This window comes from Parabacteroides sp. KHUB-03, from assembly GCF_056640975.1.
The window spans coordinates 3,081,201-3,196,543 of record NZ_CM153257.1 but is presented as its reverse complement, the minus strand read 5'-3'; the positions used below and the strand labels follow the sequence as shown (position 1 = coordinate 3,196,543).

94 protein-coding genes, 3 tRNA genes and 1 riboswitch (2 of these 98 cut by a window edge) are annotated in these 115,343 nt (G+C 40.4%); of the genes, 70 read left to right on the top strand and 27 right to left on the bottom strand.

Going from position 1 to position 115,343, the window contains the following annotated elements:
- From ACYIB7_RS13790 to ACYIB7_RS13740, 11 genes are all read left to right on the top strand, one after another.
- Nucleotides 1–1,073 carry the 3' portion of a hybrid sensor histidine kinase/response regulator transcription factor gene (locus ACYIB7_RS13790; protein WP_480338481.1) on the top strand. Its footprint begins 670 nt before the window's first position, so the window shows 1,073 of its 1,743 coding nt (coding positions 671–1,743); its start codon lies beyond the left edge, outside the window; it ends in the stop codon at nt 1,071–1,073.
- Between the two features lie 351 nt (nt 1,074–1,424).
- Nucleotides 1,425–2,606 (top strand): fimbrial protein, encoded by a 1,182-nt coding sequence (locus ACYIB7_RS13785; RefSeq protein ID WP_480337466.1) that lies wholly within the window; start codon nt 1,425–1,427, stop codon nt 2,604–2,606.
- A 229-nt stretch (nt 2,607–2,835) separates the two neighbouring features.
- On the top strand, nt 2,836–4,191 hold the full coding sequence (locus ACYIB7_RS13780; RefSeq protein ID WP_480337464.1) for a fimbrial protein: 1,356 nt from the start codon (nt 2,836–2,838) through the stop codon (nt 4,189–4,191).
- Nucleotides 4,192–4,224: 33 nt separating this feature from the next.
- The gene (locus tag ACYIB7_RS13775) at nt 4,225–5,187 is read left to right on the top strand and encodes a FimB/Mfa2 family fimbrial subunit (RefSeq protein WP_103982765.1); all 963 of its coding nucleotides are present in this window, start codon (nt 4,225–4,227) and stop codon (nt 5,185–5,187) included.
- A 32-nt stretch (nt 5,188–5,219) separates the two neighbouring features.
- Complete coding sequence (locus ACYIB7_RS13770; RefSeq protein ID WP_103982764.1) at nt 5,220–6,323, top strand: fimbrial protein; 1,104 nt, start codon at nt 5,220–5,222, stop codon at nt 6,321–6,323.
- A gap of 47 nt (nt 6,324–6,370) precedes the next feature.
- On the top strand, nt 6,371–7,633 hold the full coding sequence (locus tag ACYIB7_RS13765) for a fimbrial protein (RefSeq protein ID WP_480337462.1): 1,263 nt from the start codon (nt 6,371–6,373) through the stop codon (nt 7,631–7,633).
- Nucleotides 7,634–7,893: 260 nt separating this feature from the next.
- Nucleotides 7,894–8,904, top strand: a complete 1,011-nt coding sequence (locus tag ACYIB7_RS13760; protein WP_480337460.1) for a hypothetical protein — start codon at nt 7,894–7,896, stop codon at nt 8,902–8,904.
- 18 nt (nt 8,905–8,922) lie between these two features.
- Nucleotides 8,923–11,673 carry a fimbrial protein gene (locus tag ACYIB7_RS13755; RefSeq protein ID WP_480337459.1) on the top strand — a complete coding sequence of 917 codons (2,751 nt, stop codon included), beginning with the start codon at nt 8,923–8,925 and terminating at the stop codon, nt 11,671–11,673.
- Between the two features lie 69 nt (nt 11,674–11,742).
- A complete protein-coding gene (locus tag ACYIB7_RS13750) occupies nt 11,743–12,300 on the top strand; it encodes a DUF3575 domain-containing protein (protein WP_103982760.1) in 558 nt (185 codons plus the stop codon).
- 7 nt (nt 12,301–12,307) lie between these two features.
- Nucleotides 12,308–13,780 (top strand): DUF3868 domain-containing protein, encoded by a 1,473-nt coding sequence (locus ACYIB7_RS13745; RefSeq protein WP_103982759.1) that lies wholly within the window; start codon nt 12,308–12,310, stop codon nt 13,778–13,780.
- An 84-nt stretch (nt 13,781–13,864) separates the two neighbouring features.
- Nucleotides 13,865–14,209, top strand: a complete 345-nt coding sequence (locus tag ACYIB7_RS13740) for a hypothetical protein (RefSeq protein WP_103982758.1) — start codon at nt 13,865–13,867, stop codon at nt 14,207–14,209.
- A 95-nt stretch (nt 14,210–14,304) separates the two neighbouring features.
- Here ACYIB7_RS13740 and ACYIB7_RS13735 read toward each other — a convergent pair whose 3' ends face one another.
- The 3 genes from ACYIB7_RS13735 to ACYIB7_RS13725 are packed head-to-tail and all read right to left on the bottom strand — an operon-like array spanning nt 14,305 to nt 17,784.
- The gene (locus ACYIB7_RS13735; RefSeq protein ID WP_103982757.1) at nt 14,305–14,940 is read right to left on the bottom strand and encodes a thiamine diphosphokinase; all 636 of its coding nucleotides are present in this window, start codon (nt 14,938–14,940) and stop codon (nt 14,305–14,307) included.
- Entirely contained in the window at nt 14,924–15,556 is a 633-nt protein-coding gene (pnuC, locus tag ACYIB7_RS13730; RefSeq protein ID WP_103982756.1) for a nicotinamide riboside transporter PnuC, read from the bottom strand. Before pnuC ends, ACYIB7_RS13735 begins: the two co-directional genes overlap by 17 nt.
- 8 nt (nt 15,557–15,564) lie before the next feature.
- A complete protein-coding gene (locus ACYIB7_RS13725; protein WP_480337457.1) occupies nt 15,565–17,784 on the bottom strand; it encodes a TonB-dependent receptor in 2,220 nt (739 codons plus the stop codon).
- A gap of 46 nt (nt 17,785–17,830) precedes the next feature.
- A riboswitch (TPP riboswitch) is annotated at nt 17,831–17,942 on the bottom strand.
- A gap of 146 nt (nt 17,943–18,088) precedes the next feature.
- Between ACYIB7_RS13725 and rimP the strand changes: the two genes are divergently transcribed.
- The 13 genes from rimP (at nt 18,089) to ACYIB7_RS13660 (ending at nt 33,960) form a co-directional block, all read left to right on the top strand.
- Complete coding sequence (gene rimP / locus ACYIB7_RS13720; RefSeq protein WP_480337455.1) at nt 18,089–18,556, top strand: ribosome assembly cofactor RimP; 468 nt, start codon at nt 18,089–18,091, stop codon at nt 18,554–18,556.
- 3 nt (nt 18,557–18,559) lie between these two features.
- On the top strand, nt 18,560–19,828 hold the full coding sequence (gene nusA, locus ACYIB7_RS13715) for a transcription termination factor NusA (protein ID WP_099464461.1): 1,269 nt from the start codon (nt 18,560–18,562) through the stop codon (nt 19,826–19,828).
- A 20-nt stretch (nt 19,829–19,848) separates the two neighbouring features.
- Entirely contained in the window at nt 19,849–22,788 is a 2,940-nt protein-coding gene (gene infB / locus ACYIB7_RS13710; RefSeq protein WP_480337453.1) for a translation initiation factor IF-2, read from the top strand.
- A gap of 2 nt (nt 22,789–22,790) precedes the next feature.
- Nucleotides 22,791–23,306, top strand: coding sequence for a CvpA family protein (locus ACYIB7_RS13705; RefSeq protein ID WP_103982752.1), 516 nt, complete (start codon nt 22,791–22,793; stop codon nt 23,304–23,306).
- Nucleotides 23,307–23,308: 2 nt separating this feature from the next.
- Entirely contained in the window at nt 23,309–24,754 is a 1,446-nt protein-coding gene (gene sufB / locus ACYIB7_RS13700) for a Fe-S cluster assembly protein SufB (protein ID WP_103982751.1), read from the top strand.
- Between the two features lie 15 nt (nt 24,755–24,769).
- A complete protein-coding gene (gene sufC, locus ACYIB7_RS13695; RefSeq protein WP_103982750.1) occupies nt 24,770–25,525 on the top strand; it encodes a Fe-S cluster assembly ATPase SufC in 756 nt (251 codons plus the stop codon).
- Nucleotides 25,518–26,870: a Fe-S cluster assembly protein SufD gene (sufD, locus tag ACYIB7_RS13690; protein ID WP_103982749.1), complete on the top strand. Its 1,353-nt coding sequence runs from the start codon at nt 25,518–25,520 to the stop codon at nt 26,868–26,870. The genes sufC and sufD overlap by 8 nt, the downstream gene beginning before the upstream one ends.
- Nucleotides 26,871–26,962: 92 nt before the next feature.
- Nucleotides 26,963–27,346 (top strand): VOC family protein, encoded by a 384-nt coding sequence (locus ACYIB7_RS13685; RefSeq protein ID WP_099464455.1) that lies wholly within the window; start codon nt 26,963–26,965, stop codon nt 27,344–27,346.
- The gene (locus tag ACYIB7_RS13680; protein WP_103982748.1) at nt 27,343–28,764 is read left to right on the top strand and encodes an arylsulfatase; all 1,422 of its coding nucleotides are present in this window, start codon (nt 27,343–27,345) and stop codon (nt 28,762–28,764) included. Before ACYIB7_RS13685 ends, ACYIB7_RS13680 begins: the two co-directional genes overlap by 4 nt.
- A gap of 36 nt (nt 28,765–28,800) precedes the next feature.
- Nucleotides 28,801–30,402 (top strand): YfcC family protein, encoded by a 1,602-nt coding sequence (locus ACYIB7_RS13675; RefSeq protein WP_103982747.1) that lies wholly within the window; start codon nt 28,801–28,803, stop codon nt 30,400–30,402.
- 224 nt (nt 30,403–30,626) lie between these two features.
- Nucleotides 30,627–31,841, top strand: a complete 1,215-nt coding sequence (locus ACYIB7_RS13670; protein WP_480337449.1) for a SufS family cysteine desulfurase — start codon at nt 30,627–30,629, stop codon at nt 31,839–31,841.
- 35 nt (nt 31,842–31,876) lie between these two features.
- Nucleotides 31,877–33,328 carry a PA14 domain-containing metallophosphoesterase gene (locus ACYIB7_RS13665; RefSeq protein ID WP_480337447.1) on the top strand — a complete coding sequence of 484 codons (1,452 nt, stop codon included), beginning with the start codon at nt 31,877–31,879 and terminating at the stop codon, nt 33,326–33,328.
- 32 nt (nt 33,329–33,360) lie between these two features.
- Nucleotides 33,361–33,960 carry a ribonuclease HII gene (locus ACYIB7_RS13660; RefSeq protein WP_103982744.1) on the top strand — a complete coding sequence of 200 codons (600 nt, stop codon included), beginning with the start codon at nt 33,361–33,363 and terminating at the stop codon, nt 33,958–33,960.
- Nucleotide 33,961: 1 nt separating this feature from the next.
- Here the strand turns inward: ACYIB7_RS13660 and ACYIB7_RS13655 are convergent, their stop codons facing one another.
- The 8 genes from ACYIB7_RS13655 to ACYIB7_RS13620 form a co-directional block, all read right to left on the bottom strand.
- The gene (locus tag ACYIB7_RS13655; protein ID WP_099464449.1) at nt 33,962–34,387 is read right to left on the bottom strand and encodes a SufE family protein; all 426 of its coding nucleotides are present in this window, start codon (nt 34,385–34,387) and stop codon (nt 33,962–33,964) included.
- Nucleotides 34,388–34,400: 13 nt separating this feature from the next.
- Nucleotides 34,401–35,399, bottom strand: a complete 999-nt coding sequence (locus tag ACYIB7_RS13650; RefSeq protein WP_103982743.1) for a M28 family peptidase — start codon at nt 35,397–35,399, stop codon at nt 34,401–34,403.
- Between the two features lie 30 nt (nt 35,400–35,429).
- A complete protein-coding gene (locus ACYIB7_RS13645; protein ID WP_103982785.1) occupies nt 35,430–37,202 on the bottom strand; it encodes a gamma-glutamyl-gamma-aminobutyrate hydrolase family protein in 1,773 nt (590 codons plus the stop codon).
- Between the two features lie 77 nt (nt 37,203–37,279).
- Nucleotides 37,280–39,235: a DNA topoisomerase (ATP-hydrolyzing) subunit B gene (gene gyrB, locus ACYIB7_RS13640; protein WP_099464447.1), complete on the bottom strand. Its 1,956-nt coding sequence runs from the start codon at nt 39,233–39,235 to the stop codon at nt 37,280–37,282.
- 650 nt (nt 39,236–39,885) lie between these two features.
- Nucleotides 39,886–39,957 (bottom strand) — tRNA-Glu (locus ACYIB7_RS13635).
- Nucleotides 39,958–40,020: 63 nt separating this feature from the next.
- A complete protein-coding gene (gene rpsT, locus ACYIB7_RS13630) occupies nt 40,021–40,281 on the bottom strand; it encodes a 30S ribosomal protein S20 (RefSeq protein ID WP_099464445.1) in 261 nt (86 codons plus the stop codon).
- 43 nt (nt 40,282–40,324) lie between these two features.
- Nucleotides 40,325–40,396: transfer RNA gene (locus ACYIB7_RS13625), tRNA-Glu, on the bottom strand.
- Between the two features lie 132 nt (nt 40,397–40,528).
- Nucleotides 40,529–40,918, bottom strand: coding sequence for a DUF2721 domain-containing protein (locus ACYIB7_RS13620; RefSeq protein ID WP_099464444.1), 390 nt, complete (start codon nt 40,916–40,918; stop codon nt 40,529–40,531).
- Between the two features lie 80 nt (nt 40,919–40,998).
- On the opposite strand from ACYIB7_RS13620, the gene recO reads away from it, so the two are divergent.
- The 5 genes from recO (at nt 40,999) to ACYIB7_RS13595 (ending at nt 45,414) form a co-directional block, all read left to right on the top strand.
- On the top strand, nt 40,999–41,724 hold the full coding sequence (gene recO / locus ACYIB7_RS13615; protein WP_480337444.1) for a DNA repair protein RecO: 726 nt from the start codon (nt 40,999–41,001) through the stop codon (nt 41,722–41,724).
- Nucleotides 41,725–41,792: 68 nt separating this feature from the next.
- A tRNA-Arg gene (locus ACYIB7_RS13610) sits at nt 41,793–41,864 on the top strand.
- Between the two features lie 99 nt (nt 41,865–41,963).
- Entirely contained in the window at nt 41,964–42,380 is a 417-nt protein-coding gene (locus tag ACYIB7_RS13605) for an ATP-binding protein (RefSeq protein WP_103982741.1), read from the top strand.
- 3 nt (nt 42,381–42,383) lie between these two features.
- Nucleotides 42,384–42,695: an STAS domain-containing protein gene (locus ACYIB7_RS13600; RefSeq protein WP_480337442.1), complete on the top strand. Its 312-nt coding sequence runs from the start codon at nt 42,384–42,386 to the stop codon at nt 42,693–42,695.
- A gap of 271 nt (nt 42,696–42,966) precedes the next feature.
- Nucleotides 42,967–45,414, top strand: coding sequence for an ABC transporter permease (locus ACYIB7_RS13595; RefSeq protein WP_480337440.1), 2,448 nt, complete (start codon nt 42,967–42,969; stop codon nt 45,412–45,414).
- Between the two features lie 69 nt (nt 45,415–45,483).
- Here the strand turns inward: ACYIB7_RS13595 and ACYIB7_RS13590 are convergent, their stop codons facing one another.
- Complete coding sequence (locus tag ACYIB7_RS13590; RefSeq protein WP_480337439.1) at nt 45,484–46,410, bottom strand: hypothetical protein; 927 nt, start codon at nt 46,408–46,410, stop codon at nt 45,484–45,486.
- 150 nt (nt 46,411–46,560) lie between these two features.
- Here ACYIB7_RS13590 and ACYIB7_RS13585 point away from each other — a divergent pair, with 150 nt between their 5' ends.
- The 6 genes from ACYIB7_RS13585 (at nt 46,561) to nagB (ending at nt 52,783) form a co-directional block, all read left to right on the top strand.
- Nucleotides 46,561–47,715, top strand: a complete 1,155-nt coding sequence (locus tag ACYIB7_RS13585) for a Gfo/Idh/MocA family protein (RefSeq protein WP_103982737.1) — start codon at nt 46,561–46,563, stop codon at nt 47,713–47,715.
- A 32-nt stretch (nt 47,716–47,747) separates the two neighbouring features.
- Nucleotides 47,748–48,743 carry a metallophosphoesterase family protein gene (locus ACYIB7_RS13580; RefSeq protein WP_099464438.1) on the top strand — a complete coding sequence of 332 codons (996 nt, stop codon included), beginning with the start codon at nt 47,748–47,750 and terminating at the stop codon, nt 48,741–48,743.
- A gap of 201 nt (nt 48,744–48,944) precedes the next feature.
- Nucleotides 48,945–49,841: a diaminopimelate dehydrogenase gene (locus ACYIB7_RS13575; protein WP_099464437.1), complete on the top strand. Its 897-nt coding sequence runs from the start codon at nt 48,945–48,947 to the stop codon at nt 49,839–49,841.
- A 2-nt stretch (nt 49,842–49,843) separates the two neighbouring features.
- A complete protein-coding gene (gene lgt / locus ACYIB7_RS13570; RefSeq protein ID WP_480337436.1) occupies nt 49,844–50,668 on the top strand; it encodes a prolipoprotein diacylglyceryl transferase in 825 nt (274 codons plus the stop codon).
- 86 nt (nt 50,669–50,754) lie between these two features.
- On the top strand, nt 50,755–51,948 hold the full coding sequence (locus ACYIB7_RS13565; RefSeq protein ID WP_099464435.1) for an FprA family A-type flavoprotein: 1,194 nt from the start codon (nt 50,755–50,757) through the stop codon (nt 51,946–51,948).
- A 22-nt stretch (nt 51,949–51,970) separates the two neighbouring features.
- Nucleotides 51,971–52,783 carry a glucosamine-6-phosphate deaminase gene (nagB, locus tag ACYIB7_RS13560; RefSeq protein ID WP_455628550.1) on the top strand — a complete coding sequence of 271 codons (813 nt, stop codon included), beginning with the start codon at nt 51,971–51,973 and terminating at the stop codon, nt 52,781–52,783.
- Nucleotides 52,784–52,820: 37 nt separating this feature from the next.
- Here the strand turns inward: nagB and ACYIB7_RS13555 are convergent, their stop codons facing one another.
- The 3 genes from ACYIB7_RS13555 to ACYIB7_RS13545 form a co-directional block, all read right to left on the bottom strand.
- On the bottom strand, nt 52,821–52,982 hold the full coding sequence (locus ACYIB7_RS13555) for a hypothetical protein (RefSeq protein ID WP_480337434.1): 162 nt from the start codon (nt 52,980–52,982) through the stop codon (nt 52,821–52,823).
- 8 nt (nt 52,983–52,990) lie between these two features.
- A complete protein-coding gene (locus tag ACYIB7_RS13550) occupies nt 52,991–53,245 on the bottom strand; it encodes a hypothetical protein (protein ID WP_480337432.1) in 255 nt (84 codons plus the stop codon).
- Between the two features lie 93 nt (nt 53,246–53,338).
- Nucleotides 53,339–53,578: a hypothetical protein gene (locus ACYIB7_RS13545; protein WP_480337431.1), complete on the bottom strand. Its 240-nt coding sequence runs from the start codon at nt 53,576–53,578 to the stop codon at nt 53,339–53,341.
- A 162-nt stretch (nt 53,579–53,740) separates the two neighbouring features.
- Between ACYIB7_RS13545 and ACYIB7_RS13540 the strand changes: the two genes are divergently transcribed.
- From ACYIB7_RS13540 to ACYIB7_RS13495, 10 genes are all read left to right on the top strand, one after another.
- Nucleotides 53,741–53,983: an NVEALA domain-containing protein gene (locus tag ACYIB7_RS13540; protein ID WP_480337430.1), complete on the top strand. Its 243-nt coding sequence runs from the start codon at nt 53,741–53,743 to the stop codon at nt 53,981–53,983.
- A gap of 44 nt (nt 53,984–54,027) precedes the next feature.
- Nucleotides 54,028–54,897: a DUF1573 domain-containing protein gene (locus tag ACYIB7_RS13535; RefSeq protein WP_480337429.1), complete on the top strand. Its 870-nt coding sequence runs from the start codon at nt 54,028–54,030 to the stop codon at nt 54,895–54,897.
- Between the two features lie 188 nt (nt 54,898–55,085).
- Complete coding sequence (locus ACYIB7_RS13530) at nt 55,086–55,328, top strand: NVEALA domain-containing protein (protein WP_099464430.1); 243 nt, start codon at nt 55,086–55,088, stop codon at nt 55,326–55,328.
- Nucleotides 55,329–55,411: 83 nt separating this feature from the next.
- Complete coding sequence (locus ACYIB7_RS13525; protein ID WP_099464429.1) at nt 55,412–56,524, top strand: 6-bladed beta-propeller; 1,113 nt, start codon at nt 55,412–55,414, stop codon at nt 56,522–56,524.
- 12 nt (nt 56,525–56,536) lie between these two features.
- The gene (locus ACYIB7_RS13520; RefSeq protein ID WP_480337428.1) at nt 56,537–57,547 is read left to right on the top strand and encodes a TolB-like 6-bladed beta-propeller domain-containing protein; all 1,011 of its coding nucleotides are present in this window, start codon (nt 56,537–56,539) and stop codon (nt 57,545–57,547) included.
- Nucleotides 57,548–57,577: 30 nt separating this feature from the next.
- Nucleotides 57,578–59,584 (top strand): hypothetical protein, encoded by a 2,007-nt coding sequence (locus ACYIB7_RS13515; protein WP_480337427.1) that lies wholly within the window; start codon nt 57,578–57,580, stop codon nt 59,582–59,584.
- Between the two features lie 513 nt (nt 59,585–60,097).
- Nucleotides 60,098–60,340: an NVEALA domain-containing protein gene (locus ACYIB7_RS13510; protein WP_480337426.1), complete on the top strand. Its 243-nt coding sequence runs from the start codon at nt 60,098–60,100 to the stop codon at nt 60,338–60,340.
- A gap of 168 nt (nt 60,341–60,508) precedes the next feature.
- Nucleotides 60,509–61,513, top strand: a complete 1,005-nt coding sequence (locus tag ACYIB7_RS13505; RefSeq protein ID WP_480337425.1) for a hypothetical protein — start codon at nt 60,509–60,511, stop codon at nt 61,511–61,513.
- 120 nt (nt 61,514–61,633) lie between these two features.
- On the top strand, nt 61,634–63,556 hold the full coding sequence (locus tag ACYIB7_RS13500; RefSeq protein ID WP_480337424.1) for a hypothetical protein: 1,923 nt from the start codon (nt 61,634–61,636) through the stop codon (nt 63,554–63,556).
- A 179-nt stretch (nt 63,557–63,735) separates the two neighbouring features.
- Nucleotides 63,736–63,963: a hypothetical protein gene (locus ACYIB7_RS13495; protein WP_103982728.1), complete on the top strand. Its 228-nt coding sequence runs from the start codon at nt 63,736–63,738 to the stop codon at nt 63,961–63,963.
- On the opposite strand, the gene ACYIB7_RS13490 is transcribed toward ACYIB7_RS13495, so the two are convergent.
- Nucleotides 63,958–65,553, bottom strand: a complete 1,596-nt coding sequence (locus ACYIB7_RS13490) for a DUF6377 domain-containing protein (protein ID WP_099464415.1) — start codon at nt 65,551–65,553, stop codon at nt 63,958–63,960. The two genes, ACYIB7_RS13495 and ACYIB7_RS13490, sit on opposite strands and share 6 nt — an antisense overlap.
- Nucleotides 65,554–65,804: 251 nt before the next feature.
- Here ACYIB7_RS13490 and ACYIB7_RS13485 point away from each other — a divergent pair, with 251 nt between their 5' ends.
- The 5 genes from ACYIB7_RS13485 (at nt 65,805) to ACYIB7_RS13465 (ending at nt 75,798) form a co-directional block, all read left to right on the top strand.
- Entirely contained in the window at nt 65,805–67,655 is a 1,851-nt protein-coding gene (locus ACYIB7_RS13485) for a glycoside hydrolase family 13 protein (RefSeq protein WP_480337423.1), read from the top strand.
- Nucleotides 67,656–67,851: 196 nt separating this feature from the next.
- Nucleotides 67,852–70,026: a glycoside hydrolase family 97 protein gene (locus tag ACYIB7_RS13480; protein WP_480337422.1), complete on the top strand. Its 2,175-nt coding sequence runs from the start codon at nt 67,852–67,854 to the stop codon at nt 70,024–70,026.
- A 42-nt stretch (nt 70,027–70,068) separates the two neighbouring features.
- On the top strand, nt 70,069–73,095 hold the full coding sequence (locus ACYIB7_RS13475; RefSeq protein WP_480337420.1) for a SusC/RagA family TonB-linked outer membrane protein: 3,027 nt from the start codon (nt 70,069–70,071) through the stop codon (nt 73,093–73,095).
- Nucleotides 73,096–73,109: 14 nt separating this feature from the next.
- Entirely contained in the window at nt 73,110–74,732 is a 1,623-nt protein-coding gene (locus tag ACYIB7_RS13470; protein ID WP_103982723.1) for a RagB/SusD family nutrient uptake outer membrane protein, read from the top strand.
- Between the two features lie 34 nt (nt 74,733–74,766).
- Nucleotides 74,767–75,798 carry a SusE domain-containing protein gene (locus ACYIB7_RS13465; RefSeq protein ID WP_480337418.1) on the top strand — a complete coding sequence of 344 codons (1,032 nt, stop codon included), beginning with the start codon at nt 74,767–74,769 and terminating at the stop codon, nt 75,796–75,798.
- A 194-nt stretch (nt 75,799–75,992) separates the two neighbouring features.
- Here the strand turns inward: ACYIB7_RS13465 and ACYIB7_RS13460 are convergent, their stop codons facing one another.
- Genes ACYIB7_RS13460 through ACYIB7_RS13440 form a run of 5 tightly spaced genes read right to left on the bottom strand, consistent with a single transcriptional unit; the run spans nt 75,993 to nt 81,730 of the window.
- Entirely contained in the window at nt 75,993–77,345 is a 1,353-nt protein-coding gene (locus ACYIB7_RS13460) for a TolC family protein (protein ID WP_103982721.1), read from the bottom strand.
- A gap of 13 nt (nt 77,346–77,358) precedes the next feature.
- Nucleotides 77,359–78,462: an efflux RND transporter periplasmic adaptor subunit gene (locus ACYIB7_RS13455; RefSeq protein WP_103982720.1), complete on the bottom strand. Its 1,104-nt coding sequence runs from the start codon at nt 78,460–78,462 to the stop codon at nt 77,359–77,361.
- A gap of 37 nt (nt 78,463–78,499) precedes the next feature.
- Complete coding sequence (locus tag ACYIB7_RS13450) at nt 78,500–79,759, bottom strand: ABC transporter permease (protein ID WP_103982719.1); 1,260 nt, start codon at nt 79,757–79,759, stop codon at nt 78,500–78,502.
- Between the two features lie 29 nt (nt 79,760–79,788).
- On the bottom strand, nt 79,789–81,054 hold the full coding sequence (locus ACYIB7_RS13445; protein WP_099464406.1) for an ABC transporter permease: 1,266 nt from the start codon (nt 81,052–81,054) through the stop codon (nt 79,789–79,791).
- Nucleotides 81,047–81,730 carry an ABC transporter ATP-binding protein gene (locus ACYIB7_RS13440; RefSeq protein WP_099464863.1) on the bottom strand — a complete coding sequence of 228 codons (684 nt, stop codon included), beginning with the start codon at nt 81,728–81,730 and terminating at the stop codon, nt 81,047–81,049. The genes ACYIB7_RS13445 and ACYIB7_RS13440 overlap by 8 nt, the downstream gene beginning before the upstream one ends.
- Before the next feature lie 350 nt (nt 81,731–82,080).
- On the opposite strand from ACYIB7_RS13440, the gene ACYIB7_RS13435 reads away from it, so the two are divergent.
- The 10 genes from ACYIB7_RS13435 to ACYIB7_RS13390 all read left to right on the top strand — a co-directional run bounded on the left by ACYIB7_RS13435 (nt 82,081) and on the right by ACYIB7_RS13390 (nt 94,195).
- On the top strand, nt 82,081–82,803 hold the full coding sequence (locus ACYIB7_RS13435) for an MBL fold metallo-hydrolase (RefSeq protein ID WP_480337417.1): 723 nt from the start codon (nt 82,081–82,083) through the stop codon (nt 82,801–82,803).
- Nucleotides 82,804–82,823: 20 nt separating this feature from the next.
- Entirely contained in the window at nt 82,824–83,201 is a 378-nt protein-coding gene (locus tag ACYIB7_RS13430; RefSeq protein WP_103982717.1) for a VOC family protein, read from the top strand.
- Nucleotides 83,202–83,398: 197 nt separating this feature from the next.
- A complete protein-coding gene (locus tag ACYIB7_RS13425; protein ID WP_099464404.1) occupies nt 83,399–84,376 on the top strand; it encodes an ROK family protein in 978 nt (325 codons plus the stop codon).
- Nucleotides 84,377–84,472: 96 nt separating this feature from the next.
- Entirely contained in the window at nt 84,473–84,997 is a 525-nt protein-coding gene (locus tag ACYIB7_RS13420) for an NUDIX domain-containing protein (protein WP_103982715.1), read from the top strand.
- An 88-nt stretch (nt 84,998–85,085) separates the two neighbouring features.
- Nucleotides 85,086–88,082, top strand: a complete 2,997-nt coding sequence (locus ACYIB7_RS13415) for a tetratricopeptide repeat protein (RefSeq protein WP_480337415.1) — start codon at nt 85,086–85,088, stop codon at nt 88,080–88,082.
- 9 nt (nt 88,083–88,091) lie between these two features.
- Nucleotides 88,092–89,867, top strand: coding sequence for a TonB-dependent receptor (locus ACYIB7_RS13410; protein WP_480337413.1), 1,776 nt, complete (start codon nt 88,092–88,094; stop codon nt 89,865–89,867).
- Nucleotides 89,868–89,885: 18 nt separating this feature from the next.
- Nucleotides 89,886–90,986 (top strand): sensor histidine kinase, encoded by a 1,101-nt coding sequence (locus ACYIB7_RS13405; RefSeq protein ID WP_480337412.1) that lies wholly within the window; start codon nt 89,886–89,888, stop codon nt 90,984–90,986.
- Between the two features lie 18 nt (nt 90,987–91,004).
- Entirely contained in the window at nt 91,005–92,159 is a 1,155-nt protein-coding gene (locus ACYIB7_RS13400; RefSeq protein WP_480337411.1) for a sensor histidine kinase, read from the top strand.
- Between the two features lie 6 nt (nt 92,160–92,165).
- On the top strand, nt 92,166–93,020 hold the full coding sequence (locus ACYIB7_RS13395) for a sensor histidine kinase (protein WP_099464398.1): 855 nt from the start codon (nt 92,166–92,168) through the stop codon (nt 93,018–93,020).
- A gap of 8 nt (nt 93,021–93,028) precedes the next feature.
- Nucleotides 93,029–94,195, top strand: coding sequence for a PP2C family protein-serine/threonine phosphatase (locus tag ACYIB7_RS13390; RefSeq protein WP_103982710.1), 1,167 nt, complete (start codon nt 93,029–93,031; stop codon nt 94,193–94,195).
- Nucleotides 94,196–94,300: 105 nt separating this feature from the next.
- Here ACYIB7_RS13390 and ACYIB7_RS13385 read toward each other — a convergent pair whose 3' ends face one another.
- Entirely contained in the window at nt 94,301–94,564 is a 264-nt protein-coding gene (locus ACYIB7_RS13385; RefSeq protein ID WP_099464396.1) for a tetratricopeptide repeat protein, read from the bottom strand.
- Between the two features lie 118 nt (nt 94,565–94,682).
- Between ACYIB7_RS13385 and topA the strand changes: the two genes are divergently transcribed.
- Entirely contained in the window at nt 94,683–97,031 is a 2,349-nt protein-coding gene (gene topA, locus ACYIB7_RS13380; RefSeq protein ID WP_103982709.1) for a type I DNA topoisomerase, read from the top strand.
- A 280-nt stretch (nt 97,032–97,311) separates the two neighbouring features.
- Nucleotides 97,312–97,722 (top strand): YybH family protein, encoded by a 411-nt coding sequence (locus ACYIB7_RS13375; protein WP_103982708.1) that lies wholly within the window; start codon nt 97,312–97,314, stop codon nt 97,720–97,722.
- Nucleotides 97,723–97,748: 26 nt separating this feature from the next.
- Here the strand turns inward: ACYIB7_RS13375 and ACYIB7_RS13370 are convergent, their stop codons facing one another.
- From ACYIB7_RS13370 to ACYIB7_RS13360, 3 genes are all read right to left on the bottom strand, one after another.
- On the bottom strand, nt 97,749–98,618 hold the full coding sequence (locus ACYIB7_RS13370; RefSeq protein WP_103982783.1) for a VIT1/CCC1 transporter family protein: 870 nt from the start codon (nt 98,616–98,618) through the stop codon (nt 97,749–97,751).
- A 10-nt stretch (nt 98,619–98,628) separates the two neighbouring features.
- Entirely contained in the window at nt 98,629–100,611 is a 1,983-nt protein-coding gene (gene argS, locus ACYIB7_RS13365; protein ID WP_103982707.1) for an arginine--tRNA ligase, read from the bottom strand.
- A gap of 110 nt (nt 100,612–100,721) precedes the next feature.
- Nucleotides 100,722–100,994, bottom strand: coding sequence for an HU family DNA-binding protein (locus ACYIB7_RS13360; RefSeq protein WP_099464393.1), 273 nt, complete (start codon nt 100,992–100,994; stop codon nt 100,722–100,724).
- A 188-nt stretch (nt 100,995–101,182) separates the two neighbouring features.
- Between ACYIB7_RS13360 and ACYIB7_RS13355 the strand changes: the two genes are divergently transcribed.
- The 3 genes from ACYIB7_RS13355 to ACYIB7_RS13345 are packed head-to-tail and all read left to right on the top strand — an operon-like array spanning nt 101,183 to nt 103,876.
- Complete coding sequence (locus ACYIB7_RS13355) at nt 101,183–101,905, top strand: rhomboid family intramembrane serine protease (protein WP_099464392.1); 723 nt, start codon at nt 101,183–101,185, stop codon at nt 101,903–101,905.
- A complete protein-coding gene (locus ACYIB7_RS13350) occupies nt 101,886–102,764 on the top strand; it encodes a rhomboid family protein (RefSeq protein ID WP_103982706.1) in 879 nt (292 codons plus the stop codon). Before ACYIB7_RS13355 ends, ACYIB7_RS13350 begins: the two co-directional genes overlap by 20 nt.
- Before the next feature lie 8 nt (nt 102,765–102,772).
- Nucleotides 102,773–103,876, top strand: coding sequence for an endonuclease/exonuclease/phosphatase family protein (locus ACYIB7_RS13345; RefSeq protein ID WP_103982782.1), 1,104 nt, complete (start codon nt 102,773–102,775; stop codon nt 103,874–103,876).
- A 17-nt stretch (nt 103,877–103,893) separates the two neighbouring features.
- Here ACYIB7_RS13345 and ACYIB7_RS13340 read toward each other — a convergent pair whose 3' ends face one another.
- Nucleotides 103,894–104,442, bottom strand: coding sequence for a DUF4468 domain-containing protein (locus ACYIB7_RS13340; RefSeq protein WP_480337407.1), 549 nt, complete (start codon nt 104,440–104,442; stop codon nt 103,894–103,896).
- A 10-nt stretch (nt 104,443–104,452) separates the two neighbouring features.
- Complete coding sequence (locus tag ACYIB7_RS13335) at nt 104,453–105,490, bottom strand: DUF4468 domain-containing protein (protein ID WP_480337405.1); 1,038 nt, start codon at nt 105,488–105,490, stop codon at nt 104,453–104,455.
- A gap of 173 nt (nt 105,491–105,663) precedes the next feature.
- Between ACYIB7_RS13335 and secDF the strand changes: the two genes are divergently transcribed.
- The 5 genes from secDF to ACYIB7_RS13310 all read left to right on the top strand — a co-directional run.
- On the top strand, nt 105,664–108,660 hold the full coding sequence (gene secDF, locus ACYIB7_RS13330) for a protein translocase subunit SecDF (RefSeq protein WP_480337403.1): 2,997 nt from the start codon (nt 105,664–105,666) through the stop codon (nt 108,658–108,660).
- A gap of 81 nt (nt 108,661–108,741) precedes the next feature.
- Nucleotides 108,742–108,969, top strand: a complete 228-nt coding sequence (locus ACYIB7_RS13325) for a hypothetical protein (protein ID WP_480337402.1) — start codon at nt 108,742–108,744, stop codon at nt 108,967–108,969.
- A 561-nt stretch (nt 108,970–109,530) separates the two neighbouring features.
- Nucleotides 109,531–109,935, top strand: a complete 405-nt coding sequence (locus ACYIB7_RS13320; protein ID WP_480337400.1) for a hypothetical protein — start codon at nt 109,531–109,533, stop codon at nt 109,933–109,935.
- A 554-nt stretch (nt 109,936–110,489) separates the two neighbouring features.
- Nucleotides 110,490–113,600: a DUF6383 domain-containing protein gene (locus ACYIB7_RS13315; RefSeq protein ID WP_480337398.1), complete on the top strand. Its 3,111-nt coding sequence runs from the start codon at nt 110,490–110,492 to the stop codon at nt 113,598–113,600.
- Nucleotides 113,601–114,226: 626 nt separating this feature from the next.
- Nucleotides 114,227–115,343: the 5' portion of a DUF6383 domain-containing protein gene (locus ACYIB7_RS13310; protein WP_480337396.1), read on the top strand. Its footprint extends 1,544 nt past the window's final position; 1,117 of the gene's 2,661 nt are visible here — the first part of the coding sequence; the start codon lies at nt 114,227–114,229; its stop codon lies off the right edge, out of view.

Here is a 115,343-nt window from a genome sequence, read left to right as displayed (position 1 = left end):
ATAAGAAAGCTTATTGTGCTTTATCTGTTCAAGATGAAGGTTTGGATGAAAACGAAACTGCTCGTCGTGGTTTGAAACAGATTATTGATATGGTGAATGATATAGGGGGGATTTATAAACGCGAACTTAATAATAATGGAACCTCTTATACATTATATCTACCATTAGGGAAACAACATTTGCTCGAAAGACGGGTGGAATTTGTTGAACCGGAGGCTGATTTGGTTAAATTGAATGAAGATCAGAAAGAAGAGATTGCAAATCTGATCCGGATTATTTCGCAAAAGAAAATTACGATGGGAAAGAAATTGCTGATTATTGATGATAGCGATCAGATACGTTGGTTTCTTAAACACATATTTAATAAAGAATATCAGATACTGGAAGCCCGGAATGGAGAAGAAGGCCTTGAAGTGGCTTTCAGGGAATTACCGGATTTGATTCTTTGTGATGTAATGATGCCTGTAAAAGATGGTATAAAAACTTGCCGCGAACTTAAGAGTGATAGCCGTACTGCTCAGATACCTGTTGTTATGCTGACGGCTAAAGTGGAAAGTGAAGATATTGTTGTTGGTATAGAAGCGGGGGCAGACGATTATATTACAAAGCCTTTTGATATAGAAATACTTCGTACCAAAATAAACGGATTATTGAAACGCCGTGAAGAACTTTGGCAATATTTTGCCGGTTCGGCAGGAGTTAATTCCGGCGAAGAGGATACCGTTGATATATCTTCTTCAAATAGTAAGAATTCCAACCCGTTTATGGATGCAGTAATGAAAAATATAGAACAACACTTGGATGATTCCACCTTTGAAGCAAAGGTGTTGGCAGACTCATTGAATATGAGCCTGCCAACATTATACCGTAAAATAAAACAATATTCGGATTGTAGTATTTTAGAGTTAACCCGGACTGTCCGTCTTAAAAAAGCGGCAGAACTTCTTCTTACCCAACAATATTCTGTGCAAGAGGTGGCAGAGATGGTTGGATTTAATGATACGGCTACTTTCCGTAAGCGTTTTACGGAACAATACGGTGTAACCCCTTCCCAGTATGGTGTGCCTGTATAAATCGGTATCAAATAAAATCATATTTTAAAAACCTCTCCAATTTAAATTGGAGAGGTTTTTTATTTTTAGCCTGCCCTGTAAATAAATCTTGTATTTTCTCTCTTTTTACAGTGTGTTTCTATCAAAGTGCTGATAAAAAACGGGTTGACTTTTTTACCGATATTAATTGATACATTTTTCTATCTGTTGTTTTTTGAGGGGAATATACATTTGCATCGTAAAACTTAAACAACGAACCTGTATAGGGTATACAAAGTTCCGCTAAGGTTCTAAAAGCTGCAGTTATTATTGTACGTAATAATATAGTAAAGGAAAATAAAAATAATATTCACAAAATTAATAATTAAAATTATGAAAATGAGAAATTTGCTTTATGCATCTGTCATTGCATGTATTCTCGCTTCTTGTTCTAAGGAAGACGATGTTATTGGTGTAAATCCGACTCCGGATAAAGGGAATGCTTCTTTGGTAATTGGGATTAGTTCGAGTACTCAAACAAGAGCTATTGCCGAGACCAGTACAGAAGATCAAATCAACTCGTTAGTTGTTGCCGTTTTTAATACAGACGGAAGTCTTGTTGCTGTTAAGGATACAACAGCCAGTAACGGTGCAATCAGACGTACTCCTACTGTTAATAGTTTGATTTCCGGTAATACCTATAAAGTGTTGGCTATTGCAAACAAACGAGCTGCTGATTTCAATGGAAAATCAACAATCGGAGAGTTTCAGACGGTAACTCAGAACCTTGTAGACGGTAGTGATGTTGTTGAAGTTGCAACCGGTGCAGGTTTGACTATGAGTAGCGAAGTTATAACAACCGGCTCTTTAATTACAGGTCCAAACTTGTATGCGGCAAGCTCAATTGGAGGTTATAATAAAGTAGGTTCCGTTGATATTACTTTGTATCGTAATGTAGCGAAGGTGGTAGTAAATACAATTTCATTAAAAATGAAAGATCCTGTTGCATATAAAAATGCTACATTTACATTGGATAGTGTTTATTTGAAAAATGCTCCGAAACAAACTTTATTGATTGGTGCAGGAACGGAGGCTAAAGGTTCTACCTATTATACAACAACCGGATTTTATTCAGGTTCTAAAGGGGATGCAGATCCGTTGGCTTACTATGCTCAACCTTATACTTCAAGCAATGTAATTACGGACATACAGTCTCAAGGCTCTGCTTTTGCTGTGGCAGATTCATTCTATGTATATGCAAATCAGAATACAAATAATAAGACTTGGTTGATTGTTAAAGGTACTGTTAAGTATACAACTGCAAATGGTGTTGAGAAGACTTTAGCTAACAGATGCTATACGATTATTGTGAATGAGACGGGTACATTTTCTTCAGGTTCCGATTCAAGCAAAGGAACTGGTAAAATTGATCGCAATATGCGTTATCAGATCGATTTGACATTATCAGGCACAGGTAGCAACACTCCTGACCCGGATCCGGTAGCAGCTACACTTGATTGCTTCGTAAAAGTAGCTCCTTATGGAATAATCGAACAAACTGCCGAATTTGAATAAGGTAGTATATTAATATAGTGAGAGATCCCCCGGATAGTAAAATTTCCGGGGGATCTTTTTTTGTGGTAAAGCATTGCAAACATTGCATTATGCAGGCAATCCTATCAATCGGAAAAAGTTGATGGATTTACCTATTAATATAGAGAGAGCCACCTATCTGCAACCTCTTGTGGGCATCTTATCTTTGTATCGTAAAAATGAAGTAGATAACATGTATAAAATATATCAAATGAAACTGAATATTTTTCTATTATTCTTATCAATTTGCGGACTGTTTTCCTCTTGTTCGGGCGATGATAAAATACAGGAAGAAGTTAAACATATTCCGGATGCAACACTATCGATAGCCGTAAAGGATGAATCTGCTCAAACAAGAGCTTTCCAAACCCGGGCCGAGATTGATCCGGGATCAAGCTTGGGAGATATTGTTGATGTGAAAAATACAGAGGGATATATAAATTCATTGACAGTTGCAGTGTTTAATGATGGAGCTTATCCGGATATGGTTTCCGGTGAACTGATTGTTTTGAAGCACTCTTTGGATGTGACCTCAGAAAAAGGAGGTGTAACAAGTTTAGGACAGATTCCTGTAAAATCAGGTAAAGTGAAATTGTTGGTATTTGCAAATGTGCCAGTATTAAAATTTGAAGGCCTGAAAACGTTGGATGCTTTTATGGGTGATACTCTCCATTTGGATCGGGAGCTGAATGGAAATATTGTAATGACGAGCGGAGTGATCAGTACTACTCTCCTTGCTGATGTGGAAAATAAAATCGGGGTTGATGGTGATAAAAATGCAGGTATTCCTTTATACCGTGCATTAGCCCGGGTACAATTGTCTAATCTTCGGTTTGAACCTAAAGATGAATATAGCGAAAATGCAACATTAATGCCTTTGTCCCTTTTTCTGGCGAATGTGAAGAATTCGTCTTATATGGAAGCTGAAAATGCGTGTGGAGCTTTGGAAATTAAAACAGAAACAGACAAGAATCAAATCCCTTTGCAGTTTTGGTGTGGTAACCCGGCAGTAAAAGATGAAACCGGAAATATGAAGAAGTTTGCGAATAGTGTGAATGAAAGTCTGCTATGGTATGATTTTATAAATAGCGATCAGACATATAAAGATTTTTTACCGAATGTAGATCTTTGTTTCCGAAATAGATATTTTGCGTTTTTGCCAATCAATGAAGTTCTGGACCCAAGCAAAAAAGATGGCGGTCATATTTCTGTGGGTGGAGGATTTCCGCTTGGACGTATGTTTTATGTTTATGAAAATCAAGATGAAGAAATGCCTACACTTATGGTTGTGAAGGCCAGGCTTTCTTATAAAGATAAAAAGATAGGTATGCAGGTTTCAAATGACTACTACTATACTTTGATTGTGAACAAAACCGGTAAAGTTGAAAACTACTCGGATATAGAACATTCATATATAAAACGAAATAAGTTTTATACAATCAATATGATAATTCGTGGACCAGGCTCGGATAAGCCATTCGATTTGCTGCAAGATGCTTATGCAAGTGTTGCCGTTAAGGTTAGCAATTGGAAAATTGTAGATATGAGTGGTACGGAGGTAGACTAAAGTAATATAAATATAGAAGGAAAATAAATTATTATGAAATATATTTCAGTTATAAACAGGCGGTTGCTTTTTGCATTTTGTATATCGATATTACTGGCCGGTTGTAGTATTTATGATGATCTTGATCCGTGCCCGGGCTATAAATTGACATTGAAGGTTGTCAATGCGGAAGGGGATGACATTACGGAGGCTGTTCCGGGGGACGTGCCTAATGCCTCTCTGTTCATTTTCGATGAAAAAGGCAATTATTTGGAAACGCGCACACTTGACCAGGACTTTATTGCCGGACGCCGGGAGATTGTTCTGAACGGTTATTCTGCCGATGCAAAATTGACGGTTGTTGCTTGGGGAAATATAGATGATGCCGATAAGACAACTGTTACGAAAAGTTTAAAGACTGCCGTTGATCTGAAAGTGACAATAAACCGTACGACAGATCCCGAAGATGCATCTAAAACCGATATGGCAACTTCGGCAGACGACCTTTATTTTGGTTCGCTGGAAGTGATTCGTGCTTCGGTAGGAGATGGTATTACTGTAAATGATACAATTGTGGTCAGACCGCGTACGGGAGAGATTCATATTGAGACAGAAGGTTTGCAATATGCTATTAATGCCCGTACCTTGAAAGCAGATGATCCGATGTGTAATTTCTATTTGAATCGTACCCTGGATTCATATAATTATAAAGGAGAGACTATTGGTGATAGTGTCTATTATAATCCTGCGGGAGATTGGGGTACGAGTACGATTGGTAAAGAATGGTACACGCCTAAAAACCATCGTCTTTGTCCCGGTGAAAAAATGGATGTGACATTGAATCTTAACAAGCAGTTGCTTGGACGTAAAGAGTCTGATCAGATAGATGATCCGATTACTGTCGAACCCGGACAGTTAAAATACGTACTGATTCAGTTTGGTGAAGACGGATTGATTTCCGGTGTTAAAGTTAGTGTACGTCCCTGGGGTGTGGTGAAGGAAGAACATGAGCTCTGATCCTGTTAAATAAATTCGAAAATTATCACGATATGAAATTGAAAAATATAATACTGATATTCTTTGTTTTGCAAGCTTTCGCTTCTTGTTCTAAAAATGACGAAACAGAAATACCGCAAGCAGGAAAAACAGGGCGTATATCGGTCAAAGTAGAAGCGATAGGAGGTTTAGCTACGCGGGCTGCTGATAAGAATGAACTGCCGGGTGAAGCTGCAATTAATAATTTGACTGCTATCATATTTAATGAAAATGGTACTCAAGTGTTAGGCTCTAAGTGGCAGTCTACAGTTGGGGCCGATGGAACTGCTGAAATCACTGATGTTGAGATGCAGACCGGTAATGTACAGATTGCCATTGTTGCAAATGTTCCTCAAGGTTCCTTTGAGGATGTAAATAACTATACTGCATTTGAAAACAAAATAGTAGAATTGTCATCGCAATTGCAAAATAACCTGACAATGAGTAGCCGGCTGATTTCTGTTATACTATCGAATACGGATGATAATTATATTGGGTATGGTACTTCGCAGGCTAATGTCGGCGGCTTGAACGATCCGATCCTGTTGACGCGTGTTGCAGCCCGTATAGATGTGGCGAGTATCCGTACTAATTTCTCCGGTTCGATACTGTCCGGGCGTACGGTTAGGGTGAATAATATTTGGTTGTCAAAAGTAAAAACAGCTTCCCGTTACTTCAGTGCTGCAGATTGGGGAATGGTTGAGATACCTGGTTATTTGTCAGACGAAGTTGCCCGGAATACTCTAAATAGGACAGTAAATGCAGAAACACCTATAACCGATACTTCTTATTATGCTTATGTAATGGAAAACGGAGCAAGTGAAAATGCTACTCAGTTGGTGATAGATGCAACATTGCAGGCCTCAGGCGGTTATCTGTCTGAAAGAAAACAATTTTTCGTTACAATTAATGAGAATGGCAAGGATAGAGGATATAATCATAATTATATAAAGAGAAATTATGTTTACCAGATAGGCATTACATTTGGTAAAAATAGTTTTGACGGCGATCAATATCCTACACCTCCAATACCTTCAACTCCGGTGGATATCACGCTCGACTGTGTCGTATCTATTGCAAATTGGGGGAATATTCGCCAGGAGGCTTCTTATGAATAATTCAATATAAGGGTAAAAAAGAATACAAACATTTTAATCAATAATTTATGAAACTACGATATTTATTTTTCTCGCTTATGGCATTAATTGCTTTTGGCGCTTGCTCTAACGAAGACGATATTATTGATAATAATATACCGAAGGAACCGGTGGATGCATATATATCGTTTGTTGCAAAATCGAATACCCAGACAAGATCCATAACGGATGACAAGGGTGAACAAAATTTGAACAATGAAACGAAAATAACTCGTCTGACAGCCCTTATATTTGACGCTGCTACCAGAAAACGTGTAGCTTATCAAGATGAGACGAACCAGAATGGTATATCCGAGATCAAAGATATACTTATAAAAGTTACCCCGGTAGATGAAAAAGGAGGTGCTACAAATGATAAATTCTATGCTGTATTGGTTGCGAATGCCACAGATAATGTTGCTTCTATCTATAGTATGGACGACTTTAATACGGTTGTTGTTACAAAAAGTTGCGACCAATACCAGATAGGAGACGTTTTGCCTATGGCAAGCGATACAATCCAATTCACAGGCGTGCGTCCTACAGTGAAAAAGACAGAAAATGGAACGACGCAGACTACTAGAAATGAAAACTGGATTAAATCGTCTACATCCGCTTTCGTTTATACGGAAACAACTCAGCAGGCTGCAGGAACAATAGCTTTAAATCGTTTAGTTGCCCGTATTCAGGTAGATAAAATAACCGTAAGTTTTCAAGAAGAAACATATAAGAATGCGGAGTTTAAATTAACAGGACTGTGGTTGGCAAATGCCCGTAGCGTTTCGTCTATAAATTCTATAAACAACCCAAGCTATGTTTATTATAAAGGATATGAATCTGCCATGTTTGACAAACTTAAACCTGGAGACCGGGCCGGTTGGATACAACCCGGCTCTGAAGTGGTTCCTGCTTTGTATAAGAAATATACTACCGGTTATACAAAAGGACTGGTTGGTGATTGGACAGATAATTCTGCTATTGATAAATTTTTCAGATATACGTTTGCTAATCCTGAGAAAGGAGATAATGTAAATGTATGTGAAACAGCATTGGTTATCTCCGGATTTTTTAAAAATGCAGGAATAGAAGAAGAAAGACATTTCCGCGTTCTCCTGAAAGACAATGATGAGCCAATAAAAGTAAAGCCTAATCATGTGTATCGGATAGAAGTTATTATTACGGGTGAAGGTTCCAGAGATGAGGATAATATAGAAATGAATGCTTATGTAAGTGCAACGGTTGTTGCCTATCCATGGCAAATTGTAGATCAGGCAGAGAATGATGCAAATTGATAATAAAAATTTCTCCCCGATCATTTTATAAAATCATCCCGATGTTTTTGAAAAAACATCGGGATGATTTGTTTTATATATACAGGCCGTACCTAATCTTAAAAACGGTGTTTCTATCGTATCTAAAGGGTGTGCCTATCAATCTGCCGGTATGCTATTTTTACCTATTAATCTTGAAAGTTTCGCCTATAGCCATGCCTATATAATAGCTCTACTTTTGTGACAGAAAAGAAAATGAAATGCATATAAATAATAGGGTTATGAAACTAAAAACAATATTTACTATCTTTTTTATGGCTGTTATCCTGTTTGCTTGTACATCCGAGGATGATGTATTAAACGATATGGATAAAACTGAAACTCCAGGGATAGTAACCGGCGATAAAATGGCTTATGTATCTTTTAATATAGGAGGAGTGCAAGCAAGAGCAGCCCAGGCAGAAATAACAATTAATTCTGTTGTCTACTTTCTATTGGAAGGTAATAATATTATTGGATGGGCAGATAATGATAGTAAGGTTCTTACCAAAGTAAGAAAAAACTTGACTGTACTTGCCATAGCAAATGCTTCTCAGGCAACAACCGCTGCATTGAAAGAACAGTCCACTTTAAGTGGTTTGAGAAGCGTTGAACTAAGCAAGGAAGACTTGGATGCTATGATTAAAGTAAATGGAGAGCCTCAAGCTGTTGAATTTACTGTAGAAGGTGTATCCAGTACTCCGGATAAATATCAAGGTGGTGAATATCCTACAGAGGAGGTAACAATTAAGGTCGACCAGGTTACTTCGTGCGTGGAATTCAGTTCTTTTGAAGCCGTTTATGCGGAAGGCGTTTCTGATGAATTTAAGACACGTGTGAAAAAAGTAGAATTGAAAAGTTGCAGGCTATTGCATGCAAATCAGAGCGGGTATTTGAAAAACATTGCAACTTACAAAGCTTTAGAATATAACCTTTCTATTATTGATAATAAGATTGCTGCAATTGATGGAGGGAATGTCTTGCCAGATAAGGCGTTCCTCACATTTGCAAATAAAGAAACCGGTTTAAATGCAACGGCTTTGGAAATAACTTATAAGATAGATGGTAAAGAGGAAAAAACTTCGACATTCAAAATCAAGCAAGATGGAATAATGGAGCCTTATGGTGTTGTAGCCGGTAAGAAATATGGTTTGCAAGTGAAAGTGACGGTAAGCGATAAAGCAGAGATGAACATAAATTGGAAAGTCAGTAGCTGGCGGCCTTCTGTCAATACAAATATAGAATTTAATTAATAAGAAAAATATTGGTTTATGAAACAATATATATACATAGTACTATTGATTATCGGAGGATATTTTATTGTTTCCTGTAATGAGGATGCTCTGGTGGAAAAGGGCGAGACGTATGAAGAAGGGATTCCTGTTACGTTAAGTTTATCGTTCATGCCGAATACGCCGGAGGTGATAACACGTGCAACGGGGGAAAATCAGGATCAATATGCTGATCGTGTATCTGATATTACGGTATTTGCCTTTAATACTTCAGGCGATCGCATCGGATATCAATCTTTTAGTCTGGATGCTACAGGTGAAGGTGTATTAACAGGATTTAAAACCTTGTCCGGTACAAATTATATTTATGCTGTAGCCAATTTGGAATCTGCAAATTATACCAAATTAGCTGCGAAATTAAAAGACTGTATTACAAAGGAACAGTTTCTGTCGGCTACAGCCGATTTATCACAGCAGGCTATCGACTTGATTGATGGTAAGTTCTTGATGGCCGGTATTTATGATGATTCTGTCGCTTCAGAAGGAAACACCATGGGGAGCGTATCGATTTCTTCGACAGCAAAAACACTCGCCGGTAAGATTTGGTTACATCGTGTAGTAGCCTCTGTTTCTTTTCAAATAGTATCGAAGATTCCTGGTAATGGTTCCTTTACGCCTCAGACATGGCAGGTTGCAGAAATACCGGACAAGTGCTATTTGTTTGAACGTGAAGAGGACTTTAATGGAGATATTTCTTATTTTTCTGCTCAGGAATATCCTTTTGCTGTGGGACAGAAAGGTTTCACGTTTTATATGATGGAAAACCGCAAGACTTTGTCTGAATCTATTTCGTATAAAGAGCGGTATAGTAAAAAGCCGGAGAATGCCACTTATATTATCTTGAAAGGATATTATAAAGGGCCTGCTGATAAATATCAAGATTTTGATCCGGGCAAAAAGCCTTCTACTTCACAAGTTGAGGGAGACGTTACTTATTATATTCCTCTTGGCGAAGCTAGCTATGGCGGTTCTTCTGCTTCAAATTTAGAGGATTACAAAACAATACGTAATACCCGGTATACATATAATGTTAAAGTGAAGGGAATTAATGATATTGTATTGGAAGTTGTTAAGAAGGAACCGACATCGGTAGCGGATGGTAATTTTATTTATACGGAGGCTACTCAGCCGATTCAATTGTGTGATGCTCATTATGAAGCAAGGGTACTGACTTTTACAAAAGCAGATATAATAGGAACTGATGCAAAATGGAAACCTACATACAAAGTTAAGACTCCGGTAAATGATTTTCAGGTGTTAGGGCCGGACGATAATTCTGCAGACTTGGATGATAACTGGATACATTTTGTAGTAAATAATGATAATGATACCCAAAAAGCTAATTATCCGGGAGACGGATCTTCCTCTTTACTTACTATTAAACAATTAGTTGAAAAATTGAAGAATGAAGATTCATATACAAATAATAAACTTGTTGTCACTGCATTTGTTGATGAATATTATTATGATAATTTGAATTGGTGGGAATTTGCGAATAAACCGAATCGTGAGATGTTGATTCTTTGTAAAACAAAGTTTTATTCTGATAGTGTTAATAGTAGTTCGCTTACGGATGCAGCCTATGTTATTTCACAACGTTCTATTCAAACTTATTATTCGACAGATGGTACTTCTGAATATGCAATTGGAATAGAGTGGGTGAATGAGACGGATATGTTTGAAAAATCTGCTGTTAGTAACAATGGTAACGGAAAATATTCTTATGGAAATCCTTATGGTTGGGGGCAAACAACGGATGGGCGTGCTAATATGATAAGGGAATTGACTGTATTATCTCATTCGGAAGTTCGGTGGCCCAACTGGAACAGTGTTCCTTATTTATCAGGAAATTTGAGTAATTATACAAAGGCATATAATGCATGTATGTCTCGTAACAGAAATATGGGAAATATTTCCGATCAGGTTAAGGAAAATGAAATAAAGTGGTTTTTACCATCTTTGTCTCAATACCAGGATTTCGTTATGGGACAAGATGCGTATGACCCGGCGGCTATCCTTTTTCCGGCTAATAGTGAGAATACACTACATTATTATGCAAATAGCAAAGGTGCCGAAGCGGAAAATTTCAGAAATATATTATGGGCGGAAGAAGGCATTTCTACGAGTGACTATGCTGAATATGAGAAACGGCATCGGCATTCTGTCCGTTGTGCACGTTATTTAGGCCGGATTGATAAACCGGACGATAGTAAAATTCAAATTTGGTCTAAGAGTAAAAAGATTTATAATGGAGAAAATTATGATAAGTTGGAATTGAGATATATGGATAAGAAGGCACTTCGCAGTTCTTCTGATGGTGGTAATCAATTGGCTATGCACACTGAACTTTCTGAAAACACAAAGCCATACAAATCCTTTTTGATTTATAATGAAAATAAGACAGGTGGAAAATGGAGTGATGTAAACGGAGTATCACCTAATTATATACCAAAAACAGAAGAACAAGGAGGGTGTCCGAAAGGTTGGCGTATTCCGAATCAGCGGGAACTTACTTTGTTAGTGAGAGCGCTGGATATATCAAAGGGAACAAGCGGGAATTATATGAATTATGTAGCCCGTACAAAATTCTCCGGTAAAAATAATTCAGGTAAAGATTATTTAGGACATACATGCGAAGGCTTCTTCTTTAGCGAAGGTGGTTTAGGAATTACCCGTACTACCGATACAAGATATGGATTTGTGCGTTGTGTTCGTGATTGTGTTGAATAACGTACGCAATGCTTTAAATAACCTTGTTGTAGTTTTGGTTTTAATCTGGAAAATATAAACAAAAGATATATGAAAAAAGTCCTTTTCCTCTTTCTCCTTCTAGTTGGTATGTCGAGCGCATACGGACAGAAGTTTGCAGTGAAATCGAACTTGCTCTATGACGCTACGGCTACTATAAATTTGGGAGCGGAAATAGGGCTGGGTAAAAAATGGTCTCTTGACATATCCGGCAACTATAATGGCTGGATGATGGGTGACCAGGCCAGGTGGAAGCATTGGATGGTGCAACCTGAAGCACGTTACTGGTTATGTGAGAAATTCAATGGCCATTTCTTTGGTTTACATGCACATTATGCAGATTATAATGTGGGTGGATTTAGCCTTTTGGGTGATCGTCTGAAAAACCGCCGTTATCAGGGATATTTGTATGGTGCAGGTTTGACTTATGGTTATCAATGGGTTTTGAGTAATAGATGGAGCATTGAAGCTGCTTTGGGTCTTGGTTGGGCGCACATGAAAGATAATGAATATCCTTGTGCTACCTGCGGAAATAAGTTGCCTGCTGAAACACGTGATTATTTTGGTGTGACAAAAGCGGCTGTTTCTATTATTTACTTTATTAAATAACGAAGCGATGAAAAAGATAAATATATGTATGCTGGTAATCTTGCTGGCTTTGGGTTCACCGCTGGCTATGGCTCAGACGGTTGGTTCGCCGGTGAAGGTTGTTTGTAACGATTTGGTGGAAAAAGGTGGACGGCTTTATATCGATGCGGTTATTATGATTCCTGCAGATGTGGTAAAGTCTAGGAATTCGCTGACATTAACTCCTGTTCTTGAAAGTTCTACGCAAAAGAATGGTTTACCTTCTGTTTTGATTAATGGCAAAAACCGCCAGAAGGTATATAACCGTGAAATTGCTTTGCATAATTTACAAGATGAACCTCGTTATACGGTGTTGAAGGTTTCTGATGGAATGCAGCAGGTTAATTATAAATTGGATATACCCTTTGAACCTTGGATGAAAAATGCCAAACTGGTTTTGGACCAGGATTTGTGTGGTTGTGGTAAAGAAACACCGGGTACTCCGTTGTTGGTTGCCGATAAAGTTCGTATGCGTCCTGATGAGCGTTATCAGGTGGCTACTACGCTGGTTTATATTTCACCGGTGGCAGAAACTGAAAAACATCGGGCAGAAGTGGGTACAGCTTACTTGGAGTTTGTTGTAAACAAATACCAGATTTTGCCGGACTTTCGTAATAATGCTACAGAATTGTCTAAAATCGATAATTCAATCGGTGTGATTGTGAACGATAAAAATGTAAAATTGAGAGATATTGTCCTTAAAGGATATGCTTCACCGGAAGGTTCTTATAAATCGAATACGGTATTGGCAGAAAATCGTGTAAAAGCTTTGGCCGAATATGTCCGTAAAAAGCATGATTTCCCAAAAGGGATAATCCTGACAGAAAATGGTTCTGAGGATTGGGGCGGTTTCCGTGAAAAGGTACTGGCGGATCAGTCTGTTCCTTCACGGGATAAAGTGCTGGCTATTATCGAAAGCAATATCGATCCTGATAAAAAAGATGCGCAATTGATGGCACTTGATGGTGGCGTTCCTTATCGCTATGTCTTGCAGAATATTTATCCTTCACTTCGTCGCTCGGATTATAAAGTGGATTATACGGTTCGTTTCTTTACTGTGGAAGAAGGACGTGAAGTGATTAAAACGAATCCGAAGCAATTAAGCCTGAGTGAAATGTTTGCAGTGGCTAATAGCTATGAAACCGGTAGTAAAGAGTATAATGAAGTATTTGATATAGCTGTATGTATTTATCCGAATGATCCGGTAGCCAATCTGAATGCTGCAAATATTGCTTTGACAAAAGGAGATTTCGATGTTGCACAAGGCTATTTGAAAAAAGCCGCTAATTCGCCGGAAGCCATTCATTCACGTGGTGTTTTGAACCTGATGCAAGGTAATTTGGATGAGGCCGAAATCCTGTTGAAGCAGGCAAAAGCCGCCGGTGTGAAAGAAGCGGATGCTAATTTGATAGAATTGCAGAAAAAACGGGATGATAATGTACTATTTGATAGTTTTAACTAGAAAATTGATGTAATTACCTACTTTAACTGGCAGACAAAGAAAATATATTTGTAGTACTAATATGCATGTAAAAAATTGTGGGATATGGAAAGCTCGACTACAGTAGAGCGGGTTCTGACATCTGAAATTGATAATTCCGATGGGGTCTATTTGTATCTTGAGGACAATGAATGGTGTGCTTATGAACGTTCTGCTTATTACTTGGCATCATTGGATGTGCCGGTTAAGCTAAAAAGGGAAGTCGTTCGTGACGGATACGATGTCGTATTATTAAAGGCTATGTTGCCGGCGGATAATATGTATTTGCTTTTATCGCCTAATACTGTTTTGAAGCTGGTTGCAGACGACCGGTTGTTGTTTCGGATGAATAAAGTAATCGAAGGATTTTCCGAATGGAAGGAATCTCAGCTGGTAAGATTACCTGCATGAGATAAGGGTTCGTGAGAATCTTATATACTAAGTTGTAAAATTGAGGGTGTATTTGCTCCGGAAGTTGATCTGTTGAAGACGCTTCCGGAGCTTTTTTATTTTCCGGATGCGCAAAAAACAATTATGCGTGCTGTTTCTGTCAAAGTGATGGTGAACGTATCACCTAAAGCTTCGTTTAGTGTTCCTTGCCACCAGGCGGTAAGTTTACGATTATGGATAGGCCAGCGTAATCCTTCCGTACTTATTTCTCCGCAAGGGTACATTGAGAAGATTGATATTTGTTGTCCGGGCCGGCTTGTTAAAGTTGCTGTTTTCGTTAAAGGAATAAATAGGCCGTAATCGGAAAGCATTTCTATCCTGTCGAATAATGGAGCGTGTTCCAGTAATAGAGAAATATTACCGAGTGTATGATCTTCACGTAAACCGGTAGCTCCCAAAATCAGTATATGTTTATATCCGGCTTCATGTGCATAGAAAACAGATTTGGTAAGATCGTTTATTTCCTGGTTTTCTACAATATGGATGCGGTCGGCATATAGTTCTCTCAGAGAAAGAGGAATACTATCCATATCCCCTATAATGGCTGTGGGAGCCAGGCCTCTGTCATAAAGTGCCTGTACAGCACCGTCGCAGGCAATAATGATCGGAGTCTGGTGTAATAATTCCAAAGGACGGGCTGTCGTTGGAAAACTACCGTTTGCTACAATTATGCAATCATAAGGTACTGTCATCTGTTTTTATTCCTTTCTTTTTCCACGTATGCCATCCGGCAATGGCCAGCAAGGCGTAACAAATATAGAGAAACATTGTGGGATATAATCCGCGTATATAAAAAAGATAAACGGAAACGAAATTTACCACGATCCAGAATATCCAATGTTCAATAATGCGTCGTGCCAACATCCAGGTAGCTACGATACCGACTGCAGTGGTGAAGGCATCACCTATCGGGATCGGAGAATCTGTAAAATTATTCAATACATACCAGATCATAATAAAAATGGTTAATAGAGCGATACCGACTCCCACAGCAAGCTTAGGTGTCAGATGACGGTATATTATTCTTTCGGAAGAATTTTTATTTTCTTCCGGAAGAAATTTGTTTTTCTTCCGGGTCCATTGCCAGAAGCCGTAAATACTTATGCCGACATAATACATGTTAAGTCCCATATCAGCATATATTTTTGAGAAGAAAAATACGAACACATAAACCAGCGACGTGAGAAATCCTACCACCCACATGGCCCGGTGTTGTTTTATCTCAAGAATAAGATAAAGCAAACCGGTGATAACGCCGAAATACTCTAAAAAGTTGACAGATGATAGTTGGCAAATGATAGTTGGCATATTATTAATTAGAATTTTAAAGTAAGACGTGCCATGGCATTGATACCGGCTTGTGTGAAATAAGCGGCGGAATCGATGCGTTTGCCATCTACGATAGACGAATATACGTTTCCGTTTGTTTCGTATTCGGTATTAAATAGATTATTGACGGTTACATCCACCCCGATTTCTTTTAAGAACTTGGGCTTTATGATGTAACCAACACGTAAACTGTTGATAAAATAAGGATCGATGGAGCGGGATTTGCTGGATGTATTATCCAAATGCTGACGGCTTACATATTGCGAATTAAAACCGGCAGAAAAGTTTTTCCAGTTAAAATTGAACATACTGTTTGCTATTACATTTGGAGAAAAAGCAATATCTGTAGAACCAAATTGAAATTGAACTTCTTCTTGCCCGGGCACAGGGTCCCAGTTGCTGTCCAGATTACTTACCGTTTCGATGAAGTTTTTTATCTTATTCCGGCTCCAGGTAACGTTCCCGCTCCATAATAACCATTTGGTGATGGTTATGCCGGCCGTCAGTTCAATTCCCATACGGTAGCTTTCTTTTATATTGGATGTGAGAGCTTCTCCTATTTCGCTGATTTTTCCGGTCAGAATAAGCTGGTTGTTGTAATCCATAAAATAGAAATTGGCACCCAGGTGGAATCGTGGATGTGTGAAGCTGTATCCGGCTTCGTAGTCGAACAATCTTTCGGGAACAGGGCGTTCATTAATACCTGCTTCGGTGAAGTTGTCGCGGTTGGGTTCGCGATGGGCAACAGAGAAAGAGGCAAATGCATTATGGAATCCTTTGTTGAAATTGAATCCGACTTTGGGGTTGAAAAAGTTCCAATGACGATTGACATAAAGATTGTCTCCGGCTTTATCATCGTTCCCTTTAATTGTATAATCTATGCCTCGGTATTGCAGGTCTGCATATCCGTTAAAATAGTCGGTGAAGAGATAATTTACTTTTGCATATGCATTGTAATCTGTTTTATCTCCGGTGTTGCGATAGTATTCGTAATCCGGTTTCGGAAGGCTGTTAACTTGTTTTGCCCATATAACACGGCCAAAATGATTTCCTGCATATTTATTGGCGGCAGCACCCAACGTTATTTGCATGCTTTTGCTGCGATAATTAGCATTGTATACAGCACCGTAGAAATCGTTATCTAACCATTTGCGGCGGACAAGGTCGGTTTTCTTAACCTCTTTACCGGACGGGTCAATATAATTGGGAAGTTTGTATTTTTCATATTTGGCTTCGGCTTTATAATCTTCGTAATAGCCGCTACCATCTGTGTAATGGAGAGTGAGTGCCATATTCCAGAAATCGTTAAGACGTTGGCTTGCCATTAGTTGATAATTGTGCTGCCAATAATTGTCTGTTTGGTTATCGTAGAATTTGGTTACGCCGTCTTCTTCATATGCGCCGCATGAATTATAAGTCCGGTCTGTTTTCAGCTTGTCTGCCGGTACACCGTTCCATGCCTGGTATGTTTTTTCGTTGTTGCCGAAGGTCTGAAATTTGATTAATGTATTGGAAGCATAAAAAGCTGCCGATACATAATAAGAACTCATCCGGGCGAAAGCGCGGTCTATGTAGCCATCGCTACGGATATTTGAATATCGGGCATCAAAAGCAAAATGGTCGTATAATAGCCCGGTTCCGCCTTTTACCGTATTTTTTACAGTACCGAAAGAACCGGCTGAAATAGAATATTCGGCGTATGGTTGTAAGGCCGGCTTTTGCGTCTGCATGGCAACCGTAGCTCCAAAAGAAGCAGCTCCGTTTGTAGATGTACCTGCTCCGCGTTGGATTTGAATACTTTCTACGGAAGAAGCGATGTCTGCCATGTTTGCCCAAAACAAGGTGTGCGATTCGGGGTCATTCATGGGAACCCCGTTTACTGTAATGTTGATACGGTTTGCATCTGTTCCCCGGATACGGAAACCGGAGTAACCAATGCCTGTTCCAGCATCGGAAGTCATAATAACAGACGGAGATTGGGAGATAAGATACGGAATACCTTGTCCGTCGTTTTTACTGTTAAGCTCTTTTCCGGAAATATCCGTGTAAGCAACGGGGGTTCCTTTTACAGCTTTGGTAGCGGTGATCACAACTTCATCCAATGATATGTCTTTGGCGATTTTCAGGGAGTCTGCCGTTTCATGGGATTTGCCCTGTACATTAGGAATGACCAGTGAAGCGGCCATTACGATTAAAACACTTTTCATCCTTTTGCCTTTTTATTTAAAACGAAATGGTTGAATAGTGGAGGAGTGAGTATTGATTCAATTTCCCTGCGCCGGCATTACCCGTATCAGGTTCTATGGGTATAATCTCAGCCTGCAACCTTATCAGAACGAATCGGTACAAGCACCCCCTTGTATTCGGTGGCAAAGATAATGAAAAAGAGTATTTGCACAAAAAATACATATTTCTTTGTAAAGTCGTTGACAATTTGTATATTTGCAAGCGATTAAGCGAAGATGAGGAGGGGGCGGGTAGTCCCCTTCTTTTGTTCTCAACTGTTTGTATATGATTGAAAAAAGTGTAGTAAGCCAGTTGGTCGAGGAAAAATTAGCCTCTTCAGACAATTTTTTAGTGGATATAGTTATTAAACCGGGAAATCTTATTATTGTCGAGATTGATAATGATGAGGGTGTTTGTATTGACGACTGTGCAGAATTGAGCCGTTATCTGGAAGAACATCTGGACCGGGATGTGGAAGACTATGAACTGGAAGTTGGATCGGCGGGCATCACATCTGCATTTAAGGTTTTTCGCCAATATGTTAAGAATATTGGCAATGAAGTGGAAATGTTGCTTAAAAACGGAGTCAAGTTGGCAGGTGTGCTGAAATCGGCGGATGAAACCGGTGTGGTTGTTACCGTTGAAAAGCAGATCAAACCGGAAGGTGCAAAGCGAAAAGTAACTGTGCAGGATGATCAGTCGTATACATTTGATGAAATAAAATATACAAAATACTTAATAAGATTCAAGTAAATTATGGCCAGAAAAGAGGAAACAATCAGTATGATTGACACCCTTGCGGAGTTCAAGGAGTTGAAAAATATAGATAAGGAGACAATGATTAGCGTATTGGAAGACTCTTTCCGAAACGTTATAGCTAAGATGTTTGGCACTGATGAAAATTATGATGTAATTATCAACCCCGAAAAAGGTGACTTTGAAATTTGGAGAAACCGTACGGTGGTAGCAGATGATGAATTGGAAGACTCTAACCTGCAACTTACTTTGACCGAGGCCCGTAAGATTGATGCCGACTGTGAAGTGGGTGAAGAAGTAACGGATGAAGTACATTTTGCAGATTTTGGCCGTCGTGCTATCCTGAACCTGCGTCAGACTTTGGCTTCTAAAATACTTGAATTGCAAAAAGATAGTTTATACGCGAAATATAAAGACAGAATCGGATCTATTATTGCGGCTGATGTATATCAGGTATGGAAAAAAGAGATTCTGTTGCTGGATGATGAGGGAAATGAGTTGCTGCTCCCGAAATCGGAACAGATCCCTACCGATTTTTATCGTAAAGGAGAAACCGTTCGTGCTATTGTACAACGAGTGGATAATTATAACAATAATCCGAAAATTATACTTTCGCGTACAGACAAAGTGTTCCTGCAGCGTCTTTTTGAATTGGAAGTGCCGGAAATTAATGATGGTCTGATTACCATTAAGGCTATTGCCCGTATCCCGGGTGAAAGAGCCAAAGTTGCAGTGGAATCATATGATGACCGTATTGACCCGGTGGGCGCTTGTGTTGGAATGAAAGGTTCTCGTATTCACGGAATTGTCCGTGAGTTAAGAAACGAGAATATCGATGTAATTAATTATACATCCAATGTGTCGTTGTTCATACAACGAGCATTAAGCCCGGCAAAGATTTCATCTATACGTGTGAACGAAGAAGAACGTAAGGCAGAGGTTTATCTTCGTCCCGAAGAAGTTTCATTAGCTATCGGTAAAGGCGGTTTGAATATTAAACTCGCTTGTATGTTGACCGAATATACAATTGATGTATTCCGGGATATAGAAGGTGCTGATGAAGAAGATATTTATCTGGATGAATTTGCAGATGAAATAGACAGCTGGGTAATCGATGCGCTTAAGAACATAGGTTGCTATACAGCAAAAGGTGTTCTTGCTATGAATCGCGACGAGATTGTGGAACGTGCTGACCTTGAAGAACAAACAGTCGACGAGGTACTTGCTATTTTATCTGCCGAATTTGAGGATGATGGAGACAACGAATAAGTATTACGACAAAGTTAGATATGCCTATAAAATTAATTCAAGTACAGAGAAAATTAAACGTGGGAATCAACACGGTTGTTGAATTCCTGCACCGAAAAGGGTTCTCGGTTGAGGATAATCCCAATACGAGAATCAGTGATGAACAGTATGCTTTGCTCGTAAAAGAGTTTGGAAAAGATATGCCGGAGAAAGATTATTATAATCGTTTTGCGGCAGAACGCGTCCAAAAAGAGACTCCTTCTGTGAAAGAAGAGAGGCCTTCAGAAATTAAAACGGAAATTCCGGAAGATTTGAAACCTAAGTTTGTGACTAAAGGACGGATAGATCTGGATAACTCCCATAAAAAAACACAGGAAAAGCCTACGGTAAAAGAAGAACCTGTAGTGAAAAAAGAAGAACCGGTTGCTGTAAAAGAGCATACAAAGCCTTTACAGGATGTTCCGGTTGCTAAACCTGTTCCTGTTGTGGAAAAGAAGCCGGTAGAAAAACCAGCTGTTGTACAGGAATTTAAAGCTGAGGAGAAAAAAGAAGAAAAAGTTATAGTTGTGAAAGAAGAAAAAGCCGAAAAGAAGCAGCCCGAGGTTGTAGTTGGTGCTGAAAAAGTAAACTCTGGTAAAGAAGTCGAAATAAAAGACAACACTACTGCCTCTAGTGATGACTCTGACGAGGCTGTTTTCCGACTCAATACTCCGAAGTTTGAATCGAAAATTAAAGTTACCGGAAAGATAGACCTAAATGCTCTGAATCAATCAACCCGTCCTAAAAAGAAGACGAAAGAGGAAAAGAGAAAAGAGCGGGATGAGAAGCAAAAATTTGCCGGAAATAAACCGAATAATCCGAATGGCCCGTTTAAAGGTCCAAAGGATGCAAATGCCGCTCCTAAGCCAGGTACGCCGGTGAAAGCCGGTGAGGAAAATGATGCGAAGAAAAAACGTAAACGCATCAAAAAAGATCGGGTGGATGTAAACAACACTCCGGGGACAAACTTTACCCGTGCTCAGCGTGATGAACGTAAGCCTCGTCTGAAGAAACCTGTAAAGGCCGAAGTTAGCGAAGAGGATGTTCAGAAACAAATTAAAGAAACGTTGGCACGTCTGACGAATAAGGGTAATAAGAACAATAAGGGTGCTAAATATCGCCGTGATAAACGTGATGCTGTTCAAAAACGTGAACACGAATTGCAGGAACAGGAAGAACGTGAAAGCAAAATATTGAAACTTACAGAGTTCGTTACGGCTAATGATTTGGCTAATATGATGGATGTTCCGGTGACACAAGTTATCGGTACTTGTATGAGTATCGGCATGATGGTTTCTATAAACCAGCGTTTGGATGCCGAAACAATCAATATCGTAGCAGAAGAATTTGGTTTCAAAACTGAATATGTGAGTGCTGAAGTAGTAGAAGCCATTAAGGCAGACGCAGATGAAGATAATGAAGATGACTGGGTTTCGCGTCCGCCTATCGTAACAGTGATGGGACACGTAGACCACGGTAAAACATCTTTGCTGGATAATATCCGTAGCGCGAATGTGATTGCCGGTGAAGCCGGAGGTATCACGCAGCATATCGGTGCTTATAATGTGAAGTTGGCAAGTGGCCGACGTATTACATTCCTGGATACTCCGGGTCACGAGGCATTTACTGCCATGCGTGCCCGTGGTGCGAAGGTGACGGATATTGCAATTATTATTGTTGCTGCCGATGATAACGTGATGCCACAGACTATTGAAGCGATTAACCACGCATCGGCTGCAGGTGTTCCTATCGTATTTGCAATTAATAAGATCGATAAGCCACATGCAAATCCTGAGAAAATCAAGGAAGAGCTGGCAAATATGAATTATCTGGTGGAAGACTGGGGTGGTAAATACCAGAGCCAGGAGATCTCAGCCAAAAAAGGTGTTGGTATCGAAGAATTGCTTGAAAAGGTATTGTTGGAAGCCGACTTGTTAGATTTGAAAGCCAATCCGAAGAAGCGTGCTGTCGGTTCAATTATTGAATCATCGCTGGATAAAGGACGTGGTTATGTATCGACAGTGTTGGTAGAAAACGGTACATTAAAGATGGGTGACATTGTATTGGCCGGTACCCATCATGGACGTATCAAAGCGATGTTTAACGAGCGTAACCAGCGCGTTGAAAAAGCAGGTCCGTCAGAACCGGTTATGATTTTAGGTTTGAACGGTGCGCCTCAGGCCGGTGATACATTTAATGTATTGGAAACGGAACAGGAAGCACGTGAGATCGCAACGCGTCGTGAACAGTTGCAGCGTGAATTAGGTATTCGTACTCAGAAGATGCTGACACTGGATGATATAGGCCGCCGTATAGCTGTTGGAAACTTCCAGGAACTGAATGTGATTGTTAAAGGTGACGTGGATGGTTCTGTAGAAGCTTTGTCAGATTCACTGATACGTTTGTCAACCGAAGAAATCCAGGTGAATGTAATTCATAAGGCTGTTGGTCAGATATCCGAATCGGATGTAGTACTTGCTGCTGCGTCAAATGCTATTATTATCGGGTTCCAGGTGCGTCCGTCTGTACAGGCTCGCCGTAATGCGGAAAAAGATGGCGTTGAAATCCGTCTGTACTCAATTATCTACGATGCAATAGAAGAAGTGAAGAGTGCAATGGAAGGTATGCTTTCTCCTGAAATTAAGGAAGAGATTACGGCCAACGTGGAAGTTCAGCAGGTATTCAAGATTACCAAGGTTGGTACGGTTGCTGGATGTATGGTTCGGGAAGGTAAGATCAAGCGCACGAATAAGATTCGTTTGATTCGTGACGGTATCGTAATCTATTCCGGAGAACTGGGATCTTTGAAACGTTTCAAAGATGATGTGAAAGAGGTGGTTTCCGGCTTGGATTGTGGTTTGAATATTACTAATTTCAACGACATTCAGGTGGGTGACATCATCGAGTCATACGAAGAAACAGAAGTAAAAAAGACGTTATAGCTATGAACTGGTTGGACATTACATTACTATGTCTGGCAGGAATAGGATTTGTAAAGGGCCTGTTTGATGGAGTCATCAAACAGGTTGTTTCGCTTATAGCCCTTTTTGTTGCAATCTTTTTTTGTACCCGGGTAGCTTCTTGGCTAAAAGGATATATCATTGCTTTGGATTGGTTTCCGGCGGAAGGTGTAACAATTCTCAGCTATGTGGCAGGATTCTTGTTGATTGTAGGAGTTGTGTTATTGGCCGGGGAAGTAGTAAGCCGTATAGTAGGCGTTACTCCGTTGGGGGTATTGAACCATCTGGCCGGTGGAGTGTTGGGGCTATGTTTTATGATGGGATTTGTAAGTTTAATACTGAACGGTCTGGAAGAGGTAGACAAAGGTTCGGTCCTTATACCGAGACAGGCAAAGGTAGAATCCCGGTTTTATCATACCGTGATAAAGATTATTCCAACCATTTACTTTGATAATTTGTTTTTTAAAGAAGGAGTAAATGGTATAAAATCAAATATATAAATATGCAAGAATCAAATGATATAATTAATGAGGTAACAAGTGGCGACTATAAATACGGTTTTGTTACCGAGATTGATACGGAAACGATTCACCGGGGGCTGGATGAAGAGACGGTACGTATTATTTCTGCTAAAAAGAATGAACCCGAGTGGTTGCTCGAGTTCCGCCTGAAGGCATACCACCACTGGCTTACACTGGAAATGCCTAAATGGCCTCACCTTACGATTCCGGCAATAAATTACCAGGACATTATTTATTATGCAGCTCCAAAAAAGAAAGAAGGCCCGAAGAGCCTGGATGAGGTTGATCCGGAATTGTTGAAAACATTCGATAAATTAGGTATTCCGTTGGAAGAACAGAAGCATTTAAGCGGCATGGCTGTAGATGCCGTCATGGACAGTGTATCTGTTAAAACTACCTTTAAAGAAAACTTGGCGGAGAAGGGGGTTATATTCTGTTCTTTTAGCGAAGCTGTTCAACATCATCCCGACCTGGTACAGGAATATTTGGGAAGTGTGGTTGGTTATCGTGATAATTTCTTTGCAGCTTTGAACTCTGCCGTTTTCTCGGACGGTTCGTTTGTATATATACCGAAAGGTGTCCGTTGTCCGATGGAACTAAGTACTTATTTCCGTATCAATGCAGCCAATACCGGACAGTTTGAACGTACATTGATTGTTGCCGATGATGAGGCTTATGTAAGTTATCTGGAAGGATGTACGGCTCCGATGCGTGACGAGAATCAGTTGCATGCGGCAATTGTGGAAATTGTAGCAAAAGAACATGCAGAGGTGAAATATTCTACGGTACAGAACTGGTATCCAGGCGATAAAGAAGGAAAAGGCGGTATCTATAATTTCGTTACCAAACGTGGTTTATGTAAAGGTGAGGGTAGTAAAATATCCTGGACACAGGTAGAAACCGGATCTGCTATTACCTGGAAATATCCAAGTTGTATTTTAGCAGGAAATAATTCGGTTGGCGAATTTTATTCAGTGGCTGTCACAAATAATTATCAGCAGGCCGATACAGGTACGAAGATGATCCATTTGGGAAAGAATACACGTAGTACGATTGTTTCTAAAGGTATTTCTGCCGGTCATAGTCAGAACAGCTATCGCGGGTTGGTTAAGGTTTCACCCCGTGCGGAGGGTGCACGCAACCATAGCCAGTGTGACAGTTTATTGCTGAGTTCTACTTGTGGTGCCCATACTTTTCCGTATGCCGATATTCAGAATGAGACAGCTGTGGTAGAGCATGAAGCAACTACCAGCAAGATTAGTGAAGAGCAGTTGTTCTATTGTCAGCAACGCGGTATTTCGGTTGAAGAGGCAGTTGGGTTGATTGTAAACGGGTATGCCCGTGAGGTTATGAACAAACTTCCGATGGAATTTGCTGTCGAAGCACAGAAATTGTTGACTATATCGTTGGAAGGTAGTGTAGGATGATAAAAATATAAATGTATGTTAGAGATAAAGAACTTACATGCCAATGTAAATGGCAAAGAGATATTGAAAGGTATAAACTTGTCGGTTAAGGCCGGTGAAATACATGCAATCATGGGACCGAACGGTTCCGGCAAAAGTACGTTAAGCAGTGTATTGGTGGGGAATCCTGCTTTTGAAGTGACCGAAGGGGAAGTCACTTTCAATGGCAAGGATTTGTTGGAGCTTTCGCCCGAAGACCGCAGTAGGGAAGGTATCTTCCTGAGCTTTCAATACCCGGTGGAAATCCCGGGTGTAAGTATGGTGAACTTTATGCGTGCTGCTTTGAACGAACATCGTAAGTATAATGGCCAACCTCCTGTATCGGCTACCGATTTCCTGAAGTTGATGCGTGAAAAGCGTGCAATTGTCGAACTGGATAATAAGCTGGCAAACCGTAGTGTGAATGAAGGTTTCTCTGGTGGTGAAAAGAAACGTAATGAAATATTCCAGATGGCAATGCTCGAACCTAAACTGGCAATTCTGGATGAAACCGATTCCGGTTTGGATATTGATGCCCTGCGTATTGTGGCTAATGGAGTAAACAAGCTGAGAACTCCTGAAAATGCAGCAATTGTAATTACTCACTATCAGCGTTTGCTGGATTATATTAAGCCGGATGTGGTACACGTTCTTTACAAAGGGCGTATTGTGAAGACAGCCGGTCCCGAACTGGCTCTCGAACTTGAAGAAAAGGGTTACGACTGGATCAAGAAAGAGATGGGGGATGAATAATATGAAAGCAGAACAGCAGTATATCGAGCTTTTTGCACAATGTGAAGACCTTGTATGCCGTCATGCCTCGGAGGTGATGAATGCTCCTCGTGCACAGGCATTAGCTGATTTTGAAAGGCTGGGCTTTCCTTCTGTAAAGGGCGAAGATTATAAATATACGGATGTAGCTCTGGCATTTACTCCGGATTACGGGATCAATATCAACCGTTTGGATATTCCTGTAAACCCGTATGATGTATTTCGCTGTGATGTACCGAATATGAGTACCTCCCTTTATTTTGTTGTAAATGATTCTTTTTATGATAAAGAATTGCCCAAAGCAAATTTGCCGGAAGGGGTCTATGTCGGAGGATTGAAAACTTTTACCGAACAACATCCGGAAATAGCAGCCCGTTACTATGGTAAGGCTGCCTCGAGCAGTAAAGATGGCATTATAGCTTTGAACACGATGCTGGCTCAGGACGGTTTTGTTTTGTATATACCAAAGAATGTGGTGGTAGAACGCCCTATCCAGTTGGTTAATATATTTCGCAGCGACGTGGACACGATGGCCAATCGCCGTATTCTGGTGATTATGGAACCTCATTCCGAGGCAAAGTTGCTGGTTTGTGATCATAGTATTGATGATGTCAAATTCCTGTCTACCCAGGTGATTGAGATATTCGCAGGCGAAGGTGCTTATTTTGATTATTACGATCTGGAAGAAAGTAGTGAGTCTACTACTCGCTTCTCTTCACTTCATGTAAAACAGGAGGCCTCCTCAAATGTGCTGGTAAACGGCATTACTTTGAATAACGGCCTTACCCGTAATAATTACTATATCGAATTGAACGGAGAGAATGCCGAGACTAACTTGTGCGGTATGTCTATCTTGGATAAGCAGCAACAAGTGGATACCTATAGCCACATAACGCATGCCGTTTCTCATTGCACCAGCAACGAACTATTCAAGAATGTGTTGAACGATCGTGCCGTAGGTGCTTTCAGCGGACGTATTTTTGTAAAAGAGGGTGCCCAGAAGACGGAAGCTTACCAAACCAACCGGAATCTGTGTGCCACCCGCGAAGCGCGTATGTACAGTAAACCCCAGTTGGAAATCTATGCTGACGATGTAAAGTGCTCGCACGGTATGACGACAGGACAATTGGATGAGAATGCTCTCTTTTATATGCAAAGCCGCGGTATTCCACGTGATGAAGCACGTATGCTGTTGAGCGTTGCTTTCACGGCAGACGTGATAGACCACGTACGCCTGGATGTATTGAAAGACCGTTTGCATAAGTTGGTAGAGAAACGTTTCAGAGGGGAACTTACCAAATGTGCCAGTTGCCGTATTTGCAAATAATAAGATAAACAATACCGAAAACCCGGATAACAGTCGTTATATGTTATCCGGGTTTTTTGTTTACTTTTGTGAATCATTAAAATCTGATTATTATGCAACTCACTCACATTGCTCTCTGGACAAATGATCCGGAACGCCTCCGCGATTTCTATGTACAGTATTTTGACGGGAAAAGCAATGAAAAATATGTGAATCCCAAGAAAGGTTTTTCCTCCTATTTTGTCTCTTTCGAGAGTGGACCCTCCTTGGAGATTATGCAGCGGAATGATATTACGGAATTTTATCTGCCCGAACATATCGGTTTGGCTCACTTGGCTTTCCATGCAGATACGCGCGATCAGGTAGACTGTATGATGGAACGGTTCAGGGAGGATGGTTGTGTTATTGCCGGCGAAACCCGCGTGAGCGGAGACGGATATTATGAAGGTGTGATATTGGATCCGGATGGAAACCGTGTTGAAATTGTAACGAGATGAAAACACAGGCAAAAGCATGTATAATCAGTTCCGCCCTGTTGGCAGGACTGGTCGGTTGTAAAGGAAAACCCGAAGTTCCCCTGAATGTAATCTATATTCTGGCCGATGATTTAGGGTATGGCGATGTGGGCTGTTATGGCCAGCGAATTATTAAAACGCCTAATATTAACCGGATGGCGAAGGAAGGTCTTTTGTTTACCCAACACTATGCTGGTTGTACCGTGAGCGCACCTTCGCGTTGTTCACTAATGACAGGATTGCATACCGGACATTCGCAGGTGCGCGGTAACCGAGAGATTAAACCGGAAGGACAGCAGCCAATGGAGGCCGATACTTATACACTGGGAACGATGATGAAATCGGCTGGGTATGTAACCGGTATTTTCGGTAAATGGGGATTGGGTAATCCCGGCTCTGTTTCTGTGCCGAATAAGATGGGATTCGACGAGTTCTACGGTTATAACTGCCAGCGCCAGTCTCATACTTTTTATCCGGATCATTTGTGGCATAATGAAGATAAGGTGCTTTTGCCGGAGAATAATGACAATGCATGTGTAACCTATTCGCAAGACCTTATTCACCAGCAGGCCCTCCGGTTTATCCGCGACAATAGGGACAGGCCTTTCTTTGCCATGCTTACTTACACTTTGCCACATGCCGAACTCAACTTGCCGCATGATTCCATTTACAGGATGTATGAAAATAAATTCGATGAAACACCTTATATCGGCAAGTTTGATAAAGTGATGGGAGGTTATAATACTTCGGAACAACCCAAAGCCTCTTTTGCCGCTATGGTGTCACGGCTCGATATGTATGTGGGCGAGGTATTGGCTGAACTGAAAGCGCAGGGACTCGATAAAAATACGCTGGTGATCTTTACCAGCGATAACGGCCCTCATCATGAAGGAGGTGCCGACCCGGACTTCTTCCGTAGTTATGGCCCTTTAAGAGGAATTAAGCGTGATATATACGAAGGCGGCATCCGTGTGCCTATGGTGGCCTGGTGTCCCGGAAAGATCAAATCGGGTAAGAAAACAGATCAGGTTTGTGCATTCTGGGATGTGATGCCTACTCTGGCGGAGCTGGTCGGTACAACCCTTCTCCAGCCGGGCGATGGAATCTCTTTTTTGCCCACCTTGTTTGGAAAGGGAGAACAGAAACAGCACGATTACCTATATTGGGAGTTTCATGAACTTAACGGGCGCGAAGCCCTTCGTGCCGGCAACTGGAAACTGATACGCCAGCCGGTTGTAGGTGAAACAATCCTGGAACTTTATGACTTAAGCAAAGATATTCATGAAGACCATAATCTTGCCTCACAGTTTCCGGACAAAGTAGAAGAACTTGCCGCCCTGATGGACGGTGCCCGTACGGAATCTCCTTACTTTAATTTCGGCAGGGAAGGAGACAAGTAAATAAACGCGATACGAACGATAACAGATATAATATACATGCAACTGAATAAAATTCCCCATACCTATACTATTATTTCCGTAGTCATACTAATTTGCGCCGCCTTGTCGTGGGTGATTCCTGCCGGAGAATATGCCCGGGAGACGGTGGAGGTGAACGGTTCTGAACGTACGGTGATCGTTGATCATTCTTTCCATCCTGTCGAAGCCTCCCCACAGAGTTGGCAGGTGTTCGGTGCATTGATGGAGGGATTTGAGAAGCAATCGGGTATTATCGCCTTCCTGTTAATTATAGGTGGGGCATTCCAGATTATGAACAGCAGCCGGGCGATAGATGCCGGTATTCTCTCCTTTCTCCGCAACTCGCGGCGGATTGAACGTTTCGGCCTGTTCCGTCGGCTGGGGGTGAATAATGTGGTGGTAGCTTTCATTATCATTTTGTTCAGCGCTTTCGGGGCGATCTTTGGCATGAGCGAAGAGACGCTGGCTTTTGTCATTATTATTGTGCCACTTGCCATTTCGATGGGATATGATTCCATAACGGGACTCTGTATGGTGTATGTGGCCGCACATGTGGGCTTTTCGGGGGCTGTGCTTAACCCGTTTACTATCGGTATTGCACAGGGTTTGTCGGATTTGCCGTTGTTCTCGGGCTTCGGCTACCGTCTGTTTTGCTGGGTTATATTGACAACTATATTGATTGTGGTTGTTCTTCGGTATGCCCACCGGATATACAAACATCCGGAGCGTTCCCTTATGTATGGAGCCGATGCCTATTGGCGTGAACGGGGGGAAGAGGCATCCGGGGAGACGTTGGAGGTACCCACCACACGTTCTGCCTGGATTGTATATGCCCTTATCATGATTGCCTTGATAGCCTTTTCCGTAAACTACCCGCAGACAACGTTTACTGTGGGAGAGGGAAGCCTCTCTTTTCCGGCGATACCTGTGTTTTCCGCTCTGTTTGCCTTTTCCGGCTTTGTAGCTTTGCGCAAAAGCAACCAGCTTTTTATCTTGAATCTGCTGGGATTTACCATTGTGTTTCTGGTAACCGGCGTGATGGGGTATGGATGGTATCTGGTGGAAATATCCGCCATCTTTCTGGCGATGGGGGTTCTTTCCGGTTTTGCCAATAATGAGAATGCAGATACGTTGATTGGCCAGTTCCTTACGGGAGCCAAAGATATGTTGTCGGCCGCTTTGGTGGTCGGTCTTGCCGGTGGTATTATCCAGATTTTGCAGGAGGGGCGGATTATTGACCCTATTCTGCATGGCCTTGCAGCCTTGATGGGAGAAGCGGGGCGTATTACTTCGCTGGGCGTGATGTACCTGATCCAGACGGCTATCAATATTATCATCCCTTCCGGTTCAGCCAAGGCAGCACTCACGATGCCTATTATGGCACCCTTCTCCGACGTGATTGGCATATCGCGCCAGGCAACCGTACTGGCCTTCCAGTTTGGCGACGGCTTCACGAATATGATTACACCCACCTCTGGCGTGCTGATGGGGGCACTGGGGATGGCACGCATTCCTTATGAAGTGTGGGTGAAGTGGTTCTTCCGCATTCTGTTACTTTTTATTGTCATGGGTATGTTGTTGCTTATCCCTACGGTGTTGGTTCCGCTGGACGGCTTCTGATGTGTTAGTAAAAAAGTATTTGGTTGCTTACCTTTCGGAAAATAGTTGCCTATTCAAATAAGATCGAATGCTGGGATCAACGGAAGGTGGTAATGTGGAATATAAAATGGCCTTTATAGTAGTTAATTTTGATGTGGTTGCCTAGGTATGAATAAATAAATTATCGTTGTTAAAATAAACATCGTATCTTTGGTACGTGTTATACGATTAAATAAAAAATTGTTATGTTAGACATTAATGCAATCCGGTCCGATTTTCCAATCCTGAGGCATCCGGTGTATGATAAACCCCTTATTTACTTCGATAATGCGGCAACTACACAAAAACCGCGTTGTGTTGTAGAGAAGATTGAAAACGGTTACTATAACGTAAATGCCAATATCCACCGTGGAGTTCACTTTCTGAGCCAGGCAGCTACGGAAGCACACGAAGACGCCCGTCGCACGGTACAACATTTCCTGAATGCTCGTTCTTCCAACGAAATAATCTTCACCCGCGGCACAACAGAAGCCATCAATCTGGTTGCTTCAAGCTTTACAGACGAATGTATGTCGGCCGACGATGAGGTGATCGTCTCTGTCATGGAGCATCATTCCAACATTGTGCCCTGGCAGATACAAGCTGCAAAGAAAGGCATCACGTTGAAAGTGATTCCGATGAACGAGAAAGGAGAATTGAAGCTGGATGAGTATCGTAAGCTTTTTTCCGACCGTACCCGCCTCGTGTCGGTAACTCATGTTTCGAATGTGCTGGGTACGATAAATCCGGTAGCCGAAATGATAGAAGAGGCTCATCGCAACGGTGTTCCTGTTTTAGTGGATGGTGCACAGTCCGTTCCGCACATGGCTGTGGATGTACAGGCGTTGGATGCCGAATTTTATGTCTTTTCCGGACATAAGGTGTATGGGCCTACCGGAATAGGCGTCCTGTACGGTAAAGAAGAATGGCTCGAAAAACTACCTCCTTATCAGGGTGGGGGAGAGATGATCGCTACCGTTTCTTTTGAGAAAACAACATTTAATGAACTTCCGTTTAAGTTTGAAGCCGGAACACCCGACTATATCGGTAGCACAGCCCTGGCCGAAGCTCTGCATTATGTTACCCGCCTGGGGATGGACAATATTGCTGCTTACGAGCATGAACTGCTGACTTATGCAACTGATAAACTGAATGCGATCGAAGGCATGCGCATCTTTGGACAAGCGGTCGATAAAGGGGCTGTTATTTCTTTCCTTGTAGGTAATATCCACCATTACGATATGGGAATGTTGCTGGATCGCCTGGGGATCGCCGTCCGCACCGGCCATCATTGTGCGCAGCCTCTTATGCAGGTGTTAGGTATCGAAGGTACGGTTCGTGCTTCATTTTCCTTTTATAACACAAAGGAAGAAATCGATGCTTTTGTTGCCGGAGTAGAGCGGGTACGGAAAATGTTCTGATGTATTTTTTACTATAATGTATAAAATTAAATGCCATGAAAAAAATCTTATTACTGGCAGTTGTCTGCCTGCTTTGTCTTCCGCTGTCCCTGTCGGCGTATAACGGGCAGTTGTCTTTTAAGAACGGTAAGTTTAAAATCGTTCAGTTTACGGATATACACTGGGACAATAAATCTCCCAATTCTGCAAAAACGGCAGAAACTATCCAGTCCGTGATAAAGGCGGAACAACCGGATGTGGCAATCCTTACGGGTGATGTAGTAACATCGGCTCCGGGTGTTGAAGGTTGGAAAGCTATAATCAATATATTTGACGGAGCTAAAATACCTTATGCCGTTCTTATGGGGAATCATGACGCCGAAGTTGTGGCAAAAGGAGAAATATATGATATGCTGCTCCGGTCGCCCTATTTCGTTGGTGCGAAAGGACCGGAAAATATCCGCGGATGCGGAAATTATATCTTGCCTGTTTATGGCTCGAAGAATAAACAAAAAATAGCTGCACTGCTATATTGTATCGACTCCAACGACTATCCTACACTGAAAGAGTATGGCCATTATGACTGGATTCATTTCGATCAGATTGCCTGGTACCGTGACCAAAGTACAAAATATACGCAGGCTAACGAGGGAAAAACTTACCCTGCCCTGGCTTTCTTCCACATTCCGCTTCCCGAATATTATAAAGTAGGCCGTTCCGATACGAAGCTGGGTGTTATGAACGAAGGCGCCGTTGCTTCGCCGGACATTAACACGGGCATGTTTGCTTCTTTTATCGAAATGGGTGATGTTATGGGTGTCTTTGCCGGACACGACCACGACAACGATTTTATCGGCTTGAACTTTGATATAGCTTTGGCATACGGTCGCGTAACAGGTGCCGATGCCTATGGCGACCTGGTAAGAGGCGGACGTGTTATTGAGTTAAGCGAAGGACAGCGCGGATTCGACACATGGATCACTACCCCTGCCGGCCGCGAATATGTTTACTATTATCCTTCCGGCCTTAATTCAAAAGACGAGGAAACGATGACCTACCTTCCGGCTAAGAATGTAAAACCTAAACAGCATGGCGTTGCTTATACTTATTACGAAGGTAAGTTTAAACAGACCGATCAGATAGCCGCCGGCACTAAGCTGAAAGAGGGAACGATGAAAAATTTCTCTATCAAAGAAGCTCCTGCCAAAGATCATTTTGCTTATGATTTCCGTACGTTGGTCAATATCCCTGAAGATGGCGTTTACCGCTTCTACACCTTCTCCGACGACGGTTCCAAATTGTTTATTGACGGACATATGGTAGTGGATAACGATGGCGGACACAACGACAGGCAGAGGAAGGGAATGGTAGCCCTTAAAGCCGGTTTCCACGAATTGCGTGTTCTGTATTTTGAAGATTATATGGGAGAGATGTTGGAAGTAGGCGTTTCCAGCCGTAAGATAAAAGAATCTGTGTTGCCGGATGATATGTTGTATCTTCCCGAATAAATAACGGACAAAAAGAAAAGAGACAGGTTAGTATGTTATTACCCTATATGGAAGCCGGCCGGATAGAGGCCGGCTGTGATGAAGCAGGACGTGGTTGTCTGGCTGGTGCGGTATTTGCCGCTGCTGTTATTTTGCCACCCGATTTTCAGAATGAAGATATGAACGACAGTAAACAGCTTAGCGAAAAGAAGCGTTATGCCTTGCGCCCTGTTATCGAACAGGAGGCATTGGCTTGGGCGGTGGGTATTGTTTCGCCGGAAGAAATAGACCGTATCAATATACTTAATGCCTCTTTTCTGGCGATGCACCGTGCCATAGGGCAGTTAAAAGTAAAACCCGAACACCTTTTGATAGACGGCAACCGCTTCAATCCATATCCGGATATCCGGCATACGACAGTTATAAAAGGCGACGGCAAATATCTTTCGATTGCCGCCGCCTCTATTCTTGCTAAGACATATCGTGATGATTATATGAATGGCTTGGCTGAAGAATATCCGGGTTACCTCTGGACAGAGAATAAAGGCTATCCTACACGTGCACACCGTGAAGCGATTCGCCGGTTGGGTATTACCCCTTACCATCGTAAGACCTTTACCTTATTGCCCGAACAACTTGAACTGCAGTTCTGATTTATTCCATTTCTTTCGTACGGAAAGCCAGTGCGTACATGCGCATCTGCTTCACCATGGAAACCAGGCCGTTGGAGCGGGTAGGCGATAGGTGTTCTTTCAGGCCTATTTTCTCAATAAAATACAGATCGGCATCCAGTATCTCCTGCGGTGTGTGATCCGATAGTATGTTGATCAGGAGGGAAACGATCCCTTTTACGATAACAGCATCGCTTTCGCCCTGGAAAACGAGCTTTCCATCCACATAATCGGCTTGCAGCCAAACACGGCTCTGGCAGCCTTCAATAAGGTTCGATTCTGTTTTGTACTTGTCTTCCAGCGGAGGAAGGGAGTTGCCCAGGTCTATCAACAACGCATACTTGTCCATCCAGTCATCAAAAGCGGAGAATTCCTCTATTACGTTGTCCTGAAGTTCGTTTATTGTCATTGTCTTCTATCTTTTATCTGTTATATACTACTTCAAGTACTGTTTGGCCTACGGCTTTCAGTACGTTTTTGTCTATATTGCCCATGTTATCGTTCTGTGTATGCCAATGGTCGCTGAAGCCTTTGGCCGATTCCGGATCATAATTGATAATGTCCAGGCAGGGAATACCGGTTTCTTCAATAACAGCTTCATGGTCGTCTGTTACACCTCCGCCGTTTGCATTGATAAAATACTTGCCATATCCCAACTTACGGGCAACTTCCCATACTTCGTCCACATAACGTGCTGCATGGCGCATGGAGATATATTCTTTATAGAATACGGCATCTTTGGCTCCTACCATGTCGAGCAGGATGCCGAACTCTGCCTTGTAGCCCGGTTTATGCGGGTTTTTTCCCCAGAAACGGCTGCCCAGGCACCAGGTATCGCTACTGTCTCCATATTTCTCTTTCGCAAATTCGGGTACTCCGTAATCTTCCGCATCAAAGAAGATGATATCTACTCCCACGTCGGGAGTCCTTATTCCCATCTGGCGGGCTATTTCTAACAGGGCACCTACTCCGCTTGCACCATCGTCGGCACCATCCAGCGGTTTCCGGTAATTGGCAGGGTTGGGATCGTGATCCGAGTAAGGACGTGTGTCCCAATGGGCGAAAAGCAGGATGCGTTTCTCTTTATCGGGATTGAAGGAACCGATTATGTTACGCGATTCCAATGGAGTTCCGTCGTATGCCGTCAGTGTTGCTTCCTGTTCGTATACTTGTGCCCCGAAGCGTTTTAGTTCGGAGACCAGATAATTGCCACAAGCTTTATGAGCCGACGTGTTCGGAATACGGTAGCCGAACGACACTTGCTTTTCAACATAGGCGTATGCACTGTCTGCATCGAAGGAAGGAGTGATAGTTGTCGGGGCTTTCTTCAATTCGGCAACCGGAGCCGTTGTTTCGCCGGTTCCTTTCTGGCCGCATGAAAACAATATGATACTTAGTAAAATAGAAACCACTTTTATCATAAGTTTGGGATTATAACCTGTTAATTATTTTTATTCGTGATCGGGGCCGTATTGTACTTTGTTCATTACACGCAGCAGGTTGCCGCCCCATATTTTAGCTATTTCATTTTCAGTATATCCTTCTTCCAGCAGACGAACTGTGATGTTTATCAACTCGTTGGTTGCACGGCAACCGATTAGCTCGCCGTCGCCGTCAAAGTCAGAACCAATGCCTACGTGGTTTATTCCAATCAGGTTTACGATATGGTTGATATGGCGGATGGCATCACTGAGTGAAGCCTTTTCTGAATCTTTATTGATAAAACCTTTGTAAAGGCAGAGTTGTACCACTCCCTGGTGTTCGGCCAGTGCTTTCAACTGGTCATCCGTCAGATTACGCGGATGATCGCAAAGGGCACGGACAGAAGAGTGGGAAGCGATAATCGGATAACGGCTGGTTTCCAGCGCATCATAGAATGTGCTTTCGGCAGCATGCGAGACGTCTACCATGATACCAAGCCGGTTCATTTCATGTATTACTTCTTTTCCGAAGGGGCTGAGGCCGTTCCATTCTCCATTTCCCCGGGCAGAATCGCAAATATCATTATCACCGTTATGGCAAAGGGTAATATAAGTTACACCCAGTTCTTTGAAGCGTGCAATGTTCGCAATGTCCTTACCTATGGCATATCCGTTTTCCACACCTAGTAAAATGGACTTCTTGCCGGCGGCTTTTAGTACATGTACTTCCTGCGGAGAATGGGCAATGCACATACGTGTACGGTTCAACATGTGCTGGCGGCGGATTTCAAGGAGACGGTTTATTGCCAAGTCGGTGGCTTTCTGTGAAGAAATATCGTCTCTTGGTCCTTGTGGAATATAGGCAACCATAAAGGTCGCATCGATCAACCCTTCCTCCATAAAAGGAAGATTCACCTTTCCGCCTTCTTTCATGCCGATATTGAATTCGCCCGGAAATATCATCGGCGTGTCTGTGTGCGAGTCTATAGTGACGTTACGGTTGTGAATCTCTTTCGCCCGGGCAAATGTACGGGCTGTATCAACATGATATCTGAATAGCTTCAGCATCTGTTCGTCACCATTTGGTGCCATGGCTTCAGGATGCCATTGTACACTGAAAATTGTTTTTTCCGGATGTTCTATCGCTTCGTTGATTCCGTCGGGAGCCGTTGCCGTAGCGATAAACTCAGGAGCAACTTCCTTTATTGCTTGGTGATGGAAAGAGTTTACGAGTATCGGGTCTTCCTTTAATATCTTGCCGAGTTTGCTTTCGCTTTCGTCCAGACTGACGGTATGCGAAGCAAATTCACGTGCCAGACTCTGGCTGTGTTTTAATAATTTATGGTCGCTTTGCGAATGAATATCCTGGTAAATACTGCCTCCGAATGCTACATTGATAAGTTGATGCCCGCGGCATATGCCCATAATAGGCAATTGGCGGTTGATTGCAAGGCGGAGCAGGATCAAGTCGAATTCGTCCCTGTATGTGTCCACATCCTGTAGCTGGGGTATCGGTTCTTCAAGCAAATAAAGCGGGTTGATGTCTCCACCTCCGCTCATTAATAGCCCGTCCAGGTTGGAAATGATAGCTGTTAGTGCTGCCAGATCCGTAATGACCGGAATAAGAACCGGAGCTCCTCCGGCTGCCAGTACGGATTGTACGTATGTTTCGGCTATACAGGAAAGTCCGTCTTTCCGATTAGCCGAAATTCCTATGCGTGGAGGTTGAAGGCTTCCTTTTAACGGTATAAACTGATCAACTTCCCTATATAAGGTTTCTAAATTCGGACGACGGATCTTCATATTCATATTCTTTTTAAGTTGACAATTGACAGTTGACAGTTAAAATACCACTTGCGCACCTGTCAACTGTCAACTGTTTAGGCGTCAATTTTAGCGTATGTTGCATTGTCTTCAATAAATTCGCGGCGCGGGCCAACATCTTCACCCATAAGCATAGAGAATATCTGGTCTGCTTCGGCGGCATTATCGATAGTGATCTGCTTCAGAGTACGGTTATCCGGATTCATTGTTGTATCCCATAATTGGTGGTCGTTCATTTCTCCCAAACCTTTGTAACGTTGGGTGTGGATCTGATTTTCATTACCATTACCGTATCTGTCGATGAAAGCTTGTCGTTGTTGTTCCGTCCAGCAATATTCTTCCACTTTACCCTTCTTACATAAGTAGAGCGGGGGAGTAGCCAGATAAACATATCCGTTCTCTATCAGAGCACGCATACGACGGAAGAAGAAGGTCAGGATCAATGTTGCAATGTGGCTTCCGTCCACATCGGCATCGGTCATGATAATTACCTTGTGGTAACGTATCTTATCCATATTTAGAGCTTTCGGGTCATCTTCTGTTCCGATGGTAACTCCCATGGCACGGAAAATATTCTGGATTTCTTCACTTTCAAATATTTTATGATCCATTGCCTTTTCGACATTCAGAATCTTACCACGAAGCGGGAGAATAGCCTGGAAGTTACGGTCGCGTCCCTGCTTGGCCGTACCACCAGCAGAATCTCCTTCGACAAGGAATAACTCACAGTCAGCAGCAATTTTAGATGAGCAGTCTGCCAGTTTGCCCGGAAGACCTCCACCTGTCATTGGAGATTTACGTTGTACCAGTTCGCGGGCTTTACGTGCAGCCTGACGAGCTTGTGCTGCCAGAATTACTTTGTCTACAATTATTTTGGCTTCCTTCGGATGTTCTTCCAGATAATATCCCAGTGCTTCACCGATGGCCTGATCTACGGCTCCGGTTACTTCGCTGTTGCCCAGTTTTGTTTTTGTCTGTCCTTCAAACTGGGGTTCTGCTACTTTGATAGAAATGACAGCGGTAAGACCTTCGCGGAAATCGTCTCCCTGGATTTCAACTTTTGCCTTTTCCAGCAATTTTGAATCTTCTGCGTATTTTTTTAGCGTACGGGTCAAACCGCGGCGGAAACCAGCCAGGTGAGTACCTCCTTCTATCGTGTTGATGTCGTTAACGTAAGAAAATACGCTTTCGTTGTAGGACGTATTGTAAGTCATGGCCACTTCTACGGGTATGCCCTGTTTCTCAGTCACGATATGAATAACATCCTGGATCAACTTTTCTTTGGAGCGGTCTATGTAACGGACAAATTCTTTCAAGCCTTCTTCCGAATGGAAAGTTTCGGATTTATAAGTCCCGTCTTCTTTCTTTACGCGTTTATCCGTCAGATGTAGCGTAATACCGGCATTCAGGAAAGCAAGTTCGCGTAAACGTGTTGCCAGAATATCGTACTTGTATTCGGTGACACTGAAAATGCTTCCGTCCGGTTTGAAAGAAATGGTTGTTCCCACTCCATCCGTATCGCCTGCTATTTCTATATCATGTAAAGGTTTACCGCAAGAAAATTCTTGCATGTATAATTTCCCGTTTTTGCGAACTTCTGCTTTCAGATAAGTGGAAAGAGCGTTCACGCAGGACACACCCACCCCGTGCAGACCACCGGAAACTTTGTAAGAACCTTTGTCAAATTTACCTCCGGCATGTAATACGGTTAATACTACTTCCAAAGCTGATTTTCCTTCTTTCTCATGAAAATCTACAGGAATACCGCGGCCATCGTCGGTAACGCTGATTGAATTATCTTCGTTGATTATTACGTCAATATTAGAGCAATATCCGGCAAGAGCTTCGTCTATCGAGTTGTCTACAACTTCGTATACCAAATGGTGCAACCCTTTTTCGCTGGTGTCACCAATGTACATAGACGGTCTTTTGCGTACGGCTTCTAACCCTTCAAGCACCTGAATACTGTCTGCCGAGTATTCGTTAGCAGTATTCTTAATTTCTTCACTCATGAGTTTATATTGTTTTAATCAGTAATTATCTGCCTATAAAAAGCTAACAAATATAGTGAAAATAATTGACATGGTAGTCCTTTCGGTGTGTGAAAATACTGAAAACCCTTTCGAGGGTATTTTAGGTAGGCAACCCGGTTGAAAAGGATAGGCAACGGGGTAAACTTTCTGTTAGGCAGGTGTTCTTTATTTATTAATTATAGTATCTTTGCTGTTGTTGTCAGGAGGAAGACATCCGGCAGCATTTTTTTTGAACATTTAATTATCAGAAGCGAAAAACTGGAAATTTTTGATCACTGATATTAAATGTTCGTGCCACCCTTATGTACATTTGAACTGTCCGAAAAGCATCTGATTTTACCGTGAAGTAAGATATCTCCACTTCCGCTTCGGAATATCCGTTTGGTCTTGGTAACCAGTACTCATGTTTATATTTTATTTTGTACCGGTATACTTCATTGTCTTTGCCGGATGGAACAGGAGCATTTGATTACTTATGCCGAAGATGGCAAGCTGGGATTTGAGGAAATTCTCCTTGGTATGTGTCGCCGTTTTTTTAGGCAGTTCGGGATGAAAAAATAACGACAATAATTACAGTAACTATAAATACGTAAAGAGGACAAAATTTAAACTTTGTCCTCTTTATCGGGTAGCCCGTGGGGGAATCGAACCCCCCTTTCAAGAATGAAAATCTTGCGTCCTAACCGATAGACGAACGGGCCGTCAGGTTTAAAAAAGCCGGGCTTAATAGAGTCCGGCTTCACACTTTATATAAAGTATTTACCTTATGCTTGTGCAAGTTTGTTGACATGCTTAGCCAACTTTGACTTCAGATTACCTGCCTTATTCTTATGAATAATGTTTTTCTTGGCAAGTTTATCCAACATTGAGCATACCTTCGGGAACAGAGCCTGAGCTTCATTCTTGTCTTCGGTAGCACGCAAAACTCTCATTGCATTTCTTGCAGTTTTTGCATAGTATCTGTTATGCAAACGTTTTGCATTTGTTTGTCTGATTCTTTTGATTGATGACTTGTGATTTGCCATTTCTTAGATATCCTCTCTATTTATTCTTTAATCTTGTTTATTGTAGCCCGTGGGGGAATCGAACCCCCCTTTCAAGAATGAAAATCTTGCGTCCTAACCGATAGACGAACGGGCCAAACTGTCAAAGCTCTCACTTTTAGCACTCTGAGAATGTTGATTTCTCGATTGCGAGTGCAAAGATAGATCATCTCGTCAAACTACCAAAACATTTCAAAGGAAATTTTAATAGAAGTATTTGTTTTAACTTCTATTTAGAACCTAAATCCTCTAAATGTATTTCCAATGCTTTTACGGAAATATTTATTTCCCAGATGCATACGCATAATGACGCTGCTAATAACAGGAGTGCAACACCAAATATCCATGCTGCAATTATTTGCCATGAAATATAGATAAAGAACATAGCGATGACGCAAAAGAGTAAACTAAGAATACCCAGTATCTGCATGGAACGTGTAAGATAAAGCCTTTTCCTCAGATTAGCTATCTGGGCAAAATCCTTCGGATCGTGTGTCTGTTGATGCTTTTCTTTCAGGTTGCGTACTACACTTGCATACGACAGGAACCGGTTTGTGTACGCCAACAATATGAGCGATATGGCCGAAAACAATAATGATGGAGTGGTAAGATCTAACATAATCTGTTCTTTTTTATGTAACTGATGATACACATAATAGTTTGTTGTTTTGTATCTTTGCTCTACAAAGATATAAATTTATGCTGAGTAAAACACGGGGAATTGTTTTGCATTCTATTCCGTATAACGATAAGTATTCTATTATATATATGTATACGGAGGCTTTTGGACGGGCTTCTTATCTGGTTGCGCGTAACCGGGGAAAGAAAAGCACGGTTTCCAAAGCACTGTTTATGCCTTTGTCCGTCTTGGAAATGGAGGTGGAGCATCTTAATAAGCGGGATTTGCACCGGATTAAAGAAACAAAAATATGTTATCCGCTTACAGCGCTTTTCTGCAATCCCGTGAAAAATGTGCTGGCTCTTTTCTTATCGGAGGTTCTTTTCCGGGTAGTGAAAGATACGGAACCCGATGCCCGCCTGTTTGGATTTCTTTATGAATCCATTCAAATGTTGGAGTATTCGGAAGAAGGAGTTGCCAATTTTCATCTTGTTTTTTTGCTTCGCCTGTTATATTATTTAGGTATTTATCCGAATGCGGATTCCCATAATCAGGGATATTATTTCGATATGTTGAATGGGGTTTTTATAGATTCAATACCAATGCACCGTCATTATTTGAACAGGGAAGAGAGCCTGGTATTTGCCCGTTTGTTGAAAATCAGCTTTGAAAATATGTCCTTATTCACCTTCTCCCGTAAAGATCGTGTACGTATTATTGAGCGTATATTAGAATATTACCGGTTGCATTTGCCGGAGTTCCCGGAGATAAAATCTTTTTCGGTGTTGCAAAGTCTGTTTGATTAGGTAGTTTGCTCTTTGAATACTTGCCAGTTTGCGGAAAAGATTATACTTTTGCCGCACCAATAAGGAATGGTCTTGTAGTTCAATGGATAGAATAGAAGTTTCCTAAACTTTAGATCCGGGTTCGATTCCCGGCGAGACTACTACATCCGCTAGAAATCATAATTCCTTCCGAAAGAAATTTTATTTTCTCTCGGAAGGAATTATTTTTTTGATACCTTTAGCCCCAAACTCGGGAATATATGCAAAAGACATTGTGTATTGAAAATGATATTAAGGAATTAGACCGGATAAATGATTTTCTGGAGGTCGTGGATGAAGAGTTCCATCTGCCGTCTGCATTCCGGATGAAACTAAATCTGGTTCTGGAAGAAGCAGTATCCAATATTATTTTTTATGCATATAAACCGGGCGAAAAAGGTTGTTCTATAAATATTGTAGTGTCATATGACAAAGGCTGGCTGACCCTGATGTTAACAGATTCGGGTATTGCTTTTGATCCTACCAAACGCGAAAATCCCGATATTACTTTGTCTGCAGAAGAACGTCCTATTGGCGGATTAGGGATCTTTTTAATTAAGCAGATAATGGATGAGGTGAGTTATAGGAGAGAAAAGAAACAGAATGTTTTGATTATGAAGAAAAAAATAAAAGCATAATATATGAATGGTAATATGAAAGTAACAGTTACGGAAAGACCGGAAGTTGTAGTAATTGTTTCCGGTAGATTGGATACGAATAGCAGTGCTGATTTTGAAAAAACAATAGAACCTGTTCTTAACGGAACGGCTTTGAAAGTAAAAGTGGATTGTTCTGATCTTAAATATATAAGTAGTTCCGGATTGAGAGTGTTTCTTTTGTTACAGAAAAAAATTTCCCATCGAAACGGAGTATTGCGTTTATACGGTCTGAATGACGATATCAGAGAGGTGTTTGATGTTACTGGCTTTTCCGCTTTGTTTTTAATTGAATAATAAAAGATTATATAAGAAAAGGGGATGAATTTAAAATCGTCTCCTGGTGTAATCTGCAAAATCTTGCCCAAGTTTAGCGTAATCTTGGGCAAGTTTGTTTAATATCTAAAGTGTCTAATTTCTTTACACAACTATCAAATAATTAGACACCTTTGAATGTGATATGTGATATTAATGTGTTGATAATTAATAGTTTGTTTGTTTTGGCATACTTTTTGATTATTTATGAATAAAGTCATAGCTATTACAGGTAAAACTAAATTAATTAAATATGCAAAGTACATTCAGAAATTTGCTTTACGTTCTAACGCGTTATAAGTTGGCTACAGCCACTAACCTTTTGGGGTTGAGTTTTGCTTTTGTATTATTTATTCTGATTTGGATACATGTAAGTTATGAATATAATTTTGATGTATCTATACCCGATAGAGAGAGAATATTTCAACTAGAGAATATGCGTAATGATGGGATATGGGAAGCTAATTTCTCGCGCCCACAGCTTGAACGTTTTATTGCGGCTTCACCCGGTATAGAAGCAGCTGCTATTACAAATAATCTGGTTTACTCCTCTGTCCGTTTAGGTGTTTCTACCAGCAAAGAAGTTGATGGTAAGAGCTATATGGAACAAGTGGAACGAATAACTATCGGATATACAAAAGTTTTTGGTTTTGAGATGGTTGCCGGTAGTACGGATTGCCTGAACCATCCGGATGGGGTATTGATATCGGAAAGTATGGCCCGGAAATTTTTCGGTGAAGGTAATCCGGTTGGTAAACCTGTTTACTTTTCAGAATTTGAAAGTGCTGAAGGTACAGACATATATGGACTCCATTTTGAGCCGGCATATATAGTCGGCGGGGTTTATCGTGATTTTCCGGGAAATACCCGTTTGAAAAATGCGTTGTATATTCCAATCATGGAAAAAGAAATGATGCATGATTGGAATACCGGTTCATATTATTGTTACCTGTTGATGTCATCTCCTGAAGCAGTTCCTGCAACCATTGATCAATATATGACCAATAACAAGGAGTTTCTTAAAAATTTCGCGATTGAAGATATTCGTCTCAGACCTTTGACTGAACTTTATTTTGGCCAGCAGGTACGCGCAGATGCGGCTCCTGTCGGCAATAAGTTAAGGACGAATATGTTATTTTTTGTAGCCGTCCTGATTATTGGTATTGCGATGGTTAATTATATAAACCTTTCTATTGCATTGGCTCCGATACGCACTAAGTCGATTACTATTCAAAAAGTATTGGGTAGTTCGGATGCTACGCTTCGGAGATATCTTGTTCTGGAATCTTTAATAATTACCGTACTGGCATTTTTTATAGCTCTGTTTTTTGTTTTTCTTTTAAGTGATGTTCAATGGATTGCAGATATGTTGGGGCATCGGTTAGATTTATTCTCCAACTGGAGGATTTTAGCGATGACGTCATTAATTGTGATAGGATGTGGTATGTGTGCCGGAATATATCCCGCTTTTTATATCACCTCCTTCCCTCCGGTGATGGCTCTGAATAAAACTTTCGCACTTAGTGATAGAGCGAAGAATACTCGGAAATTGCTGATCGGATTTCAGTTTGTTATTTCAATCACATTGGTTGTCGGTTCGTTGTTCGTCTTTTTGCAAAACAAATATATAGGAAATGTTGATTTGGGATTTAATAAGGACCATATCATGGAAGTAAGATTAAGTATGGGAGCGGCATTGAATAAAAGTGAACTGTTCAAAGCCCGCCTTTTGGAAAGCCCGGATATCAGAGATGTGGCCTTTAGTGAGTTTAAATTTGTTTCGGACGAGTCCCGTTCCTTTATAGGATATAGCTATGAGGGGCAACATTCTTATATGAGTTGGTTTGGTGTTTCTTCTCGCTTCCCTGAATTAATGGATATTAAAATGATTGCCGGCCGATATTTCCGTCCGTCGGATGAAGCTCCGGGTAATAGTCAACCTGTCTGTATCTTAAGTGAAACTGCGGCAAAGGATATAGCTTCCCGTTTTACTTCCGGAAGAATAAATGATCTCTCGGATATAGTAGGTACAAACATTTCTGATAATAACATACCGGTGCAGATCGTAGGTATTTTTGAAGATGTTCACTATGAATCTTTGTATAGGCAATTGCGTCCGCTGGGGCTTTGGGTATCGGCTAAGAATCATTATCGCCATACGGTACCGGAAAGATATTCGTATGTGAAAATTGCCGGAGGAGATCCGCGGGCGGCGATCGAACATATCCACAAAGTGACAGAAGAGTTAATGCCTGGATATCCGGTCGATATTCATTTTTTTGATTCGGTATTGGATAAGCTTTACCATAAAAGTCAAAAACAAGGAGCATTGGTTACCATCCTATGTCTTCTGGCGGTGTTTTTATCTTTGGTCGGAGTATTCGGGTTGGTTATTTTTGAATTACAAGGCCGGGAAAAAGAAATTGCTGTACGTAAGATATTTGGATCTACAGTTCGACAGATTCTTTGGATGTTAAACTCTTCTTTTCTTCGGGCTACACTCGTTTGTTTCGTTATTTCAATTCCTGTTGCTTATTATGGGGTAAATATATGGTTGCAAAGTTTTGCCTATAAGACACCTATTTATTTATGGGTATTTATCGCAGCATTATTAATAATCGCTTTGCTTACATCATTAACGGTTACATTCCAGAGTTATCGTGCTGCAACAGCAAATCCGGCTTCTAAACTGGGGCATTAATCGAATGCAAACCTACCCAGGGATGCGTTAAAAATCGCAGGCTTGGGTAGGGTTTTATTGACTTTTTGTTTATTCTAAAGGAATATCATTGTCCGGTTGATCCCATGCTCCATTATTTATAACGCTTAAACTGAATGTTTCGTCCGGACTCTTCGGTGAGTAAAGTTTTCCTTTATATCGAATGATTTTATTGATTACAGGAGTGATGTTGCCGACTTCCCTTTTATGCTGCGATTCATCATTGCCTGTCGCAATTAAGGTTGCGGATATTGTTTGGTCGCCGGAAGGTATGAATGTATAGAAGCTATGTGTAAAATTATTTGTACCTTTTTCTTCATCCGTAAACAGGTGAGGGAAAGTATATGTATTTGTTTGTGTAGCACCTTCTCCTGTGAAAATATTAATCTGGTTAAAATAAGGTTTGACTTCGATGTCGAAACTTTTTAGTGTTGCAGGAACCATTTCTTCCGATACAAATTCTATCCGGCTGACAACACGCTTTAACTCTATGCTCTTATTGATATCGTTAGTTCCTACAGATATTATTTCGCAAACATGAAATGCATCTGAAACTTGATCTGATTTAAACATGTTCCCGGAAAGTTCAACAACTTCGGAAGAGTGGGCGAGAAATGCTATTTTATAATTTCCTGCAGGAAGAGAATCATAAATAATGGTAAAGTCGTCATCTGCCGAAGTGAACTGTTTATGCCGGATAAATTTTTCAGGATTTTCGGAATTGTCATATACGATATATTCGATTTTGTTGAAAAGATTGTCGCCTGCTTCCGAAGATTTATTTGTTTTAATTGGATCAGGAATTGACAAGTCCGGAATGCTTCGTACGGATGGAAATGATACGATTTCTTCTTTTAGCTGGAGTGAAAACCGGATTGGATATTGTTTTTCACCTGTCTTAATGGCATCGGAATCCAAAGCTTGGCAACCAGCCAGATAAAAAATACCGGCCAAAGCCAGTAACGTTCTCTTTTTCATAGTTTGGAATGATTAATATAAATATGCTTACAAAAGAAGCATTTATTTCTGTATTTAAAAAATATTAAGCCGGAAAATTAGAGTGGTCTTTTGTTTTTATCTAGTTTTGCTTACCTCGTGAAATTAATCGTAGTGTAAAGTGTTAATACCATGAATCGCAAACTTAGGATGGGAATGATAGGTGGGGGCGAAGGCTCTTTTATTGGAGCTGTTCATCGCATGGCGGCTAACCTGGACGGACAGATAGAATTGGTCTGCGGATGTTTTAGTTCCGATCCCGAAAACTCCAGACGTACAGGTATTTCTTTGTTCTTGCCAGAAAATCGTATTTACAATACATATAAAGAGATGATAGAAAAGGAAGCCTCTCTTCCTGTAGGTGAACGTATGGATTTTATATCGGTTGTTACGCCTAATCATCTTCATTTTGACCCGGCAATGTTGGCATTGGAACATGGTTTCCATGTGGTGTTGGATAAACCGGTGACTTTTACTTTGGAAGAAGCTAAATCGTTGCAACAAAAGGTTAAAGATACAGGCCTGTTGTTTGCCCTGACCCATACTTATACCGGCTATCCGATGGTTAAAGAAGCCCGGTTGCGGGTACGGCGGGGCGATTTAGGTAAAATTCGCCGTATTTATGTCTCTTACATACAGGGGTGGCTTTATGATGATTGTGCCGGAAGCAATAAGCAGGCCTCTTGGCGTGTAGATCCGAAGCGTTCCGGAAAAGCCGGTTGTATGGGTGATATCGGTACGCATGCTTTTAACCTGGCGGAATATATAACCGGATTGAAAGCAATTGAAATATGTGCGGAATTGAATACGTTTGTGCCTGGCCGCCGTCTTGATGATGACGGTGCCGCCTTTATTCATTATGAAGGCGGAGCTGCCGGCGTGTTAACAGCCACCCAGATTGCGGCAGGAGTAGAAAACGATTTGACAATACGGATATATGGTGAAAAAGGCGGTTTGGAATGGCGTCAGGAAGAACCGAATACTATGATTCTTCGTTATCCCGGTCGTCCGGCAGAGATGGTCCGTACATCAAACTTGTATATGTCGGCTATTGCCGCTCATAATTCACGGGTTCCAGGCGGGCATCCCGAAGGTTATTTGGAAGCTTTTGCCAATATATACCGGAATTTTTCTTTGGCATTGCGATCTTTACAAAAAGGAGAAGTCCCAAAGTTGGAATATTCGGATTTCCCTTCAGTGGAGGAAGGCGTACGCGGCATGCAATTTATTGAGACAATGGTTGCTGCAGGTTCGAGTGGGGAGAAATGGGTGAAAATGATAGAGTAACATATTACAAACTTATATAAAATACGTAGGAAATGGATTTAAAGAAAATTGTTGCATTAGGCTTATTGTGCCTGGGCGTTTGTTCTCTGGGATATGCCCAGAAGCCGGAACTGAAATTCAACAAAGATAAAACGTTTAAAATCGTACAATTTACTGATTTACACGTTGTGTGGCAGGATCAACGTTCCGACATTGCGTTTGAACGTATGAACCAAGTGCTGGATGTCGAAAAACCGGATCTGGTAGTTTTTACCGGTGATATAATTTACAGCAAACCTGCTGACCAGAATTTGCGGAATGTGCTGAAGACCGTGTCCGACCGTAAAATACCTTTTGCTATTACTTTTGGTAATCATGATCATGAACAGGGGATGACGAACGATCAATTGTTTGCTGCTGTTGCGGATATGCCTTATAATATCACTGTAGATGAGGTCCCCGAAATATCCGGCACAGGAAATTGTGCTTTGCCGGTTAAATCTTCGGATGGAAATAAAACGGCTGCAGTTCTGTATTGTTTTGACTCTAATGCTTATAGTGGTCTGGAAGGTGTAGATGGATATGATTATATCAAATTTGATCAGATAAACTGGTATCTGAACCGCAGTGCGGGTTTTACAAAAAACAATGGAGGTGAGGTTCTTCCTGCTTTGGCGTTCTTCCATATAGCATTGCCCGAATATGCCCAGGCTGCTTCGGACATGGCTTCTTGTATGTATGGCATTCGCAAGGAAGTAGTTTGCTGTTCTCCGTTGAACTCAGGTCTTTTTACGGCTATGAAACAAAGTAAGGATGTCATGGGGGTATTTGTAGGCCATGATCATGATGATGATTATGCTGTTTACTGGAAAGGGATTTTGTTGGCTTACGGACGTTTCACAGGAGGTAATACAGAATACAACCATGTGCCGAATGGTGCCCGTGTTATTGAAATGAAAGAAGGCGAACGTTCCTTCCGTTCATGGATTCGTACTAAAGCAGGAGTAGAGCAGGAGACAACTTTCCCAAATGACTTTGTAAGAAAATAAGCGGATATATATTTAACCTTTTTTGAAAAGATCCCGATCATTTTTTCAAATCATCCCGATGGTTTTGTAAAATGATCGGGATCTTTTTTTTAATGGTTGGATTGTTGCCTCTTCCCTTTTTAAACAAAAACAACATCTTGCCTTACTTTTAGTGCTTAATAATGATTAACTTTGCAGCTGATTGAAAAGTAAAAACAAAGTATGAAGAAGATTAGAGCCGCCATTGTTGGATATGGCAACATAGGAAAGTATGTATTAGAGGCCCTGGAAGCTGCTTCCGATTTTGAAGTGGCAGGTGTTGTACGTCGTAACCCCGAAGATATACCTGACGAATTGAAGGCTTATGCCGTTGTAGATAGCATTACGAAGTTAGATAAGGTGGATGTAGCCGTATTAGCTACTCCTACACGTAAGGTGGAAGAGTTTGCCAAAGAAATTTTGTCGCTTGGAATTAATACGGTGGATAGCTATGATATTCATGGTGGGATTGCAGACCTGCGCCGTTCATTGGATGCAGTGGCAAAGGCACATAATACGGTAGCTGTCATTTCAGCCGGCTGGGATCCGGGAAGTGATTCTGTGGTTCGTGCGCTGTTGGAAGCTATGGTTCCGAAAGGAATTACTTACACCAATTTCGGCCCTGGTATGAGTATGGGACATACGGTGGCTGTAAAAGCAATTGATGGCGTAAAAGCTGCTTTGAGTATGACTATACCTTTGGGCACCGGTGTTCATCGTCGTATGGTATATATAGAGGTAAAAGACGGTTATGATTTCAAGCAGGTAGCTGCCGCCATTAAATCAGACGAATATTTTGCCCATGACGAAACACATGTTATGCAGGTAGAGTCTGTAGACAATTTACTGGATATGGGGCACGGAGTCAATCTGGTTCGTAAAGGTGTTTCCGGAAAGACACAGAACCAGTTGATCGAATTTGATATGAAAATTAATAATCCTGCACTGACAGCACAAATCCTTGTGTCTGTAGCTCGTGCAAGCTTCAAACAGAAGCCGGGTGCTTATACCATGATAGAATTGCCGGTAATTGATATGTTATACGGCGAAAGAGAAGACTTAATAAAAAGACTCGTTTAATTATGCTGGATTTTATTACCTGGACGGCTGATCCCGCCATTTTTTCTATTGGATCCCGTGAAATACGCTGGTACGGACTTGCGTTTGCTATTGGTTTCTGGATAGGTTATACGATTGTGAACCGGATGTGGAAGGATGAAAAGTTGCCTCCTGCATGGATCGATTCGTTGCTTATTTATACTGTATTGGGAACAGTGATCGGTGCCCGTTTAGGACATTGTTTATTTTATGCTCCGGGTTATTATCTGGCCAATCCGATTGAAATATTAAAAGTCTGGGAAGGCGGTCTGGCAAGTCATGGCGGTACGTTGGGTATAGTTATTGCTATCTATTTTTATTCAAAACGTGTGACACATAAAAGCATGTTGTGGACGTTCGATAAATTGGTTGTTCCCACCGGTTTGGTTGCTGCTATGATACGTCTGGGAAACCTGATGAACCACGAGGTTTACGGACATCCTACGGATGCGTTGTGGGGATTCCGTTTTATAGAAAACCTGCATGCATGGAGAATGGGAGCCGAGCCGGTCTTCAGTGTCCCGAGCCATCCTACACAACTATATGAAGCTATTTGTTATTTACTTACTTTTGGCATTTGTATGTGGTTGTACTTTAAGAAAGAGGCTTGGAAGAAAGAAGGGCTTATCTTTGGTGTTTTCATGATATGTGTGTTTGGTTCACGTTTTTTTATAGAATTCCTGAAAAATAACCAGGAAGATTTTGAAGCCGATATGATTCTGAATATGGGGCAATTGCTCAGCATTCCATTTGTATTGGCCGGTTGCTACTTCGTATGGAGGGCGCTTACTAAGAATAAACAAAACTAACTGACAATTGATAATTCACAATCGACAGCAAAATACCGCTTGTCGTATCTGTCACTTGTCAACTGTAATTTGTCAACTGATAAAAGATGTATAAGTTAAAAGAAATAGCTGATAAAGTTTATTATGTTGGAGTAAATGACCGTCAGAAGGCTCTCTTTGAGAATATGTGGCCTTTACCGTACGGTGTTTCTTATAACTCCTATCTGATAGTGGACGAAAAGACTGTATTGATTGATACGGTAGATGTATGTTATTCCGACATTTTTCTGAAAAAAATAGCTGATGCTTTAAACGGACGCGAACTGGACTACCTGATTGTAGATCACATGGAACCCGATCATGCCGGAAGTATCCGCCTGTTACGTCAGCAATATCCGAATGTAAAGATCATAGGAAACAGTAAAACTTTTGGTATGCTTGACGGTTACCATGGCATCAATGAAGGATTACACGAAGTAAAAGAGGGCGATACGTTGAGTCTGGGACACCATAAGCTGACATTCTATATGGCTCCGATGGTACACTGGCCTGAAGTGATGGTTACTTATGATGCTACGGACAAGATTCTGTTTTCTGCCGACGCATTCGGTACATATGGCACTTTGGATGGTGGCGTAATTGATTCTGAAATGAATGTAGAGCACTACTGGGACGAGATGATCCGCTATTATTCTAATATTGTGGGTAAATATGGTAGTCCGGTACAAAAAGCTTTACAGAAGCTCTCGGCTTTGGAAATTAAAACTATTTGCTCGACTCATGGTCCGGTATGGCGTGAACACATTGCGAAAGCAATCGATATTTACGACCGTATGAGCCGTTATGAAGGAGAAGAAGGTGTAGTTATTGTTTATGGCAGCATGTATGGTAATACTGAACAGATGGCTGAGGCAATAGCATCTTCGCTGGCGGCTAATGGAATTCGTAATATAGTAATGCACAATGTTAGCAAGAGTCCGGCTTCATATATTTTGAAAGATATCTTTAAGTATAAAGGAGTCATTATAGGAAGTCCTACTTACTGTAACCAGTTGTTTCCTGAGGTGGAATCGATCTTGAGTAAGATAGAAGCGCGTGAGGTAAAGAACCGTTATTATGCTTATTTCGGCTCATTTACCTGGGCGGGTGCAGCGGTGAAGAAACTGACTGCATTTGGTGAAAAAATGAAATGGGAGACAGTAGCTGCTCCGGTTGAGCAGAAACAGGCTTTGAGTGCCGATAAATACAACGGCTGCATTGCTTTAGGCGAAGCAATGGCATCTAAACTGAAAACTATTTAATAACCGATTTAAATACATCGTTATGAGACTGATTATCGAACCTAATTACGAGCAACTCTCAAAGTGGGCTGCTAATTATGTTGCTGCAAAGATTAAGAAAGCAAATCCTACAGCTGAAAAACCATTTGTACTTGGCCTGCCTACCGGATCTTCTCCGCTGGGTATGTATAAGAACCTGATCGAATTGAACAAACAAGGTGTTATTTCATTTCAGAATGTAATCACTTTCAATATGGATGAATATGTAGGTTTGCCTAAAGACCACCCTGAAAGCTATCATTCTTTTATGTGGAATAACTTCTTCAGCCATATTGACATCAAACCTGAAAATGTAAATATTCTGAATGGTAATGCAGCCGATCTGGAAGCCGAATGTGAAGCTTATGAAGCCAAGATGAAAGCTGTTGGCGGTATAGATTTATTCTTGGGCGGTATCGGACCGGACGGACATATCGCATTTAACGAACCGGGTTCTTCCCTGGCTTCACGTACACGTGTCAAATCGTTGACAACCGATACGATTATTGCCAATTCCCGTTTCTTCGACAACGACGTGAATAAGGTTCCGAAGACTTCTGTAACAGTAGGCGTAGGCACAGTGCTGGATGCAAAGGAAGTGCTTATCATGGTAAACGGGCACAACAAAGCCCGCGCTTTGCAGCAAGCTGTTGAAGGCTCTGTAAACCAGATGTGGACAATCACAGCCTTACAATTACATCCTAAAGGCATTATTGTAGCCGACGAAGCTGCTTGTGCCGAAATAAAAGTAGGTACTTATAACTATTTCAAAGACATTGAAAAAGACAACCTTTGTCCTTGCTCTTTATTGAAATAATTAGTTGTTAATAAATTAGTTGGATATGGAAGGATGCTCATTTACGGGCATCCTTTTTTGTTTTATTTTTAATTTGTAGCCGATAGCCTTTCTCCCTACTGTTTTCTATCTTTAGGTCAGGTATGAACCTCAGGTCTTCTCGCAAGCGTTTAACAGTTTGAATGAGGGCGTTTTTGGTAGACATCTCATCCTTCCACACCCCGGCTCTTAGCGTATCGATACAAAAATAGTGTCCGGGGTCATGCTGCAAAAGAGTAAAACAACATCATCCAGTTTTAAGGCGGAAGCATAGAAAGAAGAATCGGTCGTGCTGCAATGTTTAATCCCATCCCCCTCATACATAACGGCCGTTTGTGCCGGAATTCCGTTTTGACGTAATGATTCGGAGAAGATGCTGTCGAGAGATAATACATTAACCGGATTCTTTTCGAACAAATACATTTGTTCGAAAAGATATTCCATATCATTATTTGTAAGCAACTCCGTGCTGCTTTCCCTCTCAGTCAGGGCTACGGAATCTTCCGTTTGTGTGATAATATGCAACGGGTGCTTTTCTCAGATATCTGCAGATAAACTTTGTGGAGTACTCTCCAAAGGAGCAATTATCTTTGGGAAAGGAACATCTTTTTCTCTCCTGTCTTTATCAAGAAGTATGGATTTGTTGAATAGCCGTTCGGCCTCTTTCAGAATAGAGCTTTTGTCGGTATCGTAGTTTTTACCGATGATCAATATCCCTGCAATGATTGTACAGATCATAAGGGCAAGGAAGGCATTTCTTTTATGGGTTGGTTTCATTTAAACAAAAATTGAAAAATAACAAAGATAACAAAATTTATTTAAAGACAGTCCAATATTTGATGACAAATAATGTAATTAATTTGTCATCGATTTGTCATCGACAAAATGAGCGGTTGTTTGATTATATTCTATTGTTTTACAAATAATAATAACAGAATTATGAAAACAACGACATTAAAGGGGAAATTAATTGTGATAAACGTGGTAAGCCTCATTTCAGCTTCCGCCTTTTTAGTAGACAAAGAGCACGTTGTTAAGGATATTTATCTGAATAGCAATGTGGAAGCATTGGCGGCTGGTGAAGGAGGAGGTGCTGCCTATTGCTATGGAACAGGCTCGCTTGATTGTTGTGGAAACAAAGTAAGCCATATATGGTATAGGGGATTAGAACTAGACGAGTAGATTTAAAACGGATAGTTATCCTTTCCGAGTCAAACAATATAATTATGAAATACCAGAATATAATACTATTAATCATTATATCCTTTCTTTATCTTTCCTGTAAGGATAAGAAGAAAGAGACGATAACGCAATTGGTGGAGTATTGGCAAGGACGAGAAATTATGTTTCCTGCCGATATGGTTTTTACGCGCTATATGGAAGATACGATAGACTATAGAATATCAAGGAATAACTATAAACTACTTGTATATGTAGATTCTATTGGCTGTACAAGTTGCAAACTACAATTACCTAAGTGGAAAGAATTAATAGTCAAGGTTGATTCTATAACTGGCGGTCAGGTGCCTTTTCTTTTTGTTTTTCATCCAAAAGATTTGAAAGAAATACGTTATATCTTAAAAAGAGACAGATTTAATTTTCCTGTTTGTATAGATAGGGAAGATAAGCTTAATAAGCAAAATAACTTTCCTTCTGATATAACTTTCCAAACTTTTTTATTGGATCAAAATAATAAAGTTGCAGTAATCGGAAATCCAGTTTATAATCTGGCTGTAAAAGAATTGTACTTGAGGCAACTATCAAAAGATGTGCAAATCGACAATAAACAGATCATTACAACAGCAAAAGTAAATACTTCAGAAGTGAATTTAGGCGAGTTTCAAGTTGGAGATACAAAAAAGACTGATTTCATCGTAGAGAATACAGGAAGTAGTCCTTTGGTCATACTTGACACCAGCACTACCTGTGGTTGCGCCATTGCTACATTCGATAAACATCCTGCCAAACCGGGAGAGTTACTTCATGTTACTGTTGAGATGACTCGCAAAAATTCCGGCATGTTCGACGAAACCATTATGATAAAATGTAATACGGAGCAACCGATACAGTTGAAAATAAGGGGACAAACTCTATAATGAAAAAAAGGGAAGAATGCCCGCAGATTTGTGAACGCTAAAGCAAACTTCCCCGATTGTCTCCACCTAAAATAGAAAGGAGGTGATGGCACAAAAGTAAGAAGAATTTAAGAATTGTAAATTTTTTTATCAGAGAACAGTAGACTAAAAAATTAGTAGATTAATAAACTTATAAACAAAAAAATATCATGAAAAAGAAATTATTCGGAATCGCTATAGTTGCAATGATTGCGATAGCAGCAGCATGGAATGTGAATGAAAATAAAAATGAAATCACATTATCTGATTTAACTTTAGATAACGTGGAAGCGTTAGCAAGTGGAGAATATGATATTCCTGGAACATGGTATATTTATATGAGTTGGGAAGGGGGCTTTGGAAATACACACTTACAAAAAACATGTACTGCTGGAGGAACTAGTGTATGCTAGAATCAGTCTAAAGCATAAATAAATTAAGTAATAAAGAGAGAATGTTTATTTAGCATTCTCTCTAAAAATCAAATATCTAAGTTATGCTCAAATATTCAATTATATTGATAGTAATATCTTTTTTTGCATGCTCTGAACAAAAAACGATACAAACTAACACGATTGTCATTAATGACAATAACAATTTTTCTATCAAAAACATTTTAGACTACCAATTTATACCTCTTGAGACAACAACAGAGTCTCTTTTGTCAAGTATACGAGATGTGAAAATATATGATAATAAATTATTTATACTTGATGGTAAATTGTCTAGAGTACTTGTGTTTAATACCTCTGGCAAATTTATTGCTCAGATTGGCTCTTTGGGCGAAGGTCCAAATGAATACTTAAATGTCTGTACATTCCATCTTGATTCGATTGCGCATGTAATAACTTTAGCTGATGCTGTTTCGTGTAAATTACTACATTATCAATTAAATGATTACAAGTTGATTTCAACACAAAAAACAGAGTATTTTCAAGAGTGTGCATGGTTTTCCAATGGGGATATTGCATGGTATCTTGGAAATGGATTTGAAACAGAAAAAAGAATATCATATTACATAAAAATAACAGACAACAAACTAAACCATATACAATATTTACTCCCGGTTGATTTTTCTATACAATATGGAGTAGCAGCAGGAAGTTTTTTCTATCAAAATGGCGGAGAGATATTTTTAAACATACCATTTAAGTCTACTGTTTATCATATTACTTCTCAAAAGGCAGAAGAGCACTTTACGATAAATCTGGGTAATCATAAATTTGCACCTTTAGATTGGCTTAAAAAAGAAGCAAGCAAAAATTATGCAAGTGCAATAATGACTTCTAACTATATTTCTGCTTGCAATATAAAAGAGACGAAAAACTACATTAGTGCTTGTTTTTATGCTAAAGGAGCAAACGGGTACATTTGTTTTTATAATAAAAATACACAATCTAGTTGCAAATATAGCGGTACTGATTTTATTAAACTGACAGGCCTGGTTGGAATAGGGCACATAAAAAGCGTATATAATGACTACTTTATAACAGATATTAGTGCAGGAGCATTAAAACGAAATTCCATTTCACGACAAGACTTACAAGAGATAGCTAAAAATATAAATGAAGAAGATAATCCCGTATTATGTTTATTTAAACCGAAATAACATCATTGTTTTATGAAACACATTTATTTATTAATAGGGACAGTATGTATATTCTTTATCTCTGCATGTAACCATCCATCCGGAAATTTAGTCATTAATACAAATGTGAGGTTACTAGACAATAGTAGTGTGCTGTTTACCAAAGATTGTAACAGTTATTTATATGACATTCAAATAACTGATTCTTATATCGTGGTACTAGATAGTAAAAGTGATTCAGTGATGCAAGTCCATACACTGAAAGATTCTCAACCTGCAGATATATTTTGTTTAAGGAATGGAGATAATAATCGATTAATATCGCCCCAATTTGTGCAATCAGATTATCGTAGTAAAAATGTAGGCAATCAACTCAGTGTAGTAGATAATGGTATTTATTTAAAAGATATCAAACTGTCTAATACTGGAATAAATATTAATAGTATAATCTTGGATAGAAGACTTCGCAAAAGTGTGGATTATAATATTACTTCGAAAGAGATTTATGCTGTACCTATAACAGATTATAAAAAATTCTGCTTTTATTTCTATAATTCAGATTCTGGATATTATTGGGTGGATACTCCTCCTGCTATAATAAAAGATATGCCAAAAGTTTCTATGGCCCTGATAAATAATTTATGCGTAAACGAAACTTCAAAATCTATTGTCTCAGCCTTTCGTTTTACAAATTATGTCACATTCTATGATCTGCAAGGTAATATTAAAACCAATTACAAATTTGGGGAACAGACATTTATCCCTTTTCAGTCTGAAAATAAAATAGACGTAATAAATAGTGTAAAATGTTTTACATCTATTTATTCTACATCTAAATATGTATACTGTCTATATGATGGCTCGACTGATTTTACAGCTTCATCAAAAATTCTTGTCTTTAAATGGAATGGCAAACATGTAAAAACCTGGCAAGTTGATCGTAATCTACGATGTTTGGCAGTAGATAAAAACAATCGTTATCTTTATGCTATATCTTCTAATCCGGCAGGAGGACAAGATATTTTAAGATATGCTTTAAAATAAGTATAACCTTTTAAATCAAAATAGACATATATGTACCTATTCAATGTTTCAGTTTATTTGTTAAGTTCTATTCTATTTTGTTCTTGCCATTTCAATAGAAATAAACAGCTGGAAGAAGCCCTATCCTTATCATCAACCAATCGGATAGAGCTTGAAAAAGTCATATCGCATTATCAAAAAAAACCTTTAAAACAAAAAGCAGCTATTTTCTTAATCGAAAATATGCCACAATATTACTCTGTTAGTCAGAACGAAGATGAAAAACTGGGTGATTTGTACAACCGTCATGAGGCTATTTCCCAAAAATATAATTGGGAAAGGCCAAAAGAATGGGAATTGGAAATTGACAGTCTGACAGATGAAAACAGGTCACGTTATTTTCTCTCATCTAAAATAGAGAAGGATATAGAAACAATCAAAGCAGACTGGCTAATCAGACAAATAGATCTAGCCTTTGAGGCATGGCAGAAAAATGCTTATACCAAGAATCTTCCTTTTGAAACGTTCTGTAATTTCATTTTACCCTATCGTTTCAAGAATGGAATAATTCTGGATGATTCCAGAGAAAAATATTATAAAAAATATGGAAGCCTATTTCAAGACAGTAGCAGAACTTTCATTGAAGCAACCGATTCTTTATTATACTTATATAAAGATATTTTTTTCAATTATTATCACGGAGCCAGTATTCCTATCTATAGTGTAAAGACTTTGGAAAAAATAAAATACGGACAATGCAGCGACAAAAGCTGGCATAACTCCTTATTACTGGCATCTATGGGGATGGCAGTTTGTACAGATTTCGTTCCGGCCAGAGGGAACCGCAATAATCCGCATACATGGAATACGCTTATTGTGAATAATGAAGCCTATCCATTTGAACCTTTCTGGAATGATGATAAATGGAATTATAAAGTAATCTTCAACAATAAAGCATACGATAAAGCATGGGGGAAATTCAGACTGCCCAAAGTATACAGACAGACCTTCTCTGTGAACAGGCAAGGCCCTCTGTTTGACAAACAAGTAAAAAGAAAAGAAATACCGGCTTTATTCCGGAATCCCAGACTAATGGATGTATCTTATCAATATTTTGATACGGCAAACATTACCATACCCCTTCCCCCTTCCGTTGATCCGGAAGAACAGTATGCCTACATTTGTGTGTATGGTTATAGAGATTGGATTCCGGTTCAATGGGGGAAGATTAATGACAAGCAAGTTTCATTTAAAGGCATGGGAAAAGATATTGTTTATATTGCCGGACTTTACAAACACGGACATATAAAACCCATCTGTAATCCTTTTTATCTTTCAGATCAAGGAGAAATTACATACCTACATCCATCCGGGCAAAAAGGGGATATATACACCAGGTCTATCGGGTGTTTCTGGGAAACAGAGGATAAAGTTAAGGCATTACACCCGCTTATAGGTTCCGTAATTACCGGTATCCGTAAAGATGGGAATCAGATCGATACACTAGGCATTATGGGCGATTTAACTGATATGTGGGAAAACCATATCGAAGTAGACAGTCCGCACAAATATAAATCAATAGAAATTGAAATGCCCTCCGATACACTATCTTTATGTGAAATTGCATTCTTCACTAAAGACAACAATAGTGAAACTAGACGGATTACGAATGTTACATTAGAAACAGAAGTAATACCTATAAACAAACAAGAATCCATATCTATGTTAACAGATAATCGATCAGCCACCGGTCTAAAGGCTATCTGTAAAAAGAAAGGTACAAAAAGAATTCGGTTTAATATGCCGGAAAACTATATCACCGGTATTGATTATATGCCTTATACCGTCAGCCGGATGCGTCCGGATTGCAAATACAAACTATACTACTGGGATATTGGCTGGCTCCCTTTTAATGAGCAAAAAGGGAATAACGATATTCTTATTTTTAAAGATGTTCCAATGGGAACTCTGTACAGAATAGAGAATGACTCCTTTCAACTCCAAAAGAACATGGAACGCATATTTATGTATGAAAACGGAATAATAAGATGGATGTAGAAACAGTTAAGTTGATCCGAAAGACGCCTTGATAACCCGGATAACAACTCATTTATCATAGCACTATTGCAGGAGAAGGCGGAGGTACTGCATATTGTTTAGGAACCGGTTCTTTGGATTGTTATGGATTTAAAGTTGAAAGGATTGACTATTTTAGTTTGGATTACGAGTAAAATTCAAGAGATAGTTTATTGGTTATTTAAGGAACAAGTTTACTTGCTGATATGCCACCTAAAGCGTTCGGCATGTTCGACGAAACCATTATGATAAAATGTAATACGGAACAACCGACACAGTTGAAAATAAGGGGACAGGCTCTATAATGAGAAAAAGGGAAGAATGCCTGCAGATTTGTGAACGCTAAAGCAAACTTCCCTGATTGTCTCCACCTAAAATAGAAAGGAGGTGATGGTACAAATGTAATGAAGAATTGGAGTAATATATAACTCTCTCTTTCGAAGAATAGTAGATTTAGAGACGATGAGTAATAAATAAAATATAAATTAATTTGTTATGAGAAAAAAAATAATAGGAATAAGTATTGTAGTGATAGTTGCTGTTGCTGCAGCTTGGAATGTGAATGCAAGTAAGAGTAATGTAACGTTGTCTGATATGACTTTGGATAATGTGGAAGCGTTGGCTTCAGGAGAGAGTAGTGGTGATTTTACAGCAACAACAGGTTGTATTGCTGTTTGGTATTCTGCATCTTGTTATGGTAAAGATGGTCAAAACCATTCATATGCAATTCGTCAATAATATGTAAATCAGCGAAGTGATGTGAAGGTTAATTTAAAATCTAGCAAATATCAACGTGTTAGTTATATATATTTACGAAGAGAGCGAATTGCTCTGTAATGATGTAAATTAATAAAAGGGTGGTTCTGAAAAGCTATTTCAAATCACCCTATTAAAACTAAAAACAAAATGAAAATATATAAAGCCTTGCTTCTTGTGTTTATACTTTTAACCGCATGTTCAAAAAATAAAACAACAGAGATAGAACGAAGCACAATAGCAGTAGATATTGTAAGCCGGGATCTTGAATCTGCAATGCCCGGGCAGTTGATACGAACTGAAAACTTTATCTTATGGACAGACCCGTTTAATGCAGAGAACGTAGTACACGTATTGGATCCGGTTAATGGGGATGATATTAAACAATTTGTTTCTGTAGGGGGAGGCCCGTACGAGTTTTCTACACCTCAACTAATGAGTTATCCGGATAACTGTCTTTACGTATATGATCTAAATGCGGATAAACAAATTGTTTTCTCTCTTGATAGCGTTGTGCAAAACAAACCGGGTATATTAAAGGCCACAACGCAATCTTTAAAAAATATCACAAGCATCATTCCGCTGAATGAACAACAGTTCATTTATTTTAATCCGGCACAAAAGCAACCTTTTACTTTTGTATCTAAAGGACAAAACGACGCTTTCGGGAAGCTCCCTTTTCTGGAAGAGGTAGATGATTCTTATGCTTGTTTTCAAGGCCAGGTTATGTATCACCCTAAAAGGGAATGCTTGGTATATACAACATTTATGTTCCCTTATGTCGCAGTATATCAGAAAAAGAAGAACAGATTTGATTTGTATAAAGAGTTGTTGGCTACCGATGAATGTTCAGTGTCGCAGGGGAAACTATCTTATAATAAGAAGGAGAGGGGAGCCGGCGATTTGGCTTTGACTTCCGATTACATTGTAACATTGGAACGGGATAGAAAGGTGGATCAAACGGATGAGCAGACCGTAGGGCGCGATTTTACAAAGCTTCCCCATACCGTATTCTTATATGACTACGACCTCAATTTGGTTAAGATTCTGGATCTGGGTATGCCCATCCTGCGTTTGGCAGCCTCTCCTCAAAACAACCAACTCTATGCGATTGGCCTTAATCCTGATTTTGTGCTAATAACATTTGAATTATGAATTCTTGTCAATAATACGTAAATTATGAAAAAAATCATCCTTGACAGAATTATATAAGTATCAGAGATTGGTTTTGTTTATCTTTAACCTGTGATTATAATTAAGAAAGGTTCGAAAAGTATGCAAATTAGTAATATATACAGATACTTCATTTTTATCATTATTGCGGGTTTGTTGTCTTGTTCTTCTGAAGAAGACAAGCGTTTGGTAGCAGCGTTGAAGTTTGCAGGTGATAATCACATAGAGTTAGAAAAGGTGTTGACACACTATAAAGATGATACTTTAAAGTTGAAAGCTGCCCGTTTCCTTATCGAAAACATGCCGCAGCACTATAGCCTGGAGATTCTGCATGCTGATGAGTTGGAACAGCTAAAAATAAAAACAGTTAGAGAAAACAAGCTGGACCAGGGTGATGCCTATCGCATAGTAGAGATACAGAATAAATTGTCAAAAGCGCGCAAAGTATACGATTGCCAGGTTATTAAAGCCGACTATCTGATTGAAAACATAGACTTTTCTTTCAAAGTCTGGCAGGAACGTCCTTGGGCTAAATATTATTCATTCGATGATTTTTGTCGAATGATTTTGCCTTACCGTATAGAGCATGAACCATTGGCATCGTGGAAGAAAGAGTATTATGAACGTTTTTCGCCTGTACTGGATTCTTTGTACCAGGGCACAGATGTGATAGAGGCAAGTAATGCACTTTCTGCTTTTCTTGGGAAAGAATGGCTTCCTAATAACCTGTTGATGCCTTTTGAGTTGCCTCGTTACCGAGCTTCTTTTTTACTACGAGAACGGTTGGGTGGTTGTAAGGAAGTTGTCGACTTTGCTATTTATGTTTTACGCTCATTAGGAATACCTGCAAATCTAGACATGCTTTATTTCTATTATGATTTGTCTTTTACTCATTATTGGGTGTCTGTTAAGGATACGACCGGCCAATTAGTTACAACTGATTTTGATATTAAAGGCATAAAACGAGGAAGAAATGATGATGATATTCGCCCCAAACGGAAAATATACAGGCAATGTTATGCAGAACAATCTGCTAGTTCTGCAAAAGGAATCGGATTCCGAGGACTACATAAGATTATAGAGAATAATTTGATTCAGGATGTAACGGCTGAATATTATGGAGAAAATACGCTGTCAATAGAAATTCCTCATATGGAAGGCGAACAGAATCTTTATTTATGTGCTTTTGGGCGTAAAGGTTGGGTTCCGCAGGCGGTTGCTCCTATAGAGAAGGGAAAAGCCGTATTTAAGAATATGGGAACCGGTTTGTTGTATTTTTCGGCAACATATACGAAGGAGGGCCTGAAAACCACAGGCAACCCTTTCTTCTTCAACGGACGCGCTTTGCATTATTATACGCCGGACACTTCGCAGATGCAGACCGTCAGACTCATTCGCAAAACACCTTTGGCAACCCGGATAACGGCTCATCTGGATAATGTGCTCGATGTCTCTATGGTGTGTGCAAGGAATGCAGCGTTTGAGCCTTCTCTCCTGCTTCATAAAATAACGGATACCATCCGGACGAATTATAATGTCGTGCAGATTCCGGACATGAAGTTCAGGTATGTACGCTGCACGGCTTCTCCAGGCAAGAAACTGGAGTTTGCCGAGCTGGCGTTTTATGCCGACGATAAGATGGAGCACGAGTTGCCTTATCTCTTCCCGGATAAGAAGCTCCCCGCTGAGGTTAAGAACATAAAAGACAACGACCCGCTGACATTTTATACGGCAGAGGAAACAGGCAGTTCGCTGTTGCTCGATTTCTCAAAAGAGGTCACGGCAAAGAAACTCATGTTTATTCCCCGGAATGATGACAACTTTATCCGCATAGGAGATGAATATGAGTTATTTTTTTTTAATGGTGATAAAGGCTGGACTTCATTGGGAAAACAAATAGCGGAAACGAATTATTTGTTGTATAATGTTCCTCGAAACGCTGTTCTTTGGTTAAGGGATTTAACGCGGGGACAAGAAGAAAAATTATTTATTTATAAAGACGGGGAACAAAAGTTCTATCTTTAAGTAAAATATAGAATGTTTATAGCTCTTAAAAAGGAGTCTCTTTTTTGTGTGTATTTATAATAGTTAAAATAATACGAATATTTCGAAACTGTAAGAGTAATAATGTTATAATAATTCTTATATTGAACAGCATTATTCAGGTATGAAAGTAAAACTATGATTCTTTTAGAAAAAATATTGTGTTTCTATTTATTCTGATTTGTATTGGCTGTACTCAAATGCGGGATCAATATATTTTGTATCAGCCTCAGGGGAAGTTAAAAGGTGCTGTAATATTATCTTCAAAAGAAAATTTAAATGTTTTTTATGATATAGCTGTAGTTGGAGATTACATAGCCTGTTTGGACTTTTTTAATGATGGTATTTTACAGATATATGATAATAGTTTATTTCCTGAATTTTTATAATCTCATTACATCACGTTCGAATGTTTCTTTGTTATTCAGAGCTTTGTTACGCAATTTACTACGGTAATTATAGATGGTGGCGAGTGAGTAACCAAGAAAGTGAGCGATTTGATTACTATCGGTTATACCAAGGCGGATTAATGCAAAAATGCGAAGTTCGGTTGTGAGCAATTCTCCTGACTTAGGGTATATATGTGCGTCTTTTTCCAGCAGTTGATTAAAGGCCGATATGAAATGAGGGAATAATTCAAGAAACGACTTGTCAAACTCCATATAAAAAGCCTTACGTTCATCCCGCAGGAACTGTTCTGATTTGATGGCTTTAAACAAGTCTTCTATTTTTGATGCCATTGCCAGTTTGGCTAGGGAACGGCGGTAAGATTCCAACTTATCTAAATAAATAACGCAACGGTCTAAATATCGGGCGATGTACATTTCTTTGATTTTTCCGGTTTGTTCTAATTCTTTATTAACGGTTCGCATTTGTTTGTTGGCAATACTTAGGTCCCGACGCATGGCCGACAGCTTTTTCATCCAACGGTATAGATAAAAAATGGCGGCAATCAGGAAAAGTGATAACAAACTCACAGAAATGAGTAATGCACGTGATATGGCACGTTTTTTTTCTTCTTGTAATTTGTAGGCTTTGTCAATAATAGGGAAAAATTTAGTGACTTCAATGAATCTTAAACGTGCGTTGCATGTTACGGCATCTTCCATTGAACAAGTGAGGTATTTGTATGCGCGACTGGTATTATTTTGTTCATATACTTGTAATGCCAGTTTCTGCAAAGATGCATATTCTTTGACGGACGACTGTAAATCTATTATGGCTGTTTGTGCAAGAAACTGAATTGTTTTTTTCGTATCTTTTTTTACTTCAAAGGCTTCGGCCAGCGTATAATATATAAATCCTTTTTGGCGATTGTCGGAAGCTGTATGCAATGCACGTTCCAATACGATAATGGCGGAATCAGGATTTCCGTTTATAATCATTTTCTCCGCTCTTACAATATCCCTGTCTACACCGGGCTTGACTGTGGCTATAATGGAATCCCGGTATAAATCGGTTTTTTGTAAATACTTTATTTTCTCTTGCTGACTGGTTGTATAATCTGCCATCCAACCGTAACAAGCTCTTGATGTATGATAATAATAAATCAACTGAGTGGTATCTAGCTGTAATGGTTTTATCTGGTTTAATTGTGCAAAAGCTTCGTTGTACATTCCCATAACTCCCATAACTTCTGCTTTGTTAATGATGATTTCATTTTCCAATTCGGGATGGTTTAAAAAGGGCAATATATTTGCTTTTTTTTCTACGTAACATAAAGCTGAGTCTGCCTGATAATGTAAGTATGCATTGAATAAAGTACCGTATAGATTGTATTTTTCCATGTTATCGGAAGAACGGAAAAGACGTTCTTTTAAATCCTGAATCTCTTTTTCTTTTTGAATATGATAGGATGATTTATGGATAATAACGCTGTCCATACATCTTAAAATCGGTTCATTTTCATCCACTATGGAAAAAACTGAAATTGGAAATGAGCAGAACAGAAAAATAAGGTAACAGATTGAGTTTTTCATACGGCGTTTGTTTATAATAACACTACTATACAAATATATAGGTTTATGTAATTAAAATGAAATATTTTATACATATTTTTTTTCATTTGTGTTTATATTTTTTATTGGTTTTGTTGACTGTTTTATATTGAATGTCAGATGGATAAATGCTATTTTGATTTATATATTTTTTTTAATTCCCAAAAAATGCATGTCAACCTTCTATTTTTGTCAAAATAAATTCTTTGTTAAATATTTTAATCTATATACACATGAAAAAGACGCCCAGACTTATTTTTACTTTACTATTTATGGGACTGTTTCAGGCACTATCTGCTACAGTTGTTAAAAAAGTAGCTCCAGCCTGTTGGTGGGCTGGGATGAAAAATCCAGAGTTGCAAGTGTTATTGTATGGAGATAATATAGCATCTGCCGATGTCTGTATTTCTTCAAAAGATATTATACTGAAAGAAGTTGTTAAACAGAAAAATCCTAATTATCTACTTCTCTATATGGATTTGGCGGATGCGGTTCCGCAAACTTTTGATATTACGCTGAAACAGGATAAAAAACAAATTGTTGTTCCTTATGAAATCAGGCAACGTAAAACAAAAGCTGCAGAAATAAAAGGCTTTAATAGCAGTGATGTGCTTTATCTGATTATGCCGGATCGTTTTGCCAACGGTAATCCTTCTAATGATATTGTACCGGGAATGTTAGAGTCAGTGGTAGACCGTAAAAATCCATTTGCCCGTCATGGTGGTGATCTGAATGGTATCGAAAAACATCTTGACTATATTTCTAATTTGGGTGTTACAGCAATTTGGCTCAATCCGATACAAGAAAATGATATGAAAGAAGGTTCATATCACGGATATGCCATTACCGATTATTATCAGGTAGACCGTCGCTTAGGAAGTAATGATGAGTTTCGTATATTGGTGGAAAAAGCTCATGCTAAAGGATTGAAAGTGGTTATGGATATGATTTTTAACCATTGTGGCAGTGAGAATTACCTATTTAAAGATATGCCGTCAGAAGATTGGTTTAACTATAAAGGACAATATACGCAAACCTCGTTTCAAACAATAACACAGTCTGACCCGTATGCATCCGACTATAGTAAAAAGCTGGCTATAGACGGTTGGTTTACGGAAGTGATGCCAGACTTGAACCAGCGTAACCGCCATGTTGCAACTTATCTGATCCAAAGTAGTATCTGGTGGATCGAATATGCAGGAATCAATGGTATTCGCCAGGATACGCATCCGTATGCCGATTTTGATATGATGTCTCGCTGGTGTGAAGCTGTAACCCTTGAATATCCCGATTTTAATATTGTAGGTGAAACGTGGCTTGGCAGTAACGTTCTAGTTTCTTATTGGCAAAAAAACAGTAAACTGGCGGCTCCGCGTAATTCAATGCTTCGCACTGTGATGGATTTTCCTTTGATGACGCTGATGAACAGGGCTTTTGATGAAGAGACTACCGATTGGAACGGTGGGCTGTTTCTTCTGTATGAATATCTTTCGCAGGATATTGTCTATGCGAGTCCGATGGATTTGCTGATCTTTCTGGATAACCACGATACCTCTCGTTTCTATCGGAAAGAAGACGATACCAGAAATCTTAACCGGTACAGGCAGGCTCTTACTTTCTTGCTGACAACAAGGGGTATTCCTCAAATCTATTATGGAACAGAGATTTTGATGGCAGCAGATAAAGCAAATGGAGATGGATTATTGCGCTGTGATTATCCCGGTGGTTGGCAAGATGATTCGAAGAACTACTTTGATGCGGCAAGCCGTACCCTGCTTCAAAATACTGCATTTGCTTATATGCAAAAACTGTTGCAATGGAGAAAAGGCAATGAAGCAATTACTAAAGGTTCTCTAAAGCACATAGCTCCTAATAAAGGTATATATGCTTACGAACGGAAATTTGGAGATAAATCGGTGGTTGTATTTCTGAATGGTAACGACCGTAAGCAGACCATTGGCCTTGCTCCTTATCGTGAAATATTGCCAAGGACATCTGCAACCGATATTATTAGCGGAAGAAAAGTGGAATTAGGAGAAGAATTAGATATGGAAAACCGGGGCGTATTGGTTTTGGAGTTCTAAATTATTTCATAGAAACTTATATTTATTGAAATCTTGATTTGATATAATTGATTGTTAAATAGCAAGATGTGATGATGGCCCATTTATATTTTTATTCTTGTCTCTAGTAATAAATAATTAAGCAATTACATTTATAAAATTAGAGAGAAAAAAGATTAGTAGTTGTTGGCTAATTAGTTTAATACAATAAAAAATTATGAAAATAAAAAAGAATCTTTCTCTTTCTGTGTTCTTGTGTATTTCGTTTATAGCAGGTGCACAACAGAAGTTGATTTCGCCGGATGGTAATTTGGAAATGACTTTCCAATTGAATAAAGAAGGCTGTCCGGTCTATGAATTGGTTTACAAACAAAAGCCAGTTATCAAACAAAGTAAATTAGGGTTGGAACTGACGGAACAGGATGGTGATAAGTCTGTTGCCAAAACTAATATGATGAATGCTTTTGAAATAAAGGACATCCAAAACTCCACTTTTGATGAAACCTGGAAACCAGTCTGGGGGGAAGAAAAAGAAATCCGCAACCATTATAATGAGATGGCGATTACACTGGATCAACCAGTAAATGATCGGTGCATGATTGTCCGTTTCCGTTTATTCAATGATGGTTTGGGATTCCGCTATGAGTTTCCTCTGCAAAAAAATCTTAATTACTTTGTAGTTAAGGAAGAACATACACAGTTTGCTATGGCAGGTGACCATACGGCGTTTTGGATTCCGGGTGATTATGATACACAGGAATATGATTACACTACATCCCTTTTGTCTGAAATACCTGGATTGATGCAAAAAGCTGTTACTTTTAATACTTCGCAGACTCCTATTGGGCCAGCTAGTGTGCAAACGGCTCTTATGCTGAAAACCAGCGATGGACTTTATATCAATTTGCATGAAGCAGCTTTGGTTGATTATTCGTGTATGAATTTGACTCTGGACGACAAGAACCTAATATTCGAATCTCATTTGACACCGGACGCACAGGGTAACAAGGGATACCTGCAAACTCCGTGTACTTCTCCCTGGCGTACAATTATAGTAAGTAATGATGCTCGTACTATTTTGGCTTCTCGTATCACACTAAACTTGAATGAACCTTGCAAGCTGACGGATGTATCTTGGATCAGGCCGGTGAAATACATTGGCGTCTGGTGGGATATGATTACAGGCAAAGGAACCTGGGCTTACACAGACGAACTTTCCAGTGTCAAATTGGGGCAAACAGATTATTCCAAAACAAAACCGAATGGTAAGCATTCTGCTAACACTGCCAACGTAAAACGGTATATAGATTTTGCAGCAGCTAATGGATTCGATGCTGTATTGGTTGAAGGTTGGAATGAAGGTTGGGAAGATTGGTTCGCTAAAAGTAAAGATTATGTTTTTGATTTCGTAACCCCTTATCCTGATTTTGATGTAAAGGAAATACATCGCTATGCGGCTTCCAAAGGTGTTAAGATGATGATGCACCACGAGACTTCCGCTTCTGTTCGTAATTACGAACGCCACATGGATAAGGCTTATCAATTTATGGTAGATAACGGGTATAATTCCGTAAAAAGTGGTTATGTAGGAAATATCATCCCACGTGGCGAACATCATTACGGACAATGGATGAACAACCATTACTTGTATGCAGTGAAGAAAGCTGCCGATTATAAAATAATGGTCAACGCACATGAAGCAACCCGGCCGACAGGGCTCTGCCGTACTTATCCCAACTTGATCGGTAATGAGTCGGCTCGTGGAACGGAATACGAATCGTTTGGCGGAAACAATGTAAATCATACGACGATTTTGCCGTTTACCCGCTTGATCGGAGGGCCGATGGACTATACTCCCGGTATCTTTGAAACACATTGTAATAAGATGAACCCAGACAATAATTCACAGGTACGTTCTACATTAGTTCGTCAGTTGGCGCTTTATGTAACAATGTATAGTCCTTTACAGATGGCTGCTGATATCCCTGAAAACTATGAACGCTTTATGGATGCTTTCCAGTTTATTAAGGATGTTGCTATTGATTGGGATGAGACGAAATATCTGGAAGCCGAACCGGGTGATTATATTACCATTGCCCGTAAAGCAAAAAATACAAACGACTGGTATGTGGGATGTACCGCAGGGGAAAACGGACATACATCTAAACTCTCTTTTGATTTTCTGGACCCGGGCAAACAGTATGTTGCAACTGTTTATGCCGATGCAAAAAATGCAGACTGGAAAAACAATCCGCAGGCTTATACTATCACGAAAGGCGTGCTGACAGATAAGAGTAAACTCTCTTTACGTGCTGCCAGTGGAGGAGGTTTTGCCATCAGTATTAAAGAAGCTAAAAGTAAAGCTGAAGCAAAAGGACTGAAAAAATTATAATCGGAGATCTGAAATAATATGTTTAACTTTAAATTCATAAACATGAAAAGTAAAATTCTATTCATGCTAATCATGAGTCTGCTCTTTTCCGTAAGCATGTTTGCCCAGCAAACATTTATTAAGGGGATTGTGAAAGACGCAACCGGCGAACCGGTTATTGGTGCCAACATTGTAGTGAAAGGTACGACCAACGGAACCACAACCGACATGGATGGTAACTTTCAGCTAAACGCAAAGAAAGGCGATATCCTTGTCATCTCTTTCATTGGTTATCAACAGCAGGAACTACCGGCGACAGCTTCGATGATCATTACGTTAAAGGATGATACACAAGTACTGCAGGATGTAGTTGTTATTGGCTACGGACAAGTGAAGAAAAATGATGTTACGGGGTCGGTAATTGCTCTTGATGCTGACAAAATGGTAAAGGGTGCAGCTTCTTCGGCAACAGATATGTTGACTGGTAAGGCTGCCGGTGTCAGTGTTGTCAGCACAGGCGGTGCTCCGGGTGCAGGAGCAACGATTCGTATTCGTGGCGGTTCTTCCATGTCTGCCAGCAATGATCCGTTGATCGTAATTGATGGGGTGCCAGTGGATAATACGGGTATTGACGGTATGTCCAACCCGTTGTTAACGGTTCACCCAAGCGATATTGCTACATTTACGATCTTAAAAGACGCTTCTGCAACGGCTATTTATGGCTCTCGTGCTTCTAACGGTGTTATTTTGATTACTACAAAGACCGGAAAAGAAGGTAAAATAAAAGTAGGCTATAACGGGACATTTTCTGTCAATACCCGTGCCGGGAAAGTGAATGTGATGGGTGCCGACGAATTCCGTGATTTTGTGATCAGTAAATACGGAACTTCAAGCCCTCAGGCTGCTGCCTTGGGTGAGTACAATACGGATTGGCAGGATGAAATATTCCAAACAAGCCTTAGTACAGACCATAACATTAGCGTATCAGGAGCTGTTCCTCACATGCCTTACCGTGTGTCGGTTTCGTATACTACGGATAATGGTATTTTGAAGACTTCTAACATGCAACGTACAACAGGTGCCATTAACCTGAATCCGAACTTCTTCGATAAAAAGTTGAATATTCAGTTAAATGTAAAAGGTATCTATAATAAAAATCGCTTTGCAGATACAGGAGCTATCGGTTCTGCTACTCAGTTTAACCCGACGAAACCGGTTTATGCAACTTCTAATCTTCCATTTGGCAATGGATACTACATGGATTATTCGGAAATAGAGAATCCCGACGGGTCAATGTCTACCACTCCGATCGGTATTGCCATTCCTAACTCATTATCGCAGTTGGAAGAAAAATTTGATGAATCGGACGTATACAGAAGCATTGGTAATGCACAGATAGATTACCGCTTCCACTTCCTCCCTGACTTAAGAGCCAATTTGAACGTAGCTTATGATGTATCTAAGAGTGATGGCAATAAGGTAATCCTCGATAACTCTTCTATCAGCTATAACACGGGCAACTATAAAGCAGGCTGGGGTGAAAATGAACATTATTATCAGTTGAAACGTACGCACCTGTTGGATTTCTATTTGAATTATGCAAAAGAATTCGGCATTAACAATATAGATGTAATGGCCGGTTACTCCTGGCAGCATTTCTATTCGAAGACTGAAAATGCTTATCCCTATTCTGCCGCAATGGCTGAAAAAGAGGGGAAGACGGATTATAAAGACAGTAAAAGCTATGAAACAGAAAGCTATCTGGTATCCTTCTTCGGACGATTGAATTATACATTGCTAGGTCGTTACTTGTTGACATTCACGCTGCGTGATGATGGTTCTTCTCGTTTCAGCCAGGATAATCGTTGGGGTGTTTTCCCTTCTGCTGCTTTAGCCTGGAAAATGAAGGATGAAACTTTCCTGAAAAATGTTTCCGTACTTTCTGACTTGAAGCTTCGTTTAGGTTGGGGTATTACCGGACAGCAAAACCTGGGTAACGGCGATTATCCTTATATGGCCAGATACCAATATAGCAAAGCCGGTGCCAACTACTTCTTTGGCGATACAAAAGTAAATTTGCTTGCTCCGCAAGCCTATGATGCAGACTTGAGATGGGAAGAAACAACAACTTGGAATGCTGGTCTTGACTTTGGTTTCCTGAATGGTCGTGTCACGGGTAGTTTTGATACTTATTTCCGTAAGACCAAAGATTTGCTGAATAAAGTAGCTGTTCCTGCAGGAGCTAACTTTAGCAACGAATTACTGACTAACGTAGGTGAATTGGAAAATAAAGGTTTTGAAATTACCTTGAATACACATCCGATCGTAACGAAGGACTGGAGCTGGGATTTGGGATTCAACCTGTCTTATAACAAAAACAAGATCACGAAACTGACTATTAACGACGATCCGAACTATGTCGGCGTTAAACATTCGGGCATTGACGGTGCAACCGGTTATACGGCGATGATTCATCAGGTAGGTCGTCCGTTCAACTCCTTCTACGTATACGAACAGGTTTACAATGCGGAAGGCAATCCGATCGAAGGTGCTTATGTGGATCAGAACAATGACAATAAGATCGATGAGAAAGACTTGATCTGTTTCAGAAAAGCTGCTCCCGATGTATTTCTGGGTTTGACTTCACAGCTCTCTTATAAGAAATGGGATTTAGGTTTTGGCTTACGTGCCAGTTTCGGCAATTATGTTTATAACAATATCCAGTCCAACCGTGAAGCTTGGGGCGGATCGCAGATGTACGATCAGACCGGCTTCCTGAAGAACCGTATCAAAGGTGCCGATAAGACAAACTTCCAGATTTCACAGCCTTTGTCAAGTTATTATGTACAGAATGCCTCCTTCCTCAGGATGGATAATATAACATTGGGATATACGTTCGATAAAATCTTTAAAGCAGGCCAGACAGCCCGTGTTTATTTAACAGTTCAGAACCCGTTCGTGATCACCAAGTATGACGGCCTGGACCCTGAAATCGGCAAGACAAGCACTACTGAGGATAATACAGGTATGGATAATAACATCTATCCAAGACCCCGCGTATATATGATTGGTTTAAACGTTAACTTTTAAAATATAGGACATCTATGAAAACATTAACATATAAACATATTCTTCCCGTAATGGTATTGGGCTTGACACTGAGCACAAATTCCTGTATAAACGATTTGGATACAATACCTTTGTCAAAGGATGAATTGGTGTCGGAAACGACCTTTGGCAGCGACCTGGCACCTTATACCGGTTCATTGGCTAAAATTTATGCCGGTTTCGTGATTGGCGGTAATTCCGGGGGCGATGCTGATCAGGACGTTGCCGGTATCGATGGCGGAAGCCAGGCTTCATTTCTTCGTTGTACCTGGAATATGCAGGAGCTGACAACGGATGAAGCCCATTGTGCATGGAACGATCCCGGCATTCCTGATTTCAATAATGTGACGTGGGGGGCTTCCAATCCATGGATCAAAGGTTCTTATTACCGTTTGTACTATCAGATCAATGTCGCCAATGCTTTTTTACGTGAAACGACGGAAGATAAACTTAGAGGACGCGGCTGTAGCGATCAGACAATTAACTCAATATTGAGTTATCGTGCTCAAGCCCGTTTTCTTCGGGCTTTAGCGTATGCTTATACTTTGGACTTTTATCGCAATGTTCCGTTTGTGACGGAAGAAGGTAAAATAGGCAATGTCTTGCCCGAACAAATTATGGCGGCCGATCTTTTTAATTATATCGAAAAGGAATTGAAAGAATGCCAAGAAGGACTATCCGAACCTACGGTTGGTTTTAGCACCACTTACGGCGAAGCCAATAAAGCGGCAGCCTGGTCGCTTCTTTCACGCCTTTATCTGAATGCCGAAGTGTATATCGGACAGCCTAAATATACGGAGTGTATCGAGTATTGCAACAAAGTTATCAATGCCGGTTATGCATTAGGCTCAGATTATCTGGAAATATTCAAGGCTGACAACGACCATTCTGCCGAAATGATTTTCCCGCTTCGTTATGAGGGAGACCAGACGATGACTTGGGGTGGTATGACCTTCCTTTTGTGTGGCCTCGAACCAAAAGAACTGATGGACGAAATTAATGCAAAAGACGCCTGGCAGGGTGTTCGTGCCAAATCTTCTTTGTTGGCAACTTTTGAGAAAGAGAAAGCTTCTGACCAGGATTCACGTAAAGCGTTGCTGCATCCTGAACTGACAAGCAGCAACGAAATTGTAGATCCGTTCTCATTTAAAGACAATGGCATACCAACTGTAAAATTCTACAACGTCAATAAAGACGGTTCTCTGCCTCCAAGTAAAGAGGCATGGGTGGACTTCCCGATGTTCCGTCTGGGCGAAATTTATCTGAACTACGCCGAAGCCGTATTGCGTGGCGGTACGGGAGGAGACAAAGCTACAGCCCTGAAATATGTGAATGCCATCCGTGAGCGGGCTTACAAAGACAAATCGGTTGCTCCTATCACACAATCCCAATTGACATTAGACTTCTTGTTAGACGAAAAAGGACGTGAATTTTTCTATGAAGCTCATCGCCGTACCGACTTGATACGCTATGGCAAATTTACGGGAAGCGACTATTTATGGCCTTGGAAGGGAGGCGTTGCTCAGGGAACCAGCGTGAAAGATATGTACAAAGTATTCCCGCTTCCGTCTGACGACATCGGTTCTAACACAAATCTGAAACAAAATGACGGTTATTAATTCACAGTTTTTCAATCTTTAAATACAGATTATAATGAAAAAGATTCAGATATCATTAATTGCGTTTCTTAGTATATGGAGCTTGGCTTTCACTGCCTGTTCAGATACGACAGATCCGGTAATTGGAGCTACGACACCGGCTACTTTGGTAGCTCCTTCGCCCAGCGAGTTTGTGTTGGCACTTGAAAACGCGGATGAAACGATGACGATGTTAACCTGGAACAAAGCCGATTTTGGCGCTCAGGTAGCTATCACTTACGACGTGCAGATGGATATGGCCGGCAATAATTTTGAAAAGATGGTTTCGTTGGGTACGACCAATGAGACAAGTATGGCTATCAAAACAAGCGATATCAACAAGCAACTGCTGAATCGCGACCAGCCGGCCGGAGAACCGGCCTCTGTAGAAATCCGCGTTGTTTCTTCAATCGGAACATTGTCCGGATTGTCTAATTACGAATCGGGTCTGTCCAATGTGGTACAGCTGACTGTTACGCCTTATTCCGGGGAAAAAGTATATCCAATGCTTTATACTCCGGGCAACCACCAGGGATGGAAACCTGAAGCGGCCGCTCCTTTGTACTCTTTGAACAGCGATGGCATTTATTCCGGATATGTATATCTGGACGGTGAGTTTAAATTCACCAGCCAGTCTAACTGGGACGGTACCAATTATGGAGCTGGAGCAGCCGCCGGACAGATTTCGGAAACCGGTGGCAATATCACTGTCCCGGCCGCTTATTATTTTGCTAAAGTAAATACCAACGACTTGACGTATTCTCTCAGGCCGATGGCCTGGGGTGTAATAGGCGATGCTACTCCTACAGGTTGGGATAGCGACACGAAGCTTATTTATGATCCGGGCGATATGACCTTGAAGTTGGACATCAAACTGAAGGACGGTACGCTCAAATTCCGTGCAAACGATGACTGGGCAGACAATTTCGGAGGTTCGTTCGATAATCTGGTGGCAGGTGGAGATAATATCACCGTGACGGCCGGTTCATATACCATTGTGCTGGACTTTAGCAAGCCTGTTTATAGTGCCCGGTTGATAGCAAAATAACCCGCAGGGCACCCCGTAGGGGGTGTGCCAAAAGCAGGAGGTAAGGAACGCGTGTTTTACAGTCGTCAGAACACGAAGAAGGCCCTCCGTTTGTGGAGGTAACTCATCCGACAAGCTTTGGAGGAGATACAAAAGAAGGGACTGCCCGGCAAATGGCCGGGCAGTCCCTTCTTTTTTCTTGCGATGTATATTTACTAAAGCGTAATTGGAGTACCGTTGTAGAAGTCGAGAATTTTTGTGCGGAAAATAAAGTCGTACTTAGCCTGCGCCTGTTCGGCAAGGCTTTGGGCATACTTTGTTTTTGCTTCGTTGAATTCGAATACGGTACTTTTTCCGGCATTGTAGCGCTCTGAGGCATATTTGAATGCTTCCTGGGTTGCCAGGACCGACTTGTCCGACGAACGGTATTTCTCCTGAGCGGCAGTGGCGTCATAGAAAGCCTTTTGTATCTCTTTATAAAGTACCTTTTTGGTGCTTTCCATCATTAACTCGCGGTTGCGGATATTGATACGTGCCGAGCGCACATTGTTGCGCACCTGAAAACGGTTGAATAGCGGAATACTTAATGTAAAGCCTACTACTTTCTGTCCGTTTTGCTTCATCTGATCGCCAAAAGAAGGATTGACGATCTGTTCTTCCCCTCCGCTTTTGGTATGATAGTAACCATTGCTGTAGCTGGCTCCAAAGTTTAATTTCGGATAATAACCCGCACGGGCTACGTTGAGCATCTTTTTCTGGCTTTCCAGTAAAAATTCCTGTTGCTTGATCTGGGGCTTGAAGGTAACGGCGTTGGCAAAGATTTGTTCCGGTGGAACAATGCTTGACATGTTTGCTTCGATCACATCGTCTACTAACGGATTGGTGATGTCGAAACTTTTGTCTTCGCGCTCCAGCTCCAGGCTTTGTGCCAGATCGAGCAGTGCCAGGGCTACGTTGTTGCGTGCTTCGGTTAGCGTTACTTCATCTTTTGCAAGCTGTGCTTTGATGTCGTATAGCTGCGAAAGGGGTACCTTCCCGGCATTTACCATGGCTTCTGTTTTATTGATCTGTTCTTTGTCCAGGTCGACCTGCAGCAGGGCTATGTTGAGCAGTTCTTTATTATAGAGCACTTGCACGTAATATGATGCCACCTGTATGGAGATGTCCTCTTTGGCTTTGTTGAGGTCTTCTATGGCAGCTTTCAGATCCAGCTTGCGGGCTGCTATGTCATTGGGTATTTTCAATCCGTCGAAGATCGGCATATCCAGGTTGATCCCAACAGAAGAATTGGCTGCACTCTGGTCTACGATCAATCCTGATTTTGTACTCGAACGGCCAAACTGGAAACTTTGTCCCATATTGGCGTTTACTGCCGGGAGCCAGCTGAATTTACTGGTGTTCAGGTCTACCTTCCGGGCTTCCTGCTCTTCTTCCTTTTGTTTCAGGTCGATATTGTGCTCTATGGCGTACTGGATGCATTCTTCCAGTGTCCATTGCTTTTTAGTTTCTTGCGCTTGTATTCCCGAAGAAAGGAATAATGCGGCAACCAGGGGTATTATTTGTTTCATGTCTTTAGCTGTTTTATTTTTTATCTTCTATAGCAGCACCGCGTATTTTATCCTTTTCAGTCAGCCCCTCCTTAATCTCGATTTTGATACCGTCGGAAAGACCTACTTTGACAGGTTGTTCTTTAAATATTTGTTCCGGCTGTTCCTGCTTTACGATTTGAACGAAAGCAGAGTCTCCTCTGAATTGTACGGTACTTTCCGGTACGGTGACAACGTTTTCGGCACGCTTCAATACGATCTCGGCATTGGCACTGTAGCCTGCACGTATAAACGCGTCTTCGGGGATTTCGGCCGCAGCTTTAATTTCGAACATGATGGCTCCGTTTTCTTCTACTCCTTTAGGCGACACATATTCCAGCATAGCGTCGAACTTGCGGCTCTCCAATGCTCCGACCGTCAGTTTGATAGGCATGCCCTCGTGAATACGTCCTACTTCGGTTTCGTCCACCTTGCCTTTGAAGATCATATCATTCATGTTGGCTACAGATGCGATGGTGGTACCATCGTTAAAGGTGTTGGACTGGATAACGGAGTTTCCCACCTTGATAGGAACATCCAGTATCATACCCGTGATAGTGGATCGTACCTGTGTTGTGCTGGAAGCGGCGAATTTCTTTGAAATACCTTCGCGGATAATGTCCAGGGCATCCTGCGCATTATCAACTTCTTCTTCTGCTTTCTTGTAGTTGGCAAGAGAGGTCTGATAATCTTCTTTGGAAATGACTCCCTGGTCAAATAGTTGTTTATCGCGTTTGTAAGTTTCGTTAATCTGCTCCATGCTGATCTTTGCAACCCGTACGCGTGATTCGGCACTGTTCAGCTGAACCATTTCTGGGATAACCTTGATCTTGGCAATAATCTCACCTTCTTTTACCATCTGTCCGGCTTCCTTTAATACTTCGGAAATGATACCAGACATCTGGGGCTTGATAAGGACTTCGTCACGTGGTTCGACCTTGCCGGTGGCTACGGTTTTTGTCTCGACTGTATCTCTTTGGGGGGTTACTATTTCGTATTTGGTGATAACCGGCCGCGATTTCTGCCATAAGAAATAGAATGTACCGATAACAGCTACTCCAATCAGTACGAGGACTACGATTCTGACAATCTTTTTCATGTGATTTCTTTATTTTATTGTTTTATTTATTTTCAGTTTATTCTTCCCGTATAGCATCTATCGCTTTGATCTGCATTGCACGCCATGCAGGAATCAGTCCTGCCAGCAATCCGCTGAATAAAAGGATAATTGTTGCTGCTATTGCTGTATTGATGTTGATTTCCGGGTTTGTAAAGAATGTATCGCTATTGCTGCCTCCCGATTCCAATACCCGGTTTACCACATCCAGCAGGAACACGCCCAGTGCCAGCCCGATTAATCCTGCTAAAGCTGTCAGTACAAGACTTTCACTCATTACTTGTGTGATAATATTGGCTGGTTTGGCTCCAAGTGCACGCCTCACGCCGATTTCTTTTGTCCGCTCTTTTACCGTTACCATCATGATATTGCTTACTCCGATGATACCGGCAAGCAGGGTTCCCATACCAACCAGCCATACAAGGATGTCTATACCCAGAAACAACATATTGAATGTTTCCGCCTGTTTGGCTATACTGAAACTACCAACGGCTTGCGGGTCGGTAGGAGAGATTTCGTTTTGAGCCTTTAGCAGTGTTTTTACGTCATCCATGATCTTGTCGCATGAATAGCCGTCTTCGCCGGTGATACACAGAAACCAGAACTTGTCTCCGTTGTTCGTTACTTGCTGCAAGGTGCTGAAAGGAAGCATAACACTTTCTTCTGTGCGGCCTCCGATACTGGCACGTGGCTTGGCTTTTATCACGCCTACTACCTGGTAATAAATTCCGTTTACACGGATATATTGTCCGGTCGGGTCTTCGCCTGGCTTGAATAATACTTCGTAAACGCGGGTACCTATCAGGCAGACTTTGCGTTTTTCCTGAAGGTCTATTTCATTGAGTAAACGTCCGTAATAAATATGTTGTGTTTCGATATTAAAGTAATCCGGATATACGCCGCGTACGTTGTAACTTCCTGCTTTCTGGCCTTTCACTACATTATTGTTTCCCTGAGGCCCCCAGTGCATAGGGGAAATATATTTGATGCCTTGTACCTTTTGCTTGATGGCTTCGAGGTCGCGGTTGCGCATACTCCAGTTACGTCCTTTACGGTATCCTTTGTAAGGTTCGGCTGTACGGTCTGTGTAAAAAAAACAAGAATTGGTAGCGAAACCATTTACGTTTTTGAATATACCATTTTGCATTCCTTTACCTGAACCTAATAGTAATACAAGCATAAGGATTCCCCAGAAGACGCCGAAGCAGGTAAGCAAACTTCTTGTTTTGTTGCGGGTGATGGTGATCCATATCTCTTGCCAGCGGTCTATATCAAACATGATTCTTTCGTATTGAATGATGAATTACTTTATTCTGTTCTCATGGCTTCGATAGCCGTTATTTTAACTGCTTTGCGCGCCGGGAAATATCCGGCCAGTACACCTGCCAGCACAAGCAATCCGGTTGCTGCGCAAGCGATACTCAGGCTTACGGTGGGGTTGCGGAATATACTCATGTCGTCTCCCGAACTGGATCCTCCTATATTCATTGCTTCCATTGCGTAATTAATGCCTTCGGTGACACCGATGCCAAGAACCATGCCGATATAGCCGAATAGGGCTGTGATCAGAATGGACTCTACGATGATAAGCTTCAATATGGAAAACGGTGTGGCTCCGATAGCTTTACGTATGCCGAACTCTTTTGTCCTTTCACGTACGGTAATCAGCATAATGTTGCTTACGCCTACGATACCGGCAGTTAATGTTCCGATACCTATAATCCATAGGAAAAGAGTTATGCCGTTCATCATACCGTTTAGCATCAGAAATTCTTCTGCTGTATTCCACATGTAGAGCGAACCTTTGTCGTTCGGGTCAAAATGGTGGCGCTTGCCCATGCTTTCACGGAAGCGGGTTTCGAAAGCCTCGTTTTCCTCTTTTGTTTTCAATCCTTTCAAAGAGAAAGAAATTTGTCCGATTCCATAACCGGAATTGTATAACGTTTGTCCGGTGGAAAATGGGATATAAGCTGGCGAATCGTTGCTGTTATTTTCATCTTTATAAACGCCTACCACTTGGTAGACAATCTTTCCGGCATTGATATGTTTGCCCAGCGGATTTTCCGATTTAAACAGAACTTCTTTCATACGAGGACTGATTACGATCACTTTCCGTTTTTGCTTAATGTCTATATCGTTGATAAAACGCCCGTTGCCGGCTAGCATTTGTATGTTGTCGATGATGGAATGCGCCGGGAAGACAGCACGCGTGGAGTATGTCCCATATTCTTCGCCTACCGACAAGGTGTCTGTATGGTAAACAACAGCGCTGACAAGGTCTATTTCCGGATGATCATACCTTATTTGTATCAAGTCTTCGTCTTTGAATTTGATACTCCGGTTTGTTGGCATGCCTTTATAGGGCATAGTGGTGTAGCCTGGCCATACCGAAACTCTGTTGGTAGACATATTCCGGAAGTTATGTAAGATACCGTTCCGAAGCCCGTTTCCGGCACCCAGCAAGATGATAAGCATAAAAATACCCCAGGCAACGGAAAATCCTGTCAGGAAGGTACGCAGCTTATTCTTTTGGATAGTTCCGAATATTTCCCTGAAATTGTCGAAATCAAACATGGGCTTTACCTTTTTCTATTGTTTCTATTAAACCGTCTTTTACGCGGATTATTTTGTTTGTAGCGTCAGCTACGGATTGTTCATGGGTGACAATGATCATGGTCATACCCGAAAGATTAACCTGGCGAAGTAGTTCCATAACTTCTACAGTTGTTTTACTGTCAAGTGCTCCGGTGGGTTCGTCGGCCAATATTACCTGAGGTTTGGCAATAAGAGCACGGGCAATGGCTACACGTTGTTTTTGCCCTCCCGACATTTCATTAGGCATGTGTTCGGCCCAGTCTTTCAAACCTACCATGTCCAGATACTCCATGGCCATTGCATTCCTTTTCTTTCTGTTTATGCCTTGGTAATATAGGGGCAATGCTACGTTTTCCATAGCATTTTTGAAAGATATAAGATTAAACGACTGAAAGATGAATCCTATCATCTGGTTGCGGAGTTCGGCTGCGCGTGTCTCGCTTAGATTTTGGATTAACTGACCGTTCAGGGTATATGTACCGCTATCGTACGTATCTAATATCCCAAGAATATTTAGCAGGGTAGATTTGCCTGATCCGGAAGCTCCCATGATAGACACCATTTCTCCTTTTTCTATATCTAGGTCGATTCCTTTCAAAACGTGCAACGGTGCTCCGTTGAAATACGTTTTGTTAATTCCTTTCAGTTGGATCATCATATTTTGTTATGTAGTTATTTTTATTAGACGTACAGTTGACTGAAAAAGTTACATATCCAGGCAAATATTTTTATTTATGTGAGCAAATATAGAAATCCTTAAAATACCTTGTATCGCAAGGTACTAATAATTATATAATATTAACAAAGCTTTTTGCTTTGTCTCAGAAACATAAAATAATTCATCGGGATGTTTTTTTTATTTCATCCCGATCATTTTATAAAAACATCCCGATGAATTAGAAAAGCTGTTTATAGATATAATTTTTATTTTAGTTAAGTTTGTAGCGATAAGCAACAACAACTAAACAAGTAGTTCTGTTTTCTATAGAAAAAGATCGAAAAGAAATGAGACTCGTTTATATTTATCATAGCGGCTTTGCTATTTTAGCAGAAGGATTTTCTATTGTAATAGATTATTACCGTGACACATCAAATGATTCTGATGAAGGCTATGTTCATGACTGTTTGTTGCATCGCCCCGGAAAATTATATGTGTTATCGTCCCATTTTCATCCCGATCACTTTAATCCGGAGGTTCTGAAGTGGAAGGAACAGAAAGAGGATATTCAATATATCTTTTCCAAAGATATTTTAAAACGCAGGAGAGCGAAATCTGAGGATGCTTTCTATATCCGGAAAGGAGAAGTTTATCAGGATGATAATTTGACAATTAAAGCTTTTGGGTCTACAGATGTTGGTGTTTCATTTTTGATTAAGGCGCAAGAGCGGATAATCTTTCATGCCGGCGACTTGAATAACTGGCATTGGAAAGATGAATCGATGCCGGTTGAGGCAGGAGAAGCCGAAAAATATTATTTGCAGGAACTGGATATTATCGCAAAAGATACGGATAAGATGGATCTGGTTATGTTTCCGGTTGATCCACGTTTAGGTACCGATTTTATGCGGGGAGCCCAGCAATTCATCGACCGTATACAAACGGATGTATTTGTACCGATGCATTTTTGGGAACGCCCGGCCGAAGTGGAAGTTTTTGCTCCCTATGCCGAATCGAAAGGCGTTCGTTATGTGCTGTTATCCGTTTGTGGAGAAGGAACCGATTTTTAGTTATTTAAAATATGGATATTATGGAAATAAAAGGTAGATTTGATCATTTTAATATCAATGTTCTGGATTTGGACAGAAGTATTTCATTTTATAGTAAAGCATTGGGGTTGAAAGAACATCATCGCAAAGAGGCAGAAGACGGTTCTTTTGTATTGGTCTATATGACCGACGGGCAAACAGGTTTTTCGCTTGAATTGACGTGGTTGCGTGACCGTACGGATCCTTATGAATTGGGAGATAATGAAAGCCATTTATGTTTCCGTGTAGCCGGAAATTATGATGAAGTTCGTAAATATCATAAAGAAATGGATTGCGTATGTTATGAAAATACGAGTATGGGACTGTATTTTATTTGTGACCCGGATGACTATTGGATTGAAATTCTTCCGTTGAAATAATAAACATACAGAGAAGAAAAATGACGGATTTGTCCATTATAATATAACAATGTTACGTAGCATAAGTTTGCTATAAAACACGACAAATATGACATTTGGAGTAAATTTTTTTGAAAAACGTATTGCAGCTTATCATAATCCTCTTATATTTGCTTCCAATAAAAAAAGAAATCATTATTAATCGTAAATATAAAATCATGGAGAAGCCTTATGTAGTAGGTATTGATATAGGTGGTACCAATACAGTTTTCGGTGTAGTAGATGCGAGAGGTACAGTTTTGTACAGTAGTTCAATAAAGACTGGCAAATATGCTGATATTGAAGATTATGTAGCAGCTTTAGGCCAGGGACTTATGCAGGTTATAGAACAAGCCGGCGGTCCTGAAAAGATTAAAGGTATTGGTGTAGGTGCTCCTAATGGTAACTATTTTAATGGCTGTATAGAGTTTGCCCCGAACCTTCCCTGGAAAGGCAAAATTCCTTTGGCTCAGTTAATCAGCGAACAAGTTGGCGGTATACCTGTTGCTTTAACAAACGATGCTAATGCTGCTGCTATCGGAGAAATGACTTATGGTGCAGCCCGTGGTATGAAAGATTTTATCGTGATTACATTAGGTACTGGTGTAGGTAGCGGTATTGTTGTTAACGGAAATCTGGTATATGGCCATGATGGTTTTGCCGGTGAATTAGGCCATGTCATTGTACGTCGTAATGGTCGTCAGTGCGGTTGTGGTCGTCAGGGATGCCTTGAAGCTTATACATCAGCAACAGGTGTTGCCCGTACGGCACGCGAATATCTGGAAATCCGCAAGGATGAAAGTTTATTACGTGAACTCGATCCTTCTGATATTACTTCAAAAGACGTGTATGATGCAGCAATGAAGAATGACAAACTGGCACTTGAAATCTTCGAAACAACAGGCGCTATGTTAGGCGAAGCATTTGCTAATTTTGTTGCATTCTCTAGTCCGGAAGCAATTATCCTGTTTGGTGGTCTTACAAAAGCAGGTGATCTGATTATGGAACCAATCAAACATGCTATGGAAGCAAATATGCTGAAAGTATTTGAAGGTAAAACTAAAATATTATTCTCACAGTTGAAAGAAAGCGATGCTGCTGTATTAGGTGCCAGCGCTTTGGGTTGGGAAGTAAAAACTCAGGATCCTTCATTATAATAATAATTTATATCTGCGTACTGCGCAGATATTACAAAGCAAGCCGCATCTTGTATTTATATAGGGGTGCGGCTTGTTATTTATCATCCGTTTAGTATGAAACATCCGTTAGATAAATTTGCTTATTGTCCGGTTTGCGGAGCAAAAACATTTCTGCAGCATAATGAAAAAGCGAAAAAATGTACGGCCTGTGGTTTTATTTATTATTTCAATCCGTCTGCTGCTGTTGCCTGTTTTATCCGTAATAAAAAAGGTGAGTTGTTATTAGTACGGCGCGCTAAAGAACCTGCAAAAGGAACACTCGATTTGCCCGGAGGTTTTGTTGACTTACATGAAACGGCCGAAGATGCTGCTTGTCGCGAGGTAAAAGAAGAAACCGGATTGACCATAACCAATTGCAAGTATTTGTTTTCATTGCCGAATATTTATCCGTATTGTGGCTTCGATGTGCATACGGTGGATATGTTTTTTGAATGTCATGTCGATAATTTTGAATTGGCCTCTGCCGAAGACGATGCTGCCGAGATTATTATACTTTCCCCGGAGAAGTTAAATCCGGACGATTTTGGACTGTGTTCTATAAAAAAAGGTGTGGATCGTTATATTCATTTTTGTAAATAACTTGCTTCTTATTTGCAGCTTATTCTCTATATTTGCAATTTAGAACAAACAGGTACTATAAGTGTCTGTCCTTAAAAGCAAATGAGTGATGAAGAGAATACTTATTCCGCTATGTCTGGTACTGGGAAGTCACGTGGCAAACGGGCAACGGTCGTATCAGTTCGAAGCGCCCGACCGTTTATTCGTAGAAGGCAAAGAATTGTTTAGTTTAAAAAACTACCCTGGCTGTATTGATAAGCTGGAGGCTTATAAACAGCATTCGACGGATGCCGATTTGATTCAGGAAGCCGATTATATGTTAGTGTATGCCGCTTACGAACAGGGCCGGCCAAATGCCGACGAATTATTAAAAGACTATCTTGAGACCTATCCTTCGTCTCGTCACAGTGATGAAATCAATTATCTGATTGCTTCCGTTCATTTCGGACGCGGAGAGTATCAGAAAGCCATTTTTTGGTTTGGCGAATCCAATATAGACGTATTAAATCCTGAACAACAGGAAACTTATAGTTTTCGTTTAGCTTATTCCTTGTTGCAAATGGGCGATATGGCAAAGGCGCGAGGTTATTTTGCCCGTATCGAACAAGTTGGGGCCAAGTATCGCGAAGCAGCTGCGTATTATATGGCTTATATCGATTATGCAACGGCTAAATACAATACCGCGCTTGCCGAATTTTCACGATTGAAGGAAATTCCTGCCTATCGTGAGCAATCGTTGTATTATATCACACAGATATATTTTATCCAAAGCAAATATGAAAGAGTTGTAAAAGAAGGGGAGCAACTTCTCTCTTCTTATCCGGATAGTAAGAATAATGCGGAAGTATATCGCATGCTTGGTAACTCTTATTACCATATGGGAGACCAAAGCAAAGCCATCGCTATGTTGAGTAAATATGTTTCATCAACCGATGTGCCTTTGCGCGGAGACTTATATATCCTGGGAGTATGTTATTATGATAAAGGCAACTATAGTAGTGCAGTTAATGCTTTGGGACGTACGGTTGGCGAGAATGATGCACTGACTCAGAATGCTTATCTTTATTTAGGTCAGTCTTATCTGAAACTGAATGATAAGAACAATGCCCGTATGGCGTTTGAGGCAGCTGCCACATCTTCTTATGATCAGCAGATTAAGGAAACAGCCATGTATAATTATGCACTGCTGATCCATGAAACAGCCTTTACCGGTTTTGGGGAATCGGTTACGATCTTTGAAGATTTTCTGAACGACTTTCCGAATTCAAGATATGCTGATAAAGTGAACGACTATTTGGTAGAAGTCTATCTTACTACTAAGAATTACCAGGCGGCTCTTACTTCGATTAATAAAATCAAACATCCGAGTATTAAAATATTAGAGGCAAAACAGGATATTCTGTTCCAGTTGGGAACGCAGGCTTTCGCCAATGTGAAATTGGATGAGGCAATAGATCTGTTCAGCCGTGCCATAACATTGGGAGCTTATAATATGGAAGCTCGCAATGATGCTTATTTCTGGCGTGGCGAATGCTATTACCGCCAGGGTGAATATGAAAAAGCCATATCTGATTACAGGACATATTTGAATAATGGCCAACGTAATACGGATATGTATGCTTTGGCTTATTATAACCTGGGATATAGCTATTTCAAATTAAAAGAATATGATAATGCATTGAGCCGTTTCCGTCAGTATGTAGATATGGAAAACAGTAATAATACGGCTTCACTGGCTGATGCGTATAACCGTATTGGAGACTGTTTATTCCATAACCGTCAATTTGCATTAGCCGAGGACAATTATTCCCGTGCGGCCCAGTTGGAACCTTCTGCCGGAGATTATTCAATGTATCAAAAGGCTTTCGTATTGGGTTTGCAGAAAGATTATCAGGGAAAGATTAGTATTCTGGATCGTTTGATACGTGAATTTCCGGAATCACAATATATAGATGATGCTTTGTTTGAAAAAGGACGTTCGTATGTATTGCTGGATAACAATAAGGCAGCTGCACAGACGTTCGAGTCTTTGATTCAAAAGTTTCCGCAGAGCAGCTTGTCACGCAAAGCAGGCGTACAGTTAGGTTTGATTTATTTTAATGACAATCAACCCGAGAAAGCAGCTCAGGCTTATAAGATGGTTATAAGTAACTATCCCGGAAGTGATGAAGCAAAAGTTGCTTTGCAAGATTTGAAATCCGTATATATTGAATTAAACGACATTAATTCGTTTGCCAATTATGCCAATTCTTTGGGAGGTAATGTCCGTTTTGAAGTAAGCGAGCAGGATTCATTGACTTATCTGGCTGCAGAAAAGTTGTTTATGCGTGGTGATAACGAAGGCGCACGCAGAAGCCTTACTAACTATTTACAAACATTCCCGCAAGGCGCATTCAGTTCAAACGCAAACTTCTACCTGGCAAGTATCGCATTTGCAAAGAAAGAATATGACGAAGCAAAACACTTGTTTGGCCTGGTTGTTGAGAGTGGCGATACGAAGTTTATGGAAGAATCGGTTGCCCGTAAGGCTGAGATAGAATATCTGAGTAAAGATTATCCGGCTGCTCTGGAAACTTTCAAACGTTTGCAGTTCATAGCTGAAAATCCGGAAAATAAACAGGCTGCAAAACTTGGAGTTATGCGCTCCGCCCAGTTTACCGGCCAACCGAAAGAAGTTCTTTTGGCTGCAGAAGAATTATTGAAAGAAACCAAGCTTTCGCCGGAAGTGAGCGCAGAAGCCCGTTATGCCCGTGCTAAAGCATACATTTCTTTGAAGCAGGACAGTAAGGCGCTTGCCGACCTGAAAGAGATTAGTAAAGATACACGTACTGTTCATGGTGCGGAAGCTAAATATTTGTTGGCTCAATTATATTATGATACCAATGATGATAAGAATGCGGAAAAGGTTCTTGAAGATTTTGCTAAGAACGGGACACCGCATCAATATTGGTTGGCACGCGGCTTTATCTTGTGGGCTGATATTTATATCCGCCAAGGAGACGATGTACAGGCACGCCAGTATCTGACTAGTTTGCAAAACAACTATAAAGGTAACGACGATATTGCCGGTATGATTGAAGACAGATTGGGTAAATTAAAGAAATAAAAGATTACGATGAAGACGATATATAGTGTAAAAACGTTGTGTGTGCTTGCTATGATGGGTACTGTAACCACAGTCGGCGCACAAGAGAATAAAACGGATAAGGATAAAAATCTGAACCGTGAAATGACATTGGAACGTGAATACGACCCTTCTGTACAGGATGCGAATAAGGTAAACACATTGCCTGTTGTAAAAGAGCCTGTTGTCCGTAAAATACCTATTGATTATGCAACCTTTACGGTTCCGGCCGATCCGGCTAAAGAAATAGGCTTGTTGCCTTCGGGTAATATTATGACGCAAATGGCTTACAACAAACGTCGCGGCTATTTTAATTTTGGCGCCGGGACGTATTTGAATCTGAATGGAGATATAGGCTATCATATATTGAGTACGGATAAAGACAAACTGAACGTTTGGTACTCACATCGTTCGACAAACGGAAAAGTAAAGTATATTCAGGAAGATGAGAAAGTAAAAGCCAAATTGAATGATAACCTGGCAGGCATCAACTTCAGGCATAATTTTGAAAAACTGTCTTTGCTGTTAGGTGCGAAGTATGGTTATTCGGCATTCAACTACTACGGGTTACCTATGATTGACCCTGTTCAATCGATTGCGCCGATAGAAAGATATGAACCCGATCGTACTACCAACCAGGTAAACCAGACCATTCAGTTTAATGCAGGTGTGGAATCGAAGGAAAATGCTCCTTTTGGTTATCTGCTTGATCTGGGTTATACCAATTTTTCTCATAAATATGCACTGAGCAAAGACCAGAAAGGTCCGACAGAGAATACGTTTGACGTGAAATTTGATCTGAATGCCGGTTTTGGAGGTAATCAGAAGATCGGATTAGGCGGTAATTTTGAATACTTTAATTACAGCCTGCCCACGAATGGCACACAGGAATATTTATTCTTCGAAAATCATGCGGAAGGACGTGTCTCTCCTTACTATAAGGTGGAAGGAGACAATTGGAACCTGAAATTGGGAGTGAATGTCATGTTTGTGACCGGCGGCGACAGTAAAATGATGGTTAGCCCGGACGTCGCTTTTGATATGGAGGTGGCGGATAAGACCGTATTATATGCCATAGCCGGCGGAAAGCTATACTCTAACAGTATGTATGATATGTCGTTGATTAACCGTTATATGGATCCTACGGAAGAGGTTACTCCATCCCGTAACTGGCTGGATGCAACGTTAGGTATCAAGAGTGGTGTTGCCAATGGATTTTGGTTTGATGTGTTTGCCGGATATAAAATTACAAGCGATGATGTGTTATTCCTGCCTTCCCGTCTTTACCGTGAGGGTGAGTTCGGCAACTATACGAAGCCGATGGGCGGTATAGACACAAAACATTTCTTTGCAGGAGCAAACCTGAAATATAACTATCAATGGCTGGATGTTTCATTGAAGGGCGTTTATAATAACTGGAAAGCCAAATACGGCAGCAGTTGGGATGGAGCTTCGGGAGATTTGGAACATGCATGGGGTAAACCGGAGATGGAGATTAATGCGGGTGTATCGATTCATCCGTTCAAACCGTTGACTATTGCCTTAGACTATTATTTAGCTACCGGACGTTATGTAGAGCTTTTTGGATACAAGTCTGTAAAGATGGATAATATTAATGAGCTTAATTTGACGGGAACATATAATTTTAATGATACTTTTGGTGTGTATGTTAAGTTGAATAACGTTTTATTCCAGAAATATGAGGTACTTTACGGCTATCCGTTGCAAAGCTTTAGCGCTATGGCTGGCGTAAATATTAATTTCTAGTAAACGGGATAAAACAGGATGGGTGATATAAATATAAAACAGATAGAAAATCTTCGGTTACGCACACGGGTTCTCGAAATCCTTTCTATGATCGGATTGGCAGGAGTTGCTGTTTTGGTGTTTAAGGAGAAGTATGATCTTGCCTATTATTGGATAGGAGCTGTTATAGCGCTTTATATTTATAAATATTTCACGGGAGTTAGTTTGAGGAAAAAAGAATTTCTTTCCAATATTGTGGAAGCCCGGACAAATGAACTCCGTTCCCAGCGGGATACGATACAGGCAGAATCCCAGAAATTGTCGCAAGCATTAACAGCCTTAGCGGATGCACAGGACGAGTTATTGCAAAAAGAGCGGATGGCTTCTATCGGACAATTGACACAAGGGCTGGTAGACCGTATTCTGAATCCGTTGAACTATATTAATAACTTTGCCAGCCTTTCCGTAAATCTGGCAAAGGATATTAAGGCCAATATGGAAAATGACCTGAAGAATGGTAACCACGACAACTTTAATGATTCGGCTGAACTACTTGTCTTATTAGGTAGCAACCTGGATAAAATTTACAAACACGGAGCTAATACTGTACGGATAGTAAAGGCTATGGAAGAGCTTTTGAAAGATCGCTCAGACAATCGTAAGACTGTGGATGTGAATGAACTTTGTAAAGTTAACCTGGATATATTAAAACGAAACTATAAAGAAGAAATAGAACGTAACCAGATTCTTATTCATTTTTCGGAACTGTCTGCCCCGCTGACTATGGAATTGAATATAGATCAGATAGGAAAATCTTTACAACATATTCTGAATAATAGTATGTATGCTGTAATGAAGAAATCCGGTTCGTCCGAATATATACCGGCTGTTTCGTTATTTATGGGTATTAAGGCCGATAATCTGCAAATAATTATACGTGATAATGGAGTAGGCATAGATGACAATATCAAACCAAAAGTCTTTTCTCCGTTTTTTACAACGAAAACAACGGCGGAAGCTGCCGGGACGGGGTTATATCTCGCCCGTGAAGTTGTATCGAACCATAAGGGTAAGATTGAAATTGCTTCAGAAAAAGATCGTTTCACGGAAGTAACCATCACAATGCCTATTTATCAGTAAAAAAGGAGGGAGCATGGTATGGGAAGCTTAAATGATGAAATAAAGGTACTTCAAGGCAAGATCAAACGGTCGGAACGTTTGACTACTGCAGGACTGGTTGTATTTGCAGCTATTCTGATTGCAGAGACGGCCGGTGTTTTTGAGGTAGGGCATGGCATCATGCCGGCTATTGCCATTGCGCTTGTTATCATACAGATATATAAATCGAACTATCGTAAGAAGTTAAAGCAGAAAGAACAGTTGGCGAAAGAGGTGGAGGTACGTACCCAGGAAATACGCTCGGAACGTGATGCTGTTCAAGAAGAATCCCAGAAGCTGGCGGCTGCCTTATCTGCTTTGGCTGAGGCCCAGGATGAACTGGTGCAGCAGGAGCGGATGGCTACTGTGGGACAGCTCACAAAAGGATTGGTAGACCGTATTCTGAATCCATTGAATTATATCAATAATTTCTCCAGCCTGTCCTCTACATTAATAAAGGATTTGAGGGAAAACCTGGAAAAAGAGAAAGAACGGCTTTCTAAAGATACGTATAACGACTCTTTGGATTTGCTGGATATGATGGAAGGCAATCTGGGTAAAATATCGGAACATGGCTTTAATACTGTACGCATTGTAAAGGCAATGGAAGAGTTGTTGAAAGACCGCCGTGGCAATACAACACAAACGGATATAAACAACTTATGCCGTATTACCCTGGATAAACTGAAGAAATCATATGAAAAAGAAATAGAAGAAAAGAAAATCAATATTATTTTCGACGGTTTGAATTTGTCTTTGATGATGGAGGTTAATATGGAGCAAATGAGCAATGTGCTGTTCGGTTTACTCCAGAATGCTTTATATGCCGTGTTAAAGAAAACTGAAAAGGTGGCTTTTAATCCGGAAATACTTCTGAAACTAAAGGTCGACGGAGACAAATTGCAGATAACCATACGTGACAATGGTATTGGTATTGCAGATAATATAAAAGAACGGATTTATTCGCCGTTTTTTACCACCAAACCTACCAGTGAGGCTGCTGGCATAGGACTTTATATATGCCGAGAAGTGGTGCTGAACCATAAAGGAACGGTAGAAGTAAAAAGCGAACAGGGCGATTACACTGAGTTTTTGATAACAATTCCGGTTTATCAGCCTCGTCCGGCCACACATGATAACGACGAAGACGAATAATAGTATATGGAAGATCAGAGTAAGGAAATAGAACATCTGCGATTGCAGATAAAGAACCTTGAGAAGCTATCTTCTTTAGGCATGTTAAGCGCTGGTATTGCCCATGAAATACAGAATCCGCTTAATTTTGTTATTAATTTCAGCAAACTGTCCGGCAAGCTTGTAGATGACCTGGAAGATATACTGGAGGAAGAAAAAGAGATTCTTTCGCCCGAAATATGGGGGAAGTTGACTTCTATTCATGAAGAGTTTACGGACATATTGAATGATCTGCATGAAAACCTCCATAAGATAGAAGAGCACGGTAATCGCGCTACGAGTATTATACGCGGCATATTGCTTTATTCAAGAGGGAAGGAAGATGAGTATGTGCCAACCAATATCCAGCAGTTGGTGAAGGAGTATGTATGGCTCTCATACCATTCGATGCGTGCCAACTATAAAGGATTTAATATAACGATACGTGAGTCGTATGATGAATCTATTCCGATGATGAACCTTATCCCGCAGGATTTCAGCCGGGCCGTTCTTAATATAATGAATAATGCCTGTTATGCTGTATATAGTAAGTCTAAAATATCCTCGTTGGATTACCAACCTACTATTTCCATAGACCTGAAGAAGGTGGGAGATCAGGTACGCCTTAGTATTGAAGATAATGGAACAGGGGTGCCCGAAAATATTCGCAATGCGGTATTTGAAGCCTTTTTTACAACAAAACCTGCCGGTGAAGGGACAGGGCTAGGTCTTTCCATCACCAAATCTATTATAGAAGAGAAACATCACGGAACTATTCAACTGGAAACGAAAGAGGGCGAGTTTTCCCGTTTTGTCTTCCTTATCCCATTAACGAATAAATAAACTGCGGTATGGCAATTAAGATATTAAGTGTAGACGACGAACTGGACCTGGAGGTTTTGTTAACCCAGTATTTCCGGCGTAAGATACGGAAGGGCGAATATGAGTTCGCTTTTGCCCACAATGGATTGGAAGCACTGAAGTTGATGCTTGACCAACCGGATTTCGATATTATATTAAGTGACATTAATATGCCGGAAATGGATGGTTTGACCCTGTTGACCAAGATTAACGAAATGCGCAATCCGGCTTTGAAATGTATTATGGTTTCAGCTTACGGGGATATGGAAAATATCCGTACTGCAATGAACCGTGGTGCGTTTGACTTTGCAACGAAGCCTATCGATATGGAAGACCTGGAACGTACTATAGAGAAAGCCGTAGAGCAAATCGCCTTTATAAAAGAGGCGCAGAAAGAGCATAATCAGCTGGAAGCTATACAGTATGACCTGACGGTTGCGCGCGATATACAGCAGTCGATTTTACCGAAACAATTCCCTCCGTTTCCACAATATTCGCAGTTTGATATTTATGCTACGATGAATGCGGCGAAAGCCGTAGGAGGGGATTTCTATGATTTCTTTCTGATAGACGACAATCATTTGGGCTTTTCCATAGCGGATGTCTCCGATAAAGGCATTCCTGCTGCCATATTTATGGCTATTAGCCGTACGGTTTTACGGGCTACGGCTTTGCGCCAGTTATCCCCGGCAAGGGTATTGCAGCAATCGAATGAATTGCTTTGCAGGGAAAGTGTCAACAATATGTTTGTGACTGTATTTTATGCCATCCTTAATATTCATACCGGCGAACTTGTTTTCTGCAACGGAGGACATAGCCGTCCGGTATATATTCAACATGAAGGAGACGTTTCGATGTTGCCGCTGACCGGAGGTTTGGCTTTGGGGGTAATGGAGAATGCAACCTATCAGGAGAAGACGATCCGCCTGAAAGCCAACGACAGCCTGTTTTTGTATACGGATGGCATAAGCGAGGCTATGGATGGCGATTATAACCAATATGGCAACGAACGTTTGATTAAGGTATGTCGTTCTATGAAAAATATGTCGGCTAAAGAGATGGTCGAAACTATGAACAAGTCTGTTTGCGAATTTGTGAATGGAGCTTTACAGAGTGACGATATAACCATGCTGGCATTAACGTATAAAGGTGAATAGTTGCCTGTCATTCCAAGGGCAGCCGTAGATCAAAGGCACTGGTAAACCCGGAGATTGAAACGGTTTTCCGGCGAATTGGATCGGGCTAATACTTATTTTAGGGGGTTAATGGTTATACATATCCTTATTGTAAAAGTTCAGAATCTCTATCAGCATATCGTGAGCTTGATGAGCGGGGCTGTCCGGGTTTAATTCCATTGCTGATAAATAGTTGTTGAGTGCTTGTTGGAAATTTCCATTTTTGCGATAGGCGTTTCCCCGAAGATAATAGGCCTCGTCAGACATTGGGTTTGTTGCAATGAATTCATCCAAAAGTCGAAGGGCATCATCTGTTTCACCATTGAATATAAGCTCTTTAATTTTTTTCATCTTCTTTTTAAGTCTTGATAGTTGGGTTTGCAAAACTACGAAAAATTGTTAGTAATGTACTTTTACTGTAATTATTTATGTATGTTTGCACTCGATTTCCAAAAGAAGTGAAGATATTATGCAGAAAAATTTGGTAATAGTGGAGTCACCTGCTAAGGCAAAGACCATTGAAAAGTTCCTTGGTAAGGATTACAAGGTCATGTCTAGCTATGGTCATATCCGCGATTTGAAGACAAAAGAATTTAGTATTGACATTGAACATAACTACACTCCTCAGTATGTTATTCCGGCTGATAAGAAAAAGCTGGTAGCAGAATTGAAGACAGAGGCTAAATCAGCGTCACAAGTATGGCTGGCGTCCGATGAAGACCGCGAGGGGGAAGCTATATCATGGCATTTATATGAGGTGTTGGGACTAAAGCCACAAAATACCAAACGTATCGTTTTTCATGAAATTACCAAAAATGCTATTCTGCATGCTATTGAAACACCACGCGATATAAATATAGATTTGGTAAATGCTCAACAGGCACGCCGTGTGTTAGACCGTATTGTAGGATTCGAACTGTCTCCGATTTTATGGAGAAAGGTGAAACCGGCTTTGTCTGCCGGACGTGTACAGTCTGTGGCTGTCCGTTTGATTGTAGAGCGTGAACGCGAGATTAACGACTTTGTTTCCGAAGCGGCTTTTCGCGTAATAGCAAACTTTATCTTGCCTGACGGGACTACTATCCTTAAAGCTGAACTTAATAAACGCCTGAAAGACAGAGAAGAAGTGAAAGCTTTTCTGGAATCTTGTAAGAGTACTTCTTTCAGTATAGATGATATAACTACCAAGCCGGTAAAAAAATCGCCGGCGCCTCCGTTTACTACTTCCACTTTACAACAGGAAGCAGCCCGTAAATTAGGATACTCCGTATCGCAGACAATGATGATAGCACAGCGTTTGTATGAATCGGGATTGATTACTTACATGCGTACCGACTCCGTGAATTTGAGTGACTTGGCTTTGGGTACTACAAAGGAAGCTATTTTTGATACATATGGCGAAAAATATTATAAGTTCCGCCAATATCATACAAAGAGTAAAGGTGCACAGGAAGCTCACGAAGCTATCCGGCCTACTTATATCAGTAATGAAGATATAAGCGGGACAGCTCAGGAAAAGAAATTATACGAATTGATCCGTAAACGGACTATTGCTTGCCAGATGGCCGATGCAGAATTGGAACGTACCACTATATCTATAGGAATAGGGGATAAGAAGGAAAAGTTTGTTGCAGTAGGCGAGGTAATTGCATTTGATGGTTTTTTGCAAGTGTATCGCGAGAGTTCGGATGACGAAGGCGAAAAAGAACAAGAGAACGGGTTGTTGCCTCCTGTTTCTTTGCATGAGTCATTGGTCTTAAAAGATATGGTTGCTACGGAACGCTTTACCCAGCGTCCTCCCCGTTATACGGAAGCAAGCCTGGTTCGTCGTTTGGAGGAATTGGGCATTGGCCGTCCGTCAACTTATGCTCCGACAATCCAGACGATTCTGAATCGCGAATATGTAGTGAAAGGTGACAAAGAAGGTACACAACGTTCTTACTGTGTCATCTCTCTGTTCGATAATAAAATCAAAGAAGTTGATAAGGTTGAAACTGTAGGGGCTGATCGCAATAAGCTGATGCCTACGGATATAGGGACTGTGGTGAATGATTTTCTGATGGAATATTTCCCTTCTGTTCTCGACTATAACTTTACGGCAAGCGTTGAGAAGGAATTTGATGCTGTTGCGGATGGCGAATTGGATTGGACGAAAGCAATTGATAAATTCTATAAAATGTTCCATCCCATTGTAGAATCTACCTCGGCAGTGAGAACAGAACATAAGGTAGGAGAGCGTGAGTTGGGGATTGATCCGAAGAGTGGTAAGCCTGTCTTTGTTAAGATTGGCCGTTATGGTCCGGTGGTTCAGATCGGACAGGCCCGTACAGATGATAAAGATGCCCCTAAACCTCAATTTGCTACTTTGATGAAAGGGCAATCTATAGAGACTATAACTTTGGAAGAAGCACTGAAACTATTCGATCTTCCTCGTAAGATAGGAGAATATGAAGGAGCAGAAGTTGTTGCGGCAGTGGGACGTTTCGGACCTTTTATCCGTTTTAAAGGTAAGTTTGTATCTATTCCTAAAAATCTGAATCCTCTTACGATTACGATGGATGAATCGATTGAGTTGATAGAAGCCAAACGCAGTAAGGATGAACAACGCTTCATGAAGAAATTTGATGAAGAACCTGATCTGGAAATATTAAATGGCCGTTATGGTCCTTATATCGCTTATAAAGGCTCTAATTACAGGATTCCTAAATCGGTTGAACATCCCGAAGAGCTGACTTTGGAAGAGTGTCAGAAAATTATTGCTGAAGCAGCCGATAAACCTGCTACGACGAAAAGGCGTACGGCAAAGAAGAAGTCTTGAAAAAGCTTACCATACCGCAATACAACTTCTATAAGCATAAATATGGTGATGAATTGCTTATAGATGTTGTGCGTTTGGACTTTATAAAGAAATATATGGTGGAGCACCCTGCTCATACCTTGACATATTTTGATATTACTTTAATAACAAAGGGAGAAGGGGTGTTTTGCGTAAATGGGACAGAAATGCTATTCAGGGAGGTTTTCCCTTTATTTGTTGTCAGTAATCGCCTTGTATTTTCTATTTTTGCCTTCATCAACTTATAAATAAATGTAAAGTTATGAAGAATGAAATACAAAAAGAGGGTATTGCAGAATTGATTATTTCTCTGGAGAAACAGGCTTTAGAGATTTGGAATAACGGTAATCCTGACGCTTATCTGGCACTTTCTGATACGGATGTGGTGTATTTTGATCCGATGTTGGAGCGGAAAATGGAAGGACTGGATCAGTTGACTGCTTATTATGAACGGGCGAGAGGCATGGTACATGTTGACCGTTATGAAATGATCTGCCCGGTTGTTCAGGCAACAGAAGATATGGCTGTCCTGACATTTAACCTTAACTCGTATGAGGGAGATAAAGTTTACAAATGGAATTGTACAGAGGTTTATCGCCGTAATTCTGTCAATGAATGGAAAATAATACAAACCCATTGGTCGCTGGTAAAGCCGTTAGGAGATAGTATGTAAATTGAAATAGGGTTATAGGCGCGGTGTTATGCGTCTATACCCGTAAACTCTTTAAGTGCATACCCTATCAGGAAGCTTAATGCGGCAACACTGAAACTCAAGACGGCCATTTCGGTAAAACGTTTGCGGAAACTTTCACTCCGGGCTACCGAGTAGTAGTAGTTAAACAACGCTATGATGGTTAATGCAATGGCTAACATAATACCCAAAGCTATAATAACATGGCTGATAAAAATGAAAGGCGCTACTAATGCTGCGACAGTGAAGATATATGCAATTCCGGTATAAACAGATGCTTTTACCGGATGTTTGCCGTTTCCGTCGGATTTGGTGGACAGGTATTCGGATGAAGCCATTGAAAGGGCTGCGGCAATGCCTGTGATACTACCGGTCAAAGCTATCAATTTTGAGTCACTTAATGCCAGCGTAAAGCCTGCTAAAGCGCCGGTGAATTCAACCAAAGCATCGTTTAATCCCAGTACTACAGATCCCATATACTCCAGGCGTTCTTCGTTGATCAGCCCGATCAGTTGTTGCTCGTGCTCATCTTCATCTTTTGATATTTGTATGAGATCAGGGTAATCCTGAAAAGCTGCATAATTGTCTTTGGCATTTTCTTCTCCCAACTCCATTAGCTTGATGGCAAAAGTGATGCCCAGAATACGTGCCAGCCAATAAAATTTGAAGATTCTCCATTTGTCTGGTTTGACTTCTGTTTCCGTATATTTTTTCAGAATGCTGTAATGTCCGTTTTCTTCGGCAGCAATGCGTAAGAGAATGTTCTTGTTTGCAGCATCTTTTTCTATAGCTGCCAGCCGGGTATAAACAATACTTTCTGTGGCTTCATTTTTCTGAAGCCGCAGAAGTGTTTGTTTGGTATGTGTGCCTATTTCCATAGTCCGGAAATTACATTCTTTCCGGAACATCAATGCCTAGTAATGACATACCTTCTTTTACAATCTTTGCAACATTGGCCGAAAGCATTAGGCGGAAGTTTTTCAGTTCCGCATTCTCTTCGCGAAGGATCGAGAAATCGTGATAGAATTGGTTGTATTCTTTTACTAAATCGTAGGTGTAGTTTGCAATACAAGCCGGACTATATAATTTTCCTGCTTCTTGTACGATGTTTGCAAAGTCTGCAATCATCTGGATCAGATTCTCTTCTTTTTCGGAGATCGTAATGTTGGTAGGCAGTTGAGCCGGCAATACGATACCTTGTTCTGTTGCCTTACGAAGTACGGAACGTATACGTGCGTAAGTATATTGGATAAAAGGACCTGTGTTACCATTGAAGTCAATGGATTCCTTTGGATTGAAGGTCATGTTTTTACGAGGATCAACTTTCAGAATGAAATATTTTAATGAACCTAATCCTACGATACGGGCAATATTTTCAGCTTCTTCGGGTGTCATCTCATCCAGCTTGCCTAGCTCTTTTGAGATTTCGCGGGCTGTATTTATCATTTCCTCCATCAGATCATCGGCATCAACAACGGTACCTTCACGACTTTTCATTTTGCCTTCCGGTAATTCTACCATTCCATAAGAGAAATGAACCAGGCCTTTTCCAAATTCAAATCCTAATTTATCCAATAAGATTGAAAGAACCTGGAAGTGATAATTTTGTTCGTTGCCTACTACATATATCATCTTGTTGATAGGGTAGTCGTCAAAGCGTAGTTTGGCAGTACCAATATCCTGGGTCATATATACGGATGTTCCGTCTGCACGAAGTAATAATTTTTCGTCTAGTCCGTCTTTGGTGAGATCGGCCCATACTGATCCGTCTTCACGACGATAGAAGATACCTTTGTCGAGTCCTTCCATCACTTTGCCTTTGCCTTCGAGATAGGTTTGGGATTCGTAGTATATTTTGTCGAAGTTCACTCCCATCATTTTATATGTTTCATCGAAGCCTGCATAGACCCAGTTGTTCATCATTTCCCACAAGTTACGAACTTCTTTGTCTCCTGCTTCCCATTTACGGAGCATTTTACGGGCTTGAGACAATAGAGATTTATCGAACCATCTAGATAATGTGTTAATAATATTTGTTTTTAAAAGATGATGATTGCTGTTTAAATTTTGATCAAGAAAAATTGTTATTGCTTGTTTGAAATTAGGATTTTCTTCAATGTTATAACTTCTAAAAAAAAAGTAGAGTTTGTTGGATATGTTTTTTATAGTCCTAGGAGAATATATGTCTAGTGTTTTAACACCAGGCATATAATTATTAAGATTGTTAATTTTTTTTTGTATTTGTTGTTTCCATTTTTTTGCAAATAATACATAGAAATCGCCAATCAAGTGGTCGCCTTTCTTTCCGGTGCTTTCGGGTGTTGCCCCATTGCCCCATTTTTGCCAGGCAAGCATTGATTTGCAGATATGGATACCTCTGTCGTTTACGATATTTGTCTTTACAACCTTGTTGCCGTTTGCTTTCATAATTTCAGATAAGCTGAAACCTAACAGATTGTTGCGAACGTGTCCCAGGTGAAGGGGTTTGTTTGTGTTTGGCGAAGAATATTCTATCATTACCAACGGAGACTGTTCTGTAACCGGAACGATGCCGTATGAAGGTTGTCCGTTTATCGTGTTCAACAGGTCAATCCAGCATGAGCAGGCAATTGTCAGATTAAGGAATCCTTTTATTACATTAAATTCATCTATGGCCTTTTCATTCTTTACCAGATATTCACCTATTTCCTGCGCTGTTTGTTCAGGAGATTTTTTAGACATGCGTAGAAATGGAAATACTACTAAGGTAAGATGCCCTTTGAATTCTTTTTTTGTCTTTTGTAATTGCACTTGGCTGGTTGGTACTTCAACACCGTACAGCTCTTTAATGCCGGCTATAACTGCCTCGGTAATCTGTTGTTCGATAGTCATAATCGTATATTACGTATGTTCGGATTTGTTTTTGTTTGCAAAGGTATAAAAAAAAGCCGTCCCTGCTATTGGGTACGGCTTTTTGCTATAAGAAAGGAGATTATTCTTTCTTATTTAATAAGTTCTGAAAGTTCAGCACCTGCTTTGAATTTCACAGTTTTGCGTGCCGGAATGTCAATTGGCTGTTTTGTTTTTGGGTTAACGCCTTTACGTGCAGCTTTTTCACCTACAGAGAATGCACCGAATCCCAGAAGGGCTACTTTACCTCCGGCTTTCAATTCGCCAGATACTGTTTCTACAAAAGCTTCTACAGCTTTTTTTGCATCCACTTTGCTTAAACCAGACTTTTCTGATACAGCATTAATAAATTCTGTTTTGTTCATGATGGTTTGATAGTTAATATATTAAACAAATCTTCCTAATAGTCCAAACTTGCTGCCAAATGTAATTCTAATTTAATATACAACAAAGAAAAATAATGTTTTTTTTATTGATTTACTATGTTTTAGTCGCAAAGACATCGAAATGTAAGTAAAATATATTTACCTTTGCCTTTAAATAGACACATTTTATGATGAATCAAAACGGAACGGGATTTTTTAACAGCATCCCGACAGTAACTAAAAATATTATAATAATTAACCTCCTTTTCTGGGTAGCAAGTCTTGTTTTGCCAAAGGTTGGCATTGATTTAGTTAATTTGTTGGGCTTGCATTTTCCCGGTGCAACCGACTTTAAAGCCTATCAGTTTATTTCATACATGTTCATGCACGATACTCATTCGTTTGCACATGTCTTTTTCAATATGTTTGCTGTGTATATGTTCGGGCGTATATTGGAAAATGTTTGGGGACCGAAACGCTTTCTTGTCTTTTATTTAGTTACGGGAATTGGTGCAGGCCTTATACAGGAACTAGTATGGTTCTATAATTTGCGTGATGTCCTGTTTGCTAGTCAGGATATGATAAATATAGGTGGCGCACAAATCATACCGAAGAGTGAATTCCTGAATTTCTTTGTAACGATTGGTGCTTCCGGTGCAGTGTTTGGTATCTTGCTTGCATTTGCCATGTTATTCCCGAATGTACCATTATATTTGATGTTTATCCCGATACCAATCAAGGCTAAATACTTTGTTGTATTTTATGGTTTAGCCGAATTATTCCTGGGCGTTGCCAGCTTTGGTGGTGATACGGTTGCCCATTTTGCCCATTTGGGAGGTATGTTGTTCGGATATATATTAGTTCGGTATTGGAAGAAGAAAGATGCAGACAATGGACGGTATTTTTACTAATTTGAAGCGTACGTTTCAATCAGGTAATATCCTGGTGAAACTTATATATATAAATATAGGATTGTTTGTCGTTATTCGGCTGGCCAGTGTGTTGTTTATGCTGTTTAATATAGGAAATACTTCTTTCCTGCAGTATTTACAGATGCCGTCATCTCCGGAGCTTTTGCTTTATAGGCCGTGGACAATCATCACATACATGTTTACCCATTTCGATTTCCTGCATATCTTGTTTAATATGCTTTGGCTATATTGGTTTGGGGGATTATTCCTGAATTTTTTTAGCGAACGCCAATTGGGGGGGCTGTATGTCCTGGGAGGTATAGCCGGAGCCATATTCTTTATGATAGCATATAATATTTTTCCTTATTTTCAAACCGTAGCTGCAACCAGCTATCTGATGGGAGCTTCAGCATCGGTTATGGCTATCGTATTTGCCGTTTCGTTTTACAGGAAAGATTTAGAGATAAATTTATTGTTAATAGGTCGTGTACGTCTTATCTATTTAGCTATATTTACATTGGTAATAGACTTTATGGCTATTACGTCTGATAATGCAGGAGGGCATATAGCTCATATTGGCGGAGCTTTGTTTGGTATTTGGTTTGCTTCCCGTATTCGTGTGGGGAAAGATTTGACGGCTCCTATGAATCGTGTAATAGACTGGGTTGTTAATCTTGGCAAACCTAAACCGAGAATGCATGTGACTTATAAACGTTCTGAGACAGATTATGAATATAATGCCCGTAAGCATCAGGAGTCAGTTGATATAGATGCTATACTGGATAAACTGAAACGTTCAGGGTATGAAAGCCTTTCTGCAGACGAAAAGAAAAAGCTTTTTGATGCCAGTAAGAAATAATGAACCGGATGAAAACGCTACGATTGTTTTTGCAATTTTTGTTTGTGATCGCTAATATCATAGTGGTTGTTTTATTTATATTAGCGGCTTATTCGGATAGATTTTCTCCGGAGAAGAGTTTATTGTTTTCTTATTTGGGATTGGCATTTCCTGTACTCTGTGCATTGAATATCTGTTTTATATTATATTGGTTATTCTTATGGGAATGGAAATTCTTATTGATAGGTGTGGTATCTTTCCTTATTTGTTGGACTCCTGTCAAAAATTATTTCCCTTTTCACTCTCCGGTGAAACCTGTTCCGCAGGAAAATGTGTTAAAGGTGTTGACTTATAATGTAATGGGGTTTGGGTATAAAAACCATACCAAATATAGCCCTAATCAGATAATCGAGTACATAGCCAATTCGGATGCCGATATTGTCTGTTTGCAGGAATATGCCGAGCATAAATCGGAGAAATATCTCACTCGTAATAAGATTTTCAGCGCATTAAAAATGTACCCGTACCGTTCTGTTTTTACTTTGAGTAGCAATAAGCTTATGACGTTCGGTATTGCTGTTTTTTCCAAATACCCCATTTCGGAATCACGGCGGATTAAATATGATAGTAATTTCAACGGCTCCTCTGTGCATCAGGTCAAGGTTAAAGATAAAAATATCACATTGATAAATAATCACCTGGAATCATTTAAGCTTACCTCTGAAGATCGTTCCCGTTATTCTGCTTTTATTAAAAATATAGGCTCTGATACTTTTGACGAATTGCGTGGTGCTATTCAGCAAAAGTTAGGCCCTGCATTTATTATTCGGGCTAAGCAGGCTAAAACAGTGGCAAGTGAAGTAGAAAAGGCTAAGAATGGTTACATTGTTGTGTGTGGAGACTTTAATGATACGCCTATTTCATACGCTCACCGTACTGTTCAAGGGCCTTTGGTAGATGCTTTTTCTGAATCGGGAAGAGGTATAGGTGTTTCTTATAATCAAAATTTCTTCTGGTTCCGTATCGATAATATCCTTCATTCATCTAATATGAAGGCAATGAATTGTACGGTTGACAAAGTGAAATATTCAGATCATTATCCGATGTGGTGTTATCTGCAACTTGACAAATAACAGCCACACCGTATTATTTATTCGTCATCTTTTGCTGCATCAAAGACTTCCCCGAACAAGTTCTCTACAAAGAAGAATGTCGCATTGCAGAATAATGACGGGTCTTTTATAATTGCAATTTTATTGCTTTTGCCATTGTTCGCAATTACATCTTCTGCTACATACGTCTTGTATTTTTTCTCGTTCTTGGGATCATATTGATATACGATGTTAGATATCGCTATTTTGTATTGCTCTTCTTCGCAATTAATGTGCATTCTGTATTTCAGTACCGTTTTATCGTTATCGTTCAGAAGTAGTTCTACTTTAGAACTTACGGATATAGAGCCTTTGCCTTTATTGGAAGATACGTTGGATAAAAACACATCTTTTCCATAGCTCTTTTTGGCCCATTTGTTTATGGCATTGAACAAATCGTCTTTGCTCATTCCTTGCATGTCTACTTTGTCGCTGTAGACAACTTTTCCATCTTTCATGGGTGCGCAATCGCTTACAGAACCTTTATGTCCCTGTGCCATACATAACACAGGGAATAACATACATATAAATAATAATACTTTTCTCATCTTTTATTGTTTATTTGATCCATACATTTGTAATTTCGCCTAAAATGGAAACTTGTTGTCCATCCGGAGTTTCTCCTTGTTTTTTACATTCTATTATCATCCATGCGTTGTCGCTGGCATCATCTTTGTTAAGGAAAGATATCTTGTAGATCCCTTCGTTGCCGATTGCTTTATAAACATGGCTGTTAGGGTCAATGGAGAAAGATGCCACCTTTCTGCCAAATATCGTGCTGATTCCTTTCCATGCGGCATTCGTTTCGGTCAATTCGGTTGCACTCTCCGGCACGATAGTTATTTTGCTGTCTGGGAGTAGCTGAAGTATGGTGCTTGGTATTTGATCCGGTTTTACGGAGATAAAGCCTTTCATAGGTTTGCTGGCAGTTGCTGGCTCTGCAGTCATAGCCGGACTAAGAGGGGTTGCAGGAACTACGGAGGCGGTAGGCGCAGTTGGTGCTACTGGTGTTGTAACTGCAGATGCTATCTGTTGCGGGTTTGTCTGAAGATTGAGTGCAGCCAATGCACTGTCCATTGTTTTGTTTACATAGTCTATTGTTGATTTGCGGAATTTGGCAAATCCCCGTACTAACGTACCTTTCTTGTTGATTGCATTTTTGTCCGTAATTATTTCTTCTGCAGTATATTTCTCAGGTTCCCGTTGATAAGAAACGTCGTAGGTATATCGGATGGCAGTTATTTTCATGATACAATTATGTCCTTTGCATTCGATAGTCATTTGGAAAGACATAAGTGCACGGTCTAGCGAAATGGCTGTACTTGTGAAAATAATGTAATTATTGCCTATTGCAGCTATTTCTCCCTTTTCTTTATTGGTATAAACAACCCGTTCTTTTTCATTGTTAAAATATTCTTGTGCCCATTTTAACAAAGTGTCATATATTTGGTCTTGCGACAGAGAAGGCGCGTTAAACTCTTTCGTGAATACTACTTTGCCGTCTATTTCGGGAACAGCACCAGCCAGATATTGTTGATCTTTCTGGGCTGATAATAAAGCCGGAATAAATAATAATAACAATAATAGTCGTTTCATGGTTCTAATTTTCTTTATATTTTACAGACAAAGATATACATTTGCGTTCGAAATAAACTATGAGAGTGACAAATAATTAATCTAATTGGTCTTTATCAAAGAAAAAAAGTCTATATTTGCACCCTGTGAAAAAACAAAAATAAATAATGTAATAACATAAACATAAGATTCAAATGCAAAACAAAGGATTTGTGAAGGTCTTCGCGGTGTTACTTACGCTTGTTTGCTTGTTCTATTTGTCATTCTCGTTTGTGACAAGATATTACAACAATAAAGCCGCTGAGTATGCAGGTGGAGATCCTGCGAAAGAGACTGCTTATCTGGACTCTTTATCTACTCAGAAGGTATGGCTGGGCTATACATTGAAGCAATGCCGTGAAATGGAAATCAGTTTAGGTCTTGACCTTAAGGGAGGTATGAACGTCGTTCTCGAGTTGAATGTTGCCGATGTTATCCGGTCGCTTTCAAACAATAATCAGGACGAAAACTTCAATAAGGCGTTGGATCTGGCATATGCTCACCAGGCTACCAGCCAGAAAGACTTCATTGATTTATTCGCAGAAGAGTATAAAAAGTTGGACAACGGTGCACGTCTGTCTGCTATTTTCAGTACTTTCGAGTTAAAAGATAAAATCACACCCCAGAGTTCTGATGCTCAGGTAATCGCTGTTTTGAAAAATGAATTGCAGAGTGCTATCGATAACTCATTTAATGTATTACGTACCCGTATAGACCGATTCGGTGTGGTTTCTCCAAACATCCAGCGCCTTGAAACGGCAGGACGTATCCTTGTTGAACTTCCGGGTGTTAAAGAACCGGAACGTGTACGTAAGTTGCTTCAGGGTAGTGCAAACTTGGAATTTTGGGAAACTTACCAGTTGCCTGAAATCTACCAGCAGTTAATTGCTGCCGATAATATATTGGCTACCGTATTAAGTAGCGAAACATCCGATTCTACTGCAGTAGTTGCCGAAACGGCTACCGTTGCAACCGAAGACGCTGCAACAAGTGATGCCGATTCTCTTTTGGCTCAGATTCACCAGGAAAAACCGGACGCTGCAGCTAGTGCCAATATGGAAGAGTTCGCAAAACAACATCCGCTGTTTGCCCTTTTGCAGGTTAACCAGTATAACGGACAGCTTGTTCCGAGCGCTATTGTTGGTATAGCTAATGTAAAAGACATTGACAAAATCAACGAATACCTGAACATGAAACAAGTAAAAGATGTGTTACCTCGTAACCTGTCTTTGAAGTGGGGTGTTAAGGCTATTGATGAAAAAGAACAATATTTCTATTTGTATGCTATCAAACAGACTAACCGTGACGGTTCTCCTGCTTTGGGTGGCGATGTTGTAACGGATGCTAATGCCGATTTCTCTCAGGAGGCAGGCCGTAACGAACAGCTAGTTAGTATGACTATGAATGCCGAAGGCGCAAAGGCTTGGGCGCGTTTGACAAAAGATAATATCGGCAAAGCCGTTGCTATCGTTCTTGACGATATGGTTTATTCAGCTCCGAATGTACAAGTGGAAATTACCGGTGGACGTTCACAAATTACAGGTAATTTTACTCCGGAAGAAGCAAAGGACTTAGCTAATGTGTTGAAATCAGGTAAGATGGCTGCTTCTGTGCAGATCGTACAGGAAGATGTTGTTGGTCCGTCTCTTGGTCAGGAAGCTATCAATTCAGGTGTTATTTCATTTGCATTGGCACTTGTTTTATTGATGATTTATATGTGTGCATTCTACGGAATTATTCCGGGTCTGATTGCCGACGGTGCTTTGATATTGAATATCTTCTTTACGATGGGTATTCTTGCTTCATTCCAGGCTGTCCTTACTTTGCCGGGTATTGCCGGTATGGTGCTTACGTTGGGTATGGCAGTAGATGCTAACGTGTTGATTTATGAGCGTACAAAAGAAGAACTTCGTGCAGGTAAATCGTTAAACAAAGCTATTGCCGATGGTTATAGCAATGCATTTTCTGCCATCTTCGACTCAAACTTGACATCAATCATCACAGGTGTGGTATTGTTCTACTTCGGTACCGGTCCTATCCGTGGTTTTGCTACCACAATGATTATCGGTCTGTTTGCATCATTCCTTACGGCAGTATTCTTAACACGTATTGTATATGAAGCTCTGTTGGCTAAAGATAAATTGAAGAACGTAACATTTGTTACTTCTATCACGAAAGACTTGTTGACAAATCCGAAGATCAACTTCCTTGCTGCACGTAAGGTGGGTTACCTGATTCCGCTTGTCATCATCGTATTGGGTGGTATCTCAATGGCAACAATCGGTTTGAATAACGGTATCGACTTTACGGGGGGACGCAACTATGTTGTCCGTTTCGACCAGAATGTTAAGACCGATGAAGTACGCAATATGTTGGATGCCCAGTTGGATGGTGCGGTAAGTGTTATTACAATCGGTACACCCAATCAGGTGCGTATCTCTACAAACTATAAGATTGCGGATGCAAATCCTGCGGTAGATCAGGAAATTGAATCCAAATTGTTTGAAGGTGTTAAGCCTTTGCTACCGGAAGGGACAACCTTGGACCAGTTTACTTCTACATATATTCAGAGCTCACAGAAGGTAGGTCCAAGTATGGCAGACGACATTAAGAACAGCGCTATCCTGGCGGTAGTATTCGCTATGTTCTGTATGGCTGTTTATATCCTGCTTCGTTTCCGTGACATATCATTCTCTGTTGGAGCATTCGCTTCTGTAGCCGTAACAACATTGTGTATTATTTCATTCTATACATTGTTATGGAAACTGTTACCGTTCTCAATGGAAGTAGACCAGACGTTTATTGCTGCTATCCTTACCATTATCGGTTACTCTATCAATGATACGGTGGTTGTATTCGACCGTATCCGTGAAACAATCGGTTTATACCCGAAACGTGACCGTTATCAGGTAATCAACGATGCGTTGAATTCTACATTATCCCGTACATTCAATACATCATTAACAACGTTGGTGGTTGTGTTGTGTATCTTCATCCTGGGTGGTAGCACAATTCGTAGCTTTACGTTTGCTATCTTGTTAGGTATTGTTGTCGGTACATATTCTACTCTGTTCGTTGCAACCCCTATCGCATATGAATTACAGAAGAAGAAAATCAATAAGAAAGCAGTAAAAGAAGCTGCAGGGAAGTAAAAGTTTTTAAAAGGCTAATAGATAAAGTGAAAGGAGACAATCTGAAAATTGTCTCCTTTTTTGTATTAAATAAGTAATAAAATGGAAATGGGAGAGAAATCCTTTTCGTTTTTCTGCAATGTTTATGTCAAGCAAGCAGAAAAGTTAGTAACCTTAGATCAGATAAAGGAGTTGATAACCAATGGAGTTTTGCGCCGGAACACCTTCGAGATCCGCAGATTCCGCAAGGAAGGTCGTACGGATGAAGCCGGCCGCCTTAAGCGAAGCCTGCCGGCCATCACCGTCTGTGCACGTTTTGATGGCGAGTGAAAGTCCGACAAGGCTACCGCTTACACCGGATTGTGCTTTGTAGGCATCGACCATGCAAGGCAGTAGCCTGCCGTGCTGATCGACCGTTGCAGGCAATTGCCTTACGTCCTTTTTGCACATGTGAGCGTGAGCGGAGAAGGAGTGCATCTGGTGGTGAGTTGTGATAACGACAGTCCGGACAGTCATGCTTTCTACTTCCAGTCTGTTTGCGATGCTGTGAGTTGGACTCCTTGGCAGCTTCCCAGATGACGTTTAGAACCACCTCCCGAGAACACTTTTGGAGTTGATGCCAAACGATTGTAGAAAGGAGGATAAAGACCTCGATTTGCTGTCGGTCCTGACCCTTCTGAGCTTTGCTATGCCGGGAGTATTGGGCAGGCTGAATGTACTATCTATTTCACGCCCGTTTTTTGTTCTATAGTAGGCGAATCGGCCTCCGGCAAAGGACGTGTGGCATCTATGGTGCATATTCTGGATCGTTGGCGGGAATATAAAGAAAATTGGTAATGAAGACCGTGATAGCGTGGTATTGCGTTACCGTATATCCCTTTCCGTATCTGTATGATACTAACTGCGCTGCGCAAAGCGGAAGCCGGTTGGATGGTTTGCAACATGACGGTAGCGGACGAAGATTTTGAAACGGCATTTGGTATAATCATGACCTGCCTTCGTCATGCCTATATGGTAGGAACGTCGCTCGATCATCGCAAAAAGGAGGTAACTTATACTTTTTCGTATGTACAGTTAAACCTGTTTGCAGACATGCCGAAATGCTTCACAAGAGCACAAATGATAGTGTTCGCGGAGAGCTTAAATGTGAGCGAGAGTAGTGTGGATCGTTTGCTTAAAAAGTCTCTTCGTAAAGGTCTAACTACCTCAGATAGAAACGGTCACTACGAGAAAACTTTGAAAGGCGAAGAAATTACACGATTTGGAACACCCCCCCCGAAGAAGGTGACAAAGTGAACTTTTATATGACCTATTATTAGACTGCATATTTAATGTTATTTTGGTAGTCATTTTATCGAAAACAAATAGGCAACCAAACCAAACTGGGTAGGCAACCGGTTTCGGGTATAAACAAATGCAATAAATCGCTTCCTTTTATCATTTATATATATATTATGTACGCGCGTACATAATTTTAAGGGGTACTTGCAAAATACATATATATTGTATATTGGTATTTGATATAAGTGTTTGATAAACAGGAAGTAAACTTGGTGATGGTATGACTAGGGAAAACGATCGTTTTCATTCGTCATTGCAAAGGTACATCTTTCTTTTTATCGTGCAACCCTTTTCTTAATTTTTTTTCTTCTGTATCTTCTTTCTTATCAACACTATAACTTATCTGTTACAAAACAATCCCTTTCTTAAACAAACCTCCGAAATCAGGCAAAAAAATGACTAGTGAAAACGATCGTTTTCACTAGTCATTTTTGTACGGTATTGATATTTAAAATGGTTGAATCATAGATTTTTATAAACACTATTATTAATATTAAATGAAAAAAAGTATGAACAAAAGATTTTCTACTCTTTTGGCTACCGCTCTGGTAGCCGGTGGACTATCAGCAAATGCGCAGAGTTTGTATTATTCAAGTCTGAATGATTTGAAGGATGGCACACGTGTGCAGTTGGCTGATCCTACTTCTAGCAGCAAAGAATACACAAATGCTTTCGTTGTAGAGTCGAATGATGGTTTGACTTTAGCTTCTAAAAAGCTGAATAGCAGAGCTGCTAGTTTTGATTTGACAGCAGATATTGACACTACTAGCTATGCCGGTGTTGATTCTACATTATGGACAGTAAATGTAAAAGTATCGGGAACGGCTCGTTCTTACACATTGAAAAACACACAAGGTGTAAAGCTGATCGTTCCATCTGTTACAAACTCTAAGGACGGAAATAACGGTAAATTAGCAGGTGTGAAATTTGTAGCTTCTGGTATTGACGAATGGGCTTACGATGGTAAATGTTTCTATGCATTTAAGAATGACTCCGTATTTTATTTGACTTATGAATCAGATCAATTGGTGCTTAATTCGGTAAAAGGAACATCCGCATCTGCACTTTCTGGTGTAACAGCTTCTTTAGTCGTTCGTCACCCGCAAGAATCGTTAACATTGACGGCAAAAGACTTTAATGCTTTCATGAAAAAATTTGGTGGTAAAATGTATTTCAACCAGTCTGAAGTGAAAGATGCTCCTCAGGATGTAAATCAAGGTAAGAACATCCTGACAGAAAAAACTTGGACAGCTTATCAGGCTAACGTAAAAAGTACTGCAAATGCAGACTCTATTCCTGCTGTAGGTCAGAAATCTTGGGGCGTTGCCGGTTCTGGTCTTGGCAAATTGGTGCCTTCTGTAGATGATGCAGACTCTTTGTTGGTATTGTGGTCTGCTACAGACAAGAAAGCATTGGTGGTTGATACTACTTATCTGAAAGGCTCTTTTGCTCCGGCAGACACAAACATGGTAATTGATGAAGCAGTAAGAATGCCGGCTTGGACATTGGCTTTGGCCGATACGGTTCCTACATTTGGCGTTAATCCGTTGGCTGGCGAACAAATAGTTGGTGGAAAAGTAAACCGTCCTATCGGTTCTGCTGTGTTCGTTGTAAAGGTCAGCGTTGCAAATGATTCTATTGCTATCCGTCCATACAACTTGCCTAAGTTTGATTCTCAGACAAATGCATTCTCTGATAGCCTGGTTGCCGACTTTACAATGCAAGAAGGTGCAACAAAGATGGTAGCAGGTAACTTTACAGTACCGGCTCCTGCTTTGAGAGTATTAGGTTCTTCTGTTTATCTGGTAATGGATACGGCTAATAATAATACTTCTTTCTATCCGTTGATTCAGCCGTATAAAGCGGGCGATGTTCCTTCTACGGTAGGTGCAAACATCGATGTTAAGAAGGTATATACACTGAAATATCTTGATGGCGACAATAAAGACAAGTATGCTGTAGCTCCGTTTACTGCTGCTGCTTTGACTGGTTCTGCTGCTGCAGTTGTTGCAGATGCTGTTGAAGAAACAGATGTAAATGCTCAGTTTGTTGTTAAGAAATTGGGTGAAGGTATTTATGAAATTATTAACCGTGCAACAGGTAATAAAATTCACTCAGGATTCGTAGGTGCCGTAGAAGGTAAGGACGATACATTTACAATCTCTGCCGGAACAATTCAGTTGACTGATGCAAAAGTATCATTCAGCGGTGATAAAGATTATAGCGGTTATTTGTTCTATGAAGCAGCTAAATTGCCTAACATCATGTTCCAGGTAACTTCTGCTTACGAATATCTTGGTAATATGTATCTTCAGGGTAATAAGGAAGGCAAAGTAATCCTTGCCGACGATGAGAGCGCAATGTATCTTGAAAAAGTAAATGCTGCTGCCTACGGTGCTGCTAAGACAGATGATGTTCCTCAGTTGTATCGTCAGTCATATAAGATGAAAGATAAAGATGGAAAATATCTGGTACGTGTAGAAAATGGTCAGTATACAATGAAAGCAACATCTGCCGATTATAAAGCTACAGACAGTGCTGCTGTATTCTTGATCAAGGCTTGCGCAAAGGATCAATATCAGTTGGTTGATACTGCTGGTTTCGTAGCAATGAAGAACGATACAAAAGCCGGTGTTGCTAAAGCTGCTGATTATGTGGCAACTAATGCTGATTATGGCTATAAGGTAGCTATATTGGATGCCCAGGCTGCTGCTCCTGCATTGGATACAATAGCATTGGCTTCTTCATCAAAAGTTGCTCCGTTTGTATTTAAAGAAATGGCTGCTCCTGCTGTAAACTTCAAGGCTGAAGGCCATCAGGTACTTAAGAGCGGCAACGATATGCTGGCAATCGGTAAGAATAATGTTGCTGTGGTTGCTCAGGAAGGTAATAGTCTAAAGGCTGAAAGCTTTACTAAAGACGACTTTACATTCTATTTTGATACTGTAAACTATAAAGCCGGTGAAACTGCTTCATATTATGTATCAAAAGCAATTGCAACAGAATCTGAAACAAAAGTTCTTTCTGGTGAACGCATGTATATGTGGGCTGCAAAAGATTCGTTTAATAGCGAAAATCCAGTTTACAAATATAGTGGTGCCGCTCGTTTGATGTTCCGTCCGGCAGAACGTTATGGTGTAGATTCATTGTTCGTAACTAATACTGATAGGGATACAGTATCTTTGGTTGCAGGTACTTCTAAAGATGCAACTCAAGGTAAGATACTTCCGGGTATTAATAACTTCCGCTTCATTTTGGAATCAGATCGTGATAATGAAGGTTCATTCTTCTTGAAGACGGCTGATAATAAATATGTTTCTAATATTAATGGCTATCTTGTAGTTGATTCGCCTGATGCAGTAAAGATGTCTACATCTCTTGTTACAGTTGATACTCCAACCGGCAACGAATCAACAGAAGCTAACACTATCAGTGTAGTAGCCGGCGAAGGCAACGTAACAGTTTACGGTGCTGCTGGTAAGAAAGTAATCGTATCTAACGTATTAGGTCAGAAGACTACAATTGTTGCAACTTCAGACAGTGAAGTGATTGCTGCTCCTCAAGGCGTTGTAATCGTAGCTGTAGAAGGTGAAGCAGCAGTTAAAGCTGTTGTGAAGTAAGCAATTGCATAATTGATAAATAATCTAATTAATTATCCGTGAGGCAAAAGGAGTGGTTGTAAGGCCACTCCTTTATAAGCCAATTAGCCTGCGACAGGCGAACAAGCGGATAAATATTAATACTAAAGTAATAAATTAAAAGTTCTGGCTGTTTGTATATCTGTGAGGAACGAAGACAGCTAAAAGGCAAAAGCCTCTCCGAATCAGATCGGGGAGGCTTTTTATTTTATGATAATATTTAATGTACGCGTACATTAATATTTAGTAGTAAAATACAGGAGGATCAAAAAATGGTTTAAATAGCTGATAGTTATTGAAATATGTGGATTTTCGATGACTAGGGAAAACGAACGTTTATATTAGTCATCACAAAGGTACATGTTTCTTTTATTTGTGCAACCCTTTTTGTGTCTTTTTTTTCTTAGCTATCTTCTTTCTTATCAATACTATAAGCTATCTGTTACAAAACAAAGGATTCGGATGACGAATGCCCTGAAAAAAGGTAAAAAAGTGACTAGGGAAAACCTTCGTTTTCCCTAGTCACTTTTTATGTCTTGTTGGAAGCGTAACGGGTTGAAAAACAGATTTTTTAACAAACACTATTATTAATATTAAATTTTAGAAGTATGAACAAGAGATTTTCTACTCTTTTAGCTGCATTTGCAGCATTAACAGTGGTCTCTACAGCTCAGACAAAGTATGTTTTGCTGACAGATGGTGCTGGCAGTGCTTTGTCATGGTCTAAAGATGTTCCTGCTGTAGACTCCGTTAAAATGAAGTCTATTACGGAATTGGAGACTACAAAAGCAATGGCCGACTCTGCTTTGTGGGACATGCAGATTGTAAGAATTGAAACAGGCAACGACACAGTATGTACTTTCACAAACAAGGCTACAAAACAAATGCTTTCTTTTGCGAAGAGTGCAACAGCTACTGCAAAGATTGCTGCCGGTGTAAATGAATTTGTGTTTAAGAGTGGTAAAGCTCTTTATGCAAAAGTGGCGGATAACAAAATCCTTGCTTATAAAATGGGTGCCGCTATGACTAATTCTGTAGATGATGCTACTCCGTTGACAGATTCTACTGCATTTAATCTTAAGCTGACTACAGTTGAAGAATTGACCGGCTATGCAGAAACATTCCAGTTCGAATTTGCTGGTAAGGAGTCTAACATCTTTACTGAAAGCGAACTGATCCCTACTTTGGTTCCGGGAACTACTAAATTCAAATTCCAACAAAAAGGTAAGGAAACAAGTGCTGCCGGTACTAAACCAGCTCAGTATATCACAATTGATACAGCTAGTTATTCAGGTACTGTGAAAACTCCTAAATTCCAGTTGGATACTGTTGTTGCTGCTAATGATGCTCGTTATATGCAAATGGGTAATGCAGGTTTGCAATCATTCAACGTATGGATGAACTTGGGCAACGACTCTATCTTTATGTTGACTGACAGCCTTGTTACATTTGATATAAATGGCAAGTATAGTATTGTTGAAGCTACTGCAGGTTCTAAATATCTTTTAGGTTACAAGACTTTGGCTAACAGTAATGAAGTATTGACTATTGACTCTGTTCAGGTAATAGCTCCGTTTATCACTATCAAGAAAGGTGATCCTGTTAAATTGGCAGGCGGTACAGGCGTTTACTCTTTGATGTTCAAAGGTACAGGTGGAAATGCTGCTAATGATGGCAAATATCTGACTTATGATGGTTCTTCTTATGTTTACAATGCTCCTGTTG

Bases quoted from the DNA above. Each gene is read 5' to 3' on its own strand.
- nagB (WP_455628550.1), top strand. From the start codon at position 51,971: ATGAGACTGATTATCGAACCTAATTACGAGCAACTCTCAAAGTGGGCT.
- argS (WP_103982707.1), bottom strand. From the start codon at position 100,611: ATGACTATCGAACAACAGATTACCGAGGCAGTTATAGCCGGCATTAAA.
- ACYIB7_RS13515 (WP_480337427.1), top strand. From the start codon at position 57,578: ATGTACCTATTCAATGTTTCAGTTTATTTGTTAAGTTCTATTCTATTT.
- ACYIB7_RS13400 (WP_480337411.1), top strand. From the start codon at position 91,005: ATGGGAAGCTTAAATGATGAAATAAAGGTACTTCAAGGCAAGATCAAA.
- ACYIB7_RS13320 (WP_480337400.1), top strand. From the start codon at position 109,531: ATGATACTAACTGCGCTGCGCAAAGCGGAAGCCGGTTGGATGGTTTGC.
- ACYIB7_RS13595 (WP_480337440.1), top strand. From the start codon at position 42,967: ATGCAAAGTACATTCAGAAATTTGCTTTACGTTCTAACGCGTTATAAG.
- ACYIB7_RS13435 (WP_480337417.1), top strand. From the start codon at position 82,081: ATGAGACTCGTTTATATTTATCATAGCGGCTTTGCTATTTTAGCAGAA.
- ACYIB7_RS13505 (WP_480337425.1), top strand. From the start codon at position 60,509: ATGAAAATATATAAAGCCTTGCTTCTTGTGTTTATACTTTTAACCGCA.
- ACYIB7_RS13325 (WP_480337402.1), top strand. From the start codon at position 108,742: ATGGAAATGGGAGAGAAATCCTTTTCGTTTTTCTGCAATGTTTATGTC.
- ACYIB7_RS13655 (WP_099464449.1), bottom strand. From the start codon at position 34,387: ATGACAATAAACGAACTTCAGGACAACGTAATAGAGGAATTCTCCGCT.
- nusA (WP_099464461.1), top strand. From the start codon at position 18,560: ATGGCCAGAAAAGAGGAAACAATCAGTATGATTGACACCCTTGCGGAG.
- ACYIB7_RS13460 (WP_103982721.1), bottom strand. From the start codon at position 77,345: ATGAAACAAATAATACCCCTGGTTGCCGCATTATTCCTTTCTTCGGGA.
- ACYIB7_RS13465 (WP_480337418.1), top strand. From the start codon at position 74,767: ATGAAAAAGATTCAGATATCATTAATTGCGTTTCTTAGTATATGGAGC.
- ACYIB7_RS13770 (WP_103982764.1), top strand. From the start codon at position 5,220: ATGAAATTGAAAAATATAATACTGATATTCTTTGTTTTGCAAGCTTTC.
- ACYIB7_RS13485 (WP_480337423.1), top strand. From the start codon at position 65,805: ATGAAAAAGACGCCCAGACTTATTTTTACTTTACTATTTATGGGACTG.
- ACYIB7_RS13375 (WP_103982708.1), top strand. From the start codon at position 97,312: ATGAAGAATGAAATACAAAAAGAGGGTATTGCAGAATTGATTATTTCT.
- ACYIB7_RS13530 (WP_099464430.1), top strand. From the start codon at position 55,086: ATGAAAAAGAAATTATTCGGAATCGCTATAGTTGCAATGATTGCGATA.
- ACYIB7_RS13415 (WP_480337415.1), top strand. From the start codon at position 85,086: ATGAAGAGAATACTTATTCCGCTATGTCTGGTACTGGGAAGTCACGTG.
- ACYIB7_RS13600 (WP_480337442.1), top strand. From the start codon at position 42,384: ATGAATGGTAATATGAAAGTAACAGTTACGGAAAGACCGGAAGTTGTA.
- ACYIB7_RS13395 (WP_099464398.1), top strand. From the start codon at position 92,166: ATGGAAGATCAGAGTAAGGAAATAGAACATCTGCGATTGCAGATAAAG.
- ACYIB7_RS13740 (WP_103982758.1), top strand. From the start codon at position 13,865: ATGGAAAGCTCGACTACAGTAGAGCGGGTTCTGACATCTGAAATTGAT.
- ACYIB7_RS13680 (WP_103982748.1), top strand. From the start codon at position 27,343: ATGAAAACACAGGCAAAAGCATGTATAATCAGTTCCGCCCTGTTGGCA.
- ACYIB7_RS13750 (WP_103982760.1), top strand. From the start codon at position 11,743: ATGAAAAAAGTCCTTTTCCTCTTTCTCCTTCTAGTTGGTATGTCGAGC.
- ACYIB7_RS13650 (WP_103982743.1), bottom strand. From the start codon at position 35,399: ATGATAAAAGTGGTTTCTATTTTACTAAGTATCATATTGTTTTCATGC.
- ACYIB7_RS13315 (WP_480337398.1), top strand. From the start codon at position 110,490: ATGAACAAAAGATTTTCTACTCTTTTGGCTACCGCTCTGGTAGCCGGT.
- ACYIB7_RS13475 (WP_480337420.1), top strand. From the start codon at position 70,069: ATGAAAAGTAAAATTCTATTCATGCTAATCATGAGTCTGCTCTTTTCC.
- ACYIB7_RS13575 (WP_099464437.1), top strand. From the start codon at position 48,945: ATGAAGAAGATTAGAGCCGCCATTGTTGGATATGGCAACATAGGAAAG.
- ACYIB7_RS13645 (WP_103982785.1), bottom strand. From the start codon at position 37,202: ATGAAGATCCGTCGTCCGAATTTAGAAACCTTATATAGGGAAGTTGAT.
- rimP (WP_480337455.1), top strand. From the start codon at position 18,089: ATGATTGAAAAAAGTGTAGTAAGCCAGTTGGTCGAGGAAAAATTAGCC.
- ACYIB7_RS13785 (WP_480337466.1), top strand. From the start codon at position 1,425: ATGAAAATGAGAAATTTGCTTTATGCATCTGTCATTGCATGTATTCTC.
- recO (WP_480337444.1), top strand. From the start codon at position 40,999: ATGCTGAGTAAAACACGGGGAATTGTTTTGCATTCTATTCCGTATAAC.
- ACYIB7_RS13660 (WP_103982744.1), top strand. From the start codon at position 33,361: ATGTTATTACCCTATATGGAAGCCGGCCGGATAGAGGCCGGCTGTGAT.
- ACYIB7_RS13705 (WP_103982752.1), top strand. From the start codon at position 22,791: ATGAACTGGTTGGACATTACATTACTATGTCTGGCAGGAATAGGATTT.
- ACYIB7_RS13340 (WP_480337407.1), bottom strand. From the start codon at position 104,442: ATGAGAAAAGTATTATTATTTATATGTATGTTATTCCCTGTGTTATGT.
- ACYIB7_RS13470 (WP_103982723.1), top strand. From the start codon at position 73,110: ATGAAAACATTAACATATAAACATATTCTTCCCGTAATGGTATTGGGC.
- ACYIB7_RS13430 (WP_103982717.1), top strand. From the start codon at position 82,824: ATGGAAATAAAAGGTAGATTTGATCATTTTAATATCAATGTTCTGGAT.
- ACYIB7_RS13775 (WP_103982765.1), top strand. From the start codon at position 4,225: ATGAAATATATTTCAGTTATAAACAGGCGGTTGCTTTTTGCATTTTGT.
- gyrB (WP_099464447.1), bottom strand. From the start codon at position 39,235: ATGAGTGAAGAAATTAAGAATACTGCTAACGAATACTCGGCAGACAGT.
- lgt (WP_480337436.1), top strand. From the start codon at position 49,844: ATGCTGGATTTTATTACCTGGACGGCTGATCCCGCCATTTTTTCTATT.
- ACYIB7_RS13345 (WP_103982782.1), top strand. From the start codon at position 102,773: ATGAAAACGCTACGATTGTTTTTGCAATTTTTGTTTGTGATCGCTAAT.
- ACYIB7_RS13585 (WP_103982737.1), top strand. From the start codon at position 46,561: ATGAATCGCAAACTTAGGATGGGAATGATAGGTGGGGGCGAAGGCTCT.
- sufB (WP_103982751.1), top strand. From the start codon at position 23,309: ATGCAAGAATCAAATGATATAATTAATGAGGTAACAAGTGGCGACTAT.
- ACYIB7_RS13685 (WP_099464455.1), top strand. From the start codon at position 26,963: ATGCAACTCACTCACATTGCTCTCTGGACAAATGATCCGGAACGCCTC.
- ACYIB7_RS13565 (WP_099464435.1), top strand. From the start codon at position 50,755: ATGTATAAGTTAAAAGAAATAGCTGATAAAGTTTATTATGTTGGAGTA.
- ACYIB7_RS13540 (WP_480337430.1), top strand. From the start codon at position 53,741: ATGAAAACAACGACATTAAAGGGGAAATTAATTGTGATAAACGTGGTA.
- ACYIB7_RS13580 (WP_099464438.1), top strand. From the start codon at position 47,748: ATGGATTTAAAGAAAATTGTTGCATTAGGCTTATTGTGCCTGGGCGTT.
- ACYIB7_RS13355 (WP_099464392.1), top strand. From the start codon at position 101,183: ATGATGAATCAAAACGGAACGGGATTTTTTAACAGCATCCCGACAGTA.
- ACYIB7_RS13675 (WP_103982747.1), top strand. From the start codon at position 28,801: ATGCAACTGAATAAAATTCCCCATACCTATACTATTATTTCCGTAGTC.
- ACYIB7_RS13525 (WP_099464429.1), top strand. From the start codon at position 55,412: ATGCTCAAATATTCAATTATATTGATAGTAATATCTTTTTTTGCATGC.
- ACYIB7_RS13500 (WP_480337424.1), top strand. From the start codon at position 61,634: ATGCAAATTAGTAATATATACAGATACTTCATTTTTATCATTATTGCG.
- ACYIB7_RS13760 (WP_480337460.1), top strand. From the start codon at position 7,894: ATGAAACTAAAAACAATATTTACTATCTTTTTTATGGCTGTTATCCTG.
- ACYIB7_RS13370 (WP_103982783.1), bottom strand. From the start codon at position 98,618: ATGGAAATAGGCACACATACCAAACAAACACTTCTGCGGCTTCAGAAA.
- ACYIB7_RS13670 (WP_480337449.1), top strand. From the start codon at position 30,627: ATGTTAGACATTAATGCAATCCGGTCCGATTTTCCAATCCTGAGGCAT.
- ACYIB7_RS13335 (WP_480337405.1), bottom strand. From the start codon at position 105,490: ATGAAACGACTATTATTGTTATTATTATTTATTCCGGCTTTATTATCA.
- ACYIB7_RS13440 (WP_099464863.1), bottom strand. From the start codon at position 81,730: ATGATCCAACTGAAAGGAATTAACAAAACGTATTTCAACGGAGCACCG.
- ACYIB7_RS13480 (WP_480337422.1), top strand. From the start codon at position 67,852: ATGAAAATAAAAAAGAATCTTTCTCTTTCTGTGTTCTTGTGTATTTCG.
- ACYIB7_RS13410 (WP_480337413.1), top strand. From the start codon at position 88,092: ATGAAGACGATATATAGTGTAAAAACGTTGTGTGTGCTTGCTATGATG.
- ACYIB7_RS13490 (WP_099464415.1), bottom strand. From the start codon at position 65,553: ATGAAAAACTCAATCTGTTACCTTATTTTTCTGTTCTGCTCATTTCCA.
- ACYIB7_RS13390 (WP_103982710.1), top strand. From the start codon at position 93,029: ATGGCAATTAAGATATTAAGTGTAGACGACGAACTGGACCTGGAGGTT.
- ACYIB7_RS13535 (WP_480337429.1), top strand. From the start codon at position 54,028: ATGAAATACCAGAATATAATACTATTAATCATTATATCCTTTCTTTAT.
- ACYIB7_RS13755 (WP_480337459.1), top strand. From the start codon at position 8,923: ATGAAACAATATATATACATAGTACTATTGATTATCGGAGGATATTTT.
- infB (WP_480337453.1), top strand. From the start codon at position 19,849: ATGCCTATAAAATTAATTCAAGTACAGAGAAAATTAAACGTGGGAATC.
- ACYIB7_RS13510 (WP_480337426.1), top strand. From the start codon at position 60,098: ATGAGAAAAAAAATAATAGGAATAAGTATTGTAGTGATAGTTGCTGTT.
- topA (WP_103982709.1), top strand. From the start codon at position 94,683: ATGCAGAAAAATTTGGTAATAGTGGAGTCACCTGCTAAGGCAAAGACC.
- ACYIB7_RS13605 (WP_103982741.1), top strand. From the start codon at position 41,964: ATGCAAAAGACATTGTGTATTGAAAATGATATTAAGGAATTAGACCGG.
- sufD (WP_103982749.1), top strand. From the start codon at position 25,518: ATGAATAATATGAAAGCAGAACAGCAGTATATCGAGCTTTTTGCACAA.
- ACYIB7_RS13550 (WP_480337432.1), bottom strand. From the start codon at position 53,245: ATGGAATATCTTTTCGAACAAATGTATTTGTTCGAAAAGAATCCGGTT.
- ACYIB7_RS13450 (WP_103982719.1), bottom strand. From the start codon at position 79,759: ATGTTTGATATAGACCGCTGGCAAGAGATATGGATCACCATCACCCGC.
- ACYIB7_RS13420 (WP_103982715.1), top strand. From the start codon at position 84,473: ATGAAACATCCGTTAGATAAATTTGCTTATTGTCCGGTTTGCGGAGCA.
- ACYIB7_RS13445 (WP_099464406.1), bottom strand. From the start codon at position 81,054: ATGTTTGATTTCGACAATTTCAGGGAAATATTCGGAACTATCCAAAAG.
- ACYIB7_RS13360 (WP_099464393.1), bottom strand. From the start codon at position 100,994: ATGAACAAAACAGAATTTATTAATGCTGTATCAGAAAAGTCTGGTTTA.
- sufC (WP_103982750.1), top strand. From the start codon at position 24,770: ATGTTAGAGATAAAGAACTTACATGCCAATGTAAATGGCAAAGAGATA.
- ACYIB7_RS13780 (WP_480337464.1), top strand. From the start codon at position 2,836: ATGAAACTGAATATTTTTCTATTATTCTTATCAATTTGCGGACTGTTT.
- ACYIB7_RS13745 (WP_103982759.1), top strand. From the start codon at position 12,308: ATGAAAAAGATAAATATATGTATGCTGGTAATCTTGCTGGCTTTGGGT.
- ACYIB7_RS13545 (WP_480337431.1), bottom strand. From the start codon at position 53,578: ATGAAACCAACCCATAAAAGAAATGCCTTCCTTGCCCTTATGATCTGT.
- ACYIB7_RS13405 (WP_480337412.1), top strand. From the start codon at position 89,886: ATGGGTGATATAAATATAAAACAGATAGAAAATCTTCGGTTACGCACA.
- ACYIB7_RS13520 (WP_480337428.1), top strand. From the start codon at position 56,537: ATGAAACACATTTATTTATTAATAGGGACAGTATGTATATTCTTTATC.
- ACYIB7_RS13425 (WP_099464404.1), top strand. From the start codon at position 83,399: ATGGAGAAGCCTTATGTAGTAGGTATTGATATAGGTGGTACCAATACA.
- ACYIB7_RS13765 (WP_480337462.1), top strand. From the start codon at position 6,371: ATGAAACTACGATATTTATTTTTCTCGCTTATGGCATTAATTGCTTTT.
- ACYIB7_RS13735 (WP_103982757.1), bottom strand. From the start codon at position 14,940: ATGACAGTACCTTATGATTGCATAATTGTAGCAAACGGTAGTTTTCCA.
- ACYIB7_RS13385 (WP_099464396.1), bottom strand. From the start codon at position 94,564: ATGAAAAAAATTAAAGAGCTTATATTCAATGGTGAAACAGATGATGCC.
- rpsT (WP_099464445.1), bottom strand. From the start codon at position 40,281: ATGGCAAATCACAAGTCATCAATCAAAAGAATCAGACAAACAAATGCA.
- ACYIB7_RS13665 (WP_480337447.1), top strand. From the start codon at position 31,877: ATGAAAAAAATCTTATTACTGGCAGTTGTCTGCCTGCTTTGTCTTCCG.
- ACYIB7_RS13455 (WP_103982720.1), bottom strand. From the start codon at position 78,462: ATGAAAAAGATTGTCAGAATCGTAGTCCTCGTACTGATTGGAGTAGCT.
- pnuC (WP_103982756.1), bottom strand. From the start codon at position 15,556: ATGCCAACTATCATTTGCCAACTATCATCTGTCAACTTTTTAGAGTAT.
- ACYIB7_RS13350 (WP_103982706.1), top strand. From the start codon at position 101,886: ATGGACGGTATTTTTACTAATTTGAAGCGTACGTTTCAATCAGGTAAT.
- ACYIB7_RS13620 (WP_099464444.1), bottom strand. From the start codon at position 40,918: ATGTTAGATCTTACCACTCCATCATTATTGTTTTCGGCCATATCGCTC.
- ACYIB7_RS13590 (WP_480337439.1), bottom strand. From the start codon at position 46,410: ATGAAAAAGAGAACGTTACTGGCTTTGGCCGGTATTTTTTATCTGGCT.
- secDF (WP_480337403.1), top strand. From the start codon at position 105,664: ATGCAAAACAAAGGATTTGTGAAGGTCTTCGCGGTGTTACTTACGCTT.
- ACYIB7_RS13725 (WP_480337457.1), bottom strand. From the start codon at position 17,784: ATGAAAAGTGTTTTAATCGTAATGGCCGCTTCACTGGTCATTCCTAAT.